The following is a 113,655-nucleotide window of genomic DNA, read 5'->3' as shown; positions in this document are numbered from 1 at the left end:
TGGCCAGACTGTCAGCCTCGCCTCGATTCCGAAAGGTTTCGCGAGCAGTGCACCAGCAACTCGACCAGTCAGTGGTGAACAAGCTGACTATATCGGTGACTTCTTCCAGCAATTCGTCACTGGGACCTTAGGTCTCAGTCCAGACAGTGGTGGACCGAGCGGCCGAGGTCTAGAACCCCTGGTTTCTAATCCTTACGGTGGCCAACCGCCAACCTCTGTACCAGAGCCTTCTGCTGGCCTGGGCTTATTGGCAATTGCCGGTGTTGCATGCATCAGGAGAAAGCTGCAAGCTCGCTCGAAAGCGGCAAGCAAGGCAAGAACAAGAGCCTCAGCTCAATAACTCCGATGCGGAGTAGGTAGAAGATAGGTCTGCTAGCCTTAGCAGACCTATCTTTGTTGGCACTTGCTAGCTGGTACCGGTCAGGGGCAGCTCTGCAAGGTTTTGATTGGCAAAAAACACTCAGTCTAAATTCGATCTCAGGAGAGGGCCGTGATCACTGGCACGGCTGATTTTGCTTAGTGCCTATACTATGCCTAGGCTGTGTCTCCATATGATTTCTCAGTAAAGATGCTGATTAGCGATTAGCAGGTTGGTAAGTGGAATGGCAGAATCCTTATGGAGAATGGCTTTCAGGAACTATGACCCAGAGTAAGCCTGCTAGAACTTCACACTTCTCGCGTTTCTTCAGATGAGCCTCTGGCTAGCCATCCTACTTGGGAACTAAGTTGTATACCAATCAGGGTGGTTGCATTGAGCTGGAGTGCAAGTCAAAACCAAGTTGACGAAACCAATTTGGCAAAAACAGTTGATTACAAACTGCTTCGACCGTCTACCTTTCAGCTGAATAAGAGCGATGTAAAGTGGCTGCTAACCCAATACAGGCCAATACACTAGAGAACGAGCTCGTTACAGCCTGGAGGGCTACCCAACTAATGGAAAGCTGGCCTGAAGCTGATGGTTTGCTTGGTCCTCAATTGCTCAAGCCTGCTGTTGGTGAATTTCCGATTGGTCTGTTTCAGGGTGATGTCCTATTTGGTGCTCCGCTTCTACAGCTTGGTCACAACACTTTTACCCCTAGAAACTGGCAACAGGTTGACTACGACCAAAATAGTTTGGCTAACTCCAGTTTGGGTGGCTCCAGTCCAAACGGCTTTGGTTTTTTTGCTGGTCTCAACCCGGTTTTGACTTCTGTTTACAGCAGTAATGTCACTAGTTATTCGAGGCTAAATGTTGGTATTGGTTCGAGCCAGTTTCCGCAGCAAAATAGCCTCGAAATTGCCAATTTCCTACTTGCAAATCCTAACTGGAGCCTAGGTCAAAACTACTCTCAATCTCAACAGGAAGCCCAGGAGTTTGACCTTACACCGGCCACTGCCACTGATCCCTCTGGCAATGTCTATGTTGCCGGAGGAACGACCAGTACTTTGAAGACAGCAAATAAACCGGATCCTCGTGATGCTGTCGTCACTAAGTATGACCGTCAAGGCAAGTTGCTGTTCAGCAAACAGTTTGGTAGCGAGCGCCTCGACACGATCTTAAGTATCGACACCGACAGCGAAGGCAACTTCTATGTTGCAGGGATCACCGAAGGGGATTTGGCCGCATCTAAGCAAGCAGAAACTTCTGATGCCTTTGTTGCCAAGTTTGACAGTAATGGTAATCAGCTATGGATTAAGCAGTTTGGACGCAACTCTATTTTCCAAACCTTCAGTATTGATGTGGATACTACTGGTAACGCCTATGTAACGGGCGTAGATGTCAAACCAGCCAAGGATCTGGCAACGGCTGACTTCTGGGCCAGCAAATTTGACACAAATGGCAACCAGAAATGGCTCACAACTTTGGGAAGCGTCAACCAGGCTGATGATGAATCTTCCAGCATTGCTGTCGATGACCAGGATGGCAGTGTTTATCTGACCGGCTGGACCGCAGGGGATTTAGCCAAAAACAATGCTGGCCTTGATGATGCCTGGGTCGCTAAGTTCAACAACAGGGGTCAGGTTCAGTGGATCCGACAATTGGGTACTGCGGATGATGAGCGCTCACTCGCAGTTGACACTGACAGCCAGGGTAATGTTTACGTAACCGGCTGGACTCTAGGTGGCTTGGGTGGTAACAATGCCGGGTCTTATGATACCTGGTTGGCTAAATTTGACAGCAATGGCAATCAACTGTGGATTAAACAGCTTGGTAAAGCCAGCACCGATGAGCCTATTGAGATGTTCATTGATGGCAATGACAGCATTGTCTTAAGCGGGTATACCAGCGGTAATTTGTCAGGCACCAATGTTGGGTCTTTTGATACCTGGGTAGCTAGATATGACACCCAGGGTAATCAGGTGTGGCTGCGGCAGTTTGGTACCTCCAAATTTGACCGGGCTTACGGAATTACTGGAGACAACACGGGTAAAGTCTACGTGACTGGCGTGACTGACGGCTCTGGGAAAACGGCTAAGGCTGCGCCTACTGGTAGTTGGGTTGCCAAACTGGATACAAGCTCGGGAACGTTGAGAGCTTTTGGCGGAAATTCACAGGGATTTAATACTGCTGTGACCAACTCCCCAACTGATACAACTGCCAGCCCTGAATTGTTTACTGACCTGTTTACTGACCCCTTTACTGACCAGTCGATACCAGGGTACATGGCTAACCTGAGCAAGCCTGTACTCAAAAATTTGGGTTCGTCCGGTTCTTCCACTAATAGCGGCAGACCCAGTAGCAATTTAGAGCACTCAAATTCAGAGCAATCAATTTCTGGTCCACTGTCAACTTCTGTGCCAGAGCCCTCTGCTAGTTTGGGTCTATTGGCAATCACAACGGTTGCTTGGATCAGTAGAAGGCTCGGGGCCACTTTGAAAAAACAGAGAAAAGCTAGAACCTAAACCCAGTAACTGTTGCAGGCTCCTGAGCTAGGAATGCAAGCTCAGCATAGACCATCATGAGCTAGGTGCAAGCTTTTATGAGGGTGACTGTTGTCCTACTGGCTAGCTATCGGAGAACCAAATTGTCCCTGATCAAGTTGTTCATAACCCAGCCATAATTTGATGCGCGTTGGAGCGAGTTGGGGGATTAGATGGGGTGGGTAGATTACCCCATTGCTTTTGCCTGATTGCTTTTGCCTTCTCACGCTTTTTCAGTCACCTCTTGCTGAGTGCTCTCGTATACATGAAACTGTTACATGACCTGCTACAGATTAGTCATATTTCTTTGATGAAGCTGTAATGTTCAAGCAGGTGCTAACCTAAAACCGCCACCTTGCCATCCGGCTCAAGTCAATGAATTTCTGAACGATTATTCAATAACTTTATTTGGTCAGTTATGCTTTTTGAGGGATGCCGAGCTGACCTGTAGACTAAGCGGTGGAAAGCAGGCCCCGATTCTGGCCTGAAGGTGTGAGTGCGGGAGTCACGTATGCAAATTGTCCGTCATCTGATCGCGCTAGGTATGGGGACAGCTCTAACCCTGCCAGCCCTAGAAGCCACGGCTGCACCACTCCAACAGCCGAAATCGAGAGCTATTAATCTGTCGCAGACAGCACCACAGACGACGCCTCAAACTACCCCCCAAGCGACACCTAACCCAGCTACCTCTCCTGCTGCCCAGCCACCAGCTGAGCAATCGGGTGGTCAAGCTAGCGATCAACCGGCGGGCCAATCAGCCGATCAACCCAATCGACCTGCTTCTGGCTCATCCGGCCAGACGTCAGGGCAGACACCAGTAGAGGCAGCTCCAGCTGCCCAGACTCAAACACCAACGCCTCAGCCCAGTGCCTCGCCAGCTAGCCCAGATACGCCCGGCACAGCTAGCCCGTCCGGGGCACCTGGGGCGACTGACCAGGCTCCGGCTAACCAAGCTCCGGCCGACCAGGCTCCGGCTAACCAAACTCCAGGGACCCCAACCCCGGCTAGCCAGTCTGCCACCGACCTCAGCCCCAATCCTGATCCACTAAGCTTGCCCACTCAGCCATTCGAGGTTCGGGTGGAAACAACCCAAGGCATCAGCTTGCAGCAGGCTCTGGAATTGGCAACTCGAAACAACCGGCAGTTGGAACAGGCGCGTACTTCTCTGGAGCGAGCTCGGGCTGCCTTGCGTGAACAAGAAGCTCAGCTCTATCCCACCGCCAGCACCTCGGTTCAGACTCAGTACGTTAATCGGCCTGGAAACGAGGCTGCTGGCGGACTTGAAGATGGTACCGCGGATCTCAGCGGCAACCTGGGGCTTGACTACACGATCTTAGATTTTGGCAGACGACGGTACAACATTGAGAGTGCTAGTACCCAGGTTCGTGATGCCCAACTAGAGGTCGACCGCATCAATCAGTCCATCCGCTCAGATATCTCTGGCCTCTACTACGACCTTCAGAATGCTGCCGAACAGGTGCGCATTCAACAGGCTGCAGTTGAGGCCTCTCAGATCAGTGTGCGCGATGCTCTGGCTCAAGAACGGGCTGGCGTTGGTACCCGCTTTGCAACACTACAAGCTCAGACCCAGCTTGCAGATGACCAGGTGCAATTGTTGGAGGCTCAAAACAATCTCCTGATCTCCCGTCGCCAATTGGCTCAGCGGCTAGATATTGCTCAAACAGCGACTCTGGAAGCAGTTGACCCAATCGAGGTGTCGGGAACCTGGAATTTGGGCTTGGAGGAAACAATTTTGGCTGCCTACGCGAATCGCGTTGAGTTGCAACAGTTTCTCCTGCGTCGAGATGTTGCTCAGAACCAGGCTCGGGCCGCGCAAACAACCCTGTTGCCTCAAATCGCTCTTTCTGGCGGTTACAACTTTAACGAGACGCTGCTGGGGCAGTCCAATGACTCGGATTCTATATTCAGTCGTAACACTGAGAGTTTCCAAGACAGCTTCACGGTTGGGGTTACCCTCCGCTGGACTCTGTTCAACGGCGGTGCAACCCAGGCTCAGGTTGCTCAGGCTCGGGCTGATGAGGCAATTGCAGAAAGCCAGTTCGCTGAGCAGCGCAGCCAAGTTCGCTTCGATGTTGAGAATGCCTTCTTCAGCCTGCAATCGCGACGAGAACAGATTACAGCGGCACGGGTTGGAGTTGAGTCTGCCCAAGAGGGCTTGCGTCTGGCCCGTCTGCGCTTTCAAGCGGGCGTGGGCACGCAGTTGGAGGTTACCAACTCGCAGCGTGACCTGACCGAAGCTCAGAGCAACTTGGCCCAGTCCGTAATTGGTTACAACCGAGCCTTGGCTCAGCTGCAACGCTCAGTCAACCAGCTCTAACTGCCCTGCCGCAACGCTCACTGCTTGAAAGATTACATTTGCGTCAGATTTTAGCGGGGCAGAGTTTGCCTCTCTAAAATTCTGACGCAAACCTGACGGGTTTTAGGGCGAATGACCTTAGAACCGAGGCATAGAATCAGAGGAGCAGCACTCAAGTTGCATCCTCTTGACGCACAGCGAATTCTTGCTCTAACTGGCGGTAGTAGGGAACCCCAATCAGTTGCTCAAATTCTTGGAAAGAAACTAAATGTTCGAAGCCAGGAGTAGTGCCATGCTCGCGCAGATAGCGAAAGCAATTCAGCATGGCTTTGGTTGCTGAGAATAAGCCGGATAGTGGAAAGACGACAATTTTGAACCCCAATTGTTGCAGCTCTTGGCTAGAGAGAAAGGGTGTTTTGCCGCCCTCAATCATATTGGCGAATAGGGGGACATCGGGAAAGGCGGTGCCAATTGCTTTGAGGTCCTCCAGCGATTGGGGAGCTTCGATAAATATCACATCGGCTCCCGCTTCACGATAAGCCCGACCTCGTTGGATTGCTTCCTCCAACCCTAAGGGTGCTCTGGCATCAGTGCGACCAATAATGACCAATTCACTATCCCCCCTTGCTTGCACTGCTGCCCGAATCTTTTGCACATGCTCTGCTGTTGAAATGACTCGCTTCCCCTCAAAGTGACCGCATTTCTTAGGCCATTCCTGATCCTCCAAAATAATGCCAGCCACGCCTAATTGCACGGCTTCGCTAACTGTGCGGATCACACTTAAGGGATTGCCATAGCCCGTATCAATATCGGCCACGACAGGAATGTTAACCGCTTGAACGATGCGGCTAACACTGTAGAGCATTTCGGTTGCAGTTAAGAAGCCATAATCGGGTCGGCCAAGCGTGGAGCCAGCTAAGCCAAAGCCACTGGTGAAAATCACCTCAAACCCCAACTGTTCGGCTAACTTAGCGCTAATACAGTCATAAATTCCCGGTAGGGTCAGAATACCGGGCTGCTCTAGTTGTTGCCGAAATTGTTGCCCCTGAGTCATGCATTATCTCCCGGAGTGCGAGCCCAACATCAGGGCACTCCTAGGAGAGAATACGATTATTTCTGCTACCTCGACGCAGCTAAGCGTCAATCCGACGATATCGTGCCTCGAAGCCTGAGTAGAGACCGTAGGCGACTAAGCCCAAAGCCACAATTCCCAGTAGCCAGGGACCGAAGGGTTGTTGCGCTAAGCTTGCCAAGGCTCCGCCTAAACCTTTGGCCTGACTAGGATCAGAATTGAGGGCCGCCTGAATCAGGAAGCCACCGATGATGGTGAACACAACGCCCCGCGCTGCAATGCCGAAGCGGCCTACTCGCATTGCCCAACTTTCTTCTGTGTCGCTCATCTCGTTCAGTTTGAACTCGCGGCGGAACTTACCTGCGTAGGCCTTGTAAAAATAAGAGAAACCAACGCCAATGACAATAGCCCCCAGTAAACCGACCAGCCACTGCCCGAAGGGCTGGCTGAGGATGCGAGCAGTCCAATCTTGAGTCGAGTTGCTACCGCCTGAACTGCTGCCTGAACCGCCACCTGAGCCGGAGATGAGTTTCAAGGCAGTCAGGGCCAGACCCGCATAACCTAAACCACTAAGCGCGTAACCGAAGCGTTGAGCCCAACGCTTGGCGCCAGCGTCTTGATTGGCGTGTTCTGGGTCAACAACGGCTTGAACAAATCGCCAGAGTGCATATCCTAGGAGCCCAACCGTCACAAGGCTAAGAAGAAATTTGCCAAAGGGCTGTGTGACGATGGTTTGTAGAGCGCCACTAGTATCGGTGGTTTTGCCACCTGTGCCCAGTGCTGCTTGCGCAGCTAGTAAACCAACAATAACGTAAACAACTCCCTTGGCTGCATAACCAGACCGAGCTAACCTCTCTACCCAAGGATTAGAGGCTGCCTGTGCAACGGGTTGCTTAAGGTTCTCAAGAGGACGGCGAGTCATGACGTAGCGGCCTATACTTATACTTAAGAATTAAGGAGTTTGCAATATTTTCCATCCCCCTGAGTGCATAACTTTATTGCGTGAATCTTATCCGATATAAGTGAAGGCGTAAGCGATCACTGTTAAGTGAAAGTTAATACGGCAGAAAATAAGTTAATCCGGAGTTTAAGAAGCTGAATTTAAGAGCCTGCTTTCACAAACCATTGTTCTGAAACCTGGATCAGTCCGATTGCAATCTGGACTAGAGGCCAACCGACCAAACAGATTAGGGCTGCTGCACGGGTACTGAGATCTAGTCCCTGTCGGACTGCCACAATAACAGCCAACAAACTCCAGGCAGCTAAAACCAGACCAATGCCTTGCCCCATAAGAGGAATCAAGGTTAGAAAATTGAGCACTTGAGGAGCATAGGCAAAACCGATCGGACTTAATAAATCTCCGTAACTTGGTGAATGACGGCTCAGATAATTGCCAATTTTCCAAATCGTAAAAGTCCAAAAATAGTAACCTAAGACTACGCTGGCACCATCCAGCAAAAGAGCTAAACCCAAAATGAGGATTGAAGCTCGATTAATCAGAAGAATGACTGCGCTGCCCAGCATGTGCGAAACAGCCGCCAGGATAACAATAGTGAGGGCAATTCGGTGGGTTCGAGGCCGATTGCGAGCATTCTCGTAAAGATCTGCATTGAGGGCCAGTGCGTTGCGGAGTACGAGGCTCAGGCTTTCTTTGGTTTTTGCGTGTTTCACAGGGCTGCCTACAACCTGAGATTGATGACAGGTCTAACTTAGTTTCTGTTTGATACGGTACAGGACAAAAGACCCTTGACCAAGTCCTAAGAGCAATTTTGGATGCTGAAGTTACTTGGACGATTGCTGCTCTGGTTCCGGGGTGGCAGTTTGAAACTGTTGTTCTTCGCCAGTTTAATCTTATTAGCTTGGGGAACGTTCTCACCTATTGGTACCATTACCTGGTGGTTACGTTATGGCAGTGAAGCGGCAGGCTTGAAAAGGGCTCCCGCTAAACGGTTGCCGGGTTATGAAACTGGTGGTAAAAACCAATCGGCAAATCAGGTTAGGAAAATCGATTGTTATGTTGTTTTTTTGACTGGAGTGGGTGATTTTTCGGCAGATCAATTAACACCTGGAGAAACTTTCTTTCTCAATCATTTGGAGCAGGCTCACCCAAATTGCGTCACGGTTCGAGATGTTTTTCCCTACTCTGCTGCTAACAAAAGCTTAGGAGGCGAACGTCTATTGTCTCCCCTTTGGCAGTTCGCTGACAAAGCTGAGGGTTGGCTGGGAGTCGCAAATGTTCTGATTAAAATTCGCAATCTCTGGCGCTTAGCAATCTCTGCCGATCCTCGCTATGGTCCTATTTATAATCAAGGAATTGCGAAGGCGATCATTGAGCGCATGCAGGCTGCTCACGCTTTACCGGCTGCTCAGACTGAGCCATTCCAAATCATTCTGATTGGTACGAGTGGGGGGGCTCAGGTTGCATTGGGGGCTGCGTCTTATTTAGCTGAGCAGTTTGAAACCCAAATTACAGTGATTTCGGTTGGCGGTGTCTTCTCAGGAAACAATGGTTTCGATGCGGCACAGCACACTTATCACCTGCAAGGCCAACGGGATTGGATTGATGATTTAGGCATCGTCTTTCCCTCGCGCTGGCCTTGGGTAGTCGCTTCACCGTATAACCAAGCCCATCGACAGGGACGCTACAGTGTTGAATCGACTGGTCCTCACGCTCATGATGGTGCTCAGGGCTATTTCGGTCTGTCTCAGGTTGGTGCTGAGAAAGCAACTTATGTCAATTTAACTTTGAGAAAAATCAACCAATTCCCAGTCTGGTCAGCTCAAGAGCAAGGCGGAAGCTAATAAGCAGCCGAAGCACTCTCGCATTGGAAGTTGCGAGAGTGAACTTTGACCAACTAGACTCAATTTCTTCGATTCGCTAAAGGATAGGCAGTAGAGCCTGAATTGCTTCTCGCTGCTGTAGGAGCATTCTGTCGATAAGCAGTTGTCTCAGCTGTACAAGCCTGTTGCCCCTGCGGACTCTGATTGCAAGTTTGGCCAGTCCCGGTAGTGTAGGTCAGGTATCCAGTATTCGAGTTCAAGCAAGCAGTTTGCCCATAGCCATTGGCAACACAGCGTACTCCTGGCTGAGGCACCCAAGCCATCGAGCTGGGCTGTCTGCCGCTTTGCCTCGCAGAACTGACTGGCTCTGCCTTCCCAGGAGCCGCAAAGCTGAGGGATGCCATGAACAGCGCTGTGGTTGCTATAAGGCTGAGTTTCATCGTTTTTACCCCACGAAGCAGTACGAAGCAATACCGTCTACAACTAGGTTCGCCCTTTAGAGCCCTAATAACCTCCTACAACTGGCATAGCCCAATTGGGTGAAACCTAGTTTTCCAGTTTCACCCTAAGGCCAGAGGTAAGTTTCTGTTTTAGTAACAATGTTGAGGGTTGGAGGAAACCAGTGACTCTTTCAGGGCCGGTTCTCAAGGCTTAAAGTAAGCGGAAGATAAACGGATAATGGTAAGGCTCATCAGGATTTGACAAACATCTGAAAATCGCCAATACGGGCAGAGTCCAATGCACGACGAATAGAATCGCTAGCAATGGAATGCCAATTAAAACAAAACTGAGAACGCCAAAAATGACGCCGTAAAACCAGACGTTGAGGTGGAAATTAATAGCCTCTTTGGCGTTATCTTTCACCACTGGATCATCAGAGATCACTAGGAGCCCCAAGGGAATTCCCACAGAGACAACTAGAGAGCTTAGAAAAATGGACCCATGACAGAGGGCCGATAGCAGCTTGCGCTTGTCAACATCGTACATCTGGGTTTCCTCGGGCACTCATGGGACGCTTTGCTTCTCCGATCTTATGAAGGGCGCCAGGGATTGTCAGTGGGGGGAACCGTAATTTAAGGGTAGAGCTTATCACCAGCAGTACTCACATGAACAAGGCCCTAGTCAAACCAGGGCCTTGAGGAATAGTGACGATTTAATTACTCGTTTACTTCTTTCTCTGGCAACATACACTTGTCACTGTCACAGCCTGCTGGTCCTTCGGCTGCTGAGTACCCCAGGTCGTAGCGCATGAGGGCATCCAAAAAGTCATCGGTTTTCTGCCGAGCTTCCACGTCTGCTTGCAGTCGCTCAAAGGTCACTTTGTCAATCTTTTCGAAGGGCAAGCGAGGAAAAGGTGCATCAAAACGAGCCAGTAAGGCTGCACTGATGTAGCCTTGATCTTGCTCAATGGCTTGGTAGATCTGTTGAGCCAAGGGTTCAATTTCACTCTCTTGAAGTTCCAAGGTGGCACTGGTGTTGTGGGCTGTGTAGTGCTTCTGAACTTGAAGGTAGAAGTCAAACTGCGCCGTTGCTGAAAACTTCTCAATTTGAATTTCGTCAGCACCGGGTAGATTGGCCCAAGGAACCTCCACCGGAATCTCTACTAACCACTCGGTCACCCGTGGATCAAACGGATCATTCAACAAATTGCTTTGTTCGTCTTTGTCAGACTGTGAGGGCACCACGTTGTAGCCGTATTCAATGCAGGCCAAGGCGACTGGATCGTTTTTCGCAAAGGTAATTCGTCGAATGTAACGCTGTGCTTTGGGTGGATGCCAACCGGGTGATGCTCCGGTTAAGAGAGATTTTGTGCCGGCTGGCTGTACCGTGGTGCAACGATTGGGTCGCTGCAAGCCGTGCTGGTCACAGTAGTCCCAAACTGCCTGATGAACGATTTGCTTCCAGCAGCTGAGGTACTCCTGTTCTTTTTGTTTGAATTCAAGGCCAGTAATGGTCTCAGGCCGTCCTGCTGACCACCAGCGCAACCAATCTACGCCAAAAGCACTAACAAAAAAGTCGAACAGCCCGGTGAAAGAAACGCCAACAATAGGGTCCAATTCTCGCGATTCGCGATAGCGCTCTTCTACAAAGCGATGATTGAGCAGAGCTGCCACCGATAGGGCTGCTGCGGTAAAAGCATCTTCTTGATCTTTAAGGTTGCGCGAATCGATTCGATTGAGGTGGACTTCTGCCAAGTTACAGTGAAATTCTGAGCCCAAAATTTCGCCGCAAGGGTTTAGACCGTACCGCTCCAAACGATGTTCTAGCTCAATCTTCGACAGTTGAGGGTAATTCTTTTGCAGCCAATTTTTGCCCTGACCTAACTCATAGGCTTGGAGGAATTCTGTCTTAAGTTCAGGTGTTTTTAAGAGGTCTGCATTCGAGCGGGCAACTGCTTCGCCAGCCCACTGAATTGCACCTTCACCCGAATAAAACTGCTTGCGCACTGATTCGATGCATTCTTGTTCCGTGGGCTTGCGGTGAAAGACTCGCGTATGATTAGCCATGCGCAGCGCATCGCGCTCTGGATCAATGCGCCAATTGCCTTCGGCATCTTGCATCCACAAGTTATCTTTTGCAGTAGCAGCTAATGCGTCATTGCTATCAAATTGACGCATGCCCGCGCTCCTCCGGATGTTCCCGGCTACAACGCAAGCAGCAGCTTCATCAATCAACAAGCAACATTCAACAGAATTGAGTTTTCTCCCGACTGCACGATTTAAAATTGCGGCGCATCGCTGGTAAAGTTCCGGCAGTTTAATCGGGTTAGCAACACCGCCAAAACCCTTTAGAGTTTCACCGGCAGGTCTTACATTGCTGAGGTCAACCTCAACTTGAATTTCGCCAGAAAAACGCTCGTTAGATGATAATTCCAGTAGCGACTGATAGGACGATACCCAGCCTTGACGGCTATCACCCACTGTGATTGAAACTCGATTGCCTTCTGTCTGAACGGTGGTTTTATCCTGGCGTGAGGCAACGGGAATGGTGCCAATTTCTCCCGGCATGGATACCAGCAGACGATTACGAATAATTGGCAACTGCTCAATGTATTTGGGCTCAAGAACTGCGCCCGTACCACAGCCCATCATTGCCAGATCCATCATCAGCCCAAAGGCTTCCCAGTCCACAACATTGGTGCTAGTGCAGTTGTAGGCACCTGAGAAATTTTCTGATTGTTTGGACCAACGTGTGCCGCCCACCCATAACCAGCGTCCTGAGGCCAACGCCTTGAGTTCACGCTGCATCCGGTTCACCAAGCCCACCTCTTCCGGTGTGAGCAACCCGAGTTCGCGAATTCCTTCTAAAGCCCGCTCGCAAACCTCGTCCCAGGTTTCACGACGGCTCACAATCGCCTCACCAGGCTTGAGCGCCCGTTCTACACGGCGGCTGTAAGTCCTAAAGAACACCGGGTTAGCCGTTGGTGCGGTTCCAGAAAACTGGCCGACCTGACGGCTGCGCTCAAGGTTATGGACCATAGTTCAAGCTTCACTCTTCAGAAATGGCAGATTATCGGCTGGGAGCAGCGCCCAGTCAGTATAGCACTGGCCTTCAGATTTAGTGTCTGTGTGTCAAATGCAACCAAGTTCTCCCCCACATCTAGCAAGATGCTAGGTCTCAAGCATGTTTGAATGCTGTACTACCACCAAGGCATTATCTGGATCGAGTTCCAAGCCCGTCTGGTGATCTAGGGTTGCAGTAATGCTATCGCCTAGGCGCTTGAAACTGCGCTCAAACCAGTAGTGAGGGGTAGCGTGCAGATGGGGGGAAGCGTTGATCTCTTGCACGTCCTGGCCGGGGCGTTGGAGCAGACAAATCACTGAGAAGCCCAAGCGTGCCTTAGCTAGCAGCGCTGTCAGTAGCCTCTCTCGGTCTTGAGGGCGTGTGTGTGAGAACAAGCAGCCGTTAGAAACAATCCAATCCACCGCCTCAGGTTGCGCCAAAGCCTCCCAATAGTTTCCTACTTGCCACTGGCCCTGTGGGTAGCGTTGCTGACAAATCTCGATATTTTGAGGCATCAAATCAATGCCTAGGTAGTGCCAATTCGAGCCTCGCTGCTGCACCGCAGCATAGATACCACCCCGTCCGCAACCAAGGTCCAATAAGCTCTGACACTGCTCAGGAATCACGCTGAGCTGAGCCGCAATGGCGTTTTCAAGATGCTCTGGCTTGGCCCAATCTGCAGCCTGGTAGTCAGGTGTGGCCTGACAGGTGTGGTAATGCTGCTGCACCGCCTGCAAAAAGTCTGGGGCTGAAATGCCTTTTTGGGTTGCCAAATTGCGATTCATCAAGAGCCCTGTCAGCCGATTCTACTTTTACCTTATCGGTACATCCCGTAGAAAGACAACGAAGTTGCTGACTGGGGTTGCTATCGCGGCTTCAGATAGCATCTGATGAACCTGACCCCGGTGATGAGTTTGGTGGTTGAACCAGTGGCTTAATATCTGCCAGAGGGGTTGGTGAAAGGCTTCGCCTGAACTATTGGTTTAGGTCAACTCAGCGCCAATTGCTTCAGAAGATAAACTCTCGATGTATGCAACAATGCGAGCGTCCTCAAACTCACGGGCCTCTTGAAGCGTTGCCAGGGTTGGGTAAAGTTCCTCCCGCAAGGAAGTGAAAGAATACGGGGTACCAACAAAACGGCCTAACCAAACGCGATCGGTCAGGAGAAGATGGTTTAGAGTACCGTGGAGCGAGCCAAAAAAAGCTCGCCGGTCTCGATAGTATTCTGTCTCATCCAGCTGGCCGCAGGCCGCACAGACCTGCTCATTGGACCAGCGATTGTAAGCCGCTAAGCTTCTGTAAAGCTCTTGCATCATAACTTCAGGGTTTTATACGCTTTCTACAGGCTCTTGCTACACCCTCTACACTTTATTGTTTTGTCTATACTTCGTATTGGGCGATTGTGTAAGGTTCAACTCTCGAAGCCTCAAGCCATTCTTGCAGCGTCGGTAGCGCTAGCAATGCCTCAATATAGGCCGATGCGTTGGCATCAACCTGAACTCCATAAGTAAGAAACCGTAGCGCTACTGGCGCAAACATGGCGTCAGCAATACTGAATTGACCGAACAGAAACTCTCCACCCTGGCCAAATCGTTGGCGACAGTCAGTCCAGAGCGCCAGAATGCGGTCAATGTCTTCTTGAACGCCAGGGGCTCTGCCTTGACCTGGTTTTTGCGCACGCACATTCATCCCCATGTGATTGCGTAAATTAGCAAAACCCGCATGCATTTCAGCACTGACGCAGCGAGCAATGGCACGGGCAGTCAGATCGGTTGGCCACAATTGGGCTTCTGGAAAACGCTCTGCCAAATATTCGCAAATGCTTAATGATTCCCAAATTGTCAGGCCGTCAGCAATCAAAATCGGCACTTTGCCTGCAGGTGAATAATGCAGAATTTTCTCATGAAATCCTGAGACATACAGAGGAATCAAAACCTCTTCAAAGTCCAACTTGGCTTGCTTCATTGCTAGCCAAGGACGTAATGACCAAGAAGAGTAATTCTTATTGCCAATAACCAGAGTTAAGTTTGTCATTGAAAATTAGGCTAAAGTAACCGCGGGCCAGAGCAATTATGACGCTTACTACTATTGACTAGTAGCGGATAGCTTGGACCCGCAACGGCTACTCTATCACCTAAACTAAATTTCCCCAATGAGCGTTATCGATGGCATCGATTACCGTTGTTGATAGTATTGTTGCTCAATCCAGGTCCGCACTTCTGCTTCAGAGTCAGCTTGAAGGGAACGCCCTGTCTTCGGGTCATAAATGTGCCAGCAGACGTTGCCAAAGCGATCTAAGCCTTGCCAGATTTGCAACTCAGAACGGTTCATGATCGCTCTAAGCAAATATTGCCAAAACTCCTGAAACCCCTGAAATAGCGGCAGTGAAGCGTTAGAAACTTTTATCATGACAGTCCCCTAAAAAATAGGATGCTCAGGTAAGCAGTGGATTAAACTGACCCGATGGCTATACTCTCGCTGAGTGACTTAAGAACTGAGAAGGTACAAATTTTGTGAGTTTGTCTAGTACAGCGGCAGCAGCTCAAAACTGTTCCAGTTAAACTTTGTCAAACTGTACCAGTTCAGTTCAGGTTCAATCACGTATACTACAGCTAGCGATATGATGTAATCCTGAAAGAGGGCTACACCGTGAGGATTCCGCTAGACCGGCAATCACCTAAGCCTGTTTACTTACAAATTCGAGATCGCCTGAGTCGCATGATCAAAGCAGGCGTTCTACAGCCTGGCGAGCGGCTTCCCTCGATTCGATCTTTAGCTGAGACTGTCCAGGTTAATAAGCTAACGGTGATTGAAGCCTATGGCGTGCTGGAAGCGGATGGCTTAGTATGTGCTCGACAAGGCGCAGGTTATTTTGTTCACACCACGGTCCCGGTCCTGAATTCTGCTCAGATAGGCTCAACCTTTGCTCCAGCTCAGGAAGTGATTATCCCAGAGCGCCAAGGCATTTCTTATTTCGATTCTTACACCTCTGCTTTGCAAGCTCAACGGCAGAGAGAAGTGTTAGACCTCAGCTCTGGTTTTGCTTACCTGTCTGGTGTAGAAGATTTTCAACGTATTGCTAGACGGGCAGTCACTCAATCAGCCGAGTCGCTCTTTCAATATGACTTTCCTCAGGGACAATTACCATTGCGCAAACAGGTTGCGCAGTTGCTAGTACAGCAGGGTTTAGAAGTCTCCCCCGAGAACTTAATCATCACCAATGGCTCGAAGCAGGGTCTATGTTTGGCAATTCAGTATTACCTCCAACCTGGCGATTGGGTGATTGTTGAAAGCCCTACCTTTCACGGGGGACTGTCTATTTTTGAAGAGCGGGGAGCCAGGGTAATTGGCATTCCTATGACAGCTGAGGGTATGAATCTGCAGTTGCTAGAGCAATATCTCTACAGCCACCATCCGAAGCTGATTTACACCATAAGCACACTGCACAACCCCACAGGAATTACAACGAGTCAGGCCCATCGGCAGCAGCTACTAGCCTTGGCTGAGCGATATCAATGTCCAATTTTGGAAGACAACGCTTACGAAGGGCTGAGCTTTGAGCCAGTGCCACCGCCAATCAAAGCGCTGGACCAAGGCCATTGGGTAACTTATACGGGCACCTTCTCTAAAACTCTAATGCCTGGGCTCCGAATCGGTTACATTGTTGCCACAGGACAGCATTATCAGCCCTTGCTAGAGCGTAAGTTGCTCCACGATTTGCATGCATCTACTGTATCTCAGGCAATTATTAGCGAGTATCTTGCCTCAGGGCACTACCGTCGTCATCTGAGCCGTCTGCAAGCTCAAAACTTACGAGGCCGAAATGTAATGCTGCAAGCCTTGGAGCGCTATTTCCCAGCAAATGTGAGTTGGACGGTGCCTAACGGTGGCTTGTTTCTTTGGGTGCATTTGCCTGCTGATTTGCCGATGCAGGAATTCTGTCAGGCTGCAGTCGCGCAAAAGGTTTTCATTGGCTCTGGACATCTGTTCTTTCCAGGTCAACAAGGCTATCCAGCCATGCGCTTAAATTTCTCCTATCTACCCGAGGAAATTGACCGAGGCATGGCAATTCTGGGTAAGCTATTGCACCGTTATCTGGATTAGAACTTAGCGAAAATTCACCCTTTGCTTCTGATAGAAACCTGATGACCTCTTCGAATTTTCCTGAAAGGATTAAATCTCTACCGCGCTTCTCAGGGCGTTTTGATGCCTTTCGTTTAGCAGCTGAAAATTGCGAGATCTTCTTTGCTCAGTATCCCGGTAATACTGAAATTGAACCTCACCATCACGATACTGATAATTATGGCGTGATTACGCAAGGGGAACTGATTCTAGTGATGGATGGGCAGGAACAACGATTTCAGGTAGGCGACTGGTATCATGTTCCGGCAAAGGCTATGCATGCCGCACGCTTTGAGCAATTTACAGCTGAGATTGAGTTCTGGTTTAAGCCCGATTTACAAGAACTCGATCAAAATCCAGACCACAAATAGAGATTTAAGCATATCCCTCATCCTAAAGTAGGACAGTAGGACAGCATAGTTCTCTCACCCGGAAGATGGCTTAAAGGCTTCCAGGCTGATAAATCTTAGCCTGAAGTACAAAATGGAGATTTCGGGTATGTCCCCTGATGAGCTAAAGTCTCAGTCTCTTTCTAGTGAAACTCAAAATACTGTTGAAGCCTTCGGTAAACTAGACACTGATGCCAAATTAGCTTGGCTTTATTTGGTTTATAAAAAGATGGGGGACTCAATTACACCAGCCGCCCCTGAAGCTGCAGAACCAAACCTTGCGCCGACGCTGTTCGAGAATTATTTTGTCCTTCCCCAAGACCAGCAGCTAGCGGCGATGCGAGCCATTGTTAATCGCGAGGATACTGACCTCTCCCGTGCTTATGGGGCTTTAAAAGAAAACAATCAGTTGCTCGTTTGGTACGCATGGGCTGTGGAAATGGGCAATACCGTTGTCGATATGCCTGGCAACTATCAACCTGCTCAAGCTCTCAATGACCTTTTGTCTCAACTAGAAGGACTAGACTTCGAACAACAAATTTCGGTATTGCGTGAGATAGCTAGAACCATGGGCCACACAGATGTTCAGCCCATTCCTAGCCAAGCAGAAACTGGCAAAACGGCTAGCCTTTAGAACTATCTGCAAAGGGCTATTGGCGAGGCTAAAAACTGGGCTGAATAAACCGAAATGAATTATTTATTCAGCCCTCGACTTATCCAGCCCTGAACTAGCTCAACGGCTTACTTTGTTTATCTGCCAAGACTCTAAACGAGACTTTGCTGTTGAGCTGTAGCTTTGCGTTGAGCTTTCATCGTTTCTACAAAATTCTCGAACAGGTAGTCCGCATCGTGAGGACCCGGACTGGCCTCAGGGTGGTACTGCACCGAGAAGATCGGCAATGATTTATGCCTTAGCCCAGCCACAGTCTGATCATTCAGGTTGAGGTGGGTGACCTCAATATCTGCTCGAGACAGCGAATCTGCATCCACAGCAAAGCCGTGATTCTGGCTAGTGATTTCCACCCGAGCCTGCAAACCTGCGGGTTGATTCAGGCCGCGATGGCCAAACTTGAGCTTGAAGGTTTCTGCTCCCATGGACAGGCCAAGAATCTGGTGCCCCAAACAAATTCCAAATATTGGTTTGTTGGCACTGAGCAGAGCGCGGGTCGTTTCAATGCCCTCAATGACTGCGGCAGGATCGCCAGGACCGTTAGAAAGAAACACGCCTTCAGGGTTGTAGCTCAGAATTTCTTCAGCTGAGGTCGTGCTGGGTACCACGATCACCCGACAGCCGTAGCTGGTAAGGCGTCGCAAGATATTGCGCTTAATGCCGAAATCGACGGCAACTACAGTATAAGGACCGTCCTCTGGCACATCCCCAAGCAGCGGCGCGAATTCCCAAGTACGGTCAGTCGCCTCTTGCCACTCATAGATTTCAGCCGTGGTGACCTCACAGGTTAGGTTCAAGCCACTCATCGAGGGCGTGTGCTGTACCTTCAGCAGCAATTCTTCTGGGTCAAGGATCTCGGTCGAAATGCCCCCATTCATTGCACCCACATCCCGCAGCTTGCGAGTTAGCGCCCGTGTATCGATACCGTAGATGCCGACAACGCGATGCTGCTTTAAGTAGTCCGGTAGCGATTGACTAGATCGCCAGTTGCTCGGGCGTGGTGACACATTACGGGCAATGGCTCCCCGCACTTGAGGACGAGCTGACTCCTCATCCTGCGGATTGACGCCAGTGTTGCCTAACTCTGGATAAGTAAAGGTGACAATTTGACCACAATAGCTAGGGTCAGTAAGGACCTCTTGGTAGCCAGTCATACCTGTGTTGAAGACAACTTCTCCCAGAGCGGTACCTGCAGCACCAAAGGACCAGCCGGTGTAGGTGCTACCGTCCGCCAGAACCAGGAGAGCCGGGAGCTTAGGGAACGAAGTCATGGTGGACTGAGGAGGGAAGAATCGCCCCCATCCTCTCATATCCAGCCCGCATGCGTGGTTGCTTTAGCCAATGCATCAACAAACCCTGAGATTAGGGCACTGCTTTTGACCTCAATTGAGAGTGACAACTGATAATCTGAGCCTTCACTACCCATTACCCATCTAAGCTCTATGCACAACCTCTGAGCCATAGCCCCCAGCTCTATCAGATTCTGAGTTCAGAGCCAGTTGTCTATCTATATTTTGATGTGCTGTATACGACAGAGTTATTGCCTAAAGTGCGGTCATACGTAAATCTAACCCCAAAAAAACGGACAGATATCTCCTAAATCCTTCCAACTGACAGATTACGCCTCCCCTTTTTTTGCCAAAATCATCGAAGTTTTTGCCAAAACCTTCCGCAATTTGCCTTAAACCTGTGTAGAAATCAGCAAGATCCGCTACGCTGTTTTAGCGATAACCTCGTGCTAATGTTTATAGCTTCAGTTCGAAACTTCAAGGGCATACTCAGCGAGTGCAATCCGCTCAGAGCCCTTCACTGAATGTAAAGGCTGGATGTAAAGGAGAAGAGACTTGAATAAAGCCGACCTGGTAAGCAAGATAGCCGCTCAGGCTAATGTGACTCAGAAAACTGCGGATGCGGTTCTTTCTGCCATTCTCGATGTTGTGATGGAGGAAGTATCTAAAGGCGAGAAAATCTCCCTGGTTGGCTTCGGTACCTTTGAGCGTCGAGATCGGGCGGCTCGCGAAGGCCGTAATCCTCAGACTGGCCAAACCATGAAGATCGAGGCCACTCAGGTTCCCGCCTTCACGCCGGGTAAGGGTTTCAAAGCTGCAGTTGCTCCGGGGGAAGAAGTCGAATAGGCCCGGATCGGTTTCGTCAGCCCTCAGGGTGGATACGGGTGGTACTCTGAATCTTCCACCCTCTATCTAGGGCCGTTCTCGATGAAACCTAAGCCAGCGGATTACACGGCACTCGTGCTCCGCTCTCAATCTTTAACACCGACGATCAAAGCGGTTCGGCTGCGGTTGGAGGATGCTCAGGATTTTTGGTTTCTGCCAGGGCAATCCCTGTGGCCCAAGCTTGAGCGCGATGGCCGGACGTTCAGCAAAATTTACTCCATTGCCTCTTCGCCCAGTTGTCGCCCTGAGGTCGAGTTCTGCATTTCGCGGGTCGGCTGGAGTTCTGCTTACTTGCAGGATCTCGAACCAGGCAGTCGTTTCAAACTGCGAGGGCCCTACGGCCTAATGACTCTAGCCAGCGTGCCGGACCAACCACGTCTCTATCTGGCTGAGGGCTCTGCCATTGCGCCGCTCAAGTGCCAGATCGACTGGTTGCATGAGCAGGGCTTTGACCGCCCGGTACAGCTAGTTCAGGCTAACCCAGAGACTCCAGATCAGTTGCCCTACCGTGAGCACTTTGAGCAGCTGAGCCAGATCTGGAAACACTTCAATTATGTGCCGGTCACGCAGGGAAGTCCAGAAGCTTATCTGCAGAATTTATCCCTAGACATTTCCCTTGCCAGTGTTGCCGTCGAGATTTGCGCGGTTGGCGATTGGATGAGCAACGGTCGCCGTGTTGACCGCAGTGCCGAGATCCAGCAAGCAGTGCTGGCTGGCGGTGCCAATCCAGAGTGGGTCAGGACGGAACGATTTGTGGCTTTTTGAGATTGGCCAAGACCTCGAAAAACTGAGCTACCTGGGCCAGGTCTTTGTCGCCAGGGGCTCGCTCGACCCCACTCGACAGGTCAATGCCATCTGGATCCAGCAGCATTAAAGCCCGGCTGATATTGCTGGCATTGAGTCCTCCCGCCAAAATCCAGGCACAACCAGGGCGAAAGTCGCGCAGGGCAGTCCAGTCTAGGGTATGGCCGGTTCCCCCGAGCTGCACTGGATCATAGGCATCGAGCAGTAGCGCGTCCACCTGATCCGCGTATAGGGCTGCTTGAGCCAGGTCAGCAGCGGTGCGAATGCGTAGCGCCTTAACAATGTCGACATCCTGGTTAAGTTTACGAAAGGCTGCGCGTAGAGCTGCGCAGAACTCTGGTGGTTCCTGGCTGTGTAGTTGAACGCCGTTGAGCCCGCCAGCAAGCACGGTGTCTTGAATTTGACTCAAGCTGGCATCAGCAAACACGCCCAAGCGGTCAGGGACCTCAGCCGCAGGCAACTGGCTCCATAGCTGGTCAGTGACGGTGCGAATTTGGGCTGGTGTCACCGCACGGGGTGAACTAGATACACAGATGAAGCCCAACGAATTGGCACCGCATCGAGCAATGGCAACTCCCTGCTCCGGTCGGGTAATGCCACAGATTTTGACCCGCATGGATTCCTCCTAAACCTTGCTTGATCCTAAGGTCTAGGTATCTGAATGCAGCAACATCTGTGGCAAGCTGAGGAATTGGGACCCGCCCCCTCTTCTGGAACTTCCGCCGCACTCTACAACCGCTATGCAGACCTTGCCTACATCATCGGTGCCATCGAGTTTTACGCCAGAGGCAACCGGCCTCATCATCCGTCGCAAAACCCGGCCCGTGCGGGTTAGCAGTGTCACGATCGGCGGCGGACATCCAGTCGTCGTCCAGTCGATGATCAATGAAGACACCCTAGACATTGCTGGTTCCGTAGCGGGCATCCGTCGCCTGCACGAGGTGGGCTGTGAAATTGTCCGAGTCACGGTGCCCAGCCTTGCTCACGCTAAAGCCCTGGCGGAGATTAAGCAACGGCTGAAGGCAACTTATCAGGATGTGCCCCTAGTGGCCGATGTCCACCATAACGGCATGAAAATTGCCCTGGAAGTGGCTCAGCATGTTGATAAGGTGCGGATCAATCCCGGCTTATATGTGTTTGAGAAGCCTAGAGCCGACCGTACCGAATACACCAAGGCTGAATTTGATGAGATTGGCGAGAAGATCCGCGAGACGCTGGAACCCTTAGTAATTAGCTTGCGCGACCAGGGCAAGGCGATGCGCATTGGCGTCAACCACGGTTCGCTAGCGGAGCGGATGCTGTTTACCTATGGCGACACGCCTGAAGGCATGGTGGAGTCGGCTCTGGAATTCATTCGCATCTGTGAGTCGCTGGACTTCCGCAATCTGGTGATTTCGCTCAAAGCTTCCCGCGTACCAGTGATGGTGGCAGCCTATCGCCTGCTGGCCCAGCGCCTAGATGCTCAGGGAATGGACTATCCGTTGCACTTAGGTGTTACTGAAGCTGGCGATGGCGAGTACGGACGGATTAAGTCCACGGCTGGGATCGCAACCCTGCTAGCCGATGGCATTGGCGACACGATTCGAGTCTCGTTGACCGAAGCGCCAGAAAATGAAATCCCGGTCTGCTACAGCATTCTGCAAGCTCTGGGCCTGCGCAAGACCATGGTGGAGTATGTGGCCTGCCCTTCCTGCGGTCGCACGCTCTTTAACTTAGAGGAGGTGCTGCACAAGGTGCGGGAAGCAACCAAGCACCTAACTGGCTTAGATATCGCTGTCATGGGCTGCATCGTCAACGGACCGGGCGAAATGGCAGACGCAGACTACGGCTATGTCGGCAAAACCCCCGGCTACATCTCACTGTATCGAGGGCGAGAAGAGATCAAGAAGGTTCCTGAGGATCAGGGGGTTGAGGAGCTAATCAACCTGATCAAAGCCGATGATCGCTGGGTTGAGCCTGAAAGCTAGTTGAGTTTAGTCTTTGGGTCTGGTCGTTCAGAGTGGTCAAGTTTAATAAATTTGGGCAGTCTGCGCGAGCAGCTCCTAGCTCTCCTCGATCTAGCTCTCCAAACCAACTCCCCAAACCATGGCCAGCGCCTGTTGAGCTGGCTGACCAAAGCGTCGATCGGTTGCCTGTGCTAGATTGGGCGTACTTTTTGCGCCTGCTTCCGCCATTTAATCTCTGTCTTTCTCGAGTCTGTCTTTCCCGAGTTTATGGGCGAACTTTTATGGTAGATTCCCCGCCTCCCCAGTCTCCTCGCGCCTCCAAGGGTTTGCTGATCAGCGCTGCTGCTGCCCTGGTTGCCTTAGCGAGTTGTGCAGTGGTGCAGTTTTCCCAGTCGAAACCTAGCTGGGCAGTGTTCCGCGAGAGCCCGAAGGAACTGGTCGATGAAGTCTGGCAGGTCATCAACCGGGAATATGTGGACGGCACCTTCAATCAGGTGGACTGGCAGCAGGTTCGTCGCACTTATGTCACTGACCGCACTTACAACACCCGCGAGGAATCTTACACCGCTATCCGCGAGATGCTGGAAAAGCTGAACGATCCCTACACCCGGTTTATGGATCCGCAGCAATTTAGCAACATGCAGGTGGACACCTCTGGTGAACTCACCGGGGTGGGTATCCAGTTAGCGGTAGACGAGAAGAGCAAGAAGCTGACGGTTATTGCTCCCATTGAAGACACGCCTGCCTTCCGAGCTGGGATTCAATCCAAGGACTTGATCACGGCGATTGATGGGCGCTCAACTGAGAACATGGACGTCAACGAGGCGGTCCGGTTAATTCGAGGCCGGGCTGGTACGCGGGTGACACTGACGATTCAGCGTGGCAACCAAGCTCCTTTCCAGGTGCCGGTGGAGCGTCAACGTATTGAGATTCATCCGGTGCGCTCTAGTGTGCGTCCCGACGCCAATGCAGGGCCAGTGGGCTATATCCGCTTAACGCAATTCAACGCTAATGCCTCGGCTGAGATGCGCAAGGCGATCCAGGATTTGGAGAAGCAGAATGTCAGTGGCTACATTCTGGATCTGCGCTCTAACCCCGGTGGGCTCCTCTATTCGGCGGCTGAAATCGCTCGCATGTGGCTGTCGGAAGGCACGATTGTCTCGACCATTGACCGACAGGGTGAGACTGACCGGATTAGTGCTGGCAGCCGTTCGCTGACCGATAAACCCCTGGTGGTGCTGGTGGATGGTGGCTCAGCTAGTGCCAGTGAGATTCTGGCCGGGGCTTTGCAGGACCAGAAACGGGCAACGTTAGTCGGCACTAAGACCTTTGGCAAGGGGCTGGTGCAGTCGGTGCATTCGTTGAGCGACGGCTCGGGCATCGCGGTGACGATTGCTCACTACTACACGCCCGATGGCACGGACATTAACAAGAAGGGCATTACCCCCGATATCGTGCTGGATCTGAGCGATGAGCAACGGCAAGCGTTGCGCACCGATAACACTCGGATTGGCAGCGAGGGTGACCCGCAGTATGTGCGAGCTTTGGGTGAGCTGAAGACTCGCATTGCTCAGGCCCGCAATGCGGTGACCTCGAATGCGTCTGGTGGTGCTGCCCAAACCGCTAGACCCGCTGCGACACCGGCTGCGACACCAGGTGCGGCGCCCGTCGCTACACCCGCCACGACTCCTTAAGAGATTGGCTTAGATTGCAATCAACTTCTGAAGGGTTGGCTCGGTTGTGCCTCTGGGCCGCTCTCTAGAAGGCTTTGGGTGAGTTGTGGGTGAGTATTGATTTAAGTCAGGGACCTCTGAGCCATCAGGGTCCCTGCTTGTTTTTTTGGTACGTTGATTGAATCTGTGCGTGGAGGTGCAACATGACAGAACTCAAAGGGCGTGATCTGCTCAGTCTGGCTGACCTCAACCGAGATGAGTTGATGGGGTTGCTGGATTTGGCAGCGGGCATGAAGGCGGGCAAGATCAACCGCTCCCATGAACGGAAGGTGCTGGGTCTGCTGTTCTCTAAGGCCTCCACGCGCACCCGCGTTAGCTTCACGGTGGCGATGTATCAGTTGGGCGGTCAGGTGATTGACCTGAACCCCAATGTTACGCAGGTGAGCCGAGGTGAGCCTCTGGCTGATACGGCGCGGGTGCTGGATCGCTATCTGGATGTGGTCGCCATTCGCACGTTTGATCAGGCAGATTTGGAAGCGTTTGCGGGTTACTGCCAGATGCCTGTGATTAATGCGCTGACCGACCAAGAGCATCCTTGTCAGGTGTTGGCAGATTTGCTGACAGTGCAGGAAGCCTTTGGCAAGCTGGATGGGCTGACGCTGTCCTATCTGGGGGACGGCAATAATATGGCCCACTCGCTGATGCTGGGCTGTGCACTGGTGGGCATGAATGTACGCGTGGCGGCACCCTCTGAGTATTCACCTGACCCCAAGATTGTGGCGCAGGCGACGGCGCTGGCCGATGGGCGCTCGGAGGTGTTGGTGACGACGGATGCGGAACTGGCGGCGAAGGGCGCGCAGGTTCTCTATACCGATGTTTGGGCCAGCATGGGACAGGAGGACTCGGCGGAGTCACGAGGGCCGGTGTTTACGCCTTATCAGCTCAATGAGCATCTGCAAGCGCTGGCCGACCCGGAGGTGATTGTGCTCCACTGCTTACCGGCGCACCGGGGCGAAGAGATTACGGAAGCGGTGATCGAAGGGCAGCACTCGCGGGTGTGGGACCAGGCGGAGAATCGTCTCCATGCGCAAAAGGCTCTGCTGGCGAGTGTGCTCTAGTAGTGAGGTAGGCGCAAGTAGTAGGCGAGTGTTGCGATTATGACGCTGCTGATCTGTCCTGGCTTTCATTCTCCGGAATTGACAGATCAGTTTTTGAGCCATCTGCGCCCTCACCTGCCCTCACGTCCGATTCTGGTTTACCCAGCGCATCGCTACTTGCCCCATAACTCGTTGGCGGTGTTGCAGTTTTTGCAGAAGCATTGTCCTTCGGGTTCGTTGAGTGTGGTGGCGTTTAGCGCTGGTGTGGTCGGTGGTTTGGGGGCTTTGCTGAGTGGACGGGTGCGCAGTCTATTTGCGCTGGATGGTTGGGGGGTACCGCTGGGCTCAACGCAGCAGAGTACGGTTTATCGCCTCAGTCACGATTGGTTTACGCACTGGAGTTCCCATGAGCTGGGCGGTGGGTCGGTCAGCTTCTATGCCGATCCGCCGGTGGAGCATTTGGATCTCTGGACTGCGCCCGATAAGGTGCAGGGTTGGCATTTGGAACCGGAGGGGCGGCGTTGGCGGACGACAGCGCTGGAGTTTTTGGTGCGGTTGATTTAGACCCCTATCCCCCGGCCCCTTTCTCCCGTGGGGAGAAAGGGGAGGCTGATTTGTAGCTCTCGACATTGACCCCTCCCAACCTCCCCTTGCCAAGGGGAGGAGCCCTAGGCGACGGGTTTTAATTTGTAGCTTTCAACATTGACTCCTCCCAACCTCCCCTTGCTAAGGGCAGGTGCCGAAGGCGGTGGGGTTCTGATTTCTCGCTCTCATCTAGAGAATTGAGATAGCCTAATCCGGCCTATAGAAATTGCGCACGAGTTGGGAAATTTGCATCTCAACTTGGGGAGTTCTGCGCGCTGGTTGGGGGGATTTTATATCCGGTCGATGAAGCTGTATCTCAACTTGGAATAATTTAATCTCGGGCTGGTAGGGCTGTATCTCAAGTTGGTAGGGCTATATATTCGGTTGGAATCATTTGATATCGAGTTGAGAAAATTAGGTATCAACTTGGGCAAATGTTGCTTTAGGTTGGGAGTTAGGGTGTGAGGAAGTGGAAACGTTTTGCTTGCTTCTGATAACTCGCGAATAGGAGGTTTTTACAACCTTAGTGAAGGGCTGCAATTGTGGCTATTGGTATGGGCGCTAAAAAACTTGGGCGAGGGGCTTGACAGGCTTATAGAGCTTCCATTAAGCTTTGAGCCCAAGTAGTCATTGCTTCTCTAGCGTCACCTGGAGTCCTAAGCAAACTCCAGATGACTGACCCGCATGTTGAAAATGTCAACATGAAGGCTAGTGGGCAGTTTAGCACTGCTGATTCAACTCCTTTCAGAGGGGGGAGTCTAGTCGTGGCTATGGATTGCGGGGCAATTCAACTCAGAATTGCCCTATTCCTTCAACTGCAAGCTTTTTGGAGTTTTGAGATGCACTTAACTCAGGTGCTTCAGCCGCAGCTTTGTATTTCTCTAGCGCAGATTGCCAAGTTTCTCGGCATTCCTGAAACCATGATTTGTCGCTACGAGCATTGGCCCCATCAGTTGTTTGTGCACCGCCAAGATCGAGGCGGTCAATTTATTAGCTACCGCGTATTTATGGAGTGGATAGAAGCTTGCGCTAAAAGTATTCAGGCTTGTACCGATCTGCGAGTTTTGCAATGGTTAGGCGAAATCATTCGCCTCGAATGTCAACGCTTTACCTATCCTGAAAGCGTGCTGGAACACTGGCGGCAACTGTGGCGGCAGCAACATTATCAGCTCCGCATCGGCCTCTGCCGTCCGCCAATATTGAAAGAAGACCCTGAATTCTGCGCCAACCCAGTAGCCTGAGCTTGGGAACCTGAACGGGCACAAGGAGAAAGTATTGATGGATCGGCGAATTGCCTATTTCGATTGTCCAACCGGCATCTCTGGCGACATGTGTTTGGGAGCGCTAGTTAGTGCGGGCGTGCCTCTGGACTATCTGCGTCAACAGCTAGAAAAACTGGGCATTGCCGATGAATATAAACTCTGGTCTGAACTGGTGCAGCGCAACGATCAGCAGGCGACCAAAGTGCATGTCTATTTGAGGGCTGATGCTAACCCGGATCAGCACGCGCCTCACCGCCATCTGCCTGAGATCGAACACCTGATCCGACAGGCAAAACTGCCGCCCCGTGCCGAAGCCTGGAGCCTCAAGGTCTTTCAAACCCTGGCAATTGCCGAAGGCGCCGTACACGGCATTCCCCCAGAGCAAGTTCACTTTCACGAAGTCGGTGCCACTGATGCCTTAGTCGATGTGGTTGGCACCTGCTTGGGTTTGGACTGGCTCGACCCGGATGCAATCTACTGCTCTGCGCTGCCCACCGGCGGCGGTACAGTCCGCGCTGCCCACGGACGCCTGCCCGTGCCCACCCCAGCCGTGCTCAAACTCTGGGAATTGCGTGGCGTCCCGATCTACGCCAACGGCATCGACCGCGAACTGGTGACTCCGACTGGCGCCGCCCTGGTCACGGCCCTCGCTCAGTCTTTCGGCCCCTGCCCCCCCATGCGCCTACGCAAAATCGGCCTGGGGGCAGGCTCGCAACAGCTGGCCCTGCCCAATATCCTGCGCCTCTGGCTGGGCGAACCAGGTCACAGCGACCATCAGCACAGCCATAGGCAGCACGGTCAAGCTCACCACAGCCACGCGCACGATCACGTTGACCTTGAGCCTGACTTGCCCACGCCCCTAGTGCAGCCGGAGCGCGGACCAGGTGCCGAAGGTCTAGAACCGATTGCCGTACTGGAAACTCAGGTCGATGACCTCAGCCCGCAAGTCGTGGGCTACCTATTTGATGAATTGCCCAAAGCCGGGGCCTTGGATGTGTTCACGCAGGCCGTGGGCATGAAAAAGTCCCGGCCTGGGCTCCTGCTCACCGTGCTTTGCAAACCGGAAGATCTGGAGCAGTGCGAAACCGTCTTGTTCCGCGAAACCAGCACTTTGGGCATTCGCCGCCGCATTCAATCTCGCTCGATCCTCAACCGGCAATTTCAAACCCTAGAAACGATCTACGGTCCCATACAGGTGAAAATCGCCCAACGCGGACAAACCATCGTGAACGTGCAGCCGGAATACGAAGACTGTGCCCGTCTGGCTCGAGCGCAACAGGTGCCCCTGGCTCAAGTGCAGCAAGCGGCTTTAGCCAGTTGGCGGTTAGTCAACCAGCGCTAAGTCGGTTTGCGCCTAGCTATTCAGAATCAGGCAGCCAGTTTCTGGTATCCGGATTGAACTTTCGGTAGCTGAGTAGTGAAGCTGTCGTGAAGCCGTTCCCCGTTGAGAATCTGGTCCAAGACTAAGCAGGGTGTTGACCAGCACACTTCTCCAAATGGGGGGTCTTTTCATGTCAGTCAATCGCACCAGTTATGCTGCGTCCAACGACTACACCAGTCAGAACTTAGGCACTGCTAAGTCATTCGACATCACGCCTTCCCTGACCGACTCCTCAACACCGCTCAGTCTCAGCAGTCCGCAAACACGCTCTAGCAGCAGTCAGCCAGCCGATACCCTTCAAGCCAGCGCCAGCATGAGCGCGAGCACTGCCAGCATGAGCGCGAGCGCTACCAGCATGAGCGCAAGCGCGACCGACTACTGGCACACCAACGGCAGCCAGATCCTCAACGCCAATAATCAACCGGTGCGTATTACCGGCGTCAACTGGTTCGGCTTTGAAACCGCTAACTTCGCTCCTCACGGGCTATGGGCGCGAGGCTACCGCGAGATGATGGATCAGATCAAGAACCTGGGCTACAACGCCATCCGTCTGCCCTTCTCCAACCAACTGTTTGATGCGGGCAGCAAACCCAACGGCATCGACTTCAGCAAGAACGCCGATTTGCAGGGCCTCAACGGTCTGCAAATTATGGACAAAATTGTCGATTACGCCGGACAGAAAAACCTGCGCATCATCTTGGACCGGCACCGCCCCGATGCCTACGCTCAATCTGAACTCTGGTACACCAACAGCTACTCCGAAGCACGCTGGATCTCCGACTGGAAAATGCTCGCCAGCCGCTACAACGGCAACTCCACCGTGGTTGGTGCCGACCTGCATAACGAGCCGCGCGGCAGCGCCACCTGGGGCAACGGTGACTTCAGCCGCGACTGGCGCTTAGCCGCAGAACGGGCAGGCAACGCCATCTTATCTGTCAACTCCAACTGGCTGATCGTGGTCGAAGGCGTCCAGTCCCACAACGGCAGCAACTATTGGTGGGGTGGCAACCTCATGGGAGCCCAGAGCAATCCCGTGCGACTGAATGTCCCCAATCGTTTGGTCTACTCCACCCACGACTACCCGCAGTCTGTCGCCTCTCAACCCTGGTTCAGCGACTCAACTTTCCCCAACAACCTGCCCGCCGTCTGGGACAAACATTGGGGTTACCTGCACAAAAACAACATCGCGCCAGTCCTAGTCGGCGAATTCGGCAGCAAACTCCAGACCAGCCAAGACAACCAGTGGTTCGACAAGCTCACCAGCTATCTGGGCACTGGCGCCAGGGGCATCAACTGGACCTTCTGGTCCTGGAATCCCAACTCCGGCGACACCGGCGGCCTGCTTCAGGATGACTGGCGGAGCGTCAATAGCCAGAAGCAAGCCAAACTGGCCCCCATTCAATTCTCCGGTCCCATCTCTAGCCAACCCTCGCTGACAATCAGCGACGCCAAACGCGACGAAGGCAACGCGGGCACTGCCAACGTCAGCTTCAGCGTGAAGTTATCAAAAGCCAGCACCAAAACTGTGACCGTTGCCTACGCCACCGCCAACGGCACGGCCACGGGTGGCTCCGACTACCAGGGCCGCAGCGGCAGCCTGACCTTCAATCCTGGCGAAACCCAGAAGGCCATCAGCATCCCCGTGATTGGCGATACGCGAGTAGAAGCCAATGAAACCCTCTTGGTTAATCTGAGCAAAATCACCAACGCCACGCTGGCCGATGCTCAAGGGCGGGGAGTAATCAGCACTGACGATCCGGTCAACCTCAGTGGCAGCCAAACTCTCACCGCCGAACTAACCCCAGGCGACCGCAGCAACCCCACGCTCAGCAGCCGCCACCGTGATGACTATCGCCTAACGGGGGTTTCTGCCGGACGACGACTGCGCCTCAACCTCGACTCGACCCGGTTCAATCCCTATCTGCAACTGGTGAATGCCTCAACCGGCCAGGTTCTCGCCGCCAACGACAACGCCAATGGTGGTCTCAACTCGCAACTGTTCATGACCGTGCAATCGGGCGTGAACTATCTGATCCGCGTCACCAGCGCCAGCAATTGGGCCACGGGCAGCTACACTCTGAGGACCAGCCCTGCCTGATCTGGTTTGGATGGGCTGCGCCTCGCTAACTGGCCAGCCTATCTGCCTGCAAGATGACATCTCCAATTGATCCCAACTGGATGGACCGCTGCCTAGAATTGGCTGCTCGTGCTCAGGGTCGCACAGCTCCCAATCCAATGGTCGGTTCAGTGGTCCTCCAGGGCGATCAGGTCCTGGGCGCAGGCTTCCATCCCGGGGCCGGTCAGCCCCACGCCGAAGTGTTTGCCCTGCGCGCAGCCGGGGAGCAGGCGCGAGGCAGCACCCTCTACGTCAACCTGGAACCCTGCAATCACTACGGACGCACGCCGCCCTGCACCGAAGCGATTTTGCAAGCAGGCGTGGCGCGAGTGGTGGTTGGCATGGTCGATCCCGATCCCCGCGTTTCGGGCGGTGGCATCGAACGGTTGCGGACCAATGGCATCGAGGTGATCGTGGGCGTGCAAGAGGCCGCCTGTCAGCAACTCAACGAAGCCTTCGTGCATCGCGTCACCCAAAAACGCCCCTTCGGCATTCTCAAATACGCCATGACCCTGGATGGTCATATCGCCGCGCCCACCGGCCATAGCTTCTGGGTCACAGGTGAAGCCGCCCGAACTGAGGTGCATCGACTGCGCAGCATTTGCGACGCTGTGATCGTTGGCAGCAATACCGTACGGCAAGACAACCCTCAACTCACCTGTCGATTAGAAGCAGGGCGAAACCCCTTGCGAATCGTGATGAGCCGCAGCCTGAACCTACCTGAAAAAGCCCATCTCTGGGACACTGCCACAGCCCCAACCCTGGTTCTGACTGAAGCCAATCCCGATCCCAGTAAGCTCCAACCGGATACGCATGGGCAACAGCTTAGACAACAGTTCAGACAACTGCTGGAAAAGCAGGGCGTTGAAGTAGTTGAACTCGACCTCCTCACACCAAAGACCGCATTGGACTATCTATATAGTCGAGGTCTACTCACCGTGTTATGGGAATGCGGCGGCACACTAGCTGCTCAAGCTATTCGAGAGGGCACCGTACAAAAATTGCTAGCCTTCATCGCGCCCAAAATCATCGGCGGCTCTGGTTTTACACCCGTAGCGGATCTCGGCTTCACTGAAATGACCCAAGCCCTGCAACTGAAGCAATTGCAAGTGCGCCAATTGGGGCAAGACTGGCTATTTGAGGGGTATTTGTAGAGCCAGTTGGGGAGGCTTGTGAACTTGGGGAGAGACTTTTAAATTCGGGCGGGGGAGATTGGCGAATTCGGGCGCAGAGATTTGTGGATTCGGGCGCAGAGATTTACGAATTTGGGCGGGGGAGTTTCTAAATTCGGGCGGGGGAACCCCGCCCCTACTCCCAGGTTAGGGCCATGACTAGGCTGCCTAGGACGGCAGGATCGGCTTGGGCCAGTTCGTGGTTGTCATCGATTAGAACTTCGAGCTCTTCAGCCTCAATTAGGGGCCGTAGCAGTTCCATGTAATCGTTGAGGCTTGGCTCATCGGGATCAGCGTTCATGGCAGAGGCAGGCACGGGGGTTCCTTCACTTTAGCTTGCGGATCTTTCAGTTTCCGGGCCACTTTGCAAACCAATTTCTATCTCAGTCTTCAGGCTGGTTTAGGGCTCAGAATTCTGGTTGGAATTGCCGAATAACTTCAGCATCGGGACAGAGGCACCCAAGCACGAAGCAATAGTCGCAATACCACCAAAAATGTCCGGTGCTTGCATCTGATCGAGCAAGCTATCGGATGCGAAGGGCAGGGTCGCCAGCATGGCGCAAGACAGACCTAGGCGAGGCAAAAGTCTTTTGAGAAACATAGTTGACACCAAAGAGAACAATTCCTCAACGCCCATTTACGTACGTATCTATATAGATCCATATAGATATAGACAGAACTCAATGAACGAGTGGTCTCGGTTCGGCTTCATCGGCTTCGAGCTTGGGCAAGCTTGGTGAATTCCTAGCAATAACCTCAAGCTTGCTTAAAGCTATCCGGCTAACTTAGCAGCCTCCTCCGCTTCCATCAACTGCTGCACAAAGTTTGTGTAAACATCAGCCTTGATGAAGGCTGGGTTTTGCATAATCTTTTGGTGAAAAGCAATAGTGGTAGGCAAGCCGGTAATCGCGCATTCCCGTAGCGCTCGCCGCATGCGGATAATGGCACCGCTTCGATCAGGTGCCCAGACAATCAACTTACCGATTAAGGAGTCGTAATAAGGCGGGATTACGTAGTCTGTGTAGACGTGGGAATCCATGCGCACACCGGGGCCACCAGGCGGTAAGTAGCCGCTAATCCGACCGGGATGGGGTCGAAAGTTGTGTTCAGGATCTTCGGCGTTGATCCGGCATTCGATCGCATGGCCATTGAGCACGACTTGCTCTTGGGTCAGCCGCAGTTTTTCGCCCCGCGCAATGCGAATTTGCTCGGCAATCAGATCGAGCCCCGTAATCATCTCAGTGACCGGGTGCTCCACCTGAATGCGGGTGTTCATCTCCATAAAGTAGAAATTGCCATGGCGATCTAGCAAAAACTCCACAGTACCGGCGCCAGTGTAGTTAATCGCCTGAGCGGCTTTTACCGCAGCCGTTCCCATCTTCGCGCGCAGTTCCGGGCTCAAGGCTGGGCTGGGCGCTTCTTCTAGCAATTTTTGGTGGCGACGCTGAATTGAGCAATCTCGTTCACCTAAGTGAATGACATTGCCGTGAGCATCCGCCAAAATCTGAAACTCAATGTGGCGTGGCCGCTCAATGAATTTCTCCAAATAAACGCCAGGGTTGCCAAAAGCGGCTTCTGCTTCGCCCTGAGCGGCTCGCAGTAGACGCAGCAATTCTAGTTCGCTGGGGACAAAGCGCATACCGCGCCCACCGCCACCTGCCGTGGCTTTAATCATCACGGGGTAGCCAATTTTAGTCGCTAGATTCAAAGCTTGAGACTCGCTTTCAATCAAGCCATCGCTACCCGGAACTGTGGGCACTTTGGCCCATTGCATCGTCTCTTTGGCTGTGGATTTGTCCCCCATTGCCGTAATTGCTGCGGGCGTGGGACCAATGAAAGTCAATTGGTGGTCGGCACAAATTTCAGCGAAACGAGCGTTCTCCGCTAGGAAACCATAGCCTGGATGAATGGCGGTGGCGTTGCGCGTCAGGGCAGCCGCAATGATATTGGGGATGTTGAGATAACTTTTGGCACTGGGCGGCTCGCCGATGCAGACCGCTTCATCAGCCAGTTGAACATGCAGCGCATTGCGATCCACAGTGGAGTGGACGGCAACCGTAGCAATTCCCATCTCTTCGCAGGTACGCAGGATCCGTAATGCAATCTCGCCCCGATTGGCAATCAAGATTTTAGAAATCTCTTTTTGGGGCACTGGCGCAATGTCTCTCCGGGCCTCTGACGAGAACGGCGTCATAGTGCAGGCGTAATGGGGTGAAGACGTAGCATACTACGTCTGTACTGGCGAGAGAGATCCTATCACTGTGGTGTGCGGCTGCCGATGAAAAAATCAATTCAGGCTGGGCGTGGGTCTCTACAACCACTTGATCGGGCTGTGGCGATTGCCGTCCTGATCCTGCTGGTTTTAACTGGGCTACTGCTGTTTGGCGGTGATCAAACGGCCCCACAAGTCCGGACCTTCAGCTGGTCTGGACGGCAACTCAGCAAGACAGATGTTGCCATGACCTTTGACTTCAACCGGCCCATGAATACCAAAAGTGTGGCCGACCAGCTTCGGTTTGAGCCTGCTTTGCCAGGTCGTCTGAGTTGGGCTGGCCGTCGCATGGCCTATACGCCAGACTTGCCGCCGCAAGCGGGCACAGAATACCAAGTTCGGCTGACCCAGGCGCAAGATCGCTTTGGCCGAGCGATGGCGCGTCCGTTTGAAAGCCAGTTCAGCACACCGACCCCTCGCCTGCTCTACCTAAGCATTGCCGCTGAAAATGCCGGGCGGTTAATGCGCTATGACTTTGCCACCGCTCAGACCACAGCTGTCACACCGCCGAACCTGGTAGTCAGTGACTTCAAGCCTTATCCGGATGGCAAGCGAGTGTTATTCAGTGCAGCCGAGCGTACTGCCGCGCAGCAGGGCACCGATTATAACCAGCTCCAGCTCTATCAAATAGACCTAGAAACAGGTCAGCTCAGCCTCCAATTAGACAGCCGAGACTATCAACTTTTGCGTTTTGCTTTATCCCCCGATGGCAAAGCGATTGTGGTGCAGCGCTTTGATCGAAAGACCCAACAGCCCCAGCTAGACCAGCCAATTGCTAATGCGCAATCGAGCTTGGGGCTATGGTTACAACGTGAAGGCGACCCCCAATGGTCTTTGATTAGCAACCAGGCCACGGGCGAATTTTTGATTACCCCTGATAGCTCGGCCTTGATTATTGCCCAAGGCCAAGGGCAAACGATTTTTCCGCTGACCCCAAAAGCGAAAGCGCTGGAGTTTTTGCCCCGCTTTGGCACAGTCCTCAACTTTGCAGCAGATGGTACTCAAGCCGCAATGGTGCAATTTAACCCTGATTACACCAGAGATTTATTTCTGGTCAGTACTGCAGGGCAGCCCCGTAAATTACTACATAGTGAGGGCAACTTCAAGACCTGTGAATTCAATCTGAACCGAACCACGCTCTACTGTGTCGTCACTCGTGTTGTTGGCAAAGGCTACGACGAGTATCCAGCTCTAGTCGCCATTGACCTCAAAACAGGTCAACTGCAAACTTTGTTGGAACTCAATGAGCGCACCGATTTAAATTTCAACCTTGCACCGGATCAGCGTAGTCTGCTTTATGACCGGGTCAGTCTAGCTGCAGGCATAAGCCAGGGAGTGGTGCGTAGTCTACAAGGAGAGCCAATCGCTGTGGGTGAGATTTGGCAGTTGCCGCTTAAGCCGGAGCCGAGTGAGCCGATTCCCCTTAAGTTGCTGGGAATTCGTCCTTTGTGGTTGCCCTAAAGATTGTCAATAGATTGTCAGTAGATTGTTGGTACAGACTAGCCGTAGGCTGTAGATCAAGGAGGGGCAATTCCTGATAGAGTGCTTGGTGGTTCAGAAAGCCAGTTAAACAAAGGTAGTAAGCAGAGGCTGCATGAAAGTTCTGGTAATTGGTGGCGATGGCTATTGTGGGTGGGCCACTGCACTGCACCTGTCGGCTAGAGGCTATGAAGTCGCAATTCTCGATAGCCTGGTTCGTCGACACTGGGACTTAGAACTAGGCGTTGAAACCCTGACTCCCATTACTGCTATACAAAAGCGTATTGATTGTTGGCAGGGGCACAGTGGTAAGCGCCTTGAGTTATTTGTGGGAGATATCACTAATTACGAGTTCCTGTCGCAGACGCTACGCAGCTTTGAGCCAGAAGCAATTGTGCATTTCGGTGAACAGCGCTCTGCACCCTTCTCGATGATCGACCGCGAGCATGCGGTTCTGACTCAGGTCAACAATGTGGTAGGAACCCTAAACCTTCTCTATGCGATGAAGGAGTTTCTACCCGATTGCCATCTGGTCAAACTGGGGACGATGGGTGAGTACGGCACCCCCAACATCGATATTGAGGAAGGCTACATTACGATCGAGCATAACGGCCGTAAGGATACATTGCCTTATCCTAAGCAGCCTGGTAGCTTCTATCACCTCTCGAAGGTTCACGATAGCCACAATATTCATTTCGCCTGCAAAGTTTGGGGTTTGCGAGCTACTGACTTGAATCAGGGTGTGGTCTATGGTGTGCTCACCGAAGAGACTGGCCTCGACGAAGTCTTGATCAACCGGCTCGATTACGACGGTGTTTTTGGTACCGCTCTCAACCGTTTCTGCATTCAGGCAGCAGTCGGCCATCCCCTCACTGTATATGGCACAGGTGGCCAGACCCGTAGCTTCTTAGATATTCGAGATACTGTTCGTTGCGTCGAATTGGCAATTGCCAATCCAGCAGAATCCGGAAAGTTCCGAGTGTTTAACCAATTCACTGAACTCTTCTCGGTTGGCGATCTGGCGATGATGGTCAAGAAAGCCGGAACGGCAATGGGCTTAGACGTAGAAGTAAATCATCTGGATAACCCACGGGTCGAACTAGAGGAGCACTATTTCAACGCTAAGAATACAAATCTGTTGAGTTTGGGTCTGCAACCCCATTTTCTATCTGATTCACTGCTCGATTCCCTTCTCAACTTTGCCATCCGGTACAAAGAGCGGGTTGATGCTCAGCAAATCCTGCCCAAAGTCAGTTGGCGTCGTTGAGATCGAGCGTAGAGCCTTAGGGCTCTAGGGCTTGTCTAATTCGCTCTGCGACTTCTCCGCCTATGCGCATTGCTCTGTTCACTGAAACCTTTTTGCCTAAGGTTGACGGCATCGTCACGCGCTTGCGTCACACTGTCGACCACTTGCAGCGCTTGGGGGACCAGGTTCTGATTTTTGCGCCTGAAGGGGGCCTCAAAGAGCATTGTGGCGCAGAAATTTATGGGGTTTCTGGCTTTCCGCTGCCACTTTACCCAGAACTGAAGTTAGCTTTGCCTCGGCCTGCCTTAGGCTATGCCCTCAAGAAGTTCCGGCCTGACATTGTGCATGTGGTTAACCCAGCAGTGTTAGGTTTGGCCGGCATATTTTACGGCAAGCTCTACGATTTGCCTCTAGTTGCGTCCTACCACACTCACTTACCCCAGTATCTCCATCACTATGGTTTGGGTGCCTTGGAGGGAGTGCTGTGGGAACTGCTAAAGGCAGGACATAACCAGGCTGACCTTAACCTGTGTACCTCAACAGTCATGAGGTCAGAACTGGTCACTCATGGCATTGAGCGGGTGGACTTGTGGCAGCGAGGGGTCGATACGGAAATGTTTGACCCAAGCCTTCGCTCAGCTGAGATGCGAGAGCGACTAAGCAAAGGGCACCCAGAAGCACCGCTACTGCTCTACATCGGGCGTCTGGGGGCTGAAAAAGAAATCGAGCGCATTCGTCCTGTTCTAGAGGCGATTCCGCAAGCGCGTTTGGCGCTGGTGGGTGATGGTCCCCATCGTGCCGAGCTAGAACGCTACTTTGCAGGCACTCCTACCCACTTTGTTGGCTACCTCGGTGGTAAAGACCTAGCGGCGGCCTATGCCTCCGCAGATGCCTTCATTTTCCCCTCACGTACCGAAACTCTAGGCCTGGTACTGCTAGAGGCGATGGCGGCGGGTTGTCCAGTCGTGGCTGCTCGTTCTGGTGGCATTCCTGACATCGTTGAGGATGGCGTCAACGGCTACCTATTTGACCCAACTGATGAGCGGGGGGCAATAACAGCAACTCAATCGCTACTGAGCCAGACTGAGCAGCGCGAACAGTTGCGCCTGCAGGCTCGCCAAGAGGCCGAGAAGTGGAGTTGGTCGGCAGCGACTCGCCAGCTACAGCATTACTATCAGCGGACGGTTGAACAGGCTCAGCCGTGCTCAAGGGTTGTGCCGTAAGTTTGCTGTAAAAGGAGTTGCTGGTTAGGAATGTGAAGCTTGTAGGGGCATCGCTAAGGCGATGCCCCAATTTTTATAGCAAGCACGGTGCACTCTCTCTACGGGATTCATGATTTCGGTGTGAGGCAAAGGCCTAGCGTGGGGCAACGCCCTAGTGTGGGCAAGCCAGGATATGGATGAATTGCCTTTTTAGAAGGCCAGAGGGCGTTCTCTCTCATTTGAACCCTGCCCTGCCAACCCTGTCTGACCTAATCCTCTTTAGCCCCGCTGGCAGGGCAGGAGAAAGACCTGGAGCTTCAGGGTAGGCAGGGTAAGGGGTTCGTACTTACCTGGACTTGTGATGGCTTCACAGGGTTTATGCCTGGTTTATTCCTACCCTGCCCTGCTCACTGCCTTCAACCCTGCTTCAAGAGACTAAAGGCAAAAGGGTAAACAGATATGGAGGGAGGCTTTCTCTAGCATTTAAGCGCTGCCCAACTTGCTGTGCTCTGTAGAAATGGAGAGGGCGCGAAATAAAGAGTCTGTTCAACTAAGTTTGAAGAGTCGGCTGTTTCTTGTCTGCTGCGAAAGTTTACGCTGAGGGCAAGACCCAATTTTGAGCTATCCGGACTGAATTGACCGCCTCAATAGAGAAAATATGCCGTCACTCTACTGAGGCAAATTTTGTCGATCCAGCAGCCACTCTAATCATCTGATGGTTTACCTAGGGTTTATTGGGTCGTGACCAGCCAGCAATAGAACGCCTAAACGACCTGGCCACTCCGGAGAATTCAGTTTGGATAGCCAGTAGACCAACCCGCGTCTCAATGCAAACCTCCTCAGGCAAAACTTAAATCAGCCAATAACAGATCTAGAGGTGCTCTGTTCGGGCAAACCTGTAGATCACCTGCCTGATTATTCAAGCCCTCGCCTTAGTCTCAGGCCAATGAGCACTATTTCAGGTGCCCAGAATCCTGTGGCCTAGAGAGTGATTAGGTAGGAGGTAATGGCCTCCTGCTCAATTGCAAGCCCAGAGAAGCTTCAGTTTGGAGGCGCCATCGATTTAGCAACTTTTGCAAACGACAGGTCAGCCTTTAGGACAAAACCAAGCTGTTGAGTTAAAGACTGGACTCTCAAACGATGCCTGCTAGCAGTCGAAAGCACAGCTCAAAAAGACAGTAGTGATGTTCGCTGGCGTTTTGAATTGGGCAGATGGGTCTGAGTTGCATCAGTTTTCACTCTACAGAAGCAACACTCTCGCCTCTTCTTTTTCGAAAATCGTTGTATTTTCTTGTTGAAACTGTTGACAGTCCCGATCAATATAAACAATACTCTGAAATAATCTATTCGCCCTTTAGCGGTGTAACACTATGGCAAGAAAAAAGGCACAGGTAGAACCGCCCAAACCGGAACCTGTCAAACCCCTCACCGGTCGAGAGTTACTGGAGAAGGTCAAAGATCTCAAAGGTGCTTCTAAGGAAGAAAAAGCGCGTGCTTGTGGCTATGTCTCGCAAACTCCCAAGCGAGGTGAACGGGTCAATCTAATGCAGTTTTATAAGGCGCTGATCGCTGCAGAAGGCATTGACCTCGATGGCAAAGGCAAAGAGCCTGGTCAGGGTCGTGGAGGCCGTGCAGCCAGCTACCGCGTAAGCGTTCAAAAGAACGGCATGCTGCTGATTGGCGCACCCTACACCCGTCAGATGGGATTGCAACCGGGTGATGAACTCACTTTAAAGGTGGGCCGCAAGCACATCCGTTTAATGACCGTTTCTGGAGATGAAGAGGAATAAACCTCAGGGCTCAGGGTGCCATCTATCTCGCGCAATTCCCTGATCGGTTCAATGTCGTTTCCCTGAGCCTCTTTAATTTATAGAGGCTCTAGATCGAAATCTGTAGAGTGGGAGAGGGCAGCTCTTCGCCCAAGCCTTGACCGAAACTTCTATGTTTGTGGACCGCAGCTCTCTCCTCACTGATAATCCCGCTCAACTCAACTATGGTCTTGCCATCCTCGATGTTGATGGTGACGGGGCCTTCGAAATTTTGGTGGCTGGCTTTGGCTATCGCAATTTAGCCTTAAAGTGGAACGGCTCTAGCTTTATTGATATTGCTGACCCTGTGCTTGCCGATCCGGAACGGCGAGCAATTGGTGTAGCTGCTTGTGATCTGGATGGCGACGGACGAGAAGAAATCTATATCCTGAATACGGATACCTTTACGGGCGCCAAGCAATTTGGTGACCGGCTGTTTGATATTCAGGTTGATCGTCAGGGTGAACACTGGGTCGATTTGTTTTCGCTGCCGGAGAACCGACAGGTCATCAATAAAACTGCTGGGCGCTCAGTTGCTTGCGTAGATCGATGGGGCCGCGGCCGCTATGGTTTCTTCGTTGCCAATTACGGTGGTCCCATGCGGCTGTACGAATTGAATCCTGAGGGGCAATTGGTGAATGTTGCCCCGGAGGCAGGATTAGCTTTAACTACAGGTGGCCGAGGCGTTGTTTCGCTGCCCCTGCTGTCAGAATCGATGGATATTTTCACTGTCAATGAAGGCGGCGGCAACTTCTTGTTTCGCAATCTTGGGAACGGTCGGTTTGAAGAATTAGCTCAGCTCCTAGAAATCGACGACCCCTCTGAAAACGGTCGGGGCGTGACAGTAATAGATATGAGTGGTAACGGCCGCTTTGATCTGGTTTATGGCAACTGGGAAGGTCCGCATCGACTTTATGTGCAATCGCGAGGTGGCAACTTTCAAGAAGCAGCGCCACCAGAAATGGCAAAATCTTCGCGCATTCGTACGGTTATTGCTGCCGACTTCGATAATGATGGCTACGAAGAACTGTTCTTCAACAACATTGGTGAACCCAATCGTCTATTTGGCTGGCGTGGTGGCGGTTGGACCTCGCTAGACCTTGGTGATGCCCTCGAACCCACAGGATTGGGAACAGGAGCGGCCGTGGGCGACCTGGATGGAGATGGCCGCCTAGAGTTAGTGATTGCCCATGGCGAATCTGGACTGCAACCTCTGAGCTTGTTCCAGACGCCCGAGAACGGCAATGGCTGGTTACGAGTGCTGCCCCTGACAGCGGCGGGTGCGCCTGCTCGAGGTGCTGTTGTGACGCTGGTTGCTGGCCGAGCCCAGCGGCGGGTCATTGACGCGGGCAGCGGCTACCTCTGCCAGATGGAACCAGTTGCTCACTTTGGCTTAGGAACAGAAACTCAAGTTGCCCAGGTAGAGGTCCGTTGGCCCGGCGGGGCCACTCAGGTGATTGAAGCCCCAGAGATCCGACAGACGCTACGCGTGCCCTACCCTGTCTCTTGAAGCTGCCAAAGCGGAAGAAGCAGAAATAGACCTGGAGCGACAACCTAGACTGCATATAGACCTGGCACAGGCTGGCCCAGACTCGGCATAAGCATCATCTTCAGCAGCATTCCCTCGCAAGAAGTCTGCCCAATGACAACGCTGCTAAAAACGCTTCCAAAAACAACGCACTGTAACTAGAGTCACAGTGCGTAATGCGGGCTTTCAATAACTGATTGCCTATAGAGGCCGGTAGTGAAGGCTGGCGGGTTTACTTCTTAGGCGAGAGCAACATCATGATATTACGGCCCTCGCGCTTCGGTGCTTGCTGGATTTCAGCTACCTCTTGTAAGCTTTCGGCCATCCGCTTCAGCAGTCCCTCAGCTAGGTCAGCGTGCTGAATCTCACGGCCTCGGAACATGATCGTCGCCTTGACTTTGTCGCCCTCTTGAAGAAAGCGCTGCGCACTCTTCAGACGCACGTTGTAGTCATGGTCGTCGATGTTGTAGCGCATCTTCACTTCTTTGACATCGGCGGTATGTTGCTTCTTGCGAGCCTCCCGCGCCTTCTTCTCCTGTTCAAACTTGAACTTGCCATAGTCCATGATTCGACAGACAGGTGGATCTGCCTTATCGCTAACCAGGACTAGATCTAGTTCCTTTTCCTCAGCGATCCGTAGAGCCTCGCGGGGAGTCAGAATACCAAGTTGTTCACCAGCCGTATCGATTACCCGAATCTTCGGGAATCGGATACGTTCGTTGATCATCGGAAGGTCGCGGGGGGTGGGCTTCTTGTTCATGCAGTAATGGGGGAGATTTCCTCAAAGATGGATGCTAAATGGAGCGTTCGACACCAGGTTAGACACAGGTTTACAAAACGAGCACCAGATGCTTGACAGAAGACACTATTCATAGTATTGACATACCAAACTGCCGTCAAGAGGAGATCTCCCCGACGGCAACGCTTAAATTCAATCCTGGCAGCGTCAAGACTTTGAACGGTTATCCCTGGTAATGGAGCCTTAATTATAGCGATATTCTTCTATTGAGGATGCCCGGCTCTTTAAGAAGAACACACACTAGGACACACTGGGGGCAAGGGACAGCAGGGAGAGCTTGGCGAATGTTTGACAGCTTCCGAGTTGAAATTCCAAACGGTGAGGCGAGGCTAGCGGCAGAAATGTTGCTTCCTGAAGCAGCCCTGCCACCTGTAGTCCTATTCGCTCCTAGTAGCGGCCTCGCCGATAGCGATGGCAACGATACAGATGTTGGCTTTGCCCCCCTACAGCAGCTGGCAGAAGGCTTAGCCGAGCGAGGTTTTCGCTCCCTACGCTTTGATCGGAGCGGTTTGGGCCGTAGCACCGGTGAAGTTACAGCTGTGCAGGGAGCAACTGAGGATTTCGCCGTTGTACGCCAATTCTGCCGGCAGCAACCGGAGTTGCAGGGGCCTCTAGTGTTGCTTAGTCACGGTGAAGGTGCAGCCTTAGCAGTTCTGTCGGCTCAAGCGGAGCCAGTCGCAGCTCTGATTTTGATTGCCCCTCCCGTGAGCTATCTCAATGATCTGCTTGGCTTTCAAGCCGCCGCCGAACAAGCCTTATCTGCCTCCGACCCAGAGCAGCATCGGCAAGTTTTGGCTCAACTGCAGCAGGAGTATGCCAGCAAAACCCATCTGTTTTTGCTCCGGCCTGTACTCAGTCTGAACCTATCCCTGTTGGCAGTCCACGGAGAGATGGACTGGGTATTTCCAACTCATGAAGTCCGCTTGCTAGAGCAAGAACTCTATAAACAAGAACTGTACAAAAGTGGTCAAGCAAAATTCACCTCTCACATTCTGCCCGAGTTAGATCACTGGCTGGTCCGAACTGACCACTGGCGTTCTGCTCAGGAGAATTTACTGCCGCACTGGCAGGTTGACTCAGCCGCTCTAGATCTCATAGCCCATTGGTTAAAAGACCTAGCCTGAAAATCTGGGCGGATCACCGGTTAGCTGATAGAGATACAGTACAATTCATGGCTATCAACCTTGCTAGTTCACTTGCCGGATGATGCTTAACTGCTCACCTGCCCAAGCCGAAGAGATAGAAGCAAAAGAGAGTCAGGCCAAAAAGACCCAGGCCAAAGAGACGTTCGACTACTTTGCCTACGGCTCCTGCATGTGCCCCGTGGATCTGAAACGTACCCTGGGGGAACCTACCTGGCCCTTTGTACTAGGCCCTGCCACCCTCTCCGGCTACCGGTTGGGCTTTTATTCACGCTCTAACCGACGCAACTGCGGAGTATTAGATATCGTCCGAGACGAAAAGGCTGAGGTTCAGGGAGTGCTCTACCGTCTACCCTGGCGACTGAGCACTTTGCTGGACGAGCGTGAAGGGGTTTCCTCGGGTTGGTACCGGCAGGAAACTATCAGTGTTCGCTGCCAGAGCCAGGTTTACAGCCATGTCCGAACCTACGCTGTAGTCAACAAACTGGCTGGGGAGCTAGCACCCAATGACTGGTACTTTGATGTCGTGCTGCGAGGCGCTTTGACCTGTGGCCTACCGGAGCAGTATTGCTGGCAACTATTTGAACACATGCGCCATCTCCAGGCAGCACAGTTGCCTTTGGCCGCTTAGACCGAGCTGCTTAGAGCAAATCGAGCATGGCATCAACCCAACTTCAGGTACGACGCTTGAGGCTAGTTGACTCGGATTCGCACCGGTTGCTCTACCAAGGTCCAGAGGTCGGTTTCAGAGAGTTGCGTGCCAGGGGGTAAGGGTTGGGCGCTCAGGCAACAGCGTAAGTCCAGATCCAGGCGGGAGCCGGTGCCAAATTGATCGCTGGGTAGCCGATAGCCGCTACCAAACTCGGGCATCGAGAGCACATCCAGGTCAATGGCGGAATGGCTCAAAAACACCTTCATCAGATCCAAACCGCTACGGCAACCGGGCGGCAGCCCCATCGTAATTAAATAGTCTGGGCCACCCCCAATAACCATTGATTCAGCTGGTTTCAAGCGAGTGGAAGTTTCACTGTAGGGATAGAGGCGGCTGGCACTGCGCTGCATGCCGTTGAGCGCAACCAGGTAGACATATAGCGGGCGATCAGTGGGGTTTGTGATCGCAATGGTGAGGTTCTCACCGGACTTGAGGGCAACTTCGCCGTGCGCTTCGTCGGGGACTAACCCCTCGTACTGGGGCGGACGACGGCGATCTGCCGCACGGATTAGCTTGCCGAAGCGGACCTTGATAACGCCGCGCAAGCCGTTGTCTGGAGCCTGCAAAGCTGCAAAATTGCGGAAGGCTGCTAGATGTTCTAGTAATGCAGTCACTTGCTTGGCAATATTGCCCTTGATCTTGTAGCTGGCAATGGGTTCGGTTGTGTCTGGCTCGAAAAGCTGAAAGACGTTGCCAGCATTAACTTGAACTCGAACTGCTTCAGACGTGCAGGTTGACAATAGGCTGAGCGACGGTGAGCCCTCAACCAGCTCGGCAAGCGGAGTTAACCCCCCTAGCATCTCTGGGGTTTCGGCGGTCAGGCAAACGGGCAGCGGCACAGGTCTGTTCATGAACTCAGAAAAGTGGACCACTGCAAAGTAGTGTAAACAATTGAAACTAATTGTCTCATCTGTGAGCAGCTTCTGACCTAGCTGAGCGAAGTGGGTTTGTTGAGGCAGGAAAGTTTCGTACGATACTAGAGCGGAACGCGCACAAGTTTGTTTTCACTCGCGCCTAGTGGTATGAAGCACACGCTCTCGGTTCTGGTCGAGGATGAGGCAGGGGTCCTCACCCGTATTGCTGGTCTATTTGCCCGTCGCGGCTTCAACATTGAGAGTCTGGCCGTTGGCCCAGCAGAGCAGGTGGGGTTCTCACGCATCACGATGGTGGTACCGGGAGACGACCGGATTATTGAGCAGTTGACCAAGCAGCTCTACAAGCTAATTAACGTGCTCAAAGTGCAGGATGTTACCGAGGTCCCCTGCGTTGAGCGTGAATTAATGCTGCTCAAAGTCAATGCCACAACTAGCAATCGCTCTGAAATTATTGAGGTTGCCCAGATCTTCCGGGCCCGTGTGGTTGATGTCTCAGAAGATTCCCTCACTCTGGAAGTGACTGGCGATCCCGGCAAGATGGTGGCGATTGTGCAAATGCTCAACAAATTCGGCATTCGCGAGATCGCCCGTACCGGCAAGATCGCCCTGGTTCGAGAGTCCGGTGTCAATACTGAATACCTGAAAGCGGCTCGGATGGCGGTGTCTTGAGCAGCAATGCCGCTAGCTCACAAAAGCCTTCGCCTTCCGAAGCATCGGTCAAGTAGCGAGGGCGGTAAGTCATTTGCTCGGCGTAGTCTTGCAGACCGGCCACACCAACAGACACCGGAAATAGAGCAGGGTTGAATAGGCTTTCGTCATTGGGACTGTCGCCGACAGTCAACACCTGTTCCGCACCTAGGCCAGGGAACCAGCTTTTGAGCACCTGAGACACAGCGGAGCCTTTGTCTTGTCCAATCGAGTAGATGTGGCACTGCACGGTGCTGTAGGTGAACGCCCAGCCCTGAGCTCCACATAATTCGCGCAGTTGTTGCAAGTCGGCAAAACTCAAGTTGCGATTGGCAAAAGTCCAATCGGTCAGGCGAAAACGGTTATCTGCCGCGGCTTCCAGGCTGGGAAAACTGGCCCGCAGTTTATCGAAAGTTGCCCGCAATTGTTGTCGGTGGGCCTCAACGTCGCGCAGGGGAATCAGCAACTGTTCGGGACTATCAGGATCGGGACGGAAGCCAACGCCACCATTTTCAGCAATCGCACCCACGAGTCCTGGCAGATATGCCCGTAAGCCTGCGACCCAGCCTGCCGAGCGCCCGGTCACCAGTAGCACTGGCAAACCTGACGCCGCTAGAGCACTCAGGCTGCGCAGGACGGGGGCGCTAAAGTGACCATTGGTCGTCAAGGTACCGTCCATGTCTGTCGCAATCAGACGGATACCCACTAGTGAATCAGGTAGAGAAAGAAACGCATCAGAGGTCATTGTTGCGCGAGAACGAGGATTCCGGAACTAAAATCAGGCAGCCACTAATTTGACAGTTTGATCAACCACGCACCATGCCCCCTCTGTCCTCCCCCCAGCGCGATCAGATTTTCGTCGCAGAAGCCCAGCGCACCGGCATCCATAAACCGATTCTGTCGGCTTTGTACCGGGTTTTGCACTATCCCAACCTACCGGATGGCGACACAGGTTTGGGGGTGGTGCCCACGGGGACAGTGACTTATAGCCAAGTTGGGAATCTAGCGGCCCAAGCTCGCCATGCCGCCGATGCGGTTCGCAAAATCACTAACGCCCTCAGCAAGCGGGATTGGAAGGGCTCGGAGCTGTGGGATCCTCAGAATCGCCGCTACACCGAAAAACTGGTACGTGCGATCGCTGCCTTCTACGCGCCCTTAGCTGATGAAGAACTGGCCCTGGTTGAACCAGAACTGAACAATCCCAACGGCTTGTGGGGAGCCTACATTCAAGAGACTAGCCCCCTAGCTCAGACGGCAGCTACAGGCACAGCAGATGCTCAGGCCCTAGACAAGGCTCTGGTTAGTTTCACTCAGCGCATCCCAGAGGCCTATAAAGGCTTGCCGCAGCAACGCGAGGCTGTCCTGGAAGGGTTACGCCTCTGGCGACAACTAGATACACGTAGCGACGCCGTGAAATCCTTGGCTGTGACGGCACCGATCCAAGCCAACGACGCCCAGCTGGATCCGGCCCTTATTCAGTTCGTCAAACGACTTCCCCAGAACTACACCCAGTTGCCGCAGCAGCGCGAGGCTTTGTTGGTGATGGCGCAACGCTGGCGTCAGCTCGACTCCCCCGAAGAAACGGTAGAAGCCTTACAACGAAATATCTCGCCCCAACCCGATCTCTCGCTGCTGGATCCGGCACTAGTTGCCTTTGCCAATCGAGTGCCTAAAAACTATAAGGGAGAAATCCATCAGCGCTCAGCGCTGGTAGAGCTGGTTAGACAGTGGCGCAAGCTCAGCTCGCCGGACCAGGTGCCTGCTAGTCTAGGCATGCCCAGCACAGGCTCAATTAACAACTTCAGCCCCACAGATGTTGCTGAGCTAGACCGACGTCTGCAGGCCTTCGCGACCCGTGTTCCCCCAGCCTACAAAGAGGAAGATCATCAGCGCCAAGCCCTGTTGTCGCTGGTTCAACAATGGCGCAAGCAACCTAATCAAGCGGAGACGGTGGAATCGCTTCAGGCAGACCTCAAGGCGATGGATGAGGCGCAAAAGGCGGCAGCTTTGGGCAAGAGTGTTGATGAAGACAAAGCTCCACCTGCGCCTCGACCGGCTCCAGCTCCACCTCGCCCCGACCGCTGGACCCCCAGAAATATCCAGCTCTACGCCAGCATTATCCCCGGTGGCAACTTCACCTGGGCCGAGGCAACTCACGGCGGCTCGCGTATGCCGCCTGACCAAGCCACTGTAGATGCGATGATTCGCATCGCCAAAATGGCTCAGTTGGCTCGCAACAAAATCGGGCGTCCCTTTCGCATTACCAGTTGGTACCGTCCGCCCGAGATCAACCGTCAAGTTGGCGGAGCCTCCCAGAGTCGCCACATGGTCGGCGATGCGATCGATTTCTATGTCGAGGGTCTAACGGGCAACCAGCTGTACTGGACACTGGATAGTTGGTGGACGGGTGGCTTGGGGCGCTACACCAAATTTCCAGCGCTCTGCCATATCGATGCCCGGACCTACCGCGCCCGCTGGAAGCACTGACAACCCATTGGGAACGTTTTGAATTGGAGACCAAAAGTTGGACCTTGCGCTTTGAAGCGGCCAAGTTCTAGTAAAATTTTGTTAAGTTTCGGGCTCAGCTAAATGACCTGGCTGCAAAGTTTACCGCTCACCAGCGTGCCCCTCTACGGCATTGCAATCGCAGCGTTCTTGATTTACGTGCCCTTTGGCGTCGTTGCCGTAGCTCGTTTGCAGGCAGGCTACGAATACAGCGCGCCGCGCGCCATGTTTGACAAACTGCCAGCCTCTGCCCAACGAGCCTCTTGGGCGCACCAGAACGCCTTTGAATCCTTTAGCATTTTTGCCATTGCAGCCCTGATGGCTTATGTGACCGGTCCCCATCTCAGTCAATCCTATTGGGGGCTGACAGGGGCAGAGTGGGTAGCTGGAGCTACGGTCATCTACCTGCTGGCACGCCTAGCCTACGCAATTTTCTATATCGCTGACCTAGCCTTTGGCCGTTCGCTGGTTTGGGCTGTGGGACAACTGTGCATCGCAGGGCTATTTGTGATTAGCTTGCTCTCGCTGTAGCGGTCTGAGTGCGCCCAAATCTGGAAAACCTGAAATCTTAAACCGGCTTCTAAAATTCTCTAAAACTTTAGACTCAGTTATGGCTTAGGCCGTACTGCTCTCAATAGAGTCACTGGATTGAGCGGTGTGAAGCGTGTCAGTGATCCAACCGGCACTGACCGGGCTAGATTTGCCTGCAGCAGATTTACTTCCCAGTGAGAGGCAGTGAGCCACTGCTGTGCCCGGTGTAGGTGCTCCAAGGTTGCCAAGTTCGCCACCAATACCCCAGCAGGCTTCAGCCGTTGAGCCAGAACTTCTAGGATTGCTTCTAATTCACCGCCACTGCCACCCAGGCAGACGCGGTCGGGGTCGGGTAGGCTAGCTAGTACCTCGGGCGCAATCCCCGCAATAACCTGAACATTGCTGACCCCCAAGCGCTGACAATTGCGCTCAATCAGACTCACGCCAGCCGCAGTTTTCTCAATCGCATAGACTGCGCCTGTGGGCAGGAGCCTAGCGATCTCAATGCTGACCGAGCCAGTACCAGCCCCAATATCCCAGACGGTTTGGCCTGGTTCTAGGGTCAACTCACTCAGTGTCAGAACTCGAACCTCGCGCTTGGTGATCAACCCTGGCCGATCCTCGAAGCTCAAGAAAGCACGGTCGGCAATGCCCAGAATGGGCAAGCTCTCGGGCTGGGGCAGTTCGTCTTGCCGGACTAACAGGACTAAATTCAGTGGCGCGACTGAGCAAGTCATCGCTTCCGAGAGCGACAACTTTGCAACCCGCTCTTGTAAACCGCCGAGATTCTCACATATCCAGAAGTCGTAAGTGAGTGGCAAATTCAATGACTGGAGCAGGCGAGCAATAGCCCCAGGAGAGTGCTCAGGCGAGGTGAGCACTGCAATCTGACGAGCACCGGTCTGCAACGTGCGTATTAACCGCTCTAGGCTGCGTCCGTGCGCACTAATGACCTGTGCCTCCTGCCACGGCTGCTTGATTCGAGCAAAAGCCAGTTGCACCGAACTGACTGCCGGGTAGAAGGTTAAGCAGTCGGGGGCAATATGCTCCAACAACAAACGCCCTAGGCCAAAGAACAAAGGGTCGCCGGAGGTAAGCACTACAATCTCTTGCTCTTGTGCAGCCAGGGCTTGAAGCTTGCTGAGTGTGCTGCTGAGATCCCCTAGCTCTAGCCGTTGTGTAGGATGCTCAGGGAAATAGCTGAGATGCCGCGTGCTGCCAACTAAAATCTGGGCTCTACTGACTAGCTGCTGAGTTGCAGCGCTGAGCCCCTGCGCTCCATCCAAGCCAATGCCAACTACAGAAATCATCAAAAACTTGACCTAACACAAAGGGCTCAGGCATATGGGGTAAAAGCCTGAGCCCCAGAGTGTTGTTGGAATCGGAGCGGCGGGATTTGAACCCACGACCCCTACTACCCCAAAGTAGTGCGCTACCAAGCTGCGCTACGCCCCGATGAACCGTCTGACCATGATCTCGTGTGAGATTTAAGTCAGCTTAGACAACTTACCACAGGTTGTGCCAATGGAACCACCTGGAGAAGTTGAGGCATCCTTAGTCAAAGCAAGTATAGCCAGGACTAGGGAATGCGCCGCGAAGGACTCGAACCTTCAACCAGCGGATTAAGAGTCCGATGCTCTACCATTGAGCTAGCAGCGCGGGACCTTTGATTTCCACAGGTCTACGAATATAGCGTGTCCGAAAACGCTCGTCAAGTGGGAACTGCCTCTAGTAGGCAGTCCCTCTCCAGGATTAAGGCTCGGGATCAGGGCTTAAGATCAGGTAACTGAAGCTCAAGCCATCAGTGCCTAACTATCCTGGCCCCAGACACGGCCTTTGATTTGGTCTAGCTCTGTGCCAAGCTCTTGGCGGCGGTCGGCAAATAGCAGGTAGCGATAAACAAACCAGGCGCTATAGCCAAAACCCACAAGCTCAAGGGTGGGAGCCAGCAAAGGAACAACCGCGATAACCCGGAGCAGGGCTGCCGTGAACACGACAAAGGGAATCGAGAGGGCAATGATACCCAATCCCTTTACAGGGGTCTGATAACGGTCTAGGAAATTAGCAATTTGCCGTGGTACATCGGAGGTTAGCCATGCTAGCCGCTCACCCACCCGTTGCCACTGATTTTCGTCAGTACCCACCTGAGTTGAGGTGGCAGGGGGCAATTTGGTAAGGGTTGTCACTGGAGCCTCACCCGGCAGGTCAAGGACTTCTGTGTTTTGCTCTTCGACGCTCATAATAGGGATGCAAGGTGATAAGGACAGAAGATGAGGAAGTCAGGGCAACTTTGTCCTGAGTGACGATACCCAAACGTTAGCGCAGACTTCCCCGTTCAAACTCTTTCCTCTGGACAATCTACCGTCTACCTCAATGTAACGAAAGGCAACATAGCGTTAGTTGGGGAAATTTCTTGAGAGGGAGAGCGGAGCGGCCCAGAAAGCGTTGGCCTAAGTATTTCAGAAGTATCTCAGAGAGCCTCTGCTAGAGAGCCCATAACCCTCTCTCAAAAATCTCCTAACCTTACACTCGTTAGCCGCTCACTGAGCTTAAAGGGTAACTGCAATAGGCTAATGCTTCTAAGATTTGAGGAGGCCCTTTGCCTAATGGCGATCCCAACAACTCTGTCAGTCGCCTACCCTCTGCCCTATCAGCAAAATTAACGTTGAACGTATGAGCGAAGCGGCCGAAACTTCCCGCCAACTCTATCAGGAAGGCAAGAATGCCTTTGAACGAGGTAATTATCGTGAGGCGGTGCAACTTTTAGAAAAGGCGGCGGCGCTATCTGCCCGTGGCTCTTTTCTGGGTGGTGAAATTCAAACTTGGTTAGTAACTGCCTATGATGCAGCAGGACAGCGAGCTGAAGCGATTGCCCTGTGCCGTCAATTAGTGCAGCATCCTAGCGTGGACATTGGTCGACAGAATAAGCGTTTGCTCTACATCCTAGAAGCGCCAAACCTTAATCGTCGCCCGGAATGGCTCACTGAGATCCCCGACTTGAATCAGTTGCAAGAAAGTGATCCTAAACACCGAGCGGGGACAGTAACAATGAAGCCTGAGGCACGTCGCCCCTCTTCATTGGAGCTGCCAGAGCCGGGGAGCACATCTAGTCGGGATAACACGGGTTTTATTTGGGTTGCCCTGATCCCCTTTCTGGCCTGGCTGGCTTGGTTGGCTTGGCTGGCTTGATTCCAGCCGGTGGAGCTGGTTTGTAGATTTCTACTTGAAGCTCTGTTGCAGCTTCGTTGTGCATTTATGTCTTTGCAAAGTCTCTTCAAATCAGGCAGTGCAAATCAGGCAATGGCTGCAGAGCCTAGCAGTATTGCGAGAGGTCTTCGCCGCACTCATCGGCCAGATAGCACAGGGAGCGGAAGCGTAAGCTTACCAACTGCTCGTAGATTGGGTTGATTTGGCACAACGCTGGGATGTGAAACAGCTTGCGGCCAAAGAGAACTACATCCCGCTCGAAGGGACATTGGGGCGGGATCGCTTTGCAGACAAAATGAGCTACACGGCTATCTTGAATCTCCAGGTTGTCTAACCAGTTGCGTAGCGGCTGTAGCCAGTCGGTACGGGAGTGACGAGCGCAGGAATGGGAAGCCCAGAAAATAATTGACATACAGGTTGGTATTGACAGGAACAGAGGGTTAGGAAAGGGGATGAGAAACGGAGTTAGTCGAACCGCTCAGAGTCTGCCTTCAGAACACCTAGCCGTCAGCTAGAAACCCAGCAAAGATAAATCTCCACCATCGTCTTTCGCTTGGATGTAAGGGAAATCCGCTGAGTTTCGGTCAAACCTTTTGATGGACATCCCTTAAGCTACCCATCACAGAGGTTGGAGTCTCAGGCTTCATGCTGGGGTTTCACGAAAAAAACAAAAAGCGGTTTAGTTGTCGGTCTTGAACTTTAAACGCAGCTTCCAGCACCACCAATGACCACGACCAAACTCTCGTTTACAATTCTATACAAAAAAGTAGCGAGTGGGGGGCAACGGCAGCGCTATCCAAAGGCTGAAAGACAAGCCATTAGCGGGAAGCAGGCTCTGCCCTTAGATGTAACCCTTTGTAAAGGAATAGAGACAGGAAAAACTGTAGAAGTCAGGGGAGTTAAGTGCAGATGACGAAAGAGATGACCAGACAGCTAGGCTTTGGGCTGCTTTGGATAGGTTTTGTTGCCTACGCTTTTTTAGGAGCGCCCCCGGATCAACCCGATACCTTGGACCTAATCCAAAGGCTCTCAACAGGGCAGGTAGGTGGCATCAACCCATTAGTGGTGGCCCTTTTTAACCTGATGGGCGTTTGGCCCTTAATCTACGGCTGTCTACTCTTTATTGACGGCAGAATGCAGAAGCCACCGGCTTGGCCATTTGCAGGGGCGATGCTGGCAGTTGGTGCTTTTGCGCTTTTGCCCTATCTGGCATTACGCAAGCCCAACGGTGAGTTTCACGGAGCCAAAGGTCTTTGGCTGAAAATACAAGATTCCCGCTGGACAGGCGTGCTTCTGGGCCTTGGAGCCGTAGTCTTGCTCGTTTATGGTCTTAGCAATGGCGACTGGCAGGACTTTGCCCAACAGTGGCAAACCAGCCGTTTCATCCACGTCATGAGTCTCGATTTTTGCTTACTCTGTGTGCTGTTCCCTGCTCTGCTGGGTGACGATATGGCTCGCCGTGGCTTGAGCAACCCGCTAGTGTTTTGGGGAGTTGCCTTGGTTCCCCTGTTGGGATCGGCTGCTTATCTAGCGCTGCGTCCGCCGCTCATACCAACACTGGTGACACCTGACCCTCTGCCTGCTAAGGCTGAAGCTCAAGGCTCGTAGTCGCTCTCTACTGAAGGCCCTTCAAACAAAAAAGCTCCTGGCAAAAAACAGACTAAAGCTCCGCCTGTAGGTAAGATCTGCGTACTGGGCCGGGTACAAAGATAAACTCAACAAGTTGCCCAACAGTTACTCAACTGGTCGGGTAGGAGAACAACAGTGGGATGCTTGATTCGTCTGGCGATTGGGCTCATGGTCGGGCTGTTTGGTCTGCTGAGCTACTGCACTACCACTGTCGAGAATCCGATTACTGGCGAGACCCAACGGGTACAACTGACGGCTCGTCAGGAAGTTTCGCTAGGTTTGCAAGCTCGTTCAGAGATGGCAGCTCAGCATGGTGGCCTCTATCCTGACTCAGGCTTGCAGCAATATGTTGACCAGGTTGGGGGGCGAGTTGTGCAGCAGTCTGTTGTGGCTCAGTCTCCCTATCCTTTCGAGTTTCACTTACTGCGAGATCCGCAAACAGTGAATGCATTTGCATTACCAGGCGGTCAGGTATTTGTAACGGCTGGTTTGCTTCGGTTACTGTCTTCGGAAGCGCAGCTAGCAGCTGTGCTCGGGCATGAAGCTGGACATGTAATAGCACGGCATGGAGCCGAACATTTGGCTAAGCAACAGCTTGGCTCAGCGTTAGTCACCGCAGTGGGCGTGGCGACCACGGATGAACAGGGGCGTGGACAACAAGCGGCAGTCTTGGCAGTAGCAGTCAATCAGCTAGTCAGCTTGAGATACGGCAGGGATGACGAACTCGAAAGTGACCGCTTGGGTTTTCGCTTTATGACCGAGGCGGGTTATAACCCTCAAGCAATTGTGGAGCTGATGCGTGTATTGGGCGCCGCAGGAGGGGGTAGGCAATCGGAGTTTTTCAGCTCTCACCCTAGCCCTAGCAATCGCATTGAACGTCTGCAAGCTTTGATTGCAGAGAACTATCCTAATGGCGTTCCTCAAAATCTAGAGTTGGGGCGAGAGCGCTTTAGTCAAATCGTTGGCTCCCGACTCCCGGGTCGGGGTTAAGACCCCTTCAGCATAAGGGGGGAAGCCTCTATTCCGGTCTGCAAAATCTCTAGCCATGATCAGCAAAGCAGAAATGCAACATGGCTCATTGCTGGAGATTTATTTATGCTGAACCGAAGCATCAAAAATTGGTTGAGATGTAGCAGTTTAGGCACGTTAAGCCTAGGGTGGACTCTGTCTGCTACACCCAGCCTAGCCTGCTCTCAAAACCTGGAGCCAGAACAAGAAATCGCTGCCATTACCGCTGCAATCTCAGAGCAGGAAAGTGGCGACGATTACCAGGCTGTGAACCCTGAGTCTGGCGCTTTAGGGCGCTGGCAAGTTTTACCTGAGAATGTCATTAGCTGGTCCCAAGAAGTCCTCGGTGAAGTTGTCTCGACCGATGAATTTCTAGAAAACCCAGACATCCAGGATCAAATCGCTGCTTATAAGCTAAGCCAGTATTACTACGAAGCTTTGGGACAGACAGGAGACTCTTGGGAGGCTAAACGCTTTGTAGCAGCTAAGTGGTACAGCGGTGAAGGTAGTTTGTGGGGTGATACCGAGCCGCAAGTTTTCAACGGGCAACTCTATCCTTCAATCGCTGAATATTCTCTCGAAGTTGCTAGCAAGGCTGAGCAAATTGAGCAATGCGAATCGCTTTAAATGAGCTAGTTAAGCGACTTAAAGCTTAGGGTCAAGGAGCTGATTTCTGCGCCTTGACTGCTCGCTCCGTTCTATCTGGACCGCCCAAATAGGCCGAGCCGCGATAGCACAATTCGACTCGCCGCCGACTTGGTCTGACCTTGGCCACCAACTTCGGTTGCTCAAAGGCTTGCCCCCGATACATTCCCCGGATGGTTTCTGGTCCGCGTTGAATCTCTGCTCTGGGCAGCTCAAAAGGCTGCCCACGGTACCGGCCTCGGATGGCTTCAGGTAGGAGGCCAACAATCGAGAGGATGTAACCGTGGCTGGCTCGACGAAAAGATAGGTGCATTTGAGGTTATCTCCAGAAGCTGAGAAATTGAAAGGTTATTGATTTTATTTCTGTATCTATTGTTACCGAATCTTTTCGATACCTAACTTTAGCCGAACAGGAAGATTCGGCTGTCTAGCTGGAGACTGAGCTAGATGTATTCGTCGCTTAAGAATTGGTAGAAAGCCTACCAGAAAGCCTTTGCGCTTAAGAGGCAGGGGGAGCCGCACTAGAGGCAGGGATTTGTGACAACCAGTAATGCAAGCCAATCATCAGAACAACCAGTGGCAGCATCATTACTGGAATGCTCTCTAGACCCACTCGGTCGGCGAGCCAACCCACGGCTGTTGGAATCACTGCTGCGCCAAAACCAGCTAGACCAGTCATTAAGCTAATCGCGCCTGGAACTAGATGCGCGGGTAGCCGTTGTGGCATCAACCAAATAGTGGTGGGAAAGATGGTGGCTAGGGCCAAGCCCAACAGAGGCAGGCTCAATAGTTGCCCTGGCAGCAGCCACCAAGCCAGCAACCCAACCGTTAATAGAGCGAGTGAGCCGCTGATGCTTTTGACGGCACCGACTAGGGCCACTACTCGCCCGGTCAGTAAACGCCCCAGACTAAGCCCGAACCAGTAAGCACTGACGCTGTAGCCTGCGACGAGTTCTGGGGTGCCCCGACTGATCGTTTGAACACTGTAGGCCCAATTACCCAGAGAGCTTTCCAGACCGACATAAACCATTAGAAACAGGCTGGCTGCCAGGATGACTGGCATTTTGAGCGCGAGACGCAGACTAGCCCTAGCACTGGGAGCAGCAGTATCTAGTTTGGTTGTTAGCGACCGATCTTGAGTCACCACCGCCCAAAGCAGAGCCAGCACCAGTATCCCAACCATTACCGCAAATACCAGGTAAACCTGTCGCCAGTTCAAGGCCAAGGCCAGCAACGTTGTGGCAATGGCTGGACCCAACAAGGCCCCAAGCCCATAGAAGGCATGCAGGATACCCATCAGATCGGCGTTGCGCTGGTCATTTGCAAGATAGGTGTTGATACCTGCATCGATCCAGCCAATGCCCAGGCCGAAGAGCACTCCAGTCGCCACCATCAGGGGCCAACTAGCTACCACAGCATAAATTCCCAAGCAGCCTGCCAATAGGGTCGCTGCTAACAGCAATAGGCGAGCTAAGCCTAACTGGCTGCTGAGCAAACTGCTGCTGAGCGCAGCCACCAGATAGCCAATGACCTGACTAAGGAACAGCAGGGTAATCGTGGCCGGGGTCAGCTGATACGTCGTCAAGATTGAAGGCAGCAATACGCCTAATCCGCCCTCAGCCACACCGATGGCAATGAAGGCATAAAAGGAAATCGCTACGCCAAGCCAGCGCACTCTGTAACCATGACTGGGTTGGTTCATAAATGAGGGGTAGAAGCATCACCTGAATCATCAGCCGACTCCCAGGGTTGCATATCGCTAAGTCTATGCAACCCCAGAAGCAACGCTAGGAACGACTACCGGCAGTGGGCTGAGCGGCAGCGGTACCAGGAATCGTGATGTCAACTGCCTGAACAGTTTCTGTGGGCTTCAAGGTACTCAGTGACGGACGAATCGCCTTAGAGTTACCTGCCACTAGGATAGTGAGCTGGTCAGGTTTGAGGTGTGCTTTCGCGACTCGCTGAATATCGGCAACCGTGGTTGCCTGCACGCCGCGTTGGTACTGAAAGATAAAGTCTTTGGGATAGCCAAAATACTCGTAGCGCATCAAGCGCGACAGGGTTTGTGAACGATCCTCAAAGTTGAAGACAAAGGAACTGAGAACCGAGTCTTTCGCGAGTTGCAGTTCTTGCGCTGTGACGGGTTCACGCTGAACCCGTTCAATTTCTTCAATGACTGAACGGATCATCTGCACCGTCGCGTCGGACCGGGTTTCACCGCCAGCAATGAAGATGCCTGGGTAGTCAAAGTTGGCAGACCAGTAACCGTAAACCGAGTAAGCAAGACCCTGGCGTGTGCGGATATTCTTCACCATCCGACCACTCAAGCCATTGAGCAACTCATTGAGGACCGTGAGTGGAAAATAATCGGGATCGCGACGCAAGCCACCAATGTGCCCCAGATGCACATAGCTCTGAGTGAGTTGGGGTTGCTCAATGAAAAACACGCCCTTGGCATTTTTGCCATTCACCTCAGGCAAGGGGGGAACCTGAAGGCCCGGTTGAGCCGGCCAATCAGCAAATAATTGGCGCAATTTTGCTGCCATCTCGTCGGTCTTGAAGTCACCAATCACCCCCAGCAGCATGTTGTTGGGATGAAACCAGCGCTGCTTGAAGCGAATCAAATCTTCGCGCTGAATGTTGTCCAGATTGCGATATTCAACTGTGCGAGCGTAGGGACTGGTTGGGCTGTAGAGTAACTTCTGAAATTCTCGACGTACAACATCATCCGGATCGTCATTGCGACGGGCAATGCTACTGCGGTATTGCTGCTTAGCTAGATCTAACTTGTCCTGCGCAAATAGGGGCTGGCGCAGAACCTCCGCGAAGAGATCGAGGACTAAATCAGCATCTTCAGTCAGGCTGTTAAAACTAGCGCCTGCCGAGACGGCATCGATACCGGTTTCGATAGAGGCAGCTCGGTCCTCCAACAACATATTCAGCTCATCGCCACTATGTTTCTGGGTGCCACCTGTACGCATGACACTGCCGACCAGCGAGGCGAGACCTACTTGGTCAGCTGGTTCAAAGCGGCTACCAGTACGCACCATGGCTGAGCCGTTGACGAATGGCAGTTCGTGGTCTTCGAGCAGGTAAATGACCAAGCCGTTGTCTAAAGTCAGTCGCGTCGGCTCAGGCACCTGGAGCGCGGGCAGAGGCGGGTAGGTTAGGTCAGTGTAGTGACGAGGTGCGGCGATGGCGTGAGCAGGCAGGTACAGCAACAGAGCCAAGGAAGCTACCGCCATGGCCAGGAAGCTGAGCCAGCGTCGAATGAGATTTTGGATCATGAGTGGGCTCCCACGGCTTGGGACGTAGCTTGTGAAGTTGGACCTGACGTTGGATCAGGGGTTGCGGGAGTTGCCGCAGGGATCAGACGACCAATCGTTTGGTTCTCTGGCCGAAAGGTTGCACGGGCAACTCGCTGAATATCTGCGGGCGTAACGGCTGCGTAAGCTTCAACCTGTTTGAACAGATTGCGCCAGTCGCCAGTTTTGACTTGGTATTCCAGCAGAGCCCCAGCCATGCCTTGATTGGAGCGCAATGTGCCTAAAAGACCTGCCCGTGCCTGGGTTTGTACCCGTGCTAGCTCCGCCGCACTGACAGGCTGATTGATTAAGCGGTCAATCTCCACTTGCATGGCTGTTTCGACCTCTTCAACCTTGTGGCCAGCCGCAGGCAGTGCGTAAAAGACAATCAAAGTTGGAAATTTGTCACCTGGATAGCCATTGAAGCCCTCGGCAGTCAGGGCAATTTGCTGCTGCTGCACCAGAGAACGGTAGAAACGGGATGTACGACCATCACTGAGGATACTGCTGATAATCTCGTAGACCGCATTGTCTGGTTGATTGAAGGCGGGGCGGTGATAGGCCGCAACCGTCCAGGGCTGGGAGGGCAAGGTCAGCGTGAAGCGGCGCTGTTGGCTCTGAGCCGGTTCCACCACTGTGGGATCAGGCAAACTGGGACGATCACGAAAACGCCCAAAATAAGCTTGGGCCAGCTCTTTCACCCGTTTGGGATCCACATCACCCACAATCGCAATCGTCATGTTGTGGGGCACGTAATAATCGCGGTAGAACTTCTGCACCATCGGCCTGGTCAAGCTCTGGATCGTCTCCTGAGAACCAATGGTGGTGTACTGATAGGGGTGAACTTTGTAAGCTTCCTTAAGCAATCGGGCGAATAGTTGCCCAGTGGGGCTATTGTCGAAGCCCCGTCGCCGCTCCTCTTGAATCACATCCCGTTCTTCGTAAAATTCTCGGAACACGGGGTCCAGGAAGCGTTCTGACTCCAGTGACATCCAGAGTTCAAGCTTGTTGGCTGGGAAATTGTAGACGTACTGGGTCGCGTCCTTGGAGGTGAAAGCGTTGATGTTCACCCCGCCTTGGCGACTGATAATTTCATCGAGTTCACCCCGCTTGACTAAGGATGCAGCCTCGGTCTTGAGCTTCTCAAACTGAGGCTGGAGACGAGCGATTTGGGCTTGATCGCCCTTGGTTCGGGCTTGCCGCAACTGCTCATCAAGCTGATCCATCTGGCTGAAGACTGCCTTCTCACGGGCTGCATTTGTGGTGCCAATGCGGCTGGTTCCCTTAAAAGCCAAATGCTCAAAGAAGTGAGCGATGCCGGTTTGTCCGGGCACCTCATTAGCGCCACCCACATTGACATAGGTTTGAAACCACACCGTAGGGGCTTCGTGGCGCTCCATGACGATAAAAGTCATGCCGTTGCTGAGCTTGAACTCAGTGATCCGGCGCGTTACTGCCTCGACATAGGGCTGAATCGAGAATGGCTCACGACTGTTGGGTGGCGCTGGCGCGGCCTCTCGTGCCCAGACAGGATCCGCTAGCAACAGCCCCAAGAGCACAACAAAAGCGCAGAACAAACTTCTCGCACGGGCAGAGCCCGTTGAGATTAGGCAAGCTTGACGCATGATGACCTACTAAACAGCTCAATCCCCACTAGGTAGGGCACGTCTATCCAGCATACAAGCGCTAGATCGGGACTAGTGAGTGACCGCCTCAGCCAGCAATTGCTGTTCTTCTTGTTGGTTTTGGGCCTGTTTCATGGCCTGTTCTTGTTCTCGCTGCTGTTGCTCATGCTCGACCATGAACACGTTGGAATAAAGGTTGGCGGTAATTTGCTTGCCCTGTTGGGTCAGGGAGAGATAGTGCAACGCCGGTTTGATGTAGGGGAAAACCCCTTTCCAGTAGAAGGTGGGGTAGTTGTAGCGCAGGTCCCCAGGATGGCGATAGCCCAAGGCCTGATTGACGCCCGTTTCCTCAAACTCATAGAACAGGGCGCTAATCTTCTTGAGGTAACGGGGGTCGCTCAGCTGACCAATCAGGTCTGCGGCTCGGACCAGACCTGGATAGTTGGTGGTGTCCCGGTGGTCTGCCTCTTCGGGGACTGGAAAACGGGTGAGTTCAATATTTTTCTTGATAACTTCAGCGTCAATCAACCAGTGCTTGCCAAAACGCTCATCGATAAACAGCTTGCCGCGATCGACGTGGTAAGGAGTCAAGGCTGCGTCTGAAGAACCTAAGGGGAGGCCGATGAGCTTGCCATCCCGACCGGTTGCGTACTGACCGTCTAGGTCGTGCAGACAAACACCCTTGACATAACCGATGTCATGACAAACTAACGAAATAATAAAATGCAGCCAATCTTCGCTGGAGACCCCACCTTCACGGATATGCTTGCCACGCAACAATTCCTGCCCGACTAGGGTCACTAAAATTGTGTGCTCGACGTTGTGATAGAGCGCATCGCTGTTGGCAATGTTCTCCAGGGCCATACTGCCGACCCAGCCAATAATGTCCTCGTAGTCGGAGTTGCGGCTCCCGTAGGTGCGCTGATAGCCTTCCTTGAGTTGGCGGACAAAGCCATCGATCAGAATTTCAGTTGCGTTGAACATGATCACACACTCCTAAAACGGGCGGCGACTCCTAGCCAGTGGATGAGCCAGATGAGCTTAGGAGAGATAGCCCTAACATGCACGCTATCTCTCCGTTTACCGCTATCTCTCTCCATCTTAAGCAGAGTAATTCTGGCGGCTGTGATGGGATGGACCACCCAACCGTGACTCTAGACACAGATAAGACACAAGGTTGTGGCCGAGTAAAGAATGTTTAAGGGTAATTGGAATGAATCCTAACTAAGTATTAACCCCTAGCTGGGCGGTTTACCATAGCTGCTACCTGAGTGAGCAGCAGGTGGCGTGTAGCGAGCTAAAGACAGGCGGACGGCCTGTGCGTCCAGTTCTATGGGAAGCGCAAACGTGATCGTAATCGTTGCCGCAGCAAGACAAAGTTGGATCAGCAGGGTGCGGGCGCGCATAGGTAGAGTTGAGTTTTAGAGCGAGGGTGAGGGAGCAATCCAGAGCAAAAGGCAGCCAAACCAGTAGTGAAATCGTTCTGTTCCATCATGGTTCCTCATCATCGTTCTGACCACTACGTCAAGAAATCTGCCTCGCTATGGATGGTGAACTTGTGCTCGCCATAGCAAGATCGAACAGACGTTAAAAAATACCGAAAAGGAGAATTATGATCGGTCAATTTTTTACTTGGCTGGCAACGGCTCTGAGCTTGTTGGTAGTAGATATTGTGGTTCCAGGCATTGATATCCGGTCTTTCGCAGCGGCCTTAATTGCTGCTGTGGTTATCGGCTTTGTCAATACCTCTATCCGTCCCGCTCTAAGATTGCTGACTCTGCCTCTCAACTTTGCGACGCTAGGTTTATTCTCTTTTGTCGTGAACGGTGCAAGTCTGTGGATTGCATCCCTTGTATCGCCAGGCTTCCGGGTAGACGGATTCATCCCCGCGATTTTGGGTGCGGTTTTGCTTTCGATTGTTAATACTTTCTTGAGCAACTACTTTGCTCAGAAGCAGGCTGAGCAACTAGTCGCTAGCGATAGTCAAGTCAATACCTAATCAACCGCTTATCAGTAGTGACTGCAAACCGGGTAACCGTTAAGGACTGGTTAACTAAGAAACGCTAGATCAGGGCGTAGCTGTGCAGCACGGCGTAAATAAGCAGGCCGTAGCGCCTTTTGCGATAAAGGTGTATTGAGGTGGATCATTACTCGGATGCAGTGATCTAAACCGTCAACGGCCTGCATTTGCTGTACATCCAGCAGCGGCACTTGATCCCAACCAGGACGGCGGCGAGCAGCAGCAGCAGGGAAAATCGCATCCAAATCGTGAGTGACCGAGAAAGTTGCACTCACGATTTCTGAGGGGTCTATAGTGTTCTGACTCTCTAAGGCATCTAACAGTTCGTTCACAGCTTCAGCGATTGCCTCAACTGAGTTTTGGCTCACGGTAATTGCGCCTCGCAGACCCCGAACTCGCCACTCGCCTTCTGTTCCTGCCATTGTGCTATGCCGTCAGTGCCTAATCTTTGTCGAAACTCAGCCTATAGTATCCTGGGCTAGTTCGTGCTTCCAGGTGGACAATGCCGCTCTTAGTCCTCGCTACGAGCAATCCAGGCAAACTTCAAGAATTTCAAGAGCTTTTGGCAGGCTTGCTGGGCCCAGCTCAGTGGGAGTTAAGCCTCAAGCCTGAATCGTTAGAGGTTGAAGAAACCGGTGATACCTTTCGGGCCAACGCCTGTCTAAAGGCATCCCAGGTCGCACAAGCTACTCGCCAATGGGCCATTGCTGATGACTCAGGCCTAGAGGTAGACGCGCTTGATGGTGCGCCCGGGATTTACTCTGCTCGCTACGGCCGCACTGATCCTGAGCGGATCGAGCGCCTACTCGGAGAATTGGGCAACGAACTCGACCGCACTGCTCGTTTTGTCTGTGAAGTGGCAGTAGCACGACCGGATGGCTCGATTGCTTTGGAAGCCAAAGGCAGCTGTGAGGGTGAAATTCTGCGGGCACCGCGCGGCAGTCAGGGCTTCGGCTACGACCCAATTTTTTACGTTCCCCAGTATCGGCAGACCTTTGCCGAGATGGATCCAGCTCTCAAACAGGCTATCAGCCACCGGGGGCTAGCGTTTGCTGACTTACTGCCAGAACTGAAAGCTCTGCTAGCCTGATACGCTAGTTGCCAGTAAGTTGCCCCCAGGGTGGTGTGTGAGTGTGATCCCCTCCTTCGATATCCGTGCGCAGTATCAGACTTTGGCGGCAGAACTCAATGAGTCGGTGCTGTCAGTGTTGCAGTCTGGTCATTACATTGGCGGACCAGTCGTTAAAGCTTTCGAAACTCAGTTTGCGCAATACATCGGCACCGAACATGCGGTGAGTTGCAATTCTGGGACTGATGCTCTTTATCTGGCCCTGCGTGCTCTGGATATTGGCCCCGGCGACGAGGTGATCACGGCTCCGTTCACATTTTTTGCAACCACAGAAGCCATCAGCTTGACTGGGGCGACCCCAGTTTTTGTCGATATTGAGCCTGACTACTTCAACTTAGACCTGAACCAGCTAGAGGCAGCGATTAGTGAGCGCACAAGGGCAGTTTTGCCAGTGCATCTATTCGGTTGCCCGATGGACATGACTCGCCTGATGGCTATCGCTCAGGCCAATAACTTGCGAGTTCTGGAAGATTGCGCCCAAGCCACGGGCGCTTGTTGGGCTGGGCAAAAGGTGGGCAGTATTGGCGATATCGGTGCATTCAGCTTCTACCCCACCAAAAATCTGGGTGCCTGCGGGGATGGCGGCATGATGACCACCAACGACCCAGAGTTGGCTTCGCGCCTGCGCATTCTCAAAGAGCATGGTAGTCGCGAGCGCTACTTCCACGAAAGTGTTGGCATGAACAGTCGCCTGGACGCTATGCAAGCGGCCCTGCTACAGGTGAAATTGCCTCACTTAGACACCTGGAATGTGTTGCGGCGGGGCGTTGCTGAGCGTTACAACCAGCTTTTGGCGCCTTTAGAAGCAGTGAAGCAAGGGACAGTGAAGCGGCCCTCAGCGATCACGGGTGGGATGCATGTTTGGAACCAGTACACCATCCGTGTGTCGCAGCGCGACCAGGTGCGGACGGCGTTGCAGGAGCAGGGTATTGGCACCATGGTCTACTATCCGGTGCCCCTACATTTACAGGCGGTTTACGCCAGTCTGGGCTATCAACCCGGTAGTTTTCCAGTAGCTGAGCAAGTCTGTGCTGAGGTGCTGGCGCTGCCGATGTTCCCTGAACTGCTGTCGGCCCAGCAGGATGCTGTTGTCTACGCGCTCAAGGATGTTCTTTCCCTCTAAAGCGTCTGAACCTGTTTCAGACGCAAGCTCTGAGCCGGATTGGAGCCAGCTTTGGTTCTTAGATCCAGCTATTACCTTCCTGAATCATGGTTCGTTTGGTGCCTGCCCGAAAGCGGTGCTAGCGGTGCAACAAGAACTGCGGCTGCGCCTAGAACAGGAGCCAGTACGCTTTTTTGTGCGGGATTTAGGCGATTTGTTGGCTGAGGCGCGACAGGCATTGGCAGAGTTCATTGGGGCTGATCCTGAGGCGCTTACTTTTGTGCCCAATGCCACAACTGGAGTTAATACGGTGTTGCGCTCGCTGCGCTTTGAGCCAGGGGACGAACTGCTGGTGACTAACCACGAGTACAACGCCTGTTGCAACGCGCTGAATTTCGTTGCCGCTCAGACCGGTGCTCAGGTCGTGGTGGCAAGCATTCCCTTCCCCTTGGAATCGTCCGAGCAAGTGGTGGCAGCAGTGTTAAGCCAGGTTTCAGCCCGCACCAAACTGGCCTTGCTAGACCACATCACCAGCCAGACAGGACTGATTTTGCCACTGGAGCAACTGGTAAAGGCATTGACCGAGCGCGGCGTGGAGACGCTGGTGGATGGCGCACACGCGCCGGGAATGGTGCCGCTCAATCTCCAATCTCTGGGGGCGACTTACTACACTGGCAACTGCCACAAGTGGCTGTGTGCGCCGAAGGGCGCTGCTTTTCTGTTTGTGCAACCAGAGCGGCAAGCTGAAATCCATCCATTGGCGATCAGCCACGGCGCTAATTTTCCCTTGCTCGACCGCTCTCGCTTTCGCTTGGAGTTTGACTGGACAGGCACCACTGACCCAACCAGCTATTTGTGCGTGCCAGAGGCGATTCGGTTTATGGGGGCGCTGTTGCCCGGTGGTTGGCCACAGTTGATGGTGCAGAACCGGGCTAAAGTTCTAGCGGCTCGGCGACTGCTCTCTGACGCTTTGAGTATTCCCCTCCCTTGCCCAGACGAAATGATCGGTTCGCTGGCCACGCTACCCTTGCCGGATGGCTCTACTGAACTGCCCAAACCGCCCCTTTACTTGGACCCTTTGCAAGAGGCTCTGATGGATAGCTTTGGCATTGAGGTGCCTGTTATTTCCTGGCCTGCACGGCCAAAGCGTTTGTTGCGGATCTCAGCCCAGCTTTACAACACTCCAGCTCAATACCAACTCCTAGCAAAAGCGCTGGCTGGCTTGTTGGCAAGTGCTTAAAAAAAGCAACAGGAACTGTCAGAAACAATGGTTTATATAGGTGTAAGGCTTCTGTCCTTATTCCGTGTCAAATCTCAGTTTCAGAATGAGGACATCCCGATCTTCTAATGACTGAAGATCAAGGTATTTGGGTAAGTTACAGTGGATTGAATCTAGAGGTAGCAAGCTATGTCTCCGCTCACCTTAAACTTGGCCCCTGCCATTCACCTCACTGACGAGCAGTTTTATTTGCTTTGTCAGGCCAATGGAGAGCTTAGATTTGAGCGCACGGTTGAAGGAAAATTGGTGATTATGCCGCCAACTGGAGGAGAAACAGGAAAGCGGAATGGTGACATTTTTGGTCAGCTTTGGTCTTGGAACCGACAGCAGAAATTAGGCGTTGCTTTTGATTCCTTGACTGGCTTCAGGTTGCCTAATGGAGCAGATCGCTCTCCTGATACTGCCTGGGTGAAGTTGGATCGCTGGCAAGCCCTGACTCCAGAGCAGCGTCAGAAATTCCCGCCCTTGGCTCCTGATTTTGTCGTGGAATTACGTTCTGCCAGCGATGACCTGAAACCCTTGCAAACCAAGATGCAGGAGTATCTCAGTAATGGAGTTCGCTTGGGCTGGCTGATTGACCCAGAGAACCAACGAGTTGAGGTCTGTCAACCCAAGCAGGATATGGAGGTGCTTCAGTCTCCAACCAGTTTGTCTGGAGGAAATGTGCTGCCTGGTTTCGTGTTGGAGCTAGGACAGATTTGGAGCTGAGAAGCAAAAATTGTCTCATAATCCGAGCCAAACTACTGAGTCTAGGTCACATACAATTTGCACGAGCATTCCAGGATGCAAATCATTAAAATTCAAATAATCAGGATTAAATGCCCAGGCAATTATGGAGCTTTTATTAAAGATTAAGCCAAGATTCTGGATATAATAACTACGTCCTTTTTTAAGAAACTGCTGAACCGCCTGCTACAGCCTGGTTTCTTGAGCTGCTTCTTGGTTCAAACATAGAAATCCGACCTCTACCTACTGGCAGAGCTTGTTAGAATCGAGGCGTGACATAGAAGGACAGAGAAGAACTCCTTCACCGCTTCTAAATTTACCAACCAAGCCTCTTAGACAAACTTGAGACAAGTTCTAAGAGATGCGATTGCTTCTTTATTCAGCATTTTGGAAGTTTGCCCATGATCCGTTTTCTAGTTGGCATCCTGGTCTTAGTCATTAATGTGCTTTACCGGGATCGCCCCTTTCCCCGCTTTTACGTTTTGGAAACGGTAGCTCGGGTTCCTTATTTTGGCTTTTTATCCGTCCTGCACCTTTATGAAACCTTAGGAGCATGGCGTAAAGCAGACTGGCTGAAGGTTCACTTTGCTGAGTCCTGGAATGAATTGCACCATCTACTGATTATGGAATCTTTAGGTGGCAACCAGAAATGGGTTGATCGTTTTCTGGCGCAGCATGCGGCTCTGGTTTATTACTGGATCGTTGTTGGGCTCTACATCCTGTCTCCTCGCTCTGCCTACCACTTTATGGAGCTGATTGAGGAGCACGCTTTCCACACCTACGACGAGTTTCTCAAGCTCAATGAAGCTGACCTGAAAACTCAACCCGCACCGCAAGTTGCTATTGACTACTATCGCGATGGCGACCTCTACATGTTCGACGAGTTCCAATCTTGCAGTGTGCCTGGAGATCGCCGTCCAGTGATTGAGACGCTGTATGACACCTTCGTCAATATTCGCGATGACGAAGCCGAGCATGTCAAGACGATGGTGGCTTGTCAACAGGCTGATGCTCAGCAGATCTTCCAAAGCCCCCATAGACCAGCTGCCATTCCTGCTGGCCGCGAGGCAGTTGCCCAAAGCTAATTTGCCACTGAACTGAGCAAAAATTATGCACTCACGGTTCAATCGAGCCGTGTTTTTTGTGGCTTCAGTTAATCACGTTGGGCAACCGAGGATAAACCTTCTAAACTTTCTAGCGCCGGTTTGGCTGCGCTTGTGCTCCTTCAGGAATGGGCCTGCCTTTGGGCTGAGGCAAAGGAATGCGAGGCTCGTAGGGCATTGGAATGTACTGAACTGTAGGACGTCCCCCTTGCGGTTGCGGGTAGAGGTCCATCAAGTTGTAAATTGTCTTGGGCAGACCAACTGTAACTGGCAAACCTAAGTCGGTCGCTTCCTCGGCGGTAATCGGATAATCGTGAGTCACGCGGCCCGTAGTTAGGGACTCAATAATCGCCTCAATTCTCTCGGGCTGGATCTTCGGACTGGGAATATTGTCTTCCAGCAATGTGCGCACAAAACGCTGTACCTGTCGCACTGCCTTTCGGGAAATATCTGCCATAATCAGCGTTTGGTCGTCAATATCGCCCACTGGCTTTTGCTCAACGACATTGATAATGCTGGCGGCTGGGAAATTGCCCAACTGAGGATCCACAGGACCCAAAACTGCATTTTCATCCATCACAATTTCATCAGCGGCCAGAGCCAACATCGTGCCACCACTCATTGCATAATGGGGGACAAACACAGTGACTTTAGCTGGGTGGCGAATCAGGGCTCTGGCAATTTGTTCTGTTGCTAAAACTAGACCGCCGGGTGTGTGCAAAACCAGATCAATAGGAACGTTGGGTGGCGTCAAGCGAATGGCTCGCAGTACCTGTTCTGAATCTTCAATGCTGATATAGCGTGACAGAGGAATGCCGAGTAGGCTGATTGACTCCTGGCGGTGAATGAGCAGAATAACGCGACCGTTCCGCTGTCGTTCAAATTCGCGCAAAGCCTGAAGCCGGCGCATCTCAGTCGCTCGACGTTGCCATGCTGGTTGTAGAGAGGCAATAAATAAGAAAATCCAGAATAGGTTGAAAGGATCAAAGTTCATAAAGTGTTCAGCACAAGATGGAGCCCTGGGCTTGCACAGCCAATCTGAACCTTACAGGTCTCACCCTATTCCAGAATCTATCTGTAGATGGGCCGCTCTGAGTGTTGTTTGTGACAAAGCGGGAACAGGTTAGCGACAGCCCAAACTCTCACGGGTTAAAGCACCAGTAACCGGATTCGTGCCTTCCGCCCGTTGGCACAGGGCAATCGCTTCTGAACGGTCGAGAATCGCATCGGTAAAATCGGCACCCGTAATCTTGGCGTTCTGAAGCCGAGTGCTACTCAGAGTGGCTTCCACCAAAATGACATCGGTGAGGTCGGCACCCATCAGATTCACGCGGTCTACTAAAGCGCCGGTAAGGTTAGCTCCCTGCAGGTTCGCCTCGCTCAAAATGCCTTTGGTTAAAATGGCTCCTTGAAGATTGGCCCCGTGGAAGTCAGACTGACGCATATTGGCATTAACAAAAGTGGTGCCCACAAAATCTGTATTGGAGAGATCCCGTCCCCTCAAATCGGTGCTGTTGTAGTTCACGGTATTGGCTTGTGCCCAGGCTGCACCGGCCCAACTGCTCAAGCTCAGGCTAATACTCAGCAGCAGCGTCATGAGTCCTGCAATCAACCGTCTTCCCATACCCCTGTTTCCCTCACCATGATTTGTAAAGTTGAGCCTATCACTACACTTGGGAGTCAAACGGAGGATGATACAAGCGCTATGACTTTGCGATGCTGCACTTCAGCTGGCACAAGAGAGAGGCATATGGAAGCCCTGGTTAAGGTTCTAATGGCTGCTAAGGTTTACATGCTAGAGGCTGCAACGGCGCTAGCCCGACAAGCAACAGACGCAGATGCAGCAGATGAAGGCATTCTGGACAAGCTCTCACTGGAGAATCTCCAGCTTAGGGGATGCTGGTAAGCCGTATTTTGACCGCTAGTCTCCGGTCGGGGCTGGGACTTGGTGTGGTTCTGTTAGGGCTTAGTCCCCACTTGGCCCAGGCTCAAACATCCCAGACGCCGCAAGCGCCACAAGCAGTTGAATGCGAGATTCTAATCGCCGGGGGTGGCTTGGGCGGTGTAGCCGCTGCCTTAGAAGCCCTAAGCCTAGGGCGTCAAGTCTGCATGACTGAAATTACAGACTGGCTCGGTGGCCAAGTGAGTACGCAGGGCGTCTCAGCTTTGGATGAGCGGCCTTTGCAGCGTCAGCAGAATCTTTTCCCGGCTCGTTATGCCGAGTTTCGGCGGCGAGTTCAAGCAACCTACGGCCAGAGCAATCCGGGTCGCTGCTGGGTGAGTGCTTTGTGCTTTTCGCCAACGGTGGGCCAGCAGGTGGTCCGTGAGATGCTGAAGCCTTATGAGCGCTCTGGCCAATTGCGTCTGTTCACCGACACAGTCGTCAAAGACCTAGACCGCAGTGACAATCAGCTCACGGCGGTGACGGCGATTAGGCATCAGCCGCGCCAGCCAGCGCAGAATTCTGAAGCTTACGGTCGGCCCCTCTCGGCCTATCTGCTCGATTGGTACAATCCTGCACCCTCGCCCCTGTTTGACAAGACCGTGATTCGGTTTGTGCCTCCGGCGCAGCGCTCTGGCTCGCGGCTGCCCTGGGTCGTGATCGACGCGACCGAGACTGGTGAGTTGTTGCCTCTAGCACGTGTGCCCTATCGAGTCGGTAGTGACCCGCCCAACCGTTGGGAGCCGAGCGCCTCAAGGGCGGTAGAAGCCTATTGCACCCAGGGCTTCACCTATCCCTTCGTTATGGAACGGACAGCAACACCACAGGTGCCGATTAAGCCGGAGTTCTACGAGTCTCCATTGCACAAGCCCTACTACAGCTACGAAAAGCCTGAGTTCAACTTTGCCCGTATCTTCACCTACCGTCGGATTCGCGGCCAGCAAGCCGGTCAGACGGAGGCAGCGATTCGGGTGGGGGACCAGACATTGCAGAACTGGACCTGGGGTAATGATTGGCGCATCTCGATACCCACGCAAAACCTGGTACTGACTGATGCCCAATTGCGCGAGAGCAGACAGCTAGAGCCTGGGGGCTGGCAGGGAGGGTTACGGGTTGAAGCACTGCGCCAAGCGGAAGACCACGCTTTGGGCTTCTTCTACTGGCTAGTTGCGGGTCAGACTGACTCTCAGGTACCGGGGGCAAGGACCGGTGAATACCACTTTCGCTATCGCTTAATGCGAGGTACAGATTCGCCTTTAGGCACGGAGCACGGTCTATCTCGGTATCCCTATATTCGCGAGGGACGGCGTATTGTCGGGCGTGTTTCTGGCTCCTATCCTCAGGGCTTTACCATCTACGAAACAGATATTTCCCAGAAGCCTTCTGACTTGAATCGGGGCAGACCCTACTTGTTCTATGACGCGGTTGGTGTTAGTCAATACCCAATCGACTTTCACGGTTGTATTGATGAACAATTCGCTGCCTTACCGGGCAATACGAGTGTAGCTCAGGCGCCAAGCTATCCGTTTCAAATTCCCCTGCGGGCGTTAATTCCTCAGGAGGTCGAAAATCTGCTAGCTGGCAATAAAAATATCGCCACCAGTCACATTAGTAATGCGGCTTATCGAGTGCATCCAGTTGAATGGGCAGTCGGGGCAGCAGCAGGCAATACAGCAGCCTTCGCACTGAGCAATAACTTATTTCCTGGCGAATTGACTTTGCCTACCGCCCAGGCAAGAGCTCAATTGAGCCAATTACAAACTCAGATTCGTCAACAGGGCAATCTCACTCTGTTCCCAGGTGCCACCATCTTTGAAACACAATGGGCAAATTACCGATGATTTTCTATTTAACGCTCTCTTGAATGCTTTCTTGCTTAATGCTTGCTTGAGCAGTGATTTCTTGTACTTAATTTCTGCCCTTAAATGTGCGGTGCTAATCGCAACGGATCGCTTCGAACACTTCTGGCGAGAAAATATCTTTCATGACCCGTATGTAAGGCAGCAGTGGCCTGATGGTTTGGCGAGGAATCATGCGCTGCATGTTCACTTCAATCGTTTGGATCATGGCTCGCACCAATTCCCAACTCACCATCAGCCGCGGATAGAGCATGACACACAGCGGGAAAAGCTCGTGCTGAACTGAGCGGATGCTGCCCTCTAGGACGCAGACGCAAAGGTACACCTGAAACAGTTCCACATCGCGCAGACTAGACTCCTCGACCACTGGCGCTCGTAGGTGGCCGCTATGGCTCGTGTAATGGGGGAATTGCTCGCAAATTTGCTCAAACACGCGACGAGCGATTTCGCTGCTCAGTGGCAAGAGCGCCTGTACCGCTTGCAGTGCGGGCGAGTCAGGATCGTGCTCGGCAGCAGCCTCGTAAGCTACCTGCAGCGGCATATAGAGATGGTCGTTCATCACCCGCAGATAGGGTTCGAAGCAGGCTTGCTCAGCTAGGGTAAGCTGCTCCAGCAAACACCGAATGGTGTGATGCACATGCATGCCCAGAAACCCGAGCACGCGGCCATCCTGCTGGGTATAGTATTGCCGAACCCGGCCAAACTCCCGGCTGCCCTTAGCCGATAGATGGTCCGGACTATGACCAGCCGCGAATACATCCAGCACCATCTGAAACAGCCTGCGGTTGTCAGCTGCAATCTGTAGAGAGTCTAAATGGTGAGGGTCAATGCGCTGTTGCCGAATCTCTTGGTCTAGAAACTTGTGAGTGACTGAGAGAGCCTGACCGGTGACCAGGGGCAGGTTGCGAGCCACCTTTTGCGCAGTTTGAGACCGCAGTTGGGCTGGCGTTAAAGTTGAAGGGCCTGAGGCTGGAGCGCCAAGATCAGCGCTTGACAGATCAGAAGGTTGATCGAGAAAGCGAATGTATCGCTTAGCCCATAACAGGGCAACTGACTGGGCATGATGTCGCTCTGCCACTGGTGAACTCACCTGAAAGCGCGTAGCTGAAGAAACGGATAGATTCATAGGTCGGGTTTGGAATTCAAACACCTACAGGGGGCACTGTATGAAGGTAGATTGCCTGGAAACCCTGATTCTTCAGCCTCTGCCGCTCAGACCCAGAGCATAGTGTATCCAAACTAACACTGGAACTATTAAAAGAAAAAGAAGTTTATGGTTTGCAACATTGTTAAGTAATTCTGCTCATTGTGGGTCTGGTTAATCAAGTGGTTGTAAAGAACGGTTCAGCTATCAGGTCAGAGCTACTACCTAATTAGGGATTGGTATGCAGTAGTTCTGGTGAGAAAAGCTGGTTGAGCAGTCGTAGGTAAGGCGCAAAAATCTGAAGATGCTCGGTGCTTAAGCGCTCGGACATCTGCTGAACCACGGACCACAGCATCTCTCGGACCAAGTCCCAGCTCACCTTCAGGGTGGGATAAAGCATGATGCATAGGGGAAAAAGCTCACCTTGAATGGAACTGATATCCTCTTCGAGAACGCACAGACATAGATAGACAATGAACATCTCCGCATCTCGCAAGCTGGAGTTGGCGACGGACAGTTCGCGTAACGAACCAGTGTAGGTACGGTGATTAGAAAAACGGCGACGAACCTGCAAGCAGGCTTGTTGAGCTATGAGTGTACATTGGGGCAGCAGCGCCTGGACTGCCAGTAGGGCAGGAGATCCCAAATCGTGCTTGGCGGCAGCCTGATAGGCATCTTGTAAGGGAATATTGATGTGGTCATCCATCACCTTCAGATAAGGTGCAATCGTAAACCGTTCGCCGGGCTCAAGCTGATTGAGTAAATCCAGAATGGTGTGGTGCAGTTGCAAGCTGAAAAAACCTAGAATGCGTCCGTCCTCACGAGTGCAGTTACGCCGCACCTGACCAAAAACACGGCTGCCCTTAGCTGACAAGTGTTCTGGGGTGTGACCAGCACAGAAGTTCTCGATCACCAGCTCCAGCAGAGTGCGATTGTCAGCGCTGAGCTGCCAGGGGTCGAGATGACGGGGGTTGATACCCTGACGCCGCAGCTCATTCGCCAACAGGGAATGGGCAAGGGTCAGCGAGCGAGACACCGCAAAGGGCAGTTCTTGCAAAATCTTGTCACTGATGGCGGCGCGTCTTTCGGGTGAGTCGGCGGCAACAAGGTCGATGACCGGGCGGCCTTGACCTTGGTCTAGGACCTGACTGCGCGAGGCGACCTCTTCCAAATACTTACGCGCCCAGAGAGTACTGAGTTCAGTGGGGAGTTTGGGCATAGTGGACTGAGCACCGTGGAGAGCGGAGCCGTCTTTAGATTGAGACGGGCGAATATAACGCCTGTAATGCTCCGGGAGTGGGACCATGTGGGCAAAGGCTAAGACGAAAGCGACTCTTCAATGCCCACCCAGAATTGATCGCCTGCGATCCATGGCTCGCTGAGCTGAGGGGGCCAGCTAGATTGACTGTTACCCCCTTAATACATTTCGCGTATCTCGTACCCGGATGCCGTACGTGGTTAACTGTCCAACGAGGTACTCAAGCCAGTTGCTAAAGCATCAAGGAACTGTTGCGCGTTCTCATAAATCTCAAACAATTGATCGATGCAAATAAGCTCTGCGGCCAGACGGACAGGGCCATGTAGGGACGCCAGGGCCAAGCGGACCCCCTGCTGTTTGGCGACCTTGAGCCCACCGACCAATGAGCCAATGCCGCAGCTGTCTAGAAAGATGACATCTGCCATATCTACCAAAACGTTGGGATAGCGACCGCCGCAAACTTCCTGAAGCTCTTGCCCAAAATACACAGCCTCCAGAGAGGTCATGCGACCTCGCGGTTTGAGAACGATCACTTCATAGGGACCCGAGGCAGCTACGCCGCTCAGACAACTCACCTCATAACGCATGCTGCTCTCCAGTCATCAGCGGTCTAGTAATTAAGCCTGACAATCAAGCCTGTAATCCAACAATGCCCACTCCAAGCAAATTTTCAGCTTGAAATGGTTGGGCTTGTTGCTGAAATTTTGAGCTGATGGCTCTAAGTTCATGACAGGCCTAGGCCACAAAACATCTCGGCATAGTCTAGAGAGCCCAGAGAGGACCTAGTAGCCCAGCTCTAGCGGCTCATGTTGCGCTTGAGTTGCTCCATCTCGTCGTCTAGTTCCCAATCGCGAAATTTCTTTTCTAAGTCGTCAACCTGAGCATTGGTGCTGCTGGCTCCGTTCCAAGTCTGCCACTCCCAACGGTTTTCGGCCTGCTGACTACTAGAAGCCGTGCGGGCGGTGGCAGCTGCCTCAGCTGCTTTGGCTTGGACTTCCTGACGGCGAATCTGGATCTGGCGCTGGAGTTCGGTGGTCTGTTTAATTCGTTCTTTGACCATTTCCATTTGACCCCAGCGTTGATTGCCATCTTTCAAGAGCATGGCTTCGCGCTCGCGGGCACCCTGAGCTAGGTCGGGCCGATTGGCCTTTTCGGCTTTGTCAGCCCGAATATGCCAACGCTGAATATCCTGGGCAGTGCTGAGGATCTGCTCTTGTAGGCCCTGTTCCTGTCGGTGTAAGTCGCTCAAAAGCTGGAGTGTTTCTTCTTCTTGGTCGCGCAGCTTATCTTCGAGTGCTTGCAGCTCTAACTGAGGATTGTCGCGCAGGAATTCTTCGAGTCGCATTTCTAGAAAGCGGCTTAAGTCGTCGAAAATGCTCATTGAAGAACTCCCGGCAGGTTGAGAAGCGAACTGCCTCTCTTATAGCGTTCCTCTGTTCAAAAACGCTCCCCCACCGTGACTGAGCGCAGCTGCTGATTGGGACGTCGCAAAACCACTTCTTGCTCTCGGATTGCAATCACAGTCCAATCGCTGCCGCTCAAGGTTTCGCCAACCCGGAAACTCTTTGTACTGCCATTGCTGTTGATCATGGCCATAGAGCGCTCTCCCACGTCTAAAACGCCAACCAGAGAGTAAGCTGGCGCAGGCACTGCTGGCGCTATTGAGCTAGGTGCTCCTGAGCTAGGTGCTATTGACCCAGTCGCTCCTGACCCAGGGATCACTGGCACCGGGCTGGCAAGTGCTGACACCGCAGATGGCAGAGCAGGGGCAACTGGTGGCGGTACGATTGCTGAGCTAGCCAGAGCCGGTGGGGCCGTGATGGGTGGCGGCGGGTAGGCTGGCAGGTAGACAGGGGGCACAACAGGAGCCGTTTGCGGAGCTGCCTTCGCTTGCTTTTGGCGGAAATCGAGCAGGTCTAGAGTGCGTCCCACGTACTGGCTGAACTGGAGGCTTTCAGGATCTAGCCCCGTTGCTATGACGGGTCCTGGTCCCGAAGGGGAGCCGGCCCGTAGACCAAACCACAGCAGGGCAGACACCAAAACCGAGGTGAAGGCCGCTCCTGCTAGCAGCGCATCTAAATTCAAGCCTCGTCCGGTACGGTCCTCACCTCTGAAAAGGCTTGGCTCTAGGGCAACATCCAGGTTCTCTAGCTGGGCTAGCAGGGTGTCAGGCCGGGTATGGTTGAGCTTTACCAAACGCCCGGAGGGCAGATTGGGAGTTTGGAGGGCTAATTGACCACCAGGACTGGGCTGGCTAGGAATGATGGGATTGAGGCAGATCTGTCCATCTAGCGCCTGTTCAACTTCACCGAACAAAGTATCCATCAAGCTATCGGCGTGGCTCTCTAGCTTGGTTTGGTCTTCTGAAAGATTGGGGTCAATCAGGTCAGAATTAGGCAGTAGCGGTAAATTGCCAGGTTGTCTGGGGTGCAGCCGAGGTCGCGGGGGCGCGGGGGGAAAACTGGCCCGTTCGCCAATCCGTTCACTAATACCTGAAGCAACAACATCCTGAGACATGGCAGCCTATTCGCAAAGAGTTGAGTCTGGATGGAGAATTGAGCTGAGTGGCACCCGACACAAACGCCTTTGAATCAGCGCTCTAACCGATAATCAAACAGCAGTATAAAGGTCTATGCCAACAATCCACTAGATTATGCACACAAAAGAAAAAACGCAGAGCTTGTAAGCCCTGCGTCTCTTGTACCAAAGTCTAGTTTCTAGAGCTTTGTGTGCGTTGTTTGAACTAAACGCTAACTAGCTGCGAGTAGCTCGTAAGCATCTGATCCGCTGTAAGCGTGTCGTCTTCGGCTTGGGGTGTCCAGAGCACTTCAACTGCTAACAGTCGGTCGCTAGATACAGAACCTAAGGCTTGAAGCGCTTGTTGCAGGTCAGCTGCCGAGCGAACTGGGGGTAGTCGGAAGTCGCCTTCTACAGCGGTGAGTAGGGTGACAACGATGAACTCGCCAGGTCCTTCGCTCAGGTCAGCCTGATCACCAGTCAGGGCAGCGCGGGCAGGAGCTTGGGTGAGCAAGTTATCCACGTTGGAAAGAGTTTCGCGGTTGAACTTGCTGCGCTCGCTGAGAGCCAGTTGGTTGAATTGTCCTTCAGCAGCAGCCAAGGCAATCGTCTTATTGTCAGAACCGGCGTAGGCCCAGTAGTCAGGATGGCGTAGCAAAGCCAGTGTGGTTTCTTGTAGGAGTCGGGTGTAACCAGCGGGAGAGCTGGTATCAGCGCGACGGGCTAGGTCATTGAGTTCGGCTTGAAGACCTCGGGCATTGGCCAACAGACCCACTTGTACCTTGTTGACCTGCACCTTATTAGAAGGATAGCCAGTGTAGTCATCGCCGCCTTCACCACCTGAGGTAGCGCTGCGGAAACTACGAGCCAAGAAGCCAGCAATGGAGAAGAAAATTAGCAGGGTGAACAGGCCACCGAAGCCACCGCCAATGCCAAACACGGGGAACAGGAAGGGGAAGCCAAACCCGCCACCGGGATAGTAGCCACCGCCGCCGGGATAGTAACCACCACTGGGGCCACGATAGGTCTGGCCTGAAGGGGGCATGCTACGACGGGGGGCTCCAAAGGAACGTCCACCAGCCCGACCTCCAGAACGGGCCGCCAGGGCTCCATCCGCGTTGCCCAGGACCATCAAGGCGACCAGCAGCAACGCCAATGCGGGACGCAGTAGGCGCTTGAGCTGGCTAAAAAGTTTAGATTTCATAGTTGTGTACTCGGTCTATTAAGGTTCTACTGTCCAGCGGAAGCGTTGAGGAGCGCTGGCGCTTCCTATGTCCTAATGTAACGGTTTTATCAGCTTTGCTGGTTTCGGGTAACCGTACGCAAGCATCGGGATCCACGTTTTGACAGTAGCGCGAGACCTGCTAGCTGATATCCGTCAGGTGTGGGAGATTTCTAGGAACTGAAGCCAAGAACTTTGGTTTAGAAACTTACGTTTAGAAAATCAGTCCAAGCCCTCGATCTAAGAACTCGATTTGAAGAGAGCTGACAGGCACAAGAGGAGCCTCCAAATAGCACTAGGGTTCTTGAAGTAAAGTCTCAGCTAAACCCAGAAAGGTGACCCCTTGAGGGGTGATTTCAAAGCGACAGGGTAGCACTTCAACCCCTGCGGCTACCGCTGCTCGTAGATACTTCCCGTAGGCTGGATCGGCACTGTCGCCTGGTGCAAAACAATTGCAATCGCCGCGATTAATGAAATAGAGAATCACCGAACGGGACTGATCAGGGACGGCCAAGGCAGTGAGTTCACGCAGATGTTTTTGACCCCGGATGGTGACTGTATCTGGGAATAGGGCTAGAGCACCTTTGGCCCAAGTGGTGCTTTTCACTTCCAGGTAAATTGGCAGCTCATCACCCTCTAGCAGAAAATCAATCCGGCTGTTTTCTAACCCGTAGGGAATTTCTTTGCGAATCACACGATAAGAACCTAATTCGGGCAGTAAACCCGCTTCTAGAGTGCGCAAAACTAGCCGGTTGGGAAGGCCGGTGTTAACCCCAACCCAGGCAGGTGTCTTGTTATCCTGTACCTGAATCATTTCCCAGGTGTATTTGAGCTTACGTGTAGGGCTATCGCTATGGGAAACCTGCACTGCTGAACCTGGGGTAGAGATGCCAGTCATAGGGCCAGTATTGGGACAATGCGCCGTAATTACCTGGCCCGTAGTCAATTGGATTTCGGCAAAAAAACGCTTATAACGGCGTAGCAAAATCCCTTCTGAGAGGGGAGGATATTGATAAATCGAGATGGGTTCAGGCATTAGAAGAAGTTGACTCGGTAGTCTGAGCTAAAGCAACGAAATTATGGAGCTCCCCCATCAGTTTTTGCTGAAAATCGGCACTGCACCAAGCGGACTGGATCGCATTCTCGCTGAATCTAATAATGTCAGGAAATTGAAAGCCGAAGGTTGACATCAGCGCTAGATATTCCTCTTCTAAGCTCGTGTTGAACATTTTGGGGTCGTCAGTATTCACAGAAACCAGCAGGTTCTGAGCATAAAATTGTCGGATTGGATGCGCCGCTAAGTTCGGCACAACTCCAGTTCTTAAATTGGAAATCGGACAAGCTTCAATCGGGATCTGTTGCGTTTGTAACCAGTTGACCAAACTGGGATCTTCAATGGCGCGAGTTCCATGGCCAATGCGATCTACCTGTAGAGTCTTCACGGCTCCCCAAATGCTCTCAGGTCCAGCCGCCTCGCCTGCATGGGCTGAGGTTTTGAAGCCAAAGTTTCTAGCGGTTTCAAAAACCGCCGCATAGGGTTCGGGCGGAAAAGCTTGTTCTGAGCCACCAATGCCAATACCAATGACCCCCAGCTCTTTGACTTCTGAAACGGCTTGTAGCCAAATAGCTCCTTGCTCTGGGCCGAAATCTCGAATGAGATCAGCGACTAGGTTGATCGTAATCTCTGGTTGAGTATTGAGCCCTCGGCGGATCGCTGCAGTCAGCTCTTGAACTTCTAAACCGTGTCGGGCAAAGTCACCCGGTGAGTAGAAAACTTCGGCATAGCGAACATTTTGGTTGGTCAAATCTTCAGCAACGGCAGCTGCAATCAAAGTGAAGTCTTCGTACTCCCGTAGAAAGTTGTTTTTCCAAATCCAAGTGTCGATGAAGTGGGCAAAGTCTTTATAGGCAAACTTTTGCTCTAGCTGGGCTAAATCTCCCAGTTCGCTTGTCCCTCCGTACTTCTCAACTAGTTGCCAGAGGGTGTTGAGGGGAATCGCCCCTTCCAAGTGAAGATGGAGTTCAACTTTGGGCAGGGCTTGGATCAGCTTCTGTGTCTTGCTTGCAGTCATGAGTTAGCTTCCCGCTCTAGCAGGAGTGTGACGGGACCATCATTGTCAATGGCAACCTGCATCATGGCCCCAAACTGACCGGTCTCGACTCGCAGGCCACTGAGCCGTAGCTGCTCAACAAACTGCTCGTAGAGGGCTTCTGCTCGTTCGGGACGGGCTGCTTGAGCAAAGGACGGACGACGGCCCTTGCGAGCATCGCCGTACAGCGTAAACTGGCTCACCACCAACAGTTCGCCCTCGATCTCCTGAATCGACCGCTCAAAGCCTCCCGCTTCACTAGGGAATAGCCGCAGTTCCAGGCATTTGCGAACCATCCAGCTCAACTCGTCGGGGGTGTCTGTGGCGGCGATGCCCACTAGTAAATTGAGGCCAGTACCAATCTGGCCAATCACTTGACCCTGAACTGTAACTTGCGAGGCTTTGACCCGTTGCACCACGACACGCATAACTAGGCAGGAGCACTGGGCTGGTAAAGGCTGACAATGCGCTCAATAATGCGGCTGGTCGAACTGGGCACTTCCACCCGAATCAGCTCGACTCTGCCACCATAAGCCTGAACAATGGCAGCCTCGGGCAAGGTTGCGGGCGTGTAGTCGCCGCCTTTGGCATAAATGGCTGGGCGCAGGGTTTCCACTAGAGTCGCGGCTGTGCGCTGCGGAAAAATCACCACTGCATCCACGCAGCCCAAAGCCGCTAACACCTCGGCTCGCTGGGCATCGGGTACGATCGGACGGCTAGTACCCTTGAGTTGCTGTACGGAGCTATCACTATTGAGGCCAATGACTAAGGCTTGTCCCAGCTGCCGAGCTGCCTGCAAGTAGCGCACATGACCTGCGTGTAGCAGATCGAAGCAGCCATTGGTCAGGACTAGGGGCTGCCAGCGCTCTGGCTCAGCGGTAATCGCGGCCTGCAAAGCTTCTAAGGTATAAATCACTGGCCCTCTCGCACAGACACTAACTGCTCCAGAGCGGCTCTCATCTCAGCAACCGAAGTAGTGGCGGTGCCAAACTGACGAACCACTAGACTGGCTGCTAGATTGCCGAGCACGGATGCTTGCTCAAAACTGCCCCCCGCACACAGCCCCAACGTCAGACCTGCGACGACTGTATCGCCTGCGCCAGTGACATCAAAGACGTCAGTGCGGTTAAAGGCCGGGATATCGTACTGGCTACTCTTGCGGCCAAATAGGCTCATGCCCTGCTCGCCTCGGGTAATCAGCATGTACTGGGCCTGAGTCAGGTTGAGCAGATCCTCAGCGGCCCGTTTTAGGTCGGTCGTGTTGTGGATGCCGTAGCCTATCGCTAGCTCCGCCTCTGGCAGATTGGGCGTAAAGATCGTGGCACCAACAAAGCGCCCTAGTCCAGTTTGCGCATCGACGATCACGCGGGAATGCTGCAAGGCCGCCTGGATCACTGGGCTACTCAGGACACCATCGCCATAGTCCGAGCAGACGACCGCCTCGGCCTCGTTTATATGAGCGGCAATGAATTCAGCCAGTTGGCGCTGGAGCTCTGGGTCGGCAGGATCGTCGGACTTGCGATCGACTCGCACGACCTGCTGCGTCACTGATTGCCGTGCATGGGCAGAGATCCGGGTTTTAGTCACAGTGGGCCGATGGGGGTCAACTAGAATACCGGCAGTATCAATGCCTGCTTCTTGAAAGATCCGACGTAAGGCTTTGCCCTGGTCGTCGCTGCCGACCAAGCCCACAGCCGTAACCTGAGCCCCTAGTTTGGCTAAATTGTAAATGGCGTTAGCGCCGCCCCCAGGGATTTGGCGTGTCTGCTCGTGGCGAATGACCAACACCGGGGCTTCACGGGAGGGACGCTCTACCTCACCCGTGAGAAACTCATCCAAAGTGAGATCTCCCACTGCTAGCACTCGATGTCCCCTGAAGCCATCAATTAAGGCACTCAGGGCGGCAGCATCTGAGCGCAGAAGTTGCTGGAAGTCCGTCATCAAGGTAAGCAATGCTAGAGACAGCCTATTATACGGGTGCTTCTCCTGCTTTTGTCTCTCCCTTTTATTTTTGATCTTTAGCTTTGATTTTTACAATGCCCAAGGCTTCAGCTCTAGTGCTTTGAATCTCTATTTGAATCTCTATCGGTGTCTAAGGCTTTAAAACAAGCTGATTTTTAACTATTCTTTTAGCTATCTTTAATCTATCGCTGAATCAAACACTGTAGAGACAAACGCAATGAAGCCAATAGAGGAACTCCATTTCATGCATCTCTACAGTGCTTAACAGACAAGTGTGTAAGTTATCTAGCTACGGGCCCAGCTAGAATTAGCTCAAGCTTATTAAAACTGACTTAGGAGAGCGAGCTACCAGCTTGGGAGAGCAGTTCACCCAGTTGCGTGAGTTTGCTGGCGAGCCCTGAATCGGCCTTAGAAGCTGCACTGCTGGTTTGAGTACCCAGTTGGCTTAGTACTTGACCAATTGCAGGACCACTGGCGTTACCACCAGTCAATAGCTGCTTAAGCTCAGTAAGGCTGCTAGCAATGCGTGTAGCACCGGGGTCATCCAGGCCTTGTAGCTGTTGCTCGAAGTTCTCGATAACTGTTACTGCAGTGCTAGGAGGTACGGAGGTTAGTCCGCCTTGCAGTGCAGAAATTGTAGCGTCGATATTGGCTGTTGATGATGTCGTCATGGGAGTTCCTTAGAAGTTATGTCGAATGACTTCACAATACTAAACAAACCCTCTGCTTAGATTACCTATCTCTTAAGACAGATCATCGTGTCCAATGAGTTGTTGCGAGGCAGGCTTAGTGAGCCTCTTAGTTCTCTTTTTGGGATGTGACCTCCGTGAAACGGCCGAAAGTATCTGACATTGTAGGTTCAGAATTACGGTCGTTCTATCAGGGTAAATATGATAAATAAGTCTCTGCTTAGCAACCCTTGGTTTTTCTTAAAGATTCTTTAGGGTTTCTTTAATCATTGGTGGAAGAGTTCTGTGCGGTCTATATGCAGGTTATAGATGTGCGTTAAACTACAAGTTTCGTAAATATTATCTTCTATGGTCAGTGGCCTTAAGCAAAAGCAATCAAGCTAGGTAGAAGTTAAGAGGCTAATGCTACAGGCTGTAGGTTCTGTCAATCTTCATATCAGCCTTAATATCAGCTCGGTATTAGTTGATATCAATGTTGATATCAATAGAGATGTGAGGAGAGATTTGAGGCCATGATGGCAATGGATGCATCAACTCAAGCTTTACCGAGGGAGCACTGGCAGGTGCCTTTAGTTTGGGTTTACGGAACCCTACGCCAGGGAGAACGCAACCACTGGCTATTGAAGGAGCGCGCTGAGTATCGGGGAAGGCACACCTGCAACGGGCAGTTGTACGCTATTGAAGACCCTGTAGAAGCGTTGTATCCGGCTGTTATTTTGCAATCCCAAGCTGATCCAGTAGTCGGGGAGCTGTTTTATCTACCGGAGGCGGTGCGGGCACAGGTCTATCGAGACTTGGATATTCTGGAAGAGATTGGTATTAACCTGTATCAAGTTGTCAGTTTGCCGACGCTAGATGCTGTAGCCTATGTTGCTGGCCCTAGTCTGTGGCAGTATTTACAGACTACGCCGGAGTTGAAGGTTCGGCAAATTCCAGGGGACTGGTCTCAATATCGGCAGCAAGGTTGTAGCCATTGAGCTCGTAAAAATATGAGGTTGTAAACATGACCTGTGACCTGGGACGGGGGTGAAGATCATGGAGAAGGCTGTCCCAAGCTCAAACACAGTTTTTCAGGCGACTCGTCGTCGTCTGGCCCTTTGGTATACCGCTGTAACTGCCGTGTTGCTGCTAGTGTTTGCCACGGTTGTCTATGGCTATGTGCGCGATACTTTGATTGATCGGGTGGATGACACCCTCAGTCATGTCGTGGAAGTGGTGGAGCGCTCTTTAGTCCTGGAGCAGGCGGATAACCAAACGGGCTGGATTCGGCTCAACCTGGATGCCAGCTTTCGAGACAACGCTGAGTTTCTAGAAGATGACCATATTGATCTGGAGTGGTTTAGCCCAATGGGCGAAAAGCTCTGGTCAACCCTGCCCGCCTCTGCCTCGATTCCCCTACGCTACGAGCGCAATGTGCGCACGGTACCTGTGAAGTCGGATGGGGTTCTAGAAAAGGAGGCAGCCTGGCTACGACAGATCACCGAGCCTGTGCGCATCAACGGCCAGATGCTGGGCTATCTGCGCGTGAGTCATCCTTGGTTCGAGGTCACCAAACCCACACGTCAGCTGCTGCTGGAACTCAGCCTCGGGCTAGTCGTGATGATTAGTACGGTGGCCGTTTGCGGCTGGCTGTTGTCAGGGCTCGCGATGAAGCCCGTGCGGGAATCTTATCAACGCCTGCGCCAGTTTACTGCCGATGCCTCGCATGAACTGCGCAACCCCATTGCTGTAATTCAGACCAATACTCAGGTTGCTCTGATGGACCTGGACATGTCGGAGCGAGATTGGGACACCCAGAAGCACCAGTTAGAAGTGATCGAGCGCCTGACGCGGCGCTTGGGGCGTCTGGTGGAAGACCTGTTATTCCTGGCCCGCAGCGATAGCGGCATCCAGCAAAATTCTCAGCTTTGTAATTTAGAGATCTTGTTAAAAGACATTGTTGAAGAACAGCAGATTACCGCCGAAAGCAAGCAGATAAAGCTATCCCTACAAATAGCTCCACTCAGCACAGTTAAAGCTGCAGAGCCGGTAGCTTGTTATGCCTGCTGCGGGGACCGCGATCAATTGGCTCGTTTGTTTACCAATTTAGTCAGCAACGCCCTACAACATACACCGACTGGCGGTGAAGTGGGTCTATCGCTTCAGCGCTCAGGTCAGAGCCAGATGCAAATTCAGGTTAGCGATACGGGAAGCGGCATCTCACCAGAAGCTTTGCCCCACATTTTCAATCGCTTTTATCGGGTTGATACTGCCCGTAGCCACAAAAATTCTGAGCCTGCCAATTCTTCGCTCAAGTTGCGGCCTGCGCCTACCGGCACTGGGCTGGGTCTAGCGATTGCTCAGGCGATTGTTGAAAATCACCACGGTCAAATTCGAGTCGATAGTACTTTGCATCAAGGCACAACCTTTACCGTAACCTTGCCACTTGCTAGAGAATCTGCCTAGAGGAAATGACTGCAACATCGCCAGTTTTTCTTGTCTTCTGGCCGTCCCCCTTGTCGCTGGTCTACCCCGCTAGGCAGTTCTGCTTAGCCTTTGTGTAGCCTAATCTCGGTATGCCCTCAGCGCTAGTGCGCCTTTTGTAAGGTGATGGCTCATGCTATTCATGCCCCTCAATTTTCTGCTCATGTGGCCGCTAGGACTGCTGTCTATTGCCCTACTGGGCAGCGGCGTCTATATCCTTTATGAATGGTACGAGGGCGAGCTTAATAGCACCCTCTATCTTGTAATTGGGCTCGTGCTGGTGCTCTGGTCCTTAGCCGGTCACTTACCACTCCTGCTGCTCTTGCGGCGACCGGGTGTGGATGAACCGAAGCCAACGCGCAATGGCACGGTCCAGATGCTAAAACGACCCGATGGCAGTAAGATTCGGGTGGAGTTTTACGGTCCGGCCGAAGGTCCAGTACTCATTCTCACCCACGGCTGGGGCCCGAACAGCACCATCTGGTACTACGTGAAGAAGCAATTGGGTGAACATTTTCGATTGGTGGTTTGGGACCTGCCAGGCTTGGGAAAATCCAGTAAACCTAAGAACCAAGACTATTCAATCGAAAAATATGCCCGTGACCTAGAGGCGGTCGTGGCTTTGGTCAAGGATAGGCCAGTAACCCTGCTGGGTCACAGTATTGGCGGCATGATTGTACTGACGTTCTGTCGGCTATTTCCTGATCAACTGGGGCAACAGGTAGCTGGCCTGGTCCTAGTAGATACGACCTATACGAATCCGGTGAAGACTGCAATCTTGAGTCGTTTTCTGCGTGCTGTCCAGCAACCTCTGCTCAAGCCTCTGCTGTATTTAACGATTGGTCTATGGCCTCTGGTCTGGCTAATGAACTGGCTGAATTATCTCAATGGCACCTTGCATCTGAGCATGTGGTTATCCGGCTTTAGGGGCACCGAAACTCGCGGCCAACTCAACTTCTCAACCTTGTTGTCCTTGCATGGCTCTCCTGCTGTTTTGGCACGGGGAACCCTGGCTATGCTCGACTATGAGGCAATGGCAACGCTGCCAAAAATCCAGATTCCGGTACTGATTATTGTGGGTGACTCCGATATCGTCACGGTCCCGGCAGCCAGTAAGCGTATGAGTGCAGAACTGGCTGAAGCTGAGTTAGTCATCCTCAAACAAGCCGGTCACATGGGGTTGATGGAGCATAACCAGCGTTTCAGTGAGATAGTGGGTCAGTTCAGTGCCAGTTGCTCAAATCCGCCCCATAGTTATTAGGCTTAACGATTAGCATTAGTTGGCAGTTACCAGCTTTGCTAATAGTCTTTCGCGCTTAGGGTATCTGCGGTTGGAGTATTGTCTCTTGAGGTATTGGCAGAGGATGCCGGTGGCTTGCCTGCATTGCGAACGTTAACAACTTTACCCAGCAAGTCAAACCAGAAGGATGCTCCCATGGAAATGGCTATGCCACTGATCAGCCAGCCCAGAAATCTCTTAAGCCCTGGTAAGCCTAAGAACTGACCTTCCTGCTGTTGTTGTTGCCGGTTGACTGGATCCCAGCCGATGGGTAGGGGAATATCATTCAGGACTTGATCGACTTGGCTTTTGATTGCATTTAAATCAACGGGGCCAGCTTGAGTATTATCAGCTATGATTTGCCCCGCGTTTTGGGTCACTGCGCTGCGTAGATCGGAATCTTTAGACAGTCGAGTGACAATGTGAAATGTGTCCGAATTAGTAGCTGCCGCAATCAAAAAGCCAATCAAAATTGCAACCCCTTTAGCATTGCGTTTATAAACACCAGAGGCCCGTTCCATTGAGCGGTCAAACCAATGGGCAATTTCCTGCCGCAACTGGTTCAAATCGCCACTAGTCTCGAGGGCTCTTGCCTCAGTCCGCTCTGCCAAAACTGCAAGGCTTTCTTGCACAGAGGTGGGTAGCGCTTCTATCGTTTGCTGAAGGTCATCGTAAAGCCCTTGCAGCTTTTGGTAATTAGGGTTGTCGGTGTCTTTTTCTTTGATGGCTTTATAAGTTTCTAGCAGTTCTTTCATGCTCGGTTTTAAGCTGGTGAGCAAAATGCTTTTCTCGATGTTGCTGCCGCCATTGGTGTTGCCAAAAATATCTTGCTTAAGGGATTCAAGGTACTCCCAAAACACCGGTTCGCCCTCTGGATCGGTGCGAATCTTCGTGATGTAAAGATCCAGTTTTTCCTGGATACGGTCGACAGTCGCAATTAAAGGCGCTCGGTTGTTTTTAAAGTCCTCAATGATTCTGCTGAAGTCACTTTCTAGTTTGTCCAAACCTTGAAGGGCAAGGTCTAGGAAGGGGCGCTGAGACTCATTGTTCTCATTTTCTAAGTTTTGTAGCCGGTTCCTAATTTCTTGGAGCAATCGTTCATTCTTGAAACTCTCTAGATTGAACTCGCTCAACTTTTGGACAACTGTTGGCAGTTTTAGAGTTTCCAACAGAGTGCTTGCAAAGGTTTCAGCCGACAAGTAGGAGGGACCACTCTGTCTATCTCTACCAGAATCATCCTTGCCAAAAATGCTTCCCCGTCGCTTGGTACCTGGGATCAACGCCCTTAGGGACCGATAAGTTCTACCAATCCACCAAGTGAGCTTGCGTGGCAAAGTGATGAATAATCCCTTAGCCTCTTGGTTGATATTTTTAATTAATGGATCGTTATAAAGTTTATTGGCAAGCCTAGTAACCTTATCGTCTTCTGGCGTATCGCTGCCTCCACCTAACAATATCTCAATCGATTTTTTCAAGTGTTCTGCACGCCATTGAAAAACTGTCGTGAGTAATTCTTGAATCTCAGAGGCTAATAAACTCAAAATAAGGTAAATAAAAATTAAGCCAATGGCAATATCTAAAATAAAAGGTAAACCCATGCCCTTCTCCCCTTTTCAGGTGTCTAATGTCCTGAGTGTATCAGCACTTTTCGTGCTGGCAAATATCGCTAGCAGATATTCTAAGGCATTCTATTTCACTAACTCGCACAAGCTTGGCCTTCGTTGTAAAAAGTCATGATAGGTTGTAGCTGATTGGCAGGCTAATCGAATTTAAATCAACCTTGATTAATCGGCTAGTAGTTTAGTGGGTAGACCATCAATGCTGACTTGATTTTTCTCATGCCAGTACTTAGAGAGACCCTCTTCTCCTTTTTTCTCTGCCCATTCAATGATGGTTTGACGTTCACCCTGGTATTCGTACAGGGGAACCCCAGCACCACAAGAGGTTTGCACAGACTCAATATTAAGTAGAATAATTTGTCGTTCGCCAGGGCAGTTGTGAAAATGGGCATGTAGCTCTGGCCAATTTTGATGCCTAGGGCGAATTACTTGGCCTTGCCCGTACAGACGCAGGATCAAGGGCTTTTCGGTAAAACTACAAAACATGATGGTTAGGCGACCGTTTTCCAACAGGTGAGCTGCTGTTTCATTGCCACTGCCAGTCAAGTCTAAATAGGCTACCGCTTCGTCACTTAGGCAGCGTAAGGTATCTACTCCCTTGGGCGACAGATTGACTCGCCCTTGATCGGCTGCGCTGGCAGTGAAAAAAATCTTCTGCTGCCCAATGAATCCACGTAGTGTCTCATTGAGCTTGGGATAGAACTTCGCCATGAACGGCTCCTTGATATCTCCCTGAACATTGGAACCCAATCCTACACTAGTCACTGGTGAGATTGCAGATTTTAAACGGCAAAAATCCCCTGAAGTTCTTGGATTTAGCCGAACTTCAGGGGATTTGAGGGAGGTAAAACTGACGATCAGCTGGGTGTACTAGCACCAGTAGGGGATATTATGGATTGCTCCCATGGCTTCTTATCACCGATTGGGGGATTGGTCTTTTCTGCCTGCTTCTCTTGAATAAGCTTCAGCTTGCTAAGGTTCCGTTGAAGATGGTCGATATAGTTACCGATCATGTGATCCAAAATGCCGTCCGTCCAAGGCTCAGTTGTGCTAGCAAACCGACCAATCAGTTGATCGAGAAGAATTGCCCCCCATTTTGTATTATCGAACTGAAGGTTGGCATTAACGTCAAAATACATCAACTTACCAACATGTCCATAGAGGAACTGAGCAGGTGGAATTTGCGGCACCACATCATTGTTGTTCACAAAGCGGAAAGTCTTGTCCCCGCAAACTGCATTGAAGGATTTCACGAAGCCGGGGCCACCTGTGCGTGGCTGGCCAAAGGTGTAAAGGCCGTTGACCGTTTGCCCTTCATTCTCTAGAGTAGCCGTGGCCAGCGTAGCCAAAGCTGCTCCTAGACTATGGCCTGCGATCCAGAGAGTCTTTTCTGGAGTTCTCTGCTCCTTGACCCAAGGCAGAATTTCATCAGCAACAGATAACCAGGCGGCTTGGAAACCTCGGTGTACTCGACCTTGAATTGGACCTTCCGGAGGGGCTTTAAAGCGAACCTTCTTGATTCTGGCATCGGTCAACCAATCGATAAGTTCGCCTGTACCTCGGAAGCTTACAACTACTGTCTTGTCATTGGCCATTGCAAAGGCTTGGGTGCCTGTCCTCGGATCATCAAAGAACCGAAACTCTTTGAACCCCCACTTGTATCGGCGGCCTTTACCAACGTCTTCAATATAGTCTTCTGTTTCATATACTAGGCTCGTCATTTTAGCAAATGATAGAGCGTTCTCAAACCACTGAACTTGCTCACCAATCTCTTCAAGTGTTGGCTTCTGGCTGGACTGTTTAGTCCCAAGGCAAAACTCAGATTTTAACTGGGGATTCAAGTTCGGATAGAACCTGAATTTGCCGTAAGGCGAGGGCAGAACTGAGTAACCATAGCGCTTAAATAATCTTTGGACGCCGCTGTACCCATTCTCGTCGATATAGTCAAACAGCCTTTCGTAAAAGTCTGAGTCTTTACTTCTATAGGTGCGGTCAGCAATAGGCTGAAGCCATTGAGTGAGGAAGGGAAGAAAATCGGTTGGCGAAACCAGTTTAGAACCATTAAATTGCTCGACGACTTGGTCTACTCGCTCCAAGGTTTCTAGGAACTGATCGAGCGGGGAAGGCCCGTCTTCTGGCTTTTCCTCCGGCTTTGTGTTCAATGGCTCTTGGGGTACTTTAGCCTCGCTTGGGGCAATTTCTTCATTTTCATAGAGTTTTCCATTAGTCACTCTTAAGATCTCTGTTCTGAACCGTGGTCCTGAAGAGAGCGCTTTTAGAACTTTGCCAATATCTTTTTGAAGCTCCGGCTCTCTGACAATTTCATGGATGTTCTTTTCTGCGAACTGAGCCCGTTGCCATTGCTGCTCTTTTTTGTACTGCAGAAAACGAATGTAGAGCGCACCAAAAGCTCCTAGAACTGCCAGCAAGAGGATCAGGTCGCTGGGCTTGGCCTCATGCCAGAATCCCTCACCAGCGTCCGAGGAACTGGGAGGAACATCAAGCAGAACAGGGTCTGGTAAGGGCTGGGCTTTTGCAGGGGCGGTCAGACAAATAGATGCCAACAGGGTGACTGCCAGAAGCTTGAGTTTCATGGAGTTTAGCTGGGGATTTAGCGGGGAGATTGGCTGAGAGGTTTACTTTTACAGGGGTCAAGTCGAGCTTAAGTCGGGGTCAAGCCGAGGGCATTCCAAGCAATGCTCACGCTTGGAGAACTGAGTCACTTAATTTCGAACGGCCAGGAAGCACCTATCAGCGGTATCTCCTAGCCGTTAAGCTTTCCTAAATGACTTGCTTAGCTCGATCGAGATACTTCCTGCGTTCGGCTAGACCAATGGTGCCCCCATTAATCAGGCGGGTAACGCGCACGACATTGTCAGAATCGGCAGGCAGATTAATTTTGCGAGTCTTCCAGTACCAGCCTGCCACCATGATTGCGTACTGAGGCGATTCTGCCCACTCAGGATGGCTGACGAAATCTACCGCTATCGCATTGGAAAACTGTTGATAGTTGGAGCGACCTGTGAGTTGAATAGCCCCGCGCCCCATGTACTTTTTGCCATCGCCTGCATGGGTGTTGCCAAGCATAGTGGCTAAACGCGAGGGGGGATCGTACCTTTTTTGCTGATCGGTTGGTCCCCAAATCTCACGGATCCATCGGAAACCGCCGCTCTCGTGAATGATTTGCGCCAAGAAATGGGCAATTCTCAAATCGGTGTTGATCTCAAACTTGTCGAGCGTTGCATTCAGCCCGGGGATCAACGACTTAATCCGGCTCTCCAGGTTCTGTGAGCCAACAATTTTTAGAACCTGGTCAGCAGTTACATAGGTTTTAGTTGCACTTGGGACGGGCGATGCTGAGGAAGAAGCCAGATCTTTGACCTCGGCAGTTTCATCAGGCAACTTGAACAAATTGATATAAGGATCTACACTCTGAGGCCGCGCCGGTAGGTCTGACAGAAGGCGAATATAATCTGTCTTGGCATCAACCGTATCGACCTTAGGTAATGGCATTGCCAGTGTTTGTAACCGGTCAGTCGCAATGTCTCGATACTCGTCTAAAGTCTTCCCTGACCCGTATAGCCCCACGTAAGGAGGATTATTGGCTGGCCGAGGTGAGGCATTCGACAAAAGACGAATGTAGTCGTCTACAAAGTAATCTGCTGGGTCTGGCTGTTCTGGCAGCGCTAGTAACAACTGTTCCAAACGATCTAGGCCGAGCTGACGATAGGTCTTCAGCTCAGCAATACTCATCGGCGACATAGGAATTGCTGTAAATGGGTGAACACACAAACAAGCACTGAGTGTTCATTGCCTTTACGGTTTCCTATAAGCCCTTGCTTTCACTAGCTTGTACTAACAGAGCTGTAACAGCTGTAAGTAATTAAGAAAACAAAGACTAGGCAGAGGCAATGCCCACTGATCAGTGGCCCAACGAAGCCATTTTTAGTGATTTAGCTAAGTTATATCACATTCAACCAAAATGTAGCTGCATTTCTAGTCATTTTTTAATATTTAAGGGTTGTACATATTAAGCAAAATAACCGCAAGGCAAATTTGCTTAAACGGTGAAAATAGCTGAATCAAATCTGACTGATTTAAACCAAGCAAGGTTAGCTCGAATACCTTGTTGAGTGCAGTTATTTCTTAAGTTATAAAAACAGGTTGCCAAGAGCGAGGCACGAAAAAATGGGCTCTGATAACGTGTTTACCAACAACCCCTAGCACATGGCTATAGGCACTTTTTGTCTACTTTGCACACAATCGCCTGCATTAAAGGGCAGGCGATCAGAGGTCAGCTAGCTTGCAGGTTGGGGCAAATAGTCCGTGCTGCAACTTCGTGGGGTGGGGTGTCTTGCCAACCTTGAAGTAGGGCTTGGAGCTCTTGCTTGAGTGTCAAGAGTTCCTGGATACGACGCTCTACTTCAGTAATTTTGGCCTCTAGATGGTGCTTTACCTCACTACAAGGCAAGTTGCCATAGTCGTAGACCTGGAGGATTTGCTGAATTTCTTCCAGGCTCAAGCCCAACTTTTGGGCTCGCTTAATGAATGACAGGCGCACCAATACATCAGAGGTGAAGATACGGTAGCCTGATTCGGTTCGATCCACAGTTGGGCTGAGCAGGCCCATGTCCTCGTAGTAGCGGATGGTTTTCACCGATAGGCCGCTCTCTCGCGCAATCTGCCCAATCTTGAGGCGGGACTGGCTATCTGTACAGGTCATCTGTGCTTCCCCAGAGACTTGGACTTCCTATTGTACGAAGCGCAGAGGACCTTTGGACAATGGCTCAGCCATACAACTCAGCGACGTGAACCTAGCGACGTGACGGAATACCTGGCGCGTAAGCTTCGACGACCCTGCCGGTCTGCGAACAGGTAATCATCAAATAGTCGCAGGTTTCACACTGGGTGCGAATGTGTTGCGCTGCCAGTAGATGGTCCCGCTCAGCAAGGCTACCGCAGTTAGGGCATCGAACGGTCTGAAAAGTACGCATTTTCAAAGTCTCACTACTATCAAAAAGTGGAATAAGGACAGGGGGGTTAGAAAGGGCGTTCATGTTTAAACAACTAAATGATCTGAGACAATGTGTATCTAAAGTTACGCTTCTCTCAGAAAGGTCGAAGCAAACGCTCGACTAAGTATACCTTCTCATTATGGCTGTCCCATTCAGGAATAGCAACGGCAATAATTCCGGGGATCGCCCATCAGCTCTGCGATCCCCGCAAAGGTAGTCGAAGGCTCAAATATTGTTTAAGCTCAAATCTCTGCCAAGGGTCAAGCTTTTCGCCACAAAGCTACACATAAACTTGACTTTGTTCTAGGTACATCCAGTTAATTTCGATACAAATTCTTTGTTTTTGATACAAAACGAAATTTGTGTCTGGGTCTATAGATGGATGCGTAGATCTATTCCACTAAACCAAAAGTGTGGCTAAGACAGAAATATTAAGAAAAAATCAATTTTTAAGGATGGAAATACTCGTAGATCTGCTCAGCCAGTTTCGGTCCAATGCCAGGGACTCCAGCAAGCTGCTCTGCACTCGCCTCTCGGATGTAATCGACAGAGCGGAACGTTGCCAAAAGCTGCTTCTGGCGATGGTGACCTAGTCCTGGAATTTCATCCAAGCGCGAGCGGCGCATACGAGCGGTGCGTTGCTGACGGTGAAAGCTAACGGCAAAGCGGTGCGCTTCATCCCGTAAGCGACGCACTAGTTGAACGCCTGGGTGCTCAGCGTCAGCGTCTACCGGCTGTGACTCACCGGGCAGAAAAATCTCTTCTCGCTGCTTCGCGAGACTAACGACGTTGACTTCTTGTAGCAAGTCCAACTCTTGAAGGACAGCAACCACGGCTGATAGCTGGCCCTTGCCGCCGTCAATCATCACTAGATCTGGCCAATCAGGGTTACCCACCCGTTCCTTGCTGGGGTCCTCGCCATAGCGACGGAACCGACGCCGGATGACCTCAGCCAAACTGGCGAAATCATCAGAGTGACCGCTCGTGACAGCGGGATTTTTGATTTTGTAGTGACGGTAGTGCTGCTTGGCAGGCAAGCCGTCTATAAATACAACCTGCGAAGCGACGGCATCAGACCCCTGAACGTGGGAGATGTCATAGCCTTCGATGCGGTGAGGTAGATCGGGCAGGTCTAGCAATTCGGCCAGAGCTTGCATGCCCTGGGCATTACGGTCGGCGAAACGCCGGGTGCGAGCTAGTTCGTAGGTGGCATTACGCTCCACCATTTCAATCAGTTCGGCTTTGAGCTGGCGCTGAGGGGCAACGATCGTAACCTTGCGCCCACGCTGCTCCGACAGGTAGTGAGCCAGAATGTCGGTTTCGGGCAAGTCATGCTGAACTAAGATCTCAGCTGGAATTTCAACAGCTTCTACCGAGCGGTAGTGCTCTTCAAGCGCCCGCTGCAGAATCATACCCGGCTCAGCTCCTTGAGAATCGGCAACGAAGCCCAAGCGTCCAACCAGTCGTCCAGCGCGGATTTGAAACAGCTGAATGCAAGCGTGCTGCTCATCGGCTGCTAAGGCGATGGCATCGCGCGAAATGGTGTCGTCGGGCAGAGCCACTTTCTGGTCGGTGCCCAACTGCTCCAGCCCACGAATTTGGTCACGCACCCGAGCGGCCAGCTCAAAGTTTAGATTCTCCGCTGCTTGTTGCATCTGTTCGCTCAGGGCATCAATCAGCTCAGCCGTACGGCCTTGGAAGATCATGGCGACCTTGTTCATGATCTTGTGATAGTCTTCGGGGCTAACCAGCTTTTGGCAGACACCAGGACAACGGCCCAAATCGTAATTGAGACAGGGCCGGTCTGCAAACAAGGGTTTGGGGCGTTGACGCAACGGAAAAATGCGCTTGACCAAATTGAGAGTGCTGCGCAACGCTCGCACATCAACGTAGGGGCCGTAGTAACGATCTTTAGCGTTGCCTAAATTGCGGCGGCGAGTGATGAAAATTCGAGGGTACGACTCAGACCAGGTGATGCAGAGGTAAGGATACTTCTTGTCATCCTTGAGCAGCACGTTGTAGTAGGGCTGGTGCTGCTTGATCAGGTTAGCTTCAAGTGCGAGCGCCTCAGCCTCGCTGTCTGTGACAATAAACTCGATCTCCGCGACCAGCTTCACCATCATGGCAATCCGGGGGGACAGATCACAAGCGTTGCGGAAGTACGAGCGCACCCGTGACCTCAGACGCTTGGACTTACCGATGTAGAGGATCTGATCGCTGAGGTCGCGCATCATATAGACCCCTGGCTCTGGCGGGATCTCTTTGAGCCGACCTTCGAGGCGTTCGGGGTCTTTGACCAGTGGTTGGAGTTGGGGGGCAGCAGTCACAGGCGCAGCGTTGATGGGGGAGCTACACAGACTCTTCCATTATCAACGCCAGGGTTTTGAATTGGAGGGGGCAAAGTACGCCGGGTAGAGTGAGAATTCCGAACTGAATCCTCTTGAGCTATTCAGTTGTGATCTACTTATGGCTGATTATGGCTGAAGTTGAGATGGCTGGCGTGGCTGAAAGTGCCGATGTTAACTAAATTTTAATTTAAAAAGAGAATAACCAATTGGAAACTTTTAATGACCAACTAAGCAACTTAACCAAGCAGCTATGAGAGGTGAATTTTAATAATTAAGAGTCATGACTGCAAGCCAAACTAAATGCGGGACAGCCTCAGACTCAGCATCAAAATTAGTGTCAAATAAAATATTAGTGTTAAATGATGTTTCTTTAGTGTTGCTTGGTTTTAGTATTGCTCTGTGGCAGAGATTGCTACAGAAGCCACAAGGCTGAGTAGTCTAAACTGCTCAGCCTATATTTGCCTAGCACCTAGTTATGGCCTGAATCTGAATTCAAAGCTTACTGAGTTTTAGGCAGCACTCCGAGTAACCAAGCTCCATAGGAAGATTACAATTATTGCGCCAAGTACTGCAATCAGTAGGGTATTTAGTGAGAAGCCGGTGAGAGCGACTCCGAACAAGTTGCTGCCAACGAATCCGCCAACCAAGGCACCAATAATGCCCAAAATGATTGTGCCTATAATCCCACCACCCTGAGGGCCAGGATAAATTGCCTTGGCAATTGCGCCTGCTAGAAGACCAACGATGATCCAAGACAGAATACTCATGACGCAGTAGCTTTCCCAAGCGAATGACTCATCACTGAAGAGACTAGCAAGCTGGTCCAAAGTCTCTCTCTATCGCAAGAAACAATCTGAACTGGCCAATGAATGAGCTAATGAATTAGACAGTTGATGGGCCAGTTAGTGAACCAGTTAGTGAGCCAGGCAGCGAGCCAGATAGCGAGCCAGTCAATGAGCTAATCAAACCAGCCTTCTGTCTTTCAAACTGGCTGTTAACGTAAACCTCAAGAAAAAAGTCAAAGTCAAAAGTCAGTGGCTTTCTGTTACTTCTGGGGAAGACTGTTTCTGCCCTGAGAACGTTTCTGTTTCTGCCCCGCCCAGCTGAAGTTGTCCCTGGATTTGATTGCCACTGCTCGTTCCCTCCAAACGCAGGGCTGTTGTGGGTGTACAGGTCAACGCTGCTGAGGTGGAACCAGCTAGCCAAAACTGTCCCTTCTGCAAATGCCCCGATAAGGGTAGAGGCGCTTCACTGCTGGAAGTGGAATTGGTGCTTGGGGTAGTGGCTGTTGGGGCAGCTTCCAAACCAGCATTGAGGTAAACACCGGATTGCTGAATAAACAGCACAATGGGTTGCTGCAAGCAGTTGGGTAAATTATTGCTGCTCAGACGATAGCGACCCTCCATCTCGGCAGGCGCTTTTAGATTGGCTTCTCCATAAGCTGTGACTACATTAAAAAGGACGACAACTGAGCCAATAGCCACGGTATAGAAGGCTAGAGATTTAGGGCTGAAGTGATCCATAGCGATTTGTCAGAGTTCTGTGTGGGGAGATTCTTGAGCCTGATCAGGGGGTGAAAGTTTGGATGACGAATGCCGACCATCACAGAGGCCATGTGGGAAGTGACGCCGCTGTACTTGCGGGCAATCAACAGGGACGATTTGCATTCCACAGCCAATTCATCGGCGTGGCGACCCAGCGTTTGACGCTCTAGTCCCCACTCTCGGCTAGCACCAACAATTGTCAGATCAGCCTCAGTTGAGGCCTTGACCACAGTGGCCAAGGGATCGCTTGCTTCTGTGACTGGAGTCGAAACCCGAGACCGCAAAGCCTCGGGTAACTGGGCGAGAACGGTTTGGAATTCGTAGCTCAGCTCAGGTTCCTGCTCCCCAGGTTCCCTCACTCGCAGGACTGTCAATGTACAGTCGTCATGTTCCATAAGTAGGCGTAAGGCAAGCTCTAGGCCCAAATCGTCATGCACACCAGCGGCGTAGGGAACCAAGAGACGCCGGAGATGCTTGCTGCCCCGGTCAACAAATACAGCTACATCAGTTTGGGCATGACTGAGAATTTAGCCAACCCGCCCTCCCAGGCGATTACTGCTAAAGGTGGGACGGTGCCAGCCCACAACAATTAAGTCAGCCCGTTCAACCAGAGCGATTTGACAAGCTTCTTGAGCGACATCATCTGCAACTTAAACAAGTGGGTAAATCTTCGGTGCATGCGATGGCGTGGCTGATGTAGGGCTTGAAGTCTCGGGTGAGATCGCGGCTGCAACTAACTGTTGCATCTGCTCACGGCGCTGGCCTAACCAGCGGTCAACCTCGGCAGGCGTTGCCTCAAAGCTGTGTTCCTGAGGTAACTCGATCAGGCTGAGCAGCTAGACTGCCGAGGGCTGTAATCGGAAACCTGCCAAGGCGGTTGCTAGCTTGAGTAAGCCCTGTTGCGTACTTGGGTTGGCGATAGGCACAACACAGAGAAGGGCCTAGCATGATTCCAGCTACAATCTCGCCGATCACTAGAGGCTGACGAATCCAGCGGAACGCCAAACCGACCAGCCGCGATAGACTGATCACAATCAGAACCTCAACTAGGACCAGAACGACGATGTGCATAGGCTGATCCCAAGAAAAAAGGCGCTTACTTGAACTGCGTAGGCATTTTATCGTCCTCTGTATAGAACCTCTGTGTGCGTCGGGACGACATATGCCAAATCAACCTTTGTTGATCTGTCTCAAAGTTTGGGTGCAAGAACTGTTTAAACGTCAAAAAACGCTCATATTTTTTGCTTGATTGAAGCTCCTGAACGTTAAAACCAGGGCTGAACTGTCATGATCGAATTGCCCTCAAAGTTTTTGCTATGAGAATCTTCGCAAGAGTTGAGAAGTATCTTCGCTTTGCCAATCAGTGGCTGCTGGGAACTCCTGAACGGTCCTTGGAGCGAGCCTACCATGCAGCTCTGGTAATTAAAAAAATTGAAGATGAACACTTTGATGGCAATAAAATTCCTGTCCACGCTGATTCTGGCGACAGTGTGACTGCCTATTTTCAGGCGGAACTGCGCAAGAATTTAAGGACTGTCAAGTTAGGACTGACGGAGTTTAAAGCCAGTAATTCCATTGTTGAAGCGACAGGACAAAGCACGACTCAGATTGGTGAAACTCAAATTTCGACCGGAGCTGACCAACAAATACTGGAGGTCAGAGCCGAGCCCAACACCGTTTTACAGAGACTAAGGTTTGTCGATAAAGTTCTGGCTCGTTATGCTGCCAAGCCAGCGGTAGTGCCTAAGAATTCGAGTTTGGTCAAGGCGGAGCCGATACCCATCGAAAAGGTTGAGAGAAAACCAATTCCCTCAACAGCTTCCTCAACAGCCAGTGCTGATACGAACACGAAGATTAACTCTGGTAAAACTAGTTTTCTGCCCCGATCAATTTTTAGGACTGCTAATCGTTTCCGTCGGGAGCTTGATCCCCGTTCTGAAGAGGAAGTGGTTAGAGACTTTCGGCTCTCCCGGGCTAGGACCACTGTTGCCCTCCGGCTGCTGGCACTGCTCTTGATTGTGCCGTTGCTGACCCAGCAACTCTCTAAGAATTTTCTGGTTGGGCCCATCATCAACCACTTTGCTGATACAGAAAGGCTAGAGGTTCCGCACAATCTTGATTTGGAAGAGGAGACTTTAGATGAACTAGAGCACTTTGAAAGGAGACTGAGGTTTCAATTCCTCATTAACGAGACTCCTGAACTGTCTTCTGAAGAAATGGAAGCACGAGTGAGGGGAAAAGCCGTTGAGATTGCAGAAGAATATAACGCAGTCAGAACACAAGGGCTCACAAATATCTTTTCGGATTTGCTAGCAGCTGGAGCTTTTGCCACGGTGCTAGTCACGAGTAGACGAGGGATTGTAGCCCTCAAATCTTTCATGGATGATGTGGTCTATGGCTTGAGTGACAGTGCTAAAGCCTTTCTAATTATTTTGTTTACAGATATCTTTGTTGGCTTTCACTCCACCCACGGCTGGGAAGTCTTACTAGAATCAACTTTGCACCATTTCGGTTTGCCGGAGAACCGAGATTTTATTTATCTATTTATCGCTACTTTTCCCGTGATTCTAGATGCCATTTTCAAATACTGGATTTTTCGTTACCTCAACCAGATTTCGCCTTCGGCAGTGGCAACCTACAGGAATATGAACGAGTAGGGACAAGGCTCATGAACCTACAGTTCATCGTTCAAGCCATTGCTAGACCGCATTAAGCGCGGCCAGACTAACAGGAAGAATCCCATCCACACTAAAACGGGAGTGGACGCCCCTGCGGATAGCAACACCCAGGGCCAGCGCGTACCGAATAGAGACCAGGCCCCAGCAATCAGGGCACAGCCCGTGAGCGCAATTGACCAAGGCTGGCACCACCAGGGTTTGTGGGACCAGGGATTGGCAACCTCAGACTCAAGTTTAGACTGGGGATCAAACTGGGGCTCAGACATGAAGGCCAGACACAGGGTCGTTGTAAAGCGTTTAGACCCAGTTGTAGCCCATAGTATGGGGGAATGGCCCGCCAGCGTGAACGCGAACGAACCTATACCCCACCGGACTCAGTTCCCGATTTAGAGGAACTGGTGCGTGAGGCGTTTGCCGAGTTGGCGGCTATTCTGCCGGACTACGAGCCCCGAACTGCCCAGCTCGACCTGGCTTTGCGCATTGCCCAGAGCTTAGAGCAAGACCGACCTTTGGTGGCGGAGGCCGGTACGGGCACGGGCAAAAGTCTGGCGGCTCTGATCCCGGCCGGATTGTGGGCCTTGCGCGAACGTTCCCTGGCTCGGAATCAAAAGAGCTTCCGGGTGTTTGTGGGCACCGGCACCCTGGCCCTGCTGGCTCAGTACCTAAACAAAGATGTGCCCGTCGTCCGTGCCGCAGTGGAACCCGTGGCGCAGCGGCATGGCCTGGTCAGCGATCTGCGGGTGGTCTTGGTCAAGGGACGGCAGAACTATCTTTCGAAGCGACGCTTGCAGGCTGTGCAGAACGAGTTTGCCACTTTCTTCGAATCGGAGAAATTGGCAGCTCTAAGCCGTCTCGACGAGTGGCAGCAAGCCTCGGTTCGAGGAGATCGCGATGAGTGGACTTTCGCAATGCCCGAGGACATGTGGGCCAATGTCCGTTCCGACCGTGAAGACTGCTTTCGCCGCCTCTGTCCCCACCACGACAGCTGTTTCTACTACCAGGCTCGTCATGAAGCGGAGCAGGCAGACATTCTCATTGCTACTCATCATCTGTTGGTGGTCGATCGCTTAGTAGCGGGCGGCTCCGTGATCCCGAGCTACCACCGGCTGATCGTGGATGAAATGCATCACTTGCCTACCATTGCTCGCGATCAACTTGCCCGAAAGTTGGGGCCTCATCGAACCCGCCGCCTGCAGCAAGCTCTGCTCAAAGACACGACGCTGGGTCAGAATGCTGAGCTGCTCAAACTACTCAAGAGTTTTGAAGACAGCATTGAATCCTTCTACAAAATCCTGGGATTGGCAGAGCTTAAAGCGCCACAACTGCTGCGGCAGTTCCCCTCAGAAGTTGAACCTTTATTGAGCATTACCGAGAGCTTGCGCGATAAGGTGCTGTCGTTGGGTGGTGGTCATCTGCGCGACCTCAAGGTTCAACTCGACAAAGCCCTGGAAGCTGCGGACGATGGCGCAGCGGCTGACGCTCAGTCCCAAGTTGCCGCGTTTGAGACACTGTTCGATCGGGTCAGCAGTGCTCTGATTACCACTGCCGAGCACCTAAGGCTGCATCGCAATCGCACCGATTTTTGCCATTATCTGGATCCCACTGGCTATCTCGTGAGTGCGCCGCTGGATACCGGGGAACTGTTGCGTCGAGGCATCTGGCAGGATTTTCCACCAATTGGGATGAGCGCCACTTTAGCCGTGCCTGGAGAGCAGCCCTTTGGCTTTTTTCTGGCGCAGGTGGGGCTACCGCCAGAAACGGCCAGCGAGCTTTATGCCAGTCCTTTCGACTACACCAAGCAAGCTCGTCTATACATCCCCACTCGCTTGCCCCTACCCAACCAACCTGACTACACCCAGGCCAGCTTAGAGTCGATCCAGAGACTCTATGAACGCATTGGGGGCCGGATGTTATGTCTGTTCACGGCCTATGCTGCGATGCAGGAGGCTCAGGCTTGGCTGTCGGGGCGGCTGCCAGTGGAGATCCGCGCCCAGGGCCAGATGAGTATTGCTTTGCTCACTGACTGGCTGCGGCATACCGAGCAGGGCATTCTGCTGGGTACAGGCTCTTTTTGGGAGGGTGTGAGTATTTCTGGTCTCTCGGCGGTGGTAATCAACCGCATTCCCTTCGAGTCTCCTGGCGATCCAGTTTGGACAGCGCTATGCGAGCGGGCCGGTGACCAATGGTTTAGCGAGTTGGCGCTGCCCAGTGCGATTTTGCGTCTACGTCAGGGCAGTGGGCGGCTGATCCGGTCGGGCAGTGACAAGGGTGTGGTGGCGATTCTGGATCCTCGTCTGTTGAGCAAAGCTTATGGACGCAAGATTCTGGAGTCTTTGGCGTATTTGCCCCTGGTTACTCAAGGGATTCCCGTGCCGCAGCGTTAGCGGGGTCTGCTAGGTACCGAGACTATTGGTGTTTGGAGTCTGTCTAGTCTCATCAAAAGCGGTTCAAAGTGAGACTGCTGGGGTCCAGAGTGAGACCAGCGTTGCTTTGAACGACAAATTTGTCCCTTGAACTGAGGCTGTAGCCAGTTGGGGACTCAAAAGAGGAGTGGAGCCCCCAACTCAAAGAGCTGGGGAACTCTCTGTGAGTGGTGCTGGCTGAGCAGTTTAGTGGTGAAGCTGGATTAGCGCTTTGGTCAGGGTGCCAGCGTCTTTGCGCCATTCTCTAATCGCGTCTCGACCTTGCACCATGATCTCCGTGCGTTCTGCCCAGCGCAGGCAGATGCGGCTGAGCGCAGCAATCACCGTAGACAAGGTGTAGCGCTCGACCAGGATGACCAGAATTTCAAAGTCGCTCTCGCTGAAACTGGGTCCGTCAACTGGGTTCATGGGAGTTGAACCTCCCGATTTTTGGCAACAAAAACTGGGCGCATGATTATGCACACTCCTAAAGAGCTTGAGTCATGGTTTTTAGGGGACGGTTATGAAGCGTCCCCATCCTTCGGCAAAGCCCCCCGTGCCGTTGTGGTGAAGCCTGGGGCTGAGTAAAATTCGCTCAGCTTCCAGACTGCCGGTCAGTTTGGGAGTTAGTCGCCTGGGAGGCAGATCCCCTCCCAAGCGGCGTTATATCGCCGGATTGGCAAAAAACACATCGCACCTGGCAGCAGAAATCAAGAACCAGAGCCAAAGTTTGACCTTGCCCTTGGAAGTCTGATGTTTATATAGGCAAACCCCTGGGTTGCCTCAAGGTGTTGCCTCAAGTCTTGCCAGGCAGACACAAGGCACTGCCCTTACTGAACCTCCTGGCCCACGCTGAGCCAGAGCCGAAGCGCCTGTACCCTACGAGAGACGAACGGACGGTCTTCTCTACCTGCGTACGTAGGCAGCTTCTTTTTTGCTTTAGCTATCATCGACCTAATAGCTTTAACTTTTGTGACGTTATGTCAAAAGAGCTTCATACTATCCGTACCGGGTTCTGGTGGACTGGCGTCTCTGGCTTCGTGTTCGGCATTTCTGACCGGATTTTTGCTGTCCTGAGCTGGCCGTCGGCTCAAACCTTAGCTTTGCTGTTTGTTTCTAGCTTATTCTTCGTTTTCTTTCTGTTTCTGAAGCCACTCAACCCCCGGCTTTCGGACTGAGCAACTGTGCAGAAGTATTTCTACCATTGTGTAGATTGACAAAAATGACGCCCGAGGGGTGGTAAAGTCTACGGCGATAGGGGTAATCTCGTCATCAATCCCCATCGCCTAGGCACTCCTCGTGAAGCATCGCCCCTGGCAGATTCCAGGCAAGCCAACCGGGTGGTCAAGCACTCTGGCCCTTTTGGTATTGCTAGGAGCTTGTTCCGCTAACGAGCCTCCTCAGGCTACGCTCGCTCCGGCTACTGTCCCTGTGCCAGTCGCCACCACTCCCATTGCCTCGAGAGTTACGCCACAAGCTACTGCTCAGGCTAGCTTGCCTCCTGTGGCAGAACCGAGCTTATCTCCTCAGCCAACAGAGGACCCCGACATTGGCGCAGCTGCCATTGCTGGCTCTGGTCGAACGGCCAGTCAAACAGCTAGTCAAACGGCTGGTCAAACCTCTGGTCATTTTAGAGCTGAAAGCCAGACTAAACCAGTTCAGACCAGAGCTAATCCCCCCGCCACTCCCCAACGCGCTCAAACTGCCAGCCGTCCTGCTGTCCGTTCTGCGCCTCGAATTGTTTTGCAAATGGAGCCTCCGGCTAACCCGGTCAAAGCCGTACCGCCGGTTGCGCCGCCACCCCTTGAGCCATCGGTCGCACCTACACCCATGGTTTCCCCAGCTGCAACCAGCACGCCAACCCTAGCAGTAGCAGCGCCCAAGGTGGCTTTAGCAACTCACCTCAAACAGATGGGTGCCAAAATGTACGGCACTTTCTGGTGTCCCTATTGTCAGCGGCAGAAAGAGTTATTGGGCACAGAAGCGGTGGCTCAAATCAGCTACGTTGAGTGCGATCCCCAGGGGCAAAATGCGCAGCCCAACCTCTGCGTCAAAGCAGGTGTGAGCAGCTATCCAACCTGGGAGATTCAGGGCCAGATTTATCCAGGCTTGCGTTCGCTAGAAGAGCTTGCCAATTTGTCTGGTTATCAAGGGCCACGCGACTTTGACCACTGAGAGCCCTGACCCCTGCTCCCACTCATTCCTAGATAGCAGACAGATAACAGACCACTGGACACCGGAGACAACTGACTGCCCCCTGCCTCCGGTGTGATGCCCTTGGAACCCTATGACCCGCACTAAACGGCTCGCTCCGAAACCGTTCTCGCTCAAACTGGCCCAGCAGATCGGCTCGAAGTTTCTGCTGCCAGCGCTGCTCTGTGGGCTAACGGCCTGGCTGCTGATGCTGGCAGGGCGAGTTCAAAACGGAGCGATTCCCCACGCCGTTGAGGCTCTGGTCTTCGCCCTAGAAGACAGCTATCAACCCTGGCTAGGACAGCAGACAAACCAGAACCCGTTGGTCTTGATTCCTCTGGCCTTTGGCGGTGGTTTAATTGCTAGCCTTTCGCCCTGCATCTTGTCGCTGTTGCCAGTTAACCTTAGCTATATCGGTACTCGTGAGATCAGCTCCCGTTGGGACGCCTTCCTGAAAGCTGGCGCTTTTGTGCTGGGTGTGGTGACGGTGCTGAGCCTGTTCGGCCTGTTCTCGTCTCTGGCTGGTTTAGTCCTGGTACAGTTTCGAGGCTACATTCAAATCGCCGTGGGTCTGATCGTTCTGCTGATGGGCTTGAGCTTGGCTGGTCTGGTGCGCTTGCCCCTGCCACCAACCCCGACTGGCGCATCCCTAGCGGGACCTTATGGTGTGGGGCTAACCTTCGCACTGGTGAGTTCGCCTTGCACCAGTCCAGTGCTGTTTTCGGTTTTAGCGGCTGCTGCGGCCACTGGCTCTCCCATGCAAAGCACCCTAGCGATGGTGAGCTACGCGCTGGGTTACACCGCCGTGATTTTTCTAGCCAGTTTGTTTGCAGGCTTGCTCAAGCAGACGCGTATTTTGTTGAACTACTCTGAGGCCATTCTTCGCTTCGGTAGTGTGGCACTGGTGCTGATGGGCAGTTACTACTTGGTCACGGGTATTGGCTGGGCACTGGCCTTAGCGAGCTAGCTGCCTGGCTGGCATTAATACTTGGGCACTAATACTTATTAATACTTGGCTGGGGATCCAGAGGGCGGTAAGCTCAAACCACTGGACGCAAGGCGAAGTAGCAATGGCAGTAGTAGAGGAGCGCTCGATTCAGGTCGGTGCGCTGGAGTGGTTTTATCGAGAAGCCAAGCCGAATAACCCCTTAGACCGACCCCCAGTTTTGCTACTGCACGGCCTGCCCTCGCTGAGCTACGGCTGGCGGCACATCTTGCCTGCCTTAGCAGAGCAAGGCTTTCGAGCGATTGCACCAGACTGGATTGGTTTTGGTCTTTCAGCCAAACCGGACCGACGAGACTTTGCCTACACCCCCGATAGCTTCATCACTGCCCTAGGCGGGTTACTCGAAGCTCTAGAGATCGAACAGTTTTCGCTGGTCCTTCAGGGATTTCTCGGCTCCGTGGGCTTGCAGTATGCCTTGCGTCATCCTGAGCAGATTGAGCGTTTAGCCATTTGCAACGCACCTCTAAGCAGCAGCACCAAACTGCCCTGGCGAATTCAACAGTTGGCTTTGCCTCTGGCCGGAGAGATGCTGACCCAAGATCCGCTGTTGGTGGACCGGACCCTAGAGGGGGGTGGCAAGTACCAGGTCGCCGCGACAGATCTAGATGTTTATCGTCGCCCCTTTCTCAAAAGTTCAGCAGCGGGTCGCTCGTTGCTGGCAACCGTACGCAATCTACAACTGCCAAAAGCAACTGCCGAAATTGAAACTGGCTTTGCGCAATGGCAGCATCCCACACTGCTGATCTGGGGCTTGGCAGACCCCTGGTTGCCGCTCAGTATGGCGGAGCAATCTGCCAGCCTGCTCCAAAATGCTGAATTGGCCAAACTAGAAGAAGTCGGGCACTATCCTCAAGAAGACTGGCATGAAAAAGTCTCTGAGGTGCTACTGCCGTTCTTGCGGCGACAATCGATCTAGAAAATGATTTAGAAAAGGCTTTTGAGAACTTTATAGGGTTACTGTCTTGTCTGTCGAGGAAGCAACTTTTTGGGAGCCGTACTATCAGCAAGGCACGCTCCGCTGGGATTTAGGTCAAGCTGCACCGCCGTTAGTGGAGCTATTACAGGCTGCCAAACCTAAACCCGGTCGAGCTGCGGTGCTCGGTTGTGGGCGGGGCTACGATGCTCTGCTGTTCGCAGACCAAGGCTTTGAGGTTGTTGGTTTTGACTTTGCCCCCTCTGCCATTGCTGCGGCCACAGCCTTAGCGCAGGCAGCTGGAAGTTCTGCTCAGTTTTTGCAGCGCGATATTTTTGAGCTGATCCCCGAGTTTGAAAATCAGTTTGACTATGTTGTCGAACACACTTGCTTCTGCGCTATTGCCCCCGAAAAACGACCCGACTATGTTCGCTTAGTGCGCACTCTGCTGCGGCCTCAAGGTGAACTGCTGGGTTTGTTTTTTACACACCAACGACCAGGTGGTCCTCCCTTTGGCGTGACGTCTGAAGAGATTCAGCAATACTTCCGGGCCGATTTTGAAATTTTGAGTCTTACTCCTAACCTGAACTCTATACCGGCACGCCAAGGTGAGGAACATATAGGCCAGTTCCGGCTCAAGCCGCTGGAATCAATTTAATTGCTTCAATTGCTAGTTTTAATTTGGGCTAAATAACCCAGCAATGCCTCACGAATCGGTGTGATGCCTTTGTAACGCTGCATATTGATTGGCAATTGCTGAATAATGGCTGCGAGATTTTGGGCTGCTTTGGGCTTTGCTTCTAGCCGCTTAAGGGGCTGGACATAAGTGCGAATCGTAAACAGAATGTTGCCAGTCTGGGGCAGACGTCGCAGGGTTTGACGTTCCACTCGGATCCAAAGATTTTCTCCTGCGTTCGTAGCATTAATCTGCGAATTGGCCTGGGAGTCCACAGGCGACTGATTCTGACGGGGCAATAGAAAAAGCTCGGGAGAATCAGTGACGCTCCAATTCAAACGCCAAACTGGTTTGTCGATTTTGAAATAATTAAAAAAACGATCAACAGGTCGCTCCAATTGCTCTGGATAGGCTGGAACTGGCTGATGGATTTGACTCATGGGTCGGCCCAACTTTTCACGCAGCAACCAACGCGAGGGAAAGCAAACTGATGCCGCCGCTAGAACGTAACCCTGCGGACTAGGTTGCATCAAGCAGAGATCCTCTTGCACTAAACGTCCAGCTAAATCCAGAGGCGCAGCTGCAAACGCTTCGCGTTGCCAGGTTTGGCCTGCCAGATGGTTCTCGATGATTGGTCCCTTGCAACTGTAGTGTTGAGGAAAGGTTTGAAGCAGATGCTGCAACAGCAGGTCTAGAGCTTCTCTCTGGCCGAACTCACTGTCTGCTAAACTCGCAAAAACTTCTGAATGACGCTGCTGCAAGAGCTGGTTCTTTAGCTCTAATTCTGCCGCAAAATGCTCATCAATCTCAATCCAAGATGATAGGTCGAGTGGCAGAAGACTCATGCGGCTTTGCCACTGCCCATTGGTAGATGGGCAGTCGGCAAATGGCAAATAAATGGGTTGAGTTGGGCTTGCGCTATTGTTTTGCATAATGACTTATGGAATAGCTTTTGCTAGCTCTTGCTGGCTGATTTCGGTAGCGTATACTACGAGCGCTGATGGATATCGCCAATGAACATTTTAGTGATTCAACATGTTGCCTCTGATCCACCGGCCCTGCTAGGAGAGTGTTTAGTAGCCCGAGGTGCTCAGCTCAAAATCGTGATTCCAACTCAAGGTGATCCAGTTCCCCTGAGCAGTGAGGGCTTTGCAGGTCTCATTGTTATGGGCGGTCCCATGAATGCTGAGGAAGATGCCAACTATCCTCACCTCAAACAGACAGTAGAGCTGATTCAGCAATTTGATCAGCACAACCAGCCTGTCCTGGGCATTTGCTTGGGTGCTCAATTAATTGCTAGAGCCTTTGGCCAACGAGTCTACCGCCATGATCTTTTTGAACTAGGTTTTACGCCTGTGGTTGCCACCACAGCCGCCAGTACAGATCCATTGCTGCAAGGATTAGCTCCTGAGCAATGCTTAATGCAGTGGCATTTTGACACCTTTGATTTGCCCCATGCCGCTACGCTACTCATGACCAGTGCCACCTGCCAAAACCAGGTTTACCGCATCGGCAAGCACATTTATGGGTTTCAGTTTCACTTTGAAGTGACTGCTGAGTTAGTACAAAACTGGGTTCAAGCTGAGCAGGCGTTCCTCGCGCAGAACTATCCTGACTTTCTGGGCCAAGTGATTGATCAGCTCCAGATACACACTGAAGCGTCCCAGCACTTCTGTTACAAAATTGCCCAAGCCTGGGCCGATCTGCTTGAAGCTCAGCTTGCCCAATCAAGATTGTGAGAAGAATCTGCGCAGGGCTTTCGGTGTGAATGGCGTCAACAGATACAATGGCAAGCCTGACCTCTGCACTAAATTGACGGCAACTTAACCCGAGGGTTTTCCCAGGCATGGTACAGCTTACGCCCAATTCCAGTTTTAGCCTCACGATCCGCTGTCAGGTGCCGAACCGTGCTGGCATGATGGCTTCTATTACCCGTGCAATTGCTGAACTGGGCGGTAGTCTCGGCCAGATTGACCTGATCGAGCAGACGCGCAAGATCTCTGTACGAGATATCACAGTGGATGCAGCGAGTACAGATCATGCTGACGCGATCATTGAGGCCATCAAACAACTGCCCGAGATCCGCTTTCTAGACGTTTACGACCGCACCTTCAATCTGCACCGAGGCGGCAAGATCTCGATCCACAGTAAGCAGCCCCTCAACTCGCGCGACGATTTGGCGATGGCCTACACCCCCGGTGTCGGTCGCATCTGTACCGCTATCGCCAACAAGCCAGAGCTGGTGCATACCCTGACGATCAAGAGCAACACGGTTGCGATTGTCACCGATGGCAGTGCTGTGTTGGGGCTGGGTAATATTGGACCCGAAGCTGCCCTGCCGGTGATGGAGGGCAAGGCCATGCTGTTCAAAGAATTTGCTGGCATTGATGCCTTTCCAATCTGTCTGGCTACTCAGGACACTGATGCCATCGTTGAGACAGTCAAGAACCTAGAGCCCGTCTTCGGTGGGGTCAACCTGGAGGATATCAGTGCTCCCCGTTGCTTTGAAGTAGAGGAGCGTCTGCGTCGAGAGCTAGACATTCCAGTCTTCCACGACGACCAGCATGGCACCGCCATCGTCACCCTGGCCGCTCTGATCAACTCCCTGAATCTTGTTGACAAAAAAATGGCGAAGAGCCGCATTGTCGTCAATGGTGCAGGGGCAGCAGGCGTAGCCATTGCTCGTCTGCTGCGTAAAGCGGGCGCAGATGAGATTCTATTGTGTGACTCGCGCGGCATCATCTCCGCCAATCGTACTGACCTCACCGACCAGAAGCGGGAGTTTTCGGCCTCGGAGTCAGGGAACCTGGCTGATGCTATGCGAGGTGCAGATGTGTTCTTGGGCGTCAGCGTCGCTAACGTTGTTAAGCCAGAAATGGTGCACTCAATGGCAAAGCAACCCATCGTCTTCGCCATGGCAAACCCCGTGCCCGAGATTCAGCCCGAGCTGATCGAGGAAGATGTCGCAGTGATCGCGACTGGACGCAGCGATTACGCCAACCAAATTAACAATGTGTTGGCTTTTCCGGGCGTATTCCGGGGCGCTCTAGACAGCCGTAGCCCAGAGATCACCACAACCATGAACCTAGAAGCAGCTCAGGCCATTGCTTCCCTAGTCTCGGCAACCGAGCTAGCCCCCGACTACATCATTCCCTCAGTATTTGACAAGCGAGTTGTGCAAGCTGTGGCTGCTGCCGTGCAACGCGCCGCCCGCGCTGAGGGTTTGGCCCGCGCTTAAGCTGGCTCCACAGGGGCCATGGTTAGCCCTGCTCGCTTGAGTTGCTCATGGTAGAGTTCGGCCTGCTCCTGGGGGCCGACCCAAACGGTTGCCAGTCCTTCAAAGTGAACTTGGTTGGTCAACTGCCAGGCTTGGTCTGGTGTCATGCAGGGAATGTATTTCACCAGGCAAGACTGGACATGCTGAAAGGTATTGAAGTCGTCGTTGAGAACGATGACTTTGTAATTGGGATAAGTCTTGCGAACAACCTGCTGCCCGGTTGCTTTCTCGGGTGCAGTCCGGGCGGGAGTGGCGGTTGGCATAGCAATACTACCTTGCGAATCTAAACAGAACTACATCAAACTCGCATTAACTCACATCTTATCTATTCAGTAGCGCTGAGTGAACTCAGTTTTTTTTGAACTTGCTCACACAAGCTTCAAACCACAGATTAAACCATTGATTCAAAGCGACTAGCTCGAACTTATTGTCTCGAATCCATTAGCTCAAGCCCATTGGCTTGCAATTTATAGTTGCAGAGCTGTGGTTGCAGAACTGTGGGTATAGAACTGGAGTTGCAGAACTGAGGGCTCAAACGATCTGAGTTGTGAACATCAAGCCAGCCCAATGATTCACATCTAGAGCCAGTAAGTCGTCAGCGAGGCCAGAGGGTCGAGGGCTGGCCTGCTCCAAGTCTAGAAGCAGTCCTCGCATCAGCGACAGGGGATTGCGCAATGTCAGCATTTCCTGGGCTACTGTCTGAGCTGCGCCAGTCTGACGGGCCGCCTGCCCCAGGTTCTGGCGCACCTGTTTAAAGGGAGCCCGACTGAAGATCACCGCCACTTCCACCAAGCCTCGGGGCTCACGCACGATCCAGGGGATCGGCTCAGTTGCGTGAGGTACGGTGCGCGAACCTTGGGAGGCTAGCAGTCCCCAATCCTTCTGGTTGTCTGCCTCAGTCCCTGGATCAACTGAGGTTGGAAAGCGGATACTGCCTTTGCTATTGGGAGAGAGGGCCACAATGCAGCCATAGAGTGGCTGATTATCGTGGTTGCTTAGCTGCATTTTCAAAGACGAGCCCACAGGCAGCTCCAATAGCCCAGCTGCGGGCAGTCCAGCTGTAGGTAGTCCAGCTTTAGATGCCTGCAATTGCTCTGTCTGATCCCAGGGGCGAGTGCTTCGTCCCGCTAACTGACGGGGCACAGAACCTGACTCCCCTGCCCGTCCTGGATCTGCTAAAGCGAGCGTAGCAGCCACCTCCATCTGAGAGGAGTTGCCATTGTTGAGCAGACGCAACAACTTCAGGGCTAGCAGATTTTGAAGACGGTGACCCAAACGACGGATAGCGCTGCCAACTGATTCCCCACTCTCGCCAAAGGACTCCGGGATGGGATCGCGCCCCAGGGAAAAGAGGCCGTAGCTGCCAACAGTGGGCAGGTCTGGGCCAGTCATTGAGCGGGTTGTCAGAGCTGCCTGGTCTGCTGCTCTTAATTGGCTAAATAGACAGTCTGCTGCCTGCTCCCCAGCCTGGACCGCCTGCACTTGAGCCAAGGTCGAGAGCGCACTAGTTGCATCAACTCGCTCAATGCGGGACAAGGCTGGATCGAGGGCCACTACTAGATTCAGGTTTCGCGGCAGGACTCGTACCTGCTCGTGCAAGTGCTGACCGACCTGAAGTGACTTGTCCTGAAGCGAACTGCTCGACTCGTTGGCCCCAACCTCTAACACTCTGACCTGAGCACTGAGACCATTACGAGCCCGTACTTGCACTTGTAGAGGGTCGGGGCGCGGAAGCACATCTGGGCTTGTGCCAGCAACAGTCAAAACTGAACCCGGTGCGTAGGCTTCGAGCACAGCTGGCGGTAGCCCACCCAGCCAAAGTTGGCCTCCTCGCCCCCCGTCCTCGACTGCAATGACTGCTCCTGCGCCTATCGGGTTCTGAGTAGGCGGGCTAAAGTAAGCCGCTAGGGCGGACTGGCTGCTTTTCTGACCTTGCAACTGGGGTTGTTCCTGCTGTGACTGACTGCGAGCCATTGCCTTACTGTGGCTGAGCACGATTCGCAGGGTGGTCGCAGGGGTCATCTGCCAGAGCTGCTGAGTCAAGCTGCGGGTGAATAGCCCAGCACTGTAGCCTTGCCACAGACCGTCCAAAGCTAGAGCGCTGGGGGAAGCAGCACTGAGCACAACGCCAGGCACCTGTCCTGCTCGTCGCTGAACTGCCAATTGATTTGCTTCCAGGCCCAATGAGGCTTGCAGTTGGGCTTGCAAATCTAGCTCGGATGCGGGTAGAGCAAGGCGTCGGCCTGGGCGGGAACGCACGCGCAATTGTCCGAGCAGGGCACCGCTTAGCAGGCCGCCAACAGGATCGGTGTAGCAAGTATCTAACACAGTAGTGACTTGATCAGTCGCCAGTGACCGTAGCAGCAGCAGCAGCGTATCGGCTGGCAGGTCGGCCTCCGCGCTGTCGTCTAGAACAACGGGATCCGCGAGCACAAGCGTTTCCTGCCCGGCTTTATCTGTTTGAGCACTTTGAGCTTCAGAGGCTGTGTTTGGCGCTGCGCTAGGGACCGTGTTTGAGGCTGTAGTGGGTGCCTTTAGGCGCGAGCCATAGCCGCTGAAGTGAAAGACGACCACATCACCTGGCTGAGCCTGCCCGATCAGATGCTGGCGAAAAGCAGCCTCAACGGCAGTGCGGCTGGCCTGCTGATCCGTGAGGGTCAAAATGTCGCTGGATGCAAAACCAAAGCGGTGAATCAGTAGTTCTCGCTGCAGGGCAACGTCGGTCAGGCATCCCAGTAGTGGCCCACTGTCTGACCCAGCAGCGCGATACTGGTTAATTCCCACTAGGAGCGCCAACTTGCGCTGGGTGGGTTGGGCTAAAACCTGAGCGTAGCGCAGACTTAACGCTTGGCTACAAGCGATACCAGCCAGGGCTGAGAGCACCCGTTCTAGAAATGCCCGTCGACCCAGTCTCATACCACTGTTGCTATCGCCGCTGCCACTGCCGTTCCCAATGCAATTGATCGACGAGGATTAATGCCAATCCTCATCATCATGCCGCGATTCTGGCTGGATTTTCGGACAGCCGTTGATTTAATGAGAAAGATAGCTTTAGTATCACCCTTTCGTAAGGAACGTCCATGACTGCTACCCGTCCTTCTCTCGGCTCCTACGCCCCAGACTTTGAACTCCCTGGTGTGGATGGGCAGGTACATCACCTCAGGCGCTACCTAGAGCAGACACGGGCGGTGGTGGTGGTTTTTATCTGTAACCACTGTCCCTTTGTGCGAGCTTCTTTAGAACGGATCAAGCGCTTGCAAGCAGATTACCAGGACCAAGGGGTAGTGGTTGTAGGCATCAACCCTAACGATGCCGAGGCGTTTCCAGAAGACAGCTTTGACAAGATGAAGGTCTTTGCCCAGGAGCAGGGCCTGACTTTGCCCTACCTGCGTGATGTCACTCAGGATGTAGCCCGTTCCTTTAGCGCTCAGAAAACCCCCGAAGCCTTTGTCATCGACTCCGAGGGCATCCTGCGTTACCACGGTCGGCTCCTCAACGACTTGCAAGACACCGACCCGACTGTCACGCTTCAACTACGTCAGGCGCTTGACCAGGTTCTAGCAGGTGCAGCCGTTACAGCGTCAGTGGAAGAGGCAGTTGGCTGCTCGATTAAGTGGCGCACCTATTAAAAGCTCTCACTTGAGACCCATTAACAAATCCATTTGCGGTCTCAGTTGGCGGGCTAATCTACTGAGCTGTATATCTAGCCATTCTCTAGCCATCGTTGCTGACAGCGGCACTCTCCGGGCTAGCTGCCTCGTTAGGTACGGTGTCGGGTAGAGGCCGCTTCAGAACGTAGAGCCAGACTAGGCCCAAGCTACCTAGCAGAACCCCACTGAGGCTAACCAACTGGGCAATGCGTAATGGGCCGAGCATCAAGCTATCGATACGCAAACCTTCGATCCAAACGCGGCCCAAGCTGTAGGCAATCAGGTACACCATCGTTAGGGTGCCGCGCTTCGAATTGCCCCTAAAAAATAGCCAGAGCAGTAAGCTCAGAACTCCCAGATTCCAGAGCGACTCGTATAA

112 protein-coding genes, 2 tRNA genes and 1 pseudogene (2 of these 115 cut by a window edge) are annotated in these 113,655 nt (G+C 52.5%); 54 read left to right on the top strand and 61 right to left on the bottom strand.

All coding sequences use genetic code 11. From position 1 onward, the window contains the following. From H6F94_RS33320 to H6F94_RS21225, 3 genes are all read left to right on the top strand, one after another. On the top strand, positions 1-340 hold the 3' portion of the coding sequence (locus H6F94_RS33320) for an SBBP repeat-containing protein (protein ID WP_199320567.1). The gene continues 1,730 nt to the left of window position 1, outside the view; 340 of the gene's 2,070 nt are visible here — the last part of the coding sequence; its start codon lies beyond the left edge, outside the window; the stop codon is at positions 338-340. A 593-nt stretch (positions 341-933) separates the two neighbouring features. Then, positions 934-2,883 (top strand): SBBP repeat-containing protein, encoded by a 1,950-nt coding sequence (locus H6F94_RS21230; RefSeq protein ID WP_190804249.1) that lies wholly within the window; start codon positions 934-936, stop codon positions 2,881-2,883. Positions 2,884-3,412: 529 nt separating this feature from the next. Beyond that, positions 3,413-5,239: a TolC family protein gene (locus H6F94_RS21225; protein WP_190804248.1), complete on the top strand. Its 1,827-nt coding sequence runs from the start codon at positions 3,413-3,415 to the stop codon at positions 5,237-5,239. A gap of 151 nt (positions 5,240-5,390) precedes the next feature. On the opposite strand, the gene H6F94_RS21220 is transcribed toward H6F94_RS21225, so the two are convergent. From H6F94_RS21220 to H6F94_RS21210, 3 genes are all read right to left on the bottom strand, one after another. Next, the gene (locus tag H6F94_RS21220) at positions 5,391-6,272 is read right to left on the bottom strand and encodes an isocitrate lyase/PEP mutase family protein (protein ID WP_190804247.1); all 882 of its coding nucleotides are present in this window, start codon (positions 6,270-6,272) and stop codon (positions 5,391-5,393) included. 79 nt (positions 6,273-6,351) lie between these two features. After that, entirely contained in the window at positions 6,352-7,212 is an 861-nt protein-coding gene (locus H6F94_RS21215; protein WP_190804246.1) for a DUF1206 domain-containing protein, read from the bottom strand. A 179-nt stretch (positions 7,213-7,391) separates the two neighbouring features. Continuing rightward, a complete protein-coding gene (locus H6F94_RS21210) occupies positions 7,392-7,961 on the bottom strand; it encodes a YIP1 family protein (RefSeq protein WP_190804245.1) in 570 nt (189 codons plus the stop codon). A gap of 102 nt (positions 7,962-8,063) precedes the next feature. Between H6F94_RS21210 and H6F94_RS21205 the strand changes: the two genes are divergently transcribed. Further along, complete coding sequence (locus H6F94_RS21205) at positions 8,064-9,092, top strand: hypothetical protein (protein WP_190804244.1); 1,029 nt, start codon at positions 8,064-8,066, stop codon at positions 9,090-9,092. Between the two features lie 59 nt (positions 9,093-9,151). Here H6F94_RS21205 and H6F94_RS21200 read toward each other — a convergent pair whose 3' ends face one another. The 7 genes and pseudogenes from H6F94_RS21200 to H6F94_RS21165 all read right to left on the bottom strand — a co-directional run bounded on the left by H6F94_RS21200 (position 9,152) and on the right by H6F94_RS21165 (position 14,984). After that, positions 9,152-9,511: a hypothetical protein gene (locus H6F94_RS21200; RefSeq protein WP_190804243.1), complete on the bottom strand. Its 360-nt coding sequence runs from the start codon at positions 9,509-9,511 to the stop codon at positions 9,152-9,154. Positions 9,512-9,722: 211 nt separating this feature from the next. Continuing rightward, complete coding sequence (locus H6F94_RS21195; RefSeq protein ID WP_190804242.1) at positions 9,723-10,058, bottom strand: DUF4870 domain-containing protein; 336 nt, start codon at positions 10,056-10,058, stop codon at positions 9,723-9,725. Between the two features lie 170 nt (positions 10,059-10,228). Beyond that, positions 10,229-12,550, bottom strand: coding sequence for a ribonucleoside-triphosphate reductase, adenosylcobalamin-dependent (nrdJ, locus tag H6F94_RS21190; protein ID WP_190804241.1), 2,322 nt, complete (start codon positions 12,548-12,550; stop codon positions 10,229-10,231). Positions 12,551-12,682: 132 nt separating this feature from the next. Next, on the bottom strand, positions 12,683-13,360 hold the full coding sequence (locus tag H6F94_RS21185) for a class I SAM-dependent methyltransferase (RefSeq protein WP_190804240.1): 678 nt from the start codon (positions 13,358-13,360) through the stop codon (positions 12,683-12,685). Between the two features lie 27 nt (positions 13,361-13,387). Beyond that, positions 13,388-13,888 (bottom strand): annotated as a pseudogene (locus tag H6F94_RS21175) (DinB family protein). A gap of 67 nt (positions 13,889-13,955) precedes the next feature. Then, positions 13,956-14,609, bottom strand: coding sequence for a glutathione S-transferase family protein (locus tag H6F94_RS21170; protein ID WP_190804238.1), 654 nt, complete (start codon positions 14,607-14,609; stop codon positions 13,956-13,958). 141 nt (positions 14,610-14,750) lie between these two features. Further along, the gene (locus H6F94_RS21165) at positions 14,751-14,984 is read right to left on the bottom strand and encodes a hypothetical protein (protein WP_199320566.1); all 234 of its coding nucleotides are present in this window, start codon (positions 14,982-14,984) and stop codon (positions 14,751-14,753) included. Between the two features lie 240 nt (positions 14,985-15,224). On the opposite strand from H6F94_RS21165, the gene H6F94_RS21160 reads away from it, so the two are divergent. The 3 genes from H6F94_RS21160 (at position 15,225) to H6F94_RS21150 (ending at position 17,720) form a co-directional block, all read left to right on the top strand. Continuing rightward, positions 15,225-16,679, top strand: coding sequence for an aminotransferase-like domain-containing protein (locus H6F94_RS21160; protein ID WP_190804237.1), 1,455 nt, complete (start codon positions 15,225-15,227; stop codon positions 16,677-16,679). Positions 16,680-16,720: 41 nt separating this feature from the next. Then, positions 16,721-17,068: a cupin domain-containing protein gene (locus tag H6F94_RS21155; RefSeq protein WP_190804236.1), complete on the top strand. Its 348-nt coding sequence runs from the start codon at positions 16,721-16,723 to the stop codon at positions 17,066-17,068. A gap of 127 nt (positions 17,069-17,195) precedes the next feature. Next, on the top strand, positions 17,196-17,720 hold the full coding sequence (locus H6F94_RS21150) for an orange carotenoid protein N-terminal domain-containing protein (protein WP_190804235.1): 525 nt from the start codon (positions 17,196-17,198) through the stop codon (positions 17,718-17,720). A gap of 131 nt (positions 17,721-17,851) precedes the next feature. On the opposite strand, the gene carA is transcribed toward H6F94_RS21150, so the two are convergent. Beyond that, a complete protein-coding gene (gene carA / locus H6F94_RS21145; RefSeq protein WP_190804234.1) occupies positions 17,852-19,027 on the bottom strand; it encodes a glutamine-hydrolyzing carbamoyl-phosphate synthase small subunit in 1,176 nt (391 codons plus the stop codon). Between the two features lie 573 nt (positions 19,028-19,600). On the opposite strand from carA, the gene H6F94_RS21140 reads away from it, so the two are divergent. Continuing rightward, a complete protein-coding gene (locus tag H6F94_RS21140) occupies positions 19,601-19,891 on the top strand; it encodes an HU family DNA-binding protein (protein WP_190804233.1) in 291 nt (96 codons plus the stop codon). A gap of 81 nt (positions 19,892-19,972) precedes the next feature. Then, positions 19,973-20,695 (top strand): FAD-binding oxidoreductase, encoded by a 723-nt coding sequence (locus tag H6F94_RS21135; protein WP_190804232.1) that lies wholly within the window; start codon positions 19,973-19,975, stop codon positions 20,693-20,695. On the opposite strand, the gene H6F94_RS21130 is transcribed toward H6F94_RS21135, so the two are convergent. Next, complete coding sequence (locus tag H6F94_RS21130; RefSeq protein ID WP_190804231.1) at positions 20,667-21,350, bottom strand: phosphoribosylanthranilate isomerase; 684 nt, start codon at positions 21,348-21,350, stop codon at positions 20,667-20,669. The two genes, H6F94_RS21135 and H6F94_RS21130, sit on opposite strands and share 29 nt — an antisense overlap. A gap of 45 nt (positions 21,351-21,395) precedes the next feature. Between H6F94_RS21130 and H6F94_RS33315 the strand changes: the two genes are divergently transcribed. The 9 genes from H6F94_RS33315 (at position 21,396) to ribD (ending at position 31,948) form a co-directional block, all read left to right on the top strand. Then, complete coding sequence (locus tag H6F94_RS33315) at positions 21,396-21,569, top strand: hypothetical protein (RefSeq protein ID WP_313949346.1); 174 nt, start codon at positions 21,396-21,398, stop codon at positions 21,567-21,569. Next, the gene (gene ispG, locus H6F94_RS21125) at positions 21,499-22,701 is read left to right on the top strand and encodes a (E)-4-hydroxy-3-methylbut-2-enyl-diphosphate synthase (RefSeq protein ID WP_313949345.1); all 1,203 of its coding nucleotides are present in this window, start codon (positions 21,499-21,501) and stop codon (positions 22,699-22,701) included. Before H6F94_RS33315 ends, ispG begins: the two co-directional genes overlap by 71 nt. Before the next feature lie 260 nt (positions 22,702-22,961). Beyond that, positions 22,962-24,374: a carboxyl-terminal processing protease CtpC gene (gene ctpC / locus H6F94_RS21120; RefSeq protein WP_190804229.1), complete on the top strand. Its 1,413-nt coding sequence runs from the start codon at positions 22,962-22,964 to the stop codon at positions 24,372-24,374. A 182-nt stretch (positions 24,375-24,556) separates the two neighbouring features. Continuing rightward, on the top strand, positions 24,557-25,471 hold the full coding sequence (gene argF, locus H6F94_RS21115) for an ornithine carbamoyltransferase (RefSeq protein ID WP_190804228.1): 915 nt from the start codon (positions 24,557-24,559) through the stop codon (positions 25,469-25,471). Between the two features lie 39 nt (positions 25,472-25,510). Continuing rightward, on the top strand, positions 25,511-26,014 hold the full coding sequence (locus tag H6F94_RS21110) for a hypothetical protein (RefSeq protein ID WP_190804227.1): 504 nt from the start codon (positions 25,511-25,513) through the stop codon (positions 26,012-26,014). A 692-nt stretch (positions 26,015-26,706) separates the two neighbouring features. Further along, positions 26,707-27,276 carry a hypothetical protein gene (locus H6F94_RS21105; protein ID WP_190804226.1) on the top strand — a complete coding sequence of 190 codons (570 nt, stop codon included), beginning with the start codon at positions 26,707-26,709 and terminating at the stop codon, positions 27,274-27,276. Positions 27,277-27,313: 37 nt separating this feature from the next. Beyond that, positions 27,314-28,639, top strand: coding sequence for a nickel pincer cofactor biosynthesis protein LarC (gene larC, locus H6F94_RS21100; protein WP_190804225.1), 1,326 nt, complete (start codon positions 27,314-27,316; stop codon positions 28,637-28,639). Positions 28,640-28,808: 169 nt separating this feature from the next. After that, positions 28,809-30,776, top strand: coding sequence for a cellulase family glycosylhydrolase (locus H6F94_RS31780; RefSeq protein WP_199320565.1), 1,968 nt, complete (start codon positions 28,809-28,811; stop codon positions 30,774-30,776). A 53-nt stretch (positions 30,777-30,829) separates the two neighbouring features. Beyond that, entirely contained in the window at positions 30,830-31,948 is a 1,119-nt protein-coding gene (gene ribD / locus H6F94_RS21085) for a bifunctional diaminohydroxyphosphoribosylaminopyrimidine deaminase/5-amino-6-(5-phosphoribosylamino)uracil reductase RibD (RefSeq protein WP_190804223.1), read from the top strand. Between the two features lie 154 nt (positions 31,949-32,102). On the opposite strand, the gene H6F94_RS21080 is transcribed toward ribD, so the two are convergent. The 3 genes from H6F94_RS21080 to accC form a co-directional block, all read right to left on the bottom strand. Beyond that, the gene (locus H6F94_RS21080) at positions 32,103-32,282 is read right to left on the bottom strand and encodes a hypothetical protein (protein WP_190804222.1); all 180 of its coding nucleotides are present in this window, start codon (positions 32,280-32,282) and stop codon (positions 32,103-32,105) included. Positions 32,283-32,366: 84 nt separating this feature from the next. Beyond that, positions 32,367-32,567 (bottom strand): hypothetical protein, encoded by a 201-nt coding sequence (locus tag H6F94_RS21075; RefSeq protein WP_190804221.1) that lies wholly within the window; start codon positions 32,565-32,567, stop codon positions 32,367-32,369. Positions 32,568-32,738: 171 nt separating this feature from the next. Further along, positions 32,739-34,160 (bottom strand): acetyl-CoA carboxylase biotin carboxylase subunit, encoded by a 1,422-nt coding sequence (accC, locus tag H6F94_RS21070; RefSeq protein WP_190804220.1) that lies wholly within the window; start codon positions 34,158-34,160, stop codon positions 32,739-32,741. 84 nt (positions 34,161-34,244) lie between these two features. Here accC and H6F94_RS21065 point away from each other — a divergent pair, with 84 nt between their 5' ends. From H6F94_RS21065 to H6F94_RS21045, 5 genes are all read left to right on the top strand, one after another. After that, a complete protein-coding gene (locus tag H6F94_RS21065; protein ID WP_190804219.1) occupies positions 34,245-35,699 on the top strand; it encodes an Ig-like domain-containing domain in 1,455 nt (484 codons plus the stop codon). A gap of 133 nt (positions 35,700-35,832) precedes the next feature. Further along, the gene (locus H6F94_RS21060; RefSeq protein ID WP_190804218.1) at positions 35,833-36,984 is read left to right on the top strand and encodes an NAD-dependent epimerase/dehydratase family protein; all 1,152 of its coding nucleotides are present in this window, start codon (positions 35,833-35,835) and stop codon (positions 36,982-36,984) included. Positions 36,985-37,046: 62 nt separating this feature from the next. Further along, positions 37,047-38,186, top strand: coding sequence for a glycosyltransferase (locus tag H6F94_RS21055; RefSeq protein ID WP_190804217.1), 1,140 nt, complete (start codon positions 37,047-37,049; stop codon positions 38,184-38,186). 1,349 nt (positions 38,187-39,535) lie between these two features. After that, a complete protein-coding gene (locus H6F94_RS21050) occupies positions 39,536-39,955 on the top strand; it encodes an AbrB/MazE/SpoVT family DNA-binding domain-containing protein (protein ID WP_190804216.1) in 420 nt (139 codons plus the stop codon). A gap of 136 nt (positions 39,956-40,091) precedes the next feature. Next, positions 40,092-41,483 carry a CRTAC1 family protein gene (locus H6F94_RS21045; protein ID WP_242041310.1) on the top strand — a complete coding sequence of 464 codons (1,392 nt, stop codon included), beginning with the start codon at positions 40,092-40,094 and terminating at the stop codon, positions 41,481-41,483. Between the two features lie 250 nt (positions 41,484-41,733). Here H6F94_RS21045 and infC read toward each other — a convergent pair whose 3' ends face one another. Continuing rightward, positions 41,734-42,261: a translation initiation factor IF-3 gene (gene infC, locus H6F94_RS21040; RefSeq protein ID WP_190804215.1), complete on the bottom strand. Its 528-nt coding sequence runs from the start codon at positions 42,259-42,261 to the stop codon at positions 41,734-41,736. A 323-nt stretch (positions 42,262-42,584) separates the two neighbouring features. Between infC and H6F94_RS21035 the strand changes: the two genes are divergently transcribed. Beyond that, entirely contained in the window at positions 42,585-43,424 is an 840-nt protein-coding gene (locus H6F94_RS21035) for an alpha/beta hydrolase (protein WP_190804214.1), read from the top strand. Positions 43,425-43,503: 79 nt separating this feature from the next. After that, entirely contained in the window at positions 43,504-44,073 is a 570-nt protein-coding gene (locus H6F94_RS21030) for a gamma-glutamylcyclotransferase family protein (RefSeq protein ID WP_313949344.1), read from the top strand. Positions 44,074-44,135: 62 nt separating this feature from the next. Here the strand turns inward: H6F94_RS21030 and H6F94_RS21025 are convergent, their stop codons facing one another. Next, entirely contained in the window at positions 44,136-45,005 is an 870-nt protein-coding gene (locus tag H6F94_RS21025; protein WP_190804213.1) for a hypothetical protein, read from the bottom strand. Positions 45,006-45,176: 171 nt separating this feature from the next. Between H6F94_RS21025 and ilvN the strand changes: the two genes are divergently transcribed. After that, complete coding sequence (ilvN, locus tag H6F94_RS21020) at positions 45,177-45,698, top strand: acetolactate synthase small subunit (protein WP_190804212.1); 522 nt, start codon at positions 45,177-45,179, stop codon at positions 45,696-45,698. Here ilvN and H6F94_RS21015 read toward each other — a convergent pair. Next, positions 45,655-46,461: an HAD family hydrolase gene (locus tag H6F94_RS21015; RefSeq protein WP_190804211.1), complete on the bottom strand. Its 807-nt coding sequence runs from the start codon at positions 46,459-46,461 to the stop codon at positions 45,655-45,657. The genes ilvN and H6F94_RS21015 overlap by 44 nt on opposite strands. Before the next feature lie 74 nt (positions 46,462-46,535). Here H6F94_RS21015 and H6F94_RS21010 point away from each other — a divergent pair, with 74 nt between their 5' ends. Next, positions 46,536-48,203, top strand: a complete 1,668-nt coding sequence (locus H6F94_RS21010) for a D-Ala-D-Ala carboxypeptidase family metallohydrolase (protein ID WP_190804210.1) — start codon at positions 46,536-46,538, stop codon at positions 48,201-48,203. A 102-nt stretch (positions 48,204-48,305) separates the two neighbouring features. Continuing rightward, positions 48,306-48,752, top strand: coding sequence for an MAPEG family protein (locus tag H6F94_RS21005; RefSeq protein WP_190804209.1), 447 nt, complete (start codon positions 48,306-48,308; stop codon positions 48,750-48,752). Positions 48,753-48,829: 77 nt separating this feature from the next. Here the strand turns inward: H6F94_RS21005 and cbiE are convergent, their stop codons facing one another. The 4 genes from cbiE to H6F94_RS20985 form a co-directional block, all read right to left on the bottom strand. Further along, positions 48,830-50,062, bottom strand: coding sequence for a precorrin-6y C5,15-methyltransferase (decarboxylating) subunit CbiE (gene cbiE, locus H6F94_RS21000; protein ID WP_190804208.1), 1,233 nt, complete (start codon positions 50,060-50,062; stop codon positions 48,830-48,832). 71 nt (positions 50,063-50,133) lie between these two features. After that, positions 50,134-50,207, bottom strand: a tRNA-Pro gene (locus H6F94_RS20995). A gap of 132 nt (positions 50,208-50,339) precedes the next feature. Further along, positions 50,340-50,411: transfer RNA gene (locus tag H6F94_RS20990), tRNA-Lys, on the bottom strand. 149 nt (positions 50,412-50,560) lie between these two features. Beyond that, positions 50,561-50,992 (bottom strand): CAAD domain-containing protein, encoded by a 432-nt coding sequence (locus H6F94_RS20985; protein WP_190804207.1) that lies wholly within the window; start codon positions 50,990-50,992, stop codon positions 50,561-50,563. Between the two features lie 433 nt (positions 50,993-51,425). Between H6F94_RS20985 and H6F94_RS20980 the strand changes: the two genes are divergently transcribed. Then, positions 51,426-51,941: a tetratricopeptide repeat protein gene (locus H6F94_RS20980; protein WP_190804206.1), complete on the top strand. Its 516-nt coding sequence runs from the start codon at positions 51,426-51,428 to the stop codon at positions 51,939-51,941. A gap of 124 nt (positions 51,942-52,065) precedes the next feature. Here H6F94_RS20980 and H6F94_RS20975 read toward each other — a convergent pair whose 3' ends face one another. Further along, positions 52,066-52,371 (bottom strand): Mo-dependent nitrogenase C-terminal domain-containing protein, encoded by a 306-nt coding sequence (locus tag H6F94_RS20975; protein WP_190804205.1) that lies wholly within the window; start codon positions 52,369-52,371, stop codon positions 52,066-52,068. A gap of 497 nt (positions 52,372-52,868) precedes the next feature. Between H6F94_RS20975 and H6F94_RS20970 the strand changes: the two genes are divergently transcribed. The 3 genes from H6F94_RS20970 (at position 52,869) to H6F94_RS20960 (ending at position 55,223) form a co-directional block, all read left to right on the top strand. After that, positions 52,869-53,567 carry a DUF2834 domain-containing protein gene (locus H6F94_RS20970; RefSeq protein WP_242041309.1) on the top strand — a complete coding sequence of 233 codons (699 nt, stop codon included), beginning with the start codon at positions 52,869-52,871 and terminating at the stop codon, positions 53,565-53,567. Between the two features lie 156 nt (positions 53,568-53,723). Next, entirely contained in the window at positions 53,724-54,578 is an 855-nt protein-coding gene (locus H6F94_RS20965) for a M48 family metalloprotease (RefSeq protein WP_313949343.1), read from the top strand. 105 nt (positions 54,579-54,683) lie between these two features. After that, positions 54,684-55,223, top strand: a complete 540-nt coding sequence (locus H6F94_RS20960) for a transglycosylase SLT domain-containing protein (protein ID WP_190804204.1) — start codon at positions 54,684-54,686, stop codon at positions 55,221-55,223. 31 nt (positions 55,224-55,254) lie between these two features. Here H6F94_RS20960 and H6F94_RS20955 read toward each other — a convergent pair whose 3' ends face one another. The 6 genes from H6F94_RS20955 to H6F94_RS20930 form a co-directional block, all read right to left on the bottom strand. Continuing rightward, entirely contained in the window at positions 55,255-55,554 is a 300-nt protein-coding gene (locus H6F94_RS20955) for a DUF4278 domain-containing protein (protein WP_190804203.1), read from the bottom strand. A gap of 186 nt (positions 55,555-55,740) precedes the next feature. Next, positions 55,741-56,943, bottom strand: coding sequence for an MFS transporter (locus H6F94_RS20950; protein ID WP_190804202.1), 1,203 nt, complete (start codon positions 56,941-56,943; stop codon positions 55,741-55,743). Between the two features lie 85 nt (positions 56,944-57,028). Further along, entirely contained in the window at positions 57,029-58,528 is a 1,500-nt protein-coding gene (locus tag H6F94_RS20945; RefSeq protein ID WP_190804201.1) for a M16 family metallopeptidase, read from the bottom strand. After that, positions 58,525-60,171 carry a M16 family metallopeptidase gene (locus H6F94_RS20940; RefSeq protein ID WP_190804200.1) on the bottom strand — a complete coding sequence of 549 codons (1,647 nt, stop codon included), beginning with the start codon at positions 60,169-60,171 and terminating at the stop codon, positions 58,525-58,527. The genes H6F94_RS20945 and H6F94_RS20940 overlap by 4 nt, the downstream gene beginning before the upstream one ends. A gap of 72 nt (positions 60,172-60,243) precedes the next feature. Next, positions 60,244-61,155 carry an Npun_R2479 family HD domain-containing metalloprotein gene (locus H6F94_RS20935; RefSeq protein WP_190804199.1) on the bottom strand — a complete coding sequence of 304 codons (912 nt, stop codon included), beginning with the start codon at positions 61,153-61,155 and terminating at the stop codon, positions 60,244-60,246. 254 nt (positions 61,156-61,409) lie between these two features. Continuing rightward, positions 61,410-61,577 carry a hypothetical protein gene (locus tag H6F94_RS20930; protein WP_190804198.1) on the bottom strand — a complete coding sequence of 56 codons (168 nt, stop codon included), beginning with the start codon at positions 61,575-61,577 and terminating at the stop codon, positions 61,410-61,412. A gap of 206 nt (positions 61,578-61,783) precedes the next feature. Between H6F94_RS20930 and H6F94_RS20925 the strand changes: the two genes are divergently transcribed. Next, positions 61,784-62,170: a phage holin family protein gene (locus H6F94_RS20925; RefSeq protein WP_190804197.1), complete on the top strand. Its 387-nt coding sequence runs from the start codon at positions 61,784-61,786 to the stop codon at positions 62,168-62,170. 50 nt (positions 62,171-62,220) lie between these two features. Here H6F94_RS20925 and aroH read toward each other — a convergent pair whose 3' ends face one another. Beyond that, positions 62,221-62,613 (bottom strand): chorismate mutase, encoded by a 393-nt coding sequence (gene aroH / locus H6F94_RS20920; RefSeq protein ID WP_190804196.1) that lies wholly within the window; start codon positions 62,611-62,613, stop codon positions 62,221-62,223. 80 nt (positions 62,614-62,693) lie between these two features. Between aroH and rdgB the strand changes: the two genes are divergently transcribed. The 5 genes from rdgB (at position 62,694) to H6F94_RS20895 (ending at position 67,512) form a co-directional block, all read left to right on the top strand. Continuing rightward, positions 62,694-63,281, top strand: coding sequence for an RdgB/HAM1 family non-canonical purine NTP pyrophosphatase (gene rdgB / locus H6F94_RS20915; RefSeq protein WP_190804195.1), 588 nt, complete (start codon positions 62,694-62,696; stop codon positions 63,279-63,281). A 37-nt stretch (positions 63,282-63,318) separates the two neighbouring features. Further along, a complete protein-coding gene (locus H6F94_RS20910; protein WP_190804194.1) occupies positions 63,319-64,443 on the top strand; it encodes a DegT/DnrJ/EryC1/StrS family aminotransferase in 1,125 nt (374 codons plus the stop codon). Then, positions 64,427-65,662, top strand: coding sequence for an aminotransferase class V-fold PLP-dependent enzyme (locus H6F94_RS20905; RefSeq protein WP_190804193.1), 1,236 nt, complete (start codon positions 64,427-64,429; stop codon positions 65,660-65,662). The genes H6F94_RS20910 and H6F94_RS20905 overlap by 17 nt, the downstream gene beginning before the upstream one ends. Positions 65,663-65,830: 168 nt before the next feature. Next, the gene (locus H6F94_RS20900) at positions 65,831-66,409 is read left to right on the top strand and encodes a Uma2 family endonuclease (protein WP_190804192.1); all 579 of its coding nucleotides are present in this window, start codon (positions 65,831-65,833) and stop codon (positions 66,407-66,409) included. 419 nt (positions 66,410-66,828) lie between these two features. Continuing rightward, positions 66,829-67,512 carry an alternative oxidase gene (locus H6F94_RS20895; protein WP_190804191.1) on the top strand — a complete coding sequence of 228 codons (684 nt, stop codon included), beginning with the start codon at positions 66,829-66,831 and terminating at the stop codon, positions 67,510-67,512. Positions 67,513-67,621: 109 nt separating this feature from the next. Here H6F94_RS20895 and H6F94_RS20890 read toward each other — a convergent pair whose 3' ends face one another. After that, positions 67,622-68,524 (bottom strand): SDH family Clp fold serine proteinase, encoded by a 903-nt coding sequence (locus H6F94_RS20890; protein ID WP_190804190.1) that lies wholly within the window; start codon positions 68,522-68,524, stop codon positions 67,622-67,624. A 129-nt stretch (positions 68,525-68,653) separates the two neighbouring features. Continuing rightward, positions 68,654-69,154 (bottom strand): pentapeptide repeat-containing protein, encoded by a 501-nt coding sequence (locus tag H6F94_RS20885; RefSeq protein ID WP_190804189.1) that lies wholly within the window; start codon positions 69,152-69,154, stop codon positions 68,654-68,656. A gap of 126 nt (positions 69,155-69,280) precedes the next feature. Here H6F94_RS20885 and H6F94_RS20880 point away from each other — a divergent pair, with 126 nt between their 5' ends. After that, positions 69,281-69,436 (top strand): hypothetical protein, encoded by a 156-nt coding sequence (locus H6F94_RS20880; RefSeq protein WP_190804188.1) that lies wholly within the window; start codon positions 69,281-69,283, stop codon positions 69,434-69,436. Continuing rightward, complete coding sequence (locus H6F94_RS20875; protein ID WP_190804187.1) at positions 69,427-71,313, top strand: FAD-dependent oxidoreductase; 1,887 nt, start codon at positions 69,427-69,429, stop codon at positions 71,311-71,313. Before H6F94_RS20880 ends, H6F94_RS20875 begins: the two co-directional genes overlap by 10 nt. Before the next feature lie 94 nt (positions 71,314-71,407). Here the strand turns inward: H6F94_RS20875 and H6F94_RS20870 are convergent, their stop codons facing one another. The 12 genes from H6F94_RS20870 to H6F94_RS20815 form a co-directional block, all read right to left on the bottom strand. Then, the gene (locus tag H6F94_RS20870; protein ID WP_190804186.1) at positions 71,408-72,457 is read right to left on the bottom strand and encodes a bilin-binding protein; all 1,050 of its coding nucleotides are present in this window, start codon (positions 72,455-72,457) and stop codon (positions 71,408-71,410) included. Positions 72,458-72,704: 247 nt separating this feature from the next. Further along, on the bottom strand, positions 72,705-73,781 hold the full coding sequence (locus tag H6F94_RS20865; protein WP_190804185.1) for a bilin-binding protein: 1,077 nt from the start codon (positions 73,779-73,781) through the stop codon (positions 72,705-72,707). A 152-nt stretch (positions 73,782-73,933) separates the two neighbouring features. Then, on the bottom strand, positions 73,934-74,320 hold the full coding sequence (locus H6F94_RS20860) for an STAS domain-containing protein (RefSeq protein ID WP_190804184.1): 387 nt from the start codon (positions 74,318-74,320) through the stop codon (positions 73,934-73,936). Between the two features lie 209 nt (positions 74,321-74,529). Beyond that, positions 74,530-75,114 carry a TIGR04376 family protein gene (locus H6F94_RS20855; RefSeq protein WP_190804183.1) on the bottom strand — a complete coding sequence of 195 codons (585 nt, stop codon included), beginning with the start codon at positions 75,112-75,114 and terminating at the stop codon, positions 74,530-74,532. A 56-nt stretch (positions 75,115-75,170) separates the two neighbouring features. Further along, positions 75,171-76,250 carry a hypothetical protein gene (locus H6F94_RS20850; RefSeq protein WP_190804182.1) on the bottom strand — a complete coding sequence of 360 codons (1,080 nt, stop codon included), beginning with the start codon at positions 76,248-76,250 and terminating at the stop codon, positions 75,171-75,173. Positions 76,251-76,476: 226 nt separating this feature from the next. Beyond that, entirely contained in the window at positions 76,477-77,454 is a 978-nt protein-coding gene (locus H6F94_RS20845; RefSeq protein WP_190804181.1) for a DUF1517 domain-containing protein, read from the bottom strand. 313 nt (positions 77,455-77,767) lie between these two features. Then, positions 77,768-78,508, bottom strand: a complete 741-nt coding sequence (sfsA, locus tag H6F94_RS20840; RefSeq protein ID WP_190804180.1) for a DNA/RNA nuclease SfsA — start codon at positions 78,506-78,508, stop codon at positions 77,768-77,770. Continuing rightward, entirely contained in the window at positions 78,501-79,544 is a 1,044-nt protein-coding gene (gene add / locus H6F94_RS20835) for an adenosine deaminase (RefSeq protein ID WP_190804179.1), read from the bottom strand. The genes sfsA and add overlap by 8 nt, the downstream gene beginning before the upstream one ends. Further along, complete coding sequence (gene dtd / locus H6F94_RS20830; RefSeq protein ID WP_190804178.1) at positions 79,541-79,990, bottom strand: D-aminoacyl-tRNA deacylase; 450 nt, start codon at positions 79,988-79,990, stop codon at positions 79,541-79,543. Before dtd ends, add begins: the two co-directional genes overlap by 4 nt. 2 nt (positions 79,991-79,992) lie before the next feature. Beyond that, entirely contained in the window at positions 79,993-80,478 is a 486-nt protein-coding gene (gene rfaE2 / locus H6F94_RS20825; protein ID WP_190804177.1) for a D-glycero-beta-D-manno-heptose 1-phosphate adenylyltransferase, read from the bottom strand. After that, complete coding sequence (locus tag H6F94_RS20820) at positions 80,475-81,503, bottom strand: bifunctional heptose 7-phosphate kinase/heptose 1-phosphate adenyltransferase (protein ID WP_190804176.1); 1,029 nt, start codon at positions 81,501-81,503, stop codon at positions 80,475-80,477. Before H6F94_RS20820 ends, rfaE2 begins: the two co-directional genes overlap by 4 nt. 353 nt (positions 81,504-81,856) lie before the next feature. After that, the gene (locus H6F94_RS20815) at positions 81,857-82,195 is read right to left on the bottom strand and encodes a hypothetical protein (protein WP_190804175.1); all 339 of its coding nucleotides are present in this window, start codon (positions 82,193-82,195) and stop codon (positions 81,857-81,859) included. 539 nt (positions 82,196-82,734) lie between these two features. On the opposite strand from H6F94_RS20815, the gene H6F94_RS20810 reads away from it, so the two are divergent. The 3 genes from H6F94_RS20810 to H6F94_RS20800 all read left to right on the top strand — a co-directional run bounded on the left by H6F94_RS20810 (position 82,735) and on the right by H6F94_RS20800 (position 85,937). Continuing rightward, positions 82,735-83,190 (top strand): gamma-glutamylcyclotransferase family protein, encoded by a 456-nt coding sequence (locus tag H6F94_RS20810; RefSeq protein WP_190804174.1) that lies wholly within the window; start codon positions 82,735-82,737, stop codon positions 83,188-83,190. A 58-nt stretch (positions 83,191-83,248) separates the two neighbouring features. Beyond that, positions 83,249-84,658, top strand: coding sequence for a sensor histidine kinase (locus tag H6F94_RS20805; protein ID WP_190804173.1), 1,410 nt, complete (start codon positions 83,249-83,251; stop codon positions 84,656-84,658). 151 nt (positions 84,659-84,809) lie between these two features. Further along, on the top strand, positions 84,810-85,937 hold the full coding sequence (locus H6F94_RS20800) for an alpha/beta fold hydrolase (protein ID WP_190804172.1): 1,128 nt from the start codon (positions 84,810-84,812) through the stop codon (positions 85,935-85,937). A 38-nt stretch (positions 85,938-85,975) separates the two neighbouring features. Here H6F94_RS20800 and H6F94_RS20795 read toward each other — a convergent pair whose 3' ends face one another. The 10 genes from H6F94_RS20795 to H6F94_RS20750 form a co-directional block, all read right to left on the bottom strand. Beyond that, positions 85,976-87,553: a hypothetical protein gene (locus H6F94_RS20795; RefSeq protein WP_190804171.1), complete on the bottom strand. Its 1,578-nt coding sequence runs from the start codon at positions 87,551-87,553 to the stop codon at positions 85,976-85,978. Positions 87,554-87,739: 186 nt separating this feature from the next. Further along, a complete protein-coding gene (locus tag H6F94_RS20790) occupies positions 87,740-88,285 on the bottom strand; it encodes a pyridoxamine 5'-phosphate oxidase family protein (protein WP_190804170.1) in 546 nt (181 codons plus the stop codon). A 146-nt stretch (positions 88,286-88,431) separates the two neighbouring features. Then, positions 88,432-90,168, bottom strand: a complete 1,737-nt coding sequence (locus H6F94_RS20785) for a lipase family protein (protein ID WP_190804169.1) — start codon at positions 90,166-90,168, stop codon at positions 88,432-88,434. Between the two features lie 187 nt (positions 90,169-90,355). Next, the gene (locus H6F94_RS20780) at positions 90,356-91,336 is read right to left on the bottom strand and encodes a glycoside hydrolase family 19 protein (protein WP_190804168.1); all 981 of its coding nucleotides are present in this window, start codon (positions 91,334-91,336) and stop codon (positions 90,356-90,358) included. A gap of 532 nt (positions 91,337-91,868) precedes the next feature. Beyond that, positions 91,869-92,297 carry a heavy metal-responsive transcriptional regulator gene (locus tag H6F94_RS20775; RefSeq protein WP_190804167.1) on the bottom strand — a complete coding sequence of 143 codons (429 nt, stop codon included), beginning with the start codon at positions 92,295-92,297 and terminating at the stop codon, positions 91,869-91,871. 91 nt (positions 92,298-92,388) lie between these two features. Next, entirely contained in the window at positions 92,389-92,568 is a 180-nt protein-coding gene (locus tag H6F94_RS20770) for a replication restart DNA helicase PriA (RefSeq protein WP_190804166.1), read from the bottom strand. A gap of 470 nt (positions 92,569-93,038) precedes the next feature. Further along, positions 93,039-94,916 (bottom strand): excinuclease ABC subunit UvrC, encoded by a 1,878-nt coding sequence (uvrC, locus tag H6F94_RS20765; RefSeq protein WP_190804165.1) that lies wholly within the window; start codon positions 94,914-94,916, stop codon positions 93,039-93,041. 530 nt (positions 94,917-95,446) lie between these two features. Then, positions 95,447-95,704 (bottom strand): GlsB/YeaQ/YmgE family stress response membrane protein, encoded by a 258-nt coding sequence (locus tag H6F94_RS20760; protein WP_190804164.1) that lies wholly within the window; start codon positions 95,702-95,704, stop codon positions 95,447-95,449. Between the two features lie 264 nt (positions 95,705-95,968). Further along, positions 95,969-96,460 (bottom strand): hypothetical protein, encoded by a 492-nt coding sequence (locus tag H6F94_RS20755; protein ID WP_190804163.1) that lies wholly within the window; start codon positions 96,458-96,460, stop codon positions 95,969-95,971. Next, positions 96,433-96,939: a universal stress protein gene (locus tag H6F94_RS20750; protein WP_190804162.1), complete on the bottom strand. Its 507-nt coding sequence runs from the start codon at positions 96,937-96,939 to the stop codon at positions 96,433-96,435. Before H6F94_RS20750 ends, H6F94_RS20755 begins: the two co-directional genes overlap by 28 nt. A gap of 12 nt (positions 96,940-96,951) precedes the next feature. On the opposite strand from H6F94_RS20750, the gene H6F94_RS33050 reads away from it, so the two are divergent. Beyond that, entirely contained in the window at positions 96,952-97,074 is a 123-nt protein-coding gene (locus H6F94_RS33050; protein WP_277878137.1) for a hypothetical protein, read from the top strand. Between the two features lie 202 nt (positions 97,075-97,276). Here H6F94_RS33050 and H6F94_RS20745 read toward each other — a convergent pair whose 3' ends face one another. Next, positions 97,277-97,552 carry a hypothetical protein gene (locus H6F94_RS20745; RefSeq protein WP_190804161.1) on the bottom strand — a complete coding sequence of 92 codons (276 nt, stop codon included), beginning with the start codon at positions 97,550-97,552 and terminating at the stop codon, positions 97,277-97,279. Positions 97,553-97,797: 245 nt separating this feature from the next. Here H6F94_RS20745 and H6F94_RS20740 point away from each other — a divergent pair, with 245 nt between their 5' ends. Continuing rightward, complete coding sequence (locus H6F94_RS20740; RefSeq protein WP_190804160.1) at positions 97,798-99,138, top strand: proton extrusion protein PcxA; 1,341 nt, start codon at positions 97,798-97,800, stop codon at positions 99,136-99,138. A gap of 17 nt (positions 99,139-99,155) precedes the next feature. On the opposite strand, the gene H6F94_RS20735 is transcribed toward H6F94_RS20740, so the two are convergent. Then, a complete protein-coding gene (locus H6F94_RS20735; RefSeq protein ID WP_190804159.1) occupies positions 99,156-99,425 on the bottom strand; it encodes a DUF6737 family protein in 270 nt (89 codons plus the stop codon). 63 nt (positions 99,426-99,488) lie between these two features. Here H6F94_RS20735 and H6F94_RS20730 point away from each other — a divergent pair, with 63 nt between their 5' ends. Then, a complete protein-coding gene (locus H6F94_RS20730; protein ID WP_190804158.1) occupies positions 99,489-101,543 on the top strand; it encodes an ATP-dependent DNA helicase in 2,055 nt (684 codons plus the stop codon). A 225-nt stretch (positions 101,544-101,768) separates the two neighbouring features. Here the strand turns inward: H6F94_RS20730 and H6F94_RS20725 are convergent, their stop codons facing one another. After that, complete coding sequence (locus tag H6F94_RS20725; protein WP_190804157.1) at positions 101,769-101,990, bottom strand: hypothetical protein; 222 nt, start codon at positions 101,988-101,990, stop codon at positions 101,769-101,771. 551 nt (positions 101,991-102,541) lie between these two features. Between H6F94_RS20725 and H6F94_RS20720 the strand changes: the two genes are divergently transcribed. The 5 genes from H6F94_RS20720 (at position 102,542) to H6F94_RS20700 (ending at position 106,331) form a co-directional block, all read left to right on the top strand. Beyond that, complete coding sequence (locus H6F94_RS20720) at positions 102,542-102,739, top strand: hypothetical protein (protein ID WP_190804156.1); 198 nt, start codon at positions 102,542-102,544, stop codon at positions 102,737-102,739. A 121-nt stretch (positions 102,740-102,860) separates the two neighbouring features. Then, a complete protein-coding gene (locus H6F94_RS20715) occupies positions 102,861-103,736 on the top strand; it encodes a glutaredoxin family protein (RefSeq protein ID WP_190804155.1) in 876 nt (291 codons plus the stop codon). A gap of 112 nt (positions 103,737-103,848) precedes the next feature. Then, entirely contained in the window at positions 103,849-104,721 is an 873-nt protein-coding gene (locus H6F94_RS20710) for a cytochrome c biogenesis protein CcdA (protein ID WP_190804154.1), read from the top strand. A gap of 103 nt (positions 104,722-104,824) precedes the next feature. Further along, positions 104,825-105,676: an alpha/beta fold hydrolase gene (locus H6F94_RS20705; protein WP_190804153.1), complete on the top strand. Its 852-nt coding sequence runs from the start codon at positions 104,825-104,827 to the stop codon at positions 105,674-105,676. Positions 105,677-105,722: 46 nt separating this feature from the next. Next, positions 105,723-106,331 carry a methyltransferase domain-containing protein gene (locus H6F94_RS20700; RefSeq protein WP_190804152.1) on the top strand — a complete coding sequence of 203 codons (609 nt, stop codon included), beginning with the start codon at positions 105,723-105,725 and terminating at the stop codon, positions 106,329-106,331. A gap of 5 nt (positions 106,332-106,336) precedes the next feature. Here the strand turns inward: H6F94_RS20700 and H6F94_RS20695 are convergent, their stop codons facing one another. After that, a complete protein-coding gene (locus H6F94_RS20695) occupies positions 106,337-107,281 on the bottom strand; it encodes a heme-dependent oxidative N-demethylase family protein (RefSeq protein WP_242041308.1) in 945 nt (314 codons plus the stop codon). Positions 107,282-107,362: 81 nt separating this feature from the next. On the opposite strand from H6F94_RS20695, the gene H6F94_RS20690 reads away from it, so the two are divergent. After that, positions 107,363-108,088: a type 1 glutamine amidotransferase gene (locus H6F94_RS20690; RefSeq protein ID WP_190804151.1), complete on the top strand. Its 726-nt coding sequence runs from the start codon at positions 107,363-107,365 to the stop codon at positions 108,086-108,088. A gap of 107 nt (positions 108,089-108,195) precedes the next feature. After that, positions 108,196-109,587, top strand: coding sequence for a malic enzyme-like NAD(P)-binding protein (locus H6F94_RS20685; protein ID WP_190804150.1), 1,392 nt, complete (start codon positions 108,196-108,198; stop codon positions 109,585-109,587). Here the strand turns inward: H6F94_RS20685 and clpS are convergent. Both clpS and H6F94_RS20675 read right to left on the bottom strand, forming a co-directional pair. Then, positions 109,584-109,889, bottom strand: coding sequence for an ATP-dependent Clp protease adapter ClpS (gene clpS, locus H6F94_RS20680; protein WP_190804149.1), 306 nt, complete (start codon positions 109,887-109,889; stop codon positions 109,584-109,586). The two genes, H6F94_RS20685 and clpS, sit on opposite strands and share 4 nt — an antisense overlap. Before the next feature lie 268 nt (positions 109,890-110,157). Next, positions 110,158-112,542 (bottom strand): caspase family protein, encoded by a 2,385-nt coding sequence (locus H6F94_RS20675; protein WP_190804148.1) that lies wholly within the window; start codon positions 112,540-112,542, stop codon positions 110,158-110,160. Positions 112,543-112,706: 164 nt separating this feature from the next. On the opposite strand from H6F94_RS20675, the gene H6F94_RS20670 reads away from it, so the two are divergent. After that, on the top strand, positions 112,707-113,255 hold the full coding sequence (locus H6F94_RS20670; protein WP_190804147.1) for a thioredoxin family protein: 549 nt from the start codon (positions 112,707-112,709) through the stop codon (positions 113,253-113,255). 85 nt (positions 113,256-113,340) lie between these two features. Here the strand turns inward: H6F94_RS20670 and lgt are convergent, their stop codons facing one another. Next, positions 113,341-113,655, bottom strand: partial view of a prolipoprotein diacylglyceryl transferase gene (lgt, locus tag H6F94_RS20665; protein WP_190804146.1) — the end only. 573 nt of this gene lie beyond the right edge of the window; 315 of the gene's 888 nt are visible here — the last part of the coding sequence; its start codon lies off the right edge, out of view — the gene reads right to left on this strand; it ends in the stop codon at positions 113,341-113,343.

The organism is Leptolyngbya sp. FACHB-261 (assembly GCF_014696065.1).
Taxonomy (GTDB): Bacteria; Cyanobacteriota; Cyanobacteriia; order FACHB-261; family FACHB-261; genus FACHB-261.
The sequence above is the reverse complement of the archived record's forward strand: the minus strand, read 5'-3'. Positions and strand labels throughout refer to the sequence as shown.

Bases quoted from the DNA above. Each gene is read 5' to 3' on its own strand.
- H6F94_RS21230 (WP_190804249.1), top strand. From the start codon at position 934: ATGGAAAGCTGGCCTGAAGCTGATGGTTTGCTTGGTCCTCAATTGCTC.
- H6F94_RS21225 (WP_190804248.1), top strand. From the start codon at position 3,413: ATGCAAATTGTCCGTCATCTGATCGCGCTAGGTATGGGGACAGCTCTA.
- H6F94_RS21220 (WP_190804247.1), bottom strand. From the start codon at position 6,272: ATGACTCAGGGGCAACAATTTCGGCAACAACTAGAGCAGCCCGGTATT.
- H6F94_RS21215 (WP_190804246.1), bottom strand. From the start codon at position 7,212: ATGACTCGCCGTCCTCTTGAGAACCTTAAGCAACCCGTTGCACAGGCA.
- H6F94_RS21205 (WP_190804244.1), top strand. From the start codon at position 8,064: ATGCTGAAGTTACTTGGACGATTGCTGCTCTGGTTCCGGGGTGGCAGT.
- H6F94_RS21200 (WP_190804243.1), bottom strand. From the start codon at position 9,511: ATGAAACTCAGCCTTATAGCAACCACAGCGCTGTTCATGGCATCCCTC.
- H6F94_RS21195 (WP_190804242.1), bottom strand. From the start codon at position 10,058: ATGTACGATGTTGACAAGCGCAAGCTGCTATCGGCCCTCTGTCATGGG.
- nrdJ (WP_190804241.1), bottom strand. From the start codon at position 12,550: ATGGTCCATAACCTTGAGCGCAGCCGTCAGGTCGGCCAGTTTTCTGGA.
- H6F94_RS21185 (WP_190804240.1), bottom strand. From the start codon at position 13,360: ATGAATCGCAATTTGGCAACCCAAAAAGGCATTTCAGCCCCAGACTTT.
- H6F94_RS21170 (WP_190804238.1), bottom strand. From the start codon at position 14,609: ATGACAAACTTAACTCTGGTTATTGGCAATAAGAATTACTCTTCTTGG.
- H6F94_RS21165 (WP_199320566.1), bottom strand. From the start codon at position 14,984: ATGATAAAAGTTTCTAACGCTTCACTGCCGCTATTTCAGGGGTTTCAG.
- H6F94_RS21155 (WP_190804236.1), top strand. From the start codon at position 16,721: ATGACCTCTTCGAATTTTCCTGAAAGGATTAAATCTCTACCGCGCTTC.
- H6F94_RS21150 (WP_190804235.1), top strand. From the start codon at position 17,196: ATGTCCCCTGATGAGCTAAAGTCTCAGTCTCTTTCTAGTGAAACTCAA.
- carA (WP_190804234.1), bottom strand. From the start codon at position 19,027: ATGACTTCGTTCCCTAAGCTCCCGGCTCTCCTGGTTCTGGCGGACGGT.
- H6F94_RS21135 (WP_190804232.1), top strand. From the start codon at position 19,973: ATGAAACCTAAGCCAGCGGATTACACGGCACTCGTGCTCCGCTCTCAA.
- H6F94_RS21130 (WP_190804231.1), bottom strand. From the start codon at position 21,350: ATGCGGGTCAAAATCTGTGGCATTACCCGACCGGAGCAGGGAGTTGCC.
- H6F94_RS33315 (WP_313949346.1), top strand. From the start codon at position 21,396: ATGCAGCAACATCTGTGGCAAGCTGAGGAATTGGGACCCGCCCCCTCT.
- ctpC (WP_190804229.1), top strand. From the start codon at position 22,962: ATGGTAGATTCCCCGCCTCCCCAGTCTCCTCGCGCCTCCAAGGGTTTG.
- argF (WP_190804228.1), top strand. From the start codon at position 24,557: ATGACAGAACTCAAAGGGCGTGATCTGCTCAGTCTGGCTGACCTCAAC.
- H6F94_RS21110 (WP_190804227.1), top strand. From the start codon at position 25,511: ATGACGCTGCTGATCTGTCCTGGCTTTCATTCTCCGGAATTGACAGAT.
- H6F94_RS21105 (WP_190804226.1), top strand. From the start codon at position 26,707: ATGACTGACCCGCATGTTGAAAATGTCAACATGAAGGCTAGTGGGCAG.
- larC (WP_190804225.1), top strand. From the start codon at position 27,314: ATGGATCGGCGAATTGCCTATTTCGATTGTCCAACCGGCATCTCTGGC.
- H6F94_RS31780 (WP_199320565.1), top strand. From the start codon at position 28,809: ATGTCAGTCAATCGCACCAGTTATGCTGCGTCCAACGACTACACCAGT.
- ribD (WP_190804223.1), top strand. From the start codon at position 30,830: ATGACATCTCCAATTGATCCCAACTGGATGGACCGCTGCCTAGAATTG.
- H6F94_RS21075 (WP_190804221.1), bottom strand. From the start codon at position 32,567: ATGTTTCTCAAAAGACTTTTGCCTCGCCTAGGTCTGTCTTGCGCCATG.
- accC (WP_190804220.1), bottom strand. From the start codon at position 34,160: ATGACGCCGTTCTCGTCAGAGGCCCGGAGAGACATTGCGCCAGTGCCC.
- H6F94_RS21065 (WP_190804219.1), top strand. From the start codon at position 34,245: ATGAAAAAATCAATTCAGGCTGGGCGTGGGTCTCTACAACCACTTGAT.
- H6F94_RS21060 (WP_190804218.1), top strand. From the start codon at position 35,833: ATGAAAGTTCTGGTAATTGGTGGCGATGGCTATTGTGGGTGGGCCACT.
- H6F94_RS21055 (WP_190804217.1), top strand. From the start codon at position 37,047: ATGCGCATTGCTCTGTTCACTGAAACCTTTTTGCCTAAGGTTGACGGC.
- H6F94_RS21050 (WP_190804216.1), top strand. From the start codon at position 39,536: ATGGCAAGAAAAAAGGCACAGGTAGAACCGCCCAAACCGGAACCTGTC.
- infC (WP_190804215.1), bottom strand. From the start codon at position 42,261: ATGAACAAGAAGCCCACCCCCCGCGACCTTCCGATGATCAACGAACGT.
- H6F94_RS21035 (WP_190804214.1), top strand. From the start codon at position 42,585: ATGTTTGACAGCTTCCGAGTTGAAATTCCAAACGGTGAGGCGAGGCTA.
- H6F94_RS21030 (WP_313949344.1), top strand. From the start codon at position 43,504: ATGATGCTTAACTGCTCACCTGCCCAAGCCGAAGAGATAGAAGCAAAA.
- H6F94_RS21025 (WP_190804213.1), bottom strand. From the start codon at position 45,005: ATGAACAGACCTGTGCCGCTGCCCGTTTGCCTGACCGCCGAAACCCCA.
- ilvN (WP_190804212.1), top strand. From the start codon at position 45,177: ATGAAGCACACGCTCTCGGTTCTGGTCGAGGATGAGGCAGGGGTCCTC.
- H6F94_RS21015 (WP_190804211.1), bottom strand. From the start codon at position 46,461: ATGACCTCTGATGCGTTTCTTTCTCTACCTGATTCACTAGTGGGTATC.
- H6F94_RS21010 (WP_190804210.1), top strand. From the start codon at position 46,536: ATGCCCCCTCTGTCCTCCCCCCAGCGCGATCAGATTTTCGTCGCAGAA.
- H6F94_RS21005 (WP_190804209.1), top strand. From the start codon at position 48,306: ATGACCTGGCTGCAAAGTTTACCGCTCACCAGCGTGCCCCTCTACGGC.
- cbiE (WP_190804208.1), bottom strand. From the start codon at position 50,062: ATGATTTCTGTAGTTGGCATTGGCTTGGATGGAGCGCAGGGGCTCAGC.
- H6F94_RS20985 (WP_190804207.1), bottom strand. From the start codon at position 50,992: ATGAGCGTCGAAGAGCAAAACACAGAAGTCCTTGACCTGCCGGGTGAG.
- H6F94_RS20980 (WP_190804206.1), top strand. From the start codon at position 51,426: ATGAGCGAAGCGGCCGAAACTTCCCGCCAACTCTATCAGGAAGGCAAG.
- H6F94_RS20975 (WP_190804205.1), bottom strand. From the start codon at position 52,371: ATGTCAATTATTTTCTGGGCTTCCCATTCCTGCGCTCGTCACTCCCGT.
- H6F94_RS20970 (WP_242041309.1), top strand. From the start codon at position 52,869: ATGACGAAAGAGATGACCAGACAGCTAGGCTTTGGGCTGCTTTGGATA.
- H6F94_RS20960 (WP_190804204.1), top strand. From the start codon at position 54,684: ATGCTGAACCGAAGCATCAAAAATTGGTTGAGATGTAGCAGTTTAGGC.
- H6F94_RS20955 (WP_190804203.1), bottom strand. From the start codon at position 55,554: ATGCACCTATCTTTTCGTCGAGCCAGCCACGGTTACATCCTCTCGATT.
- H6F94_RS20950 (WP_190804202.1), bottom strand. From the start codon at position 56,943: ATGAACCAACCCAGTCATGGTTACAGAGTGCGCTGGCTTGGCGTAGCG.
- H6F94_RS20945 (WP_190804201.1), bottom strand. From the start codon at position 58,528: ATGATCCAAAATCTCATTCGACGCTGGCTCAGCTTCCTGGCCATGGCG.
- H6F94_RS20940 (WP_190804200.1), bottom strand. From the start codon at position 60,171: ATGCGTCAAGCTTGCCTAATCTCAACGGGCTCTGCCCGTGCGAGAAGT.
- H6F94_RS20935 (WP_190804199.1), bottom strand. From the start codon at position 61,155: ATGTTCAACGCAACTGAAATTCTGATCGATGGCTTTGTCCGCCAACTC.
- H6F94_RS20930 (WP_190804198.1), bottom strand. From the start codon at position 61,577: ATGCGCGCCCGCACCCTGCTGATCCAACTTTGTCTTGCTGCGGCAACG.
- H6F94_RS20925 (WP_190804197.1), top strand. From the start codon at position 61,784: ATGATCGGTCAATTTTTTACTTGGCTGGCAACGGCTCTGAGCTTGTTG.
- aroH (WP_190804196.1), bottom strand. From the start codon at position 62,613: ATGGCAGGAACAGAAGGCGAGTGGCGAGTTCGGGGTCTGCGAGGCGCA.
- rdgB (WP_190804195.1), top strand. From the start codon at position 62,694: ATGCCGCTCTTAGTCCTCGCTACGAGCAATCCAGGCAAACTTCAAGAA.
- H6F94_RS20905 (WP_190804193.1), top strand. From the start codon at position 64,427: ATGTTCTTTCCCTCTAAAGCGTCTGAACCTGTTTCAGACGCAAGCTCT.
- H6F94_RS20900 (WP_190804192.1), top strand. From the start codon at position 65,831: ATGTCTCCGCTCACCTTAAACTTGGCCCCTGCCATTCACCTCACTGAC.
- H6F94_RS20895 (WP_190804191.1), top strand. From the start codon at position 66,829: ATGATCCGTTTTCTAGTTGGCATCCTGGTCTTAGTCATTAATGTGCTT.
- H6F94_RS20890 (WP_190804190.1), bottom strand. From the start codon at position 68,524: ATGAACTTTGATCCTTTCAACCTATTCTGGATTTTCTTATTTATTGCC.
- H6F94_RS20885 (WP_190804189.1), bottom strand. From the start codon at position 69,154: ATGGGAAGACGGTTGATTGCAGGACTCATGACGCTGCTGCTGAGTATT.
- H6F94_RS20880 (WP_190804188.1), top strand. From the start codon at position 69,281: ATGGAAGCCCTGGTTAAGGTTCTAATGGCTGCTAAGGTTTACATGCTA.
- H6F94_RS20875 (WP_190804187.1), top strand. From the start codon at position 69,427: ATGCTGGTAAGCCGTATTTTGACCGCTAGTCTCCGGTCGGGGCTGGGA.
- H6F94_RS20870 (WP_190804186.1), bottom strand. From the start codon at position 72,457: ATGAATCTATCCGTTTCTTCAGCTACGCGCTTTCAGGTGAGTTCACCA.
- H6F94_RS20865 (WP_190804185.1), bottom strand. From the start codon at position 73,781: ATGGTCCCACTCCCGGAGCATTACAGGCGTTATATTCGCCCGTCTCAA.
- H6F94_RS20860 (WP_190804184.1), bottom strand. From the start codon at position 74,320: ATGCGTTATGAGGTGAGTTGTCTGAGCGGCGTAGCTGCCTCGGGTCCC.
- H6F94_RS20855 (WP_190804183.1), bottom strand. From the start codon at position 75,114: ATGAGCATTTTCGACGACTTAAGCCGCTTTCTAGAAATGCGACTCGAA.
- H6F94_RS20850 (WP_190804182.1), bottom strand. From the start codon at position 76,250: ATGTCTCAGGATGTTGTTGCTTCAGGTATTAGTGAACGGATTGGCGAA.
- H6F94_RS20845 (WP_190804181.1), bottom strand. From the start codon at position 77,454: ATGAAATCTAAACTTTTTAGCCAGCTCAAGCGCCTACTGCGTCCCGCA.
- sfsA (WP_190804180.1), bottom strand. From the start codon at position 78,508: ATGCCTGAACCCATCTCGATTTATCAATATCCTCCCCTCTCAGAAGGG.
- add (WP_190804179.1), bottom strand. From the start codon at position 79,544: ATGACTGCAAGCAAGACACAGAAGCTGATCCAAGCCCTGCCCAAAGTT.
- dtd (WP_190804178.1), bottom strand. From the start codon at position 79,990: ATGCGTGTCGTGGTGCAACGGGTCAAAGCCTCGCAAGTTACAGTTCAG.
- H6F94_RS20820 (WP_190804176.1), bottom strand. From the start codon at position 81,503: ATGACGGACTTCCAGCAACTTCTGCGCTCAGATGCTGCCGCCCTGAGT.
- H6F94_RS20815 (WP_190804175.1), bottom strand. From the start codon at position 82,195: ATGACGACATCATCAACAGCCAATATCGACGCTACAATTTCTGCACTG.
- H6F94_RS20810 (WP_190804174.1), top strand. From the start codon at position 82,735: ATGGATGCATCAACTCAAGCTTTACCGAGGGAGCACTGGCAGGTGCCT.
- H6F94_RS20805 (WP_190804173.1), top strand. From the start codon at position 83,249: ATGGAGAAGGCTGTCCCAAGCTCAAACACAGTTTTTCAGGCGACTCGT.
- H6F94_RS20800 (WP_190804172.1), top strand. From the start codon at position 84,810: ATGCTATTCATGCCCCTCAATTTTCTGCTCATGTGGCCGCTAGGACTG.
- H6F94_RS20795 (WP_190804171.1), bottom strand. From the start codon at position 87,553: ATGGGTTTACCTTTTATTTTAGATATTGCCATTGGCTTAATTTTTATT.
- H6F94_RS20790 (WP_190804170.1), bottom strand. From the start codon at position 88,285: ATGGCGAAGTTCTATCCCAAGCTCAATGAGACACTACGTGGATTCATT.
- H6F94_RS20785 (WP_190804169.1), bottom strand. From the start codon at position 90,168: ATGAAACTCAAGCTTCTGGCAGTCACCCTGTTGGCATCTATTTGTCTG.
- H6F94_RS20780 (WP_190804168.1), bottom strand. From the start codon at position 91,336: ATGTCGCCGATGAGTATTGCTGAGCTGAAGACCTATCGTCAGCTCGGC.
- H6F94_RS20775 (WP_190804167.1), bottom strand. From the start codon at position 92,297: ATGACCTGTACAGATAGCCAGTCCCGCCTCAAGATTGGGCAGATTGCG.
- H6F94_RS20770 (WP_190804166.1), bottom strand. From the start codon at position 92,568: ATGCGTACTTTTCAGACCGTTCGATGCCCTAACTGCGGTAGCCTTGCT.
- H6F94_RS20760 (WP_190804164.1), bottom strand. From the start codon at position 95,704: ATGAGTATTCTGTCTTGGATCATCGTTGGTCTTCTAGCAGGCGCAATT.
- H6F94_RS20755 (WP_190804163.1), bottom strand. From the start codon at position 96,460: ATGGATCACTTCAGCCCTAAATCTCTAGCCTTCTATACCGTGGCTATT.
- H6F94_RS33050 (WP_277878137.1), top strand. From the start codon at position 96,952: ATGCTTGCTGCCCCGGTCAACAAATACAGCTACATCAGTTTGGGCATG.
- H6F94_RS20745 (WP_190804161.1), bottom strand. From the start codon at position 97,552: ATGCACATCGTCGTTCTGGTCCTAGTTGAGGTTCTGATTGTGATCAGT.
- H6F94_RS20740 (WP_190804160.1), top strand. From the start codon at position 97,798: ATGAGAATCTTCGCAAGAGTTGAGAAGTATCTTCGCTTTGCCAATCAG.
- H6F94_RS20735 (WP_190804159.1), bottom strand. From the start codon at position 99,425: ATGTCTGAGCCCCAGTTTGATCCCCAGTCTAAACTTGAGTCTGAGGTT.
- H6F94_RS20730 (WP_190804158.1), top strand. From the start codon at position 99,489: ATGGCCCGCCAGCGTGAACGCGAACGAACCTATACCCCACCGGACTCA.
- H6F94_RS20725 (WP_190804157.1), bottom strand. From the start codon at position 101,990: ATGAACCCAGTTGACGGACCCAGTTTCAGCGAGAGCGACTTTGAAATT.
- H6F94_RS20720 (WP_190804156.1), top strand. From the start codon at position 102,542: ATGTCAAAAGAGCTTCATACTATCCGTACCGGGTTCTGGTGGACTGGC.
- H6F94_RS20710 (WP_190804154.1), top strand. From the start codon at position 103,849: ATGACCCGCACTAAACGGCTCGCTCCGAAACCGTTCTCGCTCAAACTG.
- H6F94_RS20705 (WP_190804153.1), top strand. From the start codon at position 104,825: ATGGCAGTAGTAGAGGAGCGCTCGATTCAGGTCGGTGCGCTGGAGTGG.
- H6F94_RS20695 (WP_242041308.1), bottom strand. From the start codon at position 107,281: ATGCAAAACAATAGCGCAAGCCCAACTCAACCCATTTATTTGCCATTT.
- H6F94_RS20690 (WP_190804151.1), top strand. From the start codon at position 107,363: ATGAACATTTTAGTGATTCAACATGTTGCCTCTGATCCACCGGCCCTG.
- H6F94_RS20685 (WP_190804150.1), top strand. From the start codon at position 108,196: ATGGTACAGCTTACGCCCAATTCCAGTTTTAGCCTCACGATCCGCTGT.
- clpS (WP_190804149.1), bottom strand. From the start codon at position 109,889: ATGCCAACCGCCACTCCCGCCCGGACTGCACCCGAGAAAGCAACCGGG.
- H6F94_RS20675 (WP_190804148.1), bottom strand. From the start codon at position 112,542: ATGAGACTGGGTCGACGGGCATTTCTAGAACGGGTGCTCTCAGCCCTG.
- H6F94_RS20670 (WP_190804147.1), top strand. From the start codon at position 112,707: ATGACTGCTACCCGTCCTTCTCTCGGCTCCTACGCCCCAGACTTTGAA.